Below are 115,343 nucleotides of genomic sequence, written 5' to 3'. Positions count from 1 at the left end.
CGGCGGAGTACGTCGCCCTCGGCGCCGCCAGGCAGGCCGCGTGGGTGGCCAGCGGGACCGACCAACCCCCGAAGTGGCCGCTGCGCTGCGAATCGTACGAGGCCCGGGACGTGGCTCGCGGAGAGAAGATCCGCGAGAAGTACCGCGATGCCGCACAGCGGGTGTACGGCTAGTTGTGGGTGCTTGAACCGCTCGGTGGGAAACGGTGCTCCGCCGAGCGGTCGCGGGCCGTCCGTCCGAGACGCGTTCTCGCTCAGGCGGATTCACCGAACGGTTCCGTACTCGCTCGGGACTGGTTTTCCACGTAATCGGTGACTCGACGACGGGCAGTACCGTCGTCGGTTACCGGTGTGTAGGTTGGCGCGGAAACATCGGCGTCCGCCACGGAGGAAGCATGCACGCGATCGAGCTGAACGGGACGGCTCCCACCGTCCGGCAGGGGGCCTGGGTCGCCCCGACCGCCACACTGGCCGGTGATGTGACCCTCGCCGAGGAGGCGAGCGTCTGGTACGCCTCGGTGGTGCGGGCCGACTGCGACAGCATCTCGATCGGGCACCGCAGCAATCTCCAGGACGGCTGCGTGGCGCACGCCGACCCCGGAATCCCGGTGAGCATCGGCGAGCACGTCTCGGTCGGTCACCGTGCCGTGCTGCACGGCTGCACCGTCGAGGACAACGTGCTGGTGGGCATGAGCGCGACCGTGCTCAACGGAGCGCGCATCGGTTCCGGCAGCATCATCGCGGCGGGAACGGTGATCCTGGAGGGCACCGAGATCCCGCCGAACTCGCTGGTGGCGGGCGTACCGGGCAAGGTGCGGCGCGAGACAACCGGCGAGGAGCGGGAGCTCATCACGGCCAACGCCCAGCACTACCTCACGTTGAAGAACCAGCACTCCCAGGCCACGAGCTGAACGCCCGGACCGGAACCGGCGTGTCCCCCGATGTGCCGTGGCCGCACTCACACGCCGGTTCCCCTCGGCGAAACCGGATGTAGCGTTGGCGCCCATGAACCATGCGAGCGCAACCGGATACGACTGGGGCGAGCCGCGCACCAAAACCGTCACCTGGTACGACCCGTCCACGGGCGCCGAGGCGGCCACCACGATGTCCGGACTGGACTACCTCTCGGCGATGCGCCGCGGCGAACTGCCACCCCCGCCGATCAGCGCGCTGTTCGGTGACATGCGGATCAGCAGCGTGGCCGAGGGCGAGGTGGAGTTCAGCTGCGTTCCCGACGAGTCGGCCTACAACCCGATCGGCATGGTGCACGGCGGGCTGGCCTGCACCCTGCTCGACTCGGTGACCGGCTGTGCCGTGCACAGCACGCTTCCCGCCGGGAGCGGCTACAGTTCGGCCGAGATCAAGGTCAGCTACCTGCGCGCCATCCACCTCGACACCGGAGAACTCCACGCCCTCGGCAGGGTGACCAAACCGGGACGACAGGTGGCGTTCGCGGAGGGCGAGATCCGGGACTCGACGGGCAAACTGCTGGCCACGGCCTCGAGCACCTGTGCCGTTTTCGGCTGATCCCTGGCCCGGTCGGGCTCGAACATCCGGTCAGCGACAGCGGCAACCACCACATCGGCCCGTCGGGAACCGTTCAGCCCGCCACCGTCTCCCCGATGGAATCCGGTGCCGAGGTCAGCGCGCGGGAGATTCCGCGAGCTGCCATCCGCACGGCCGGTGCCAGCGAGCTCGGCCGGACGCTGCCGAACCGCAGCACCACCGAAAGGGCCGCGACCACCGCACCGGAGCCGTCGAAGACGGGCGCTGCCACCGACAGGGCATCGGAGGTCACCTGGCGGTCGCTGACCGCGAACCCGTCCCTGCGAACGTCTGCCAGCACCCTTCGCACCCGCTCCGGGTCGGTCAGCGTGCGGGAGGTGAAGCGGTGCAGCGGCGCCGCCAACACGCGTTGGCGGACCTCGGGAGGAGCGTGCGCGAGCAGCACCAAGCCCACACCGGTCGGCGGCATCGGAAACCTGCCACCGATTCTGGTCCGCACGCCCACCGAGGCGCGCCCGGCGAGCCGTTCCACGAACACGACCTCGTCGTCGGCCCGAACCCCCAACTGCACGTTCTCCCTGGTGAACTCGTAGAGATCCTCCATGTAGGGCAGCGCCACCTCGCGCAGTCCGGGCCCTCGTGGGGCCAGCGCTGCGATCTCGAACAACGCGAGCCCGACCCGGTAGCGACGATCGGAACCGCGCTCCAGAACTCCCCGCTCGGTGAGCTCACCGACCAGCCGGTGCACCGTGGTCATGGCCAGCCCCGATCGGTGCGCGATCTCGCTGAGCGTCAATTCCGCTCTGCCTGACCTGAAGGCCGACAGCAGCATGAACAGCTTCCCGGTAACGGAACGGTCGTCGCGTCCGACAGCTCCGCCCTTGGTGGGTGGCATACCACGCTCCCTGTAGTCGGCTCCCTGCACTCGGTTCGAGCGCGACGAGACCGTCGCCCTCACGGACTCTTGGGTACCACCGCCCCCGAGTCAACCCACCGGGGCTTTCGTCGGGGGATCACCGTGCGCCCCGGAATCGAACATCCTTCCGAGGATCATCCGGATCACTGCGCCACGAAACCGGGTTTTCCGTTCAACGGAAACGGAATCCGGTCAATCCCGGCTGCCGTCACCTCCGTCGAAGCCGGAACAGCTGCGCAGCGAGTTCTCCCCTCCTCTGAACCAACAAGTTCCACAAGAGGTGCCCTACTGTCACGGTCATGACGCGACGTTCTTTCCCGCCCTACCGGGCCGACCACGTGGGCAGCCTGCTGCGCCCCTCGTACCTGCACTCGGCACGCGAGAGGTTCGCGGCGGGCGAGCTGTCCGCCGAGGCACTGCGCGAAACCGAGGACCGCGCGGTGCGCGAGGTGGTGGCCATGCAGGAGGACATCGGGCTTTCCACCGCGACCGACGGTGAGTTCCGCCGCTCCACGTGGCACATGGACTTCATCTACAAGTTGGACGGCATCAACGCCAGCGACTCCACGATGTCCGTGCGGTTCCACAACGAAGCGGGCGACATCGAGTTCGCTCCCTCGGCCACCCGGATCGACGGGAGGATCCGACTCGGGGAACCGATCTTCGGCGAGGACTTCGCCTACCTGGCCGGTCAGGTCAGCACCGCCACCCCCAAACTGACGATGCCCTCTCCGAGCATGGTTCACTACCGGGGCGGCCCCGCGGCGATCAGTCCGGAGGTGTACCCGGACATCGAGGGGTTCTGGGACGATCTCTCGGCCGCCTACGCCGACCAGATCCGGGCCATGGGCGCCAGGGGGTGCAAGTACCTCCAGCTCGACGACACCAGTCTGGCCTACCTCAACGATCCGGCCCAACGCGCCCAGCTGGCCGAGCGCGGCGACGACGCCGAGCACCAACACCTGCGCAACATCAAGCAGATGAACGCGGCGCTCGCGGCTCGTCCGGCCGACATGGCGGTGACCACGCACATGTGCCGGGGCAACTTCCGCTCCTCGTGGGTGGCCGAGGGCGGCTACGAGTTCGTCGCCGAGGCGGTGTTCAACGAGCTCGACGTGGACGGCTTCTTCCTGGAGTTCGACGACGAACGTTCGGGAGGGTTCGCCCCACTTCGCTTCGTCCCCGACGACAAAGTGGTCGTACTCGGACTGGTCACCACCAAACGCGGCGAGTTGGAGTCCAAGGACGCGCTGAAGCGGCGGATCGAGGAGGCCACCCGCTACATCGACATCGATCAGCTCTGCCTCTCGCCGCAGTGCGGATTCGCCTCGACCGAGGAGGGCAACGCGCTGGACATCGAACAGCAGGCGGCCAAACTGCGGCTGATCGTCGAAACCGCCCGTGAGGTGTGGGGCGACTGAACCGGAGACTCCCGCGGAGCGGCGAACCCCGGTGCGTGCCGGTGCGCGGCGAACCGTCGTCACGAATCCATCGGCCCTCCGGGACGCTTCCCACCGGATGCCGCGGGAACGATCCCGCCATCGCGCGGATGCTCCATTCGAGCGAACTCGATCAACGGCGGTACCTCGATGCCGGGTGCAACCGGTAGGCACGGACGTGAGCGCGCGATCCGGCCAGCCGGTCGGCACCGACGACCACCGTAACCGCCCGAGTAATGGACTCCGCGGCGGCGGCACGACGCCGGTCACCGGCGACACCGGAGCTCGCGCGCCCGTATCGGCGCAGTCGACCTCGGCGAGGGGGCTCGGTGATGACCGGTGAGGAAAAGGCACTGCTCGGCGCGCTCGGTGTCGTGGCCGCGATCGTCCCGTTGGTGCTGGGGCTGGCCGCGGGGTGGCCGGCATGGCTGTGGCTGCCGCTGGCGCTGGCGCTGGCGGCGGCCCCACAGCCGCTGGGCAGACGGATCAGCAGGCAGCGCGAGGAACAACGCATCCGCGAGGAGATGCGGCAACAACAGGAACAGCGGCAGCAGCAACAACCCGAGCAGACACCCTCCACCCATCCTTCGCACCAGGTCGAGGGCCTGTGGGTGCCCACGCAGCATCCGGAGTACCGGCTGCTGTTGTCGGCCACGGTGCACTGGATTCCGGCTCCCGGAGCAGCGGGCCCCTCCCCGGAACGACAGCAGGCCATCGCGGTGGACGCGGTCTATCGACGTGCCTGCGCGGTGACCGCGGAGACCGGCGCGCTGGATCACGGGATCACCACTCATCGGCTGCGGGACGCGCTGGGGACGATGCGACAGGATCCGGCCGGGCACCTGGGGGCTTGGGCGCAGGACGTGTCGCTGACGTTGCGGGATACCGACGAACAGCGGCTGCGCGCACTCGGCGATATCGCCAAGGACGAGGAAATACGGCAGCGCAGGCGCGACGGGGAACGCGGTTTCCGCGAGTACCTGACCAACGACGCGCTCAAGGACACCGCCAACGCGGTGGTGTGGTGGCTCGCGCAGGAGGACGTGTCCAGGCAACGGCTGGAGGAGGCGGTGGGGTTGGTAGACACACTGTCCCAGCTCTCGGCGCTGGCCCACAGCCCGGAGGAGGCCGCGCGGCACGGTGCGGCACCGGCGCAGTGGGTGCCCGCCACCGGTTTCTTCGCCTCGGACACCGCTGTCAACGGCACCGGGTTCGCGCGCCAGGCCTTCGCGTCGGACGGGGAAACGGCACCGCCGGAGATCTCGGGAATCGACGAACGACAGGACCCCGCGAGCATTCGTGTGCTGTTCGCCAAACACATGATCGAGGCGAGCCATCACGAGGACGACGAACAGCGACCGCTCTTCGCACGTCGACTGGCTGATGTGCTCGACGCGCACGAGATGTCGCGGGAGGCCGCCGAGATCCGAGCGGAGTACGCGGGTGGCGGTGGTGAACCGGAGAACTCCGAGCAGAACACCACGGTGATCACCGGGGACGAACTGGAGCGACACCGGTCGCAGCGGGGTCAGTAGCCGGATCGCCGTCGGCGACCGGTTCCGGTGACGTTCGGCCCTTGCCGCTCCCCTCGGGGTGACAACAGTCTGACCGGTAAGCATTCCTCCCCTCTCCGTGGGGAGATCGGTTCGTCACGAGCGGAGCGAGAAAATGTTGTCACCGGACCAACAACACATCGTGGTAGGCGTCGACGGATCGACAACCGCGCTGCAAGCGGCGCTGTGGGCATCCGAGGAATGCGTCCGCACCGATTCCGCACTGTGTCTGGTGATGGTCGACGAGGACGAGGCACTCCAGTACTACGCGGCCCGCACGGTCGAGGAAGTGGCGGCGCGCTGCCGGACACTGCGACCGGAACTGTGCGTGGTTACCAGGGTGTCGCTGGGGCATCCGGTGGAATGTCTGATCCGGGAGTCCCGCAACGCGCGCGAACTCGTGCTCGGCGGGCTCGGTGGAAATCCGCTCGGCTCGGTAAGCGCCGCCGTGGCCGGGCGAGCGCACTGTCCCGTGGTGCTGACCAACGGCGCGAGCGGTTCGTGGAACGGTCCCGTTGTGGTCGGGGTCGACGAGGCCGCTGACAACGCTCCCCTGCTGCAGTACGCCTTCGAGGCGGCGACCGCACGCGACGATCCGCGACTCGAAATCGTGCGGTCCTGGCACGAGTCCGACAACGGGGATTCCTCGCGAACACCGCTCTTTCCGCGCGACGGGGAGAGCCCGCGACAGGCACTGGAGCGATCGCTGGCCGAACGCTCGGACGGCTGGGCCGAGAAGTACCCGGAAGTACGAGTCAGCCGAAGCGTGCGGATCGGTCAACCGGTTCCGGTACTCACGAGGACCGGTGAGAACGCCGCGCTGCTGATCGTGGGCCGCGGGGACGACGGAAACCTCGCCCGAAACGGCCAGGGCTCCACGATCATCGGACTGAGCCGCCACGCGAACCGCCCGGTGGCGGTGGTGCCGCTACGATCGCCGTCCGGCACGTAAACCGGATGATCGCTCCCCGGGCGCGGCACCGGCCGCACCACAGCACCCCGGGAGAAGCGCGGGGCGCCGGGTGGGTCGCACGCGGATCGAGTCGGCCCGGTGCGGAGTGATCAGGTTTCGAGATACCCGAGCTGGGCCGAGAGCTCCTTGGAAGCCACCGTCATCGCGTCGACGAGCTCACGCATCCTTCTGCGGGAGAAGCGGTAGGACGGCCCGGAAGCACTCAGCGCGGCGATGACACCGCCGTTGTGGTTGTACACGGCGACCGCCGCCGCGTTCAGCCCCAGTTCCAGCTCCTCGTAACTGGTCGCGTAACCATCGCGTTCGATGGCCTGGAACTCCTTGCGGAGCTCCTCGGAATCGGTGATGGTTCGCGCCGTGTAGCGCTGCAGTTCCTCACCGAGCAGATCCTCGCGATCCTCGTTCGGGGCGTGCGCGAACAGCACCTTGCCGCTCGAAGTGGCATGCAGCGGTGTCCGCTGCCCCACCCAGTTGTGCGCGGTGACGGAGGCCGTGCCGCGCGCCTGGCTGATGTTGATCGCCACGTCGTGATCCCGGATGGCGATGTTGACGGTCTCACCCAGCTCGGCGGCGAGCGAGTCGCAGTACGGTGCGCCGAGGCGTGGCAGGTCCATCCGCTCGGTGGCGGCTCCGGCGAGCCGGACCACTCCGAAGCCGATGACGTACTTTCCCCTGTCCTTGAGCTGTTCCACCAGGCCGCGTGTTTCCAACACACTGACCAGCCTCGACGCGGTGGACTTGTGCACGCCCAGTTCCCCGGCGATCTCGGTTATGCCAACCTCGCCGTTGCGTGCCACGAGCTCCAGGATCGTCACGGCACGGTCCACCGACTGGACCAACGCCCCCGATCCCCTGCCTCGTGTGTCCGCTGATTCACTCACGACTCAACCGTATCCGTCCGGGGACAATTGCCGGAACCAACCGTCCTCGTCGGTCCACCGCCCGACTTTCCCGGCAGTCGCCCGACAAACCGCGCGCGGTTCCGTCATACGCAACATAGCGCTCGCCCTGTGGCGAACCCGGCGGCACCGGCGAGTTCACCGGCTGCGACACCACCATGCGGCCGGACCCGCTTCCACCTCGGAATCGGCCCTACCTCGTGTTCACAGTATCGCAGACCGTAACAGCCGGGAAGCCCGCGAAGTGTCCGGACGACTACCGAGAGCTATTGGAATCGGCGAAATCGGCGGGACGTGAACACTCCGGGTCACTGCCGTCAACCGTCGAGAAACTCGGCCATGGCGTCCAACAGCAGGTCCGCGAGGTACTCGGCGAAGGAACAGCGGACCATGACGCGGTAGCCGGGTTCGCGGTCCAGCTGCCACAGCACCACGACGACCCGTCCCAGCAGGGTCTGTACGCAGTCACCGGGCCCGAACGCACGGGGATGCAGATCGACCGAGCACAGTTTCTCCAGCACCTCACGGGCCATCGGCCCGGAAAGACGCAGTGTGGTGCGATTGGCAGAGACGTCCACCACGGAGCCGGAACCGCCCCGCTGTGCTTCCCGGACGGTACGCAGCAGACTTTCGGCACGCCCGTCCGGTGCCACGATCAACGACTCGTCGGGCCCCAACCAAAGCACCGCGTCGTGCTCGTCACCGGTGGCCCTGTTGGCAGCGGGCAGTGGGAGCCCCAAGGCCTCGGCCACCGAAGCCGCGGAGGAACCGCCCGGTGGGGTCCGGAGGTCGAGCTGCGTGAGGAACGGTTCCTCGCGCAACCGAACTCCGCGAGCACCGGACGCGCTGCGACGTTCGAACTCGGCGGCACGGTGTTCCAGCGGACTGTGCCGCTGCGCCGTGGCGACATCGGTCGTGGCGGTTTCGGATTCAACCTTTTGCGGGACCGTCACGTCGGACTCCTTCCGGGTCGTAGAACACGGGGCTGGTGATCTCCACCTCGACGTCACGACCGTCGAGCGGAACGCACACCACGTCTCCGAGGCGTTGCTGTCCCCGGCTGATCAGACCGAGCGCGAAGGTTCGTTCGAGAGCGGCACTGTGGTAGCTCGAGGTGACGTGTCCCAGCATCGGCACGGGCGGCTGCCTCGACACGTCGGGCTCGACCAGGTGGGATCCCTCCGGCAGCAGTGTCGTGGTGTCGGTGGGCAACAGTCCGACCAGCTGTTTGCGGTCCTCACGCACCAGATCGGGACGGCTCAGCGAACGCTTGCCGATGAAGTCCTTCTGCTTGGAGACGGCCCAGTCCATCCCCAGGTCCACCGGGGTGACCGTTCCGTCGGTGTCCTGCCCGACGATCACGAACCCCTTCTCGGCGCGCAGCACGTGCATCGTCTCGGTTCCGTAGGGGGTGATGCTCAGATCGGCTCCGGCCGTCACGGTGGCTTCCCACAGCGCCTGTCCGTACCAGCGGGGGACGTTGACCTCGAAGGCGAGCTCCCCCGAGAACGAGACCCGGGAGATCCTGGCGGGAATCCCACCGGTGAGCACCGTCTCGTGGAACCGCATGAACCCGAAGGAGTCGGCCGACACGTCGAGGTCGGGGGCGAGCCGGCCCACTACCGTGCGGGAGTCCGGGCCGACCACCGCGACCGCAGCCCACTGCTCGGTGACCGAGGTGCAGTAGACGTCCAGTTCGGGCCACTCGGTCTGCAACCACTCCTCGAGCCAGTCCAGCACCTTCGCCGCACCACCGGTGGTGGTGCTCATCAGGTAGCGGTCCTCGGCCAACCGCATCGAGACGCCGTCGTCGAGCACCATCCCGTCCGCACCGCACATCATCCCGTACCGGGCCTTGCCGACCGCCAGCTTCGCGAACCCGTTGGTGTAGATCCGGTCGAGGAACACCGGCGCGTCCGGCCCCACGATCTCGATGCGCCCGAGCGTGCTGACGTCCTGGACGGCCACTCCGGTACGTGCGGCCGCGCATTCGCGCAGCACGGCCGCGTGCATGTCCTCGTCACCGCGCGGGTAGTAGCGGGCACGTTTCCACTGGCCCACGTCCTCGAAGACCGCGCCCGCCTCGACGTGCTGACGGTGCATCGGTGTGGTGCGCACCGGATCGTAGAGTTCCCCCCTGGTGCGTCCGGCGAACAGCGCGAGCGGCACCGGCGTGTAGGGCGGGCGGAAGGTGGTGGTTCCCACCTCACCGGGGGAGTTCGCCGAGAGAATCTCCGCCAGGACCCCGACCGCGTTGACACCGGACCCCTTCCCCTGGTCCAGGCCGGTCGAGATGGTGGTGTAGCGCTTGACGTGCTGCACCGAACGCATCCCGGTCTCGGTGGCGCGGTACATGTCGGCCACCGTGGCGTCGCGTTGCAGGTCCACGAAGTGCTCGGTGCACCGCTCTGGAGGGCGCGATTCGTCGGGAACCAGCCATATCGGCCGCGGCCTGCTGCCCTGGCGGTCGCCGTCGACCTGCGGCACGGGAGGCGGGGCGGTGCGGAACCCGCTGAGCGTGGCGGCTTCCGCCCCGGCCGCGAATCCCTGCGCGAGACATCCCGCGAGATCATAGGTCCCTCGTGCCGAGCCCACCACTTTCGCGGAACTCCCACCGGCCAGCCGCGGCACGAAGCCGGCCACCACGGGGTCCCAACGCACCGCTCCCCCGCTCTGGGCGAACAGCTGAACCGCCGGATTCCAGCCACCGCTGACCGCCAACAGCTCGCAGGAGAACTCGCTGCTCCAGCCCGTGAGCGAACCGTCGGCGTCGAGCCCACGCACCCGCACACCGGATATGCGGTGCTGCCCGGTGGTGGCGACCACCGCCGCCGAGGTCACCACGTGGGCACCGGCGGCACGGACCTGTTCGACCAACCGTGCGGACGGCTCGGGCCGGGTGTCCACGATGGCCGGAACACGGGCTCCCGCGCCGAGCAGGTCGAGCGCGGTGCTGTACGCGCTGTCCGAAGTGGTGAAGACGACGGCCTCACGGCCGGGCAGCACGGCGTAGCGGTTGAGATAGGACCGGACCGCCGAGGCCAGCATCACGCCGGGGCGGTCGTTGTCGGCGAACACCACGGGGCGTTCGTGCGCTCCGGTGGCGAGCACCACCTGCTTCGCCCTGACGTGCCAGAGTCGCTGCCGGCTCATCGAGGGCGGCGGGGCGGCCATGTGGTCCGTACGACTTTCGGCCACGAGCAGGTAGTTGTGGTCGTAGTACCCGAGTGCCGAGGAGCGGGTCAGCACCCGGACCTGTTCGTTCTCCGCGAGTTCGCGCGCGGCACGCCCGATCCATTCGGTCGCCGGATGTCCGGCGATGTCGGCCTGGCCGTCCAGCAGCATGCCGCCGAGCTCGCGGTGCTGGTCGACGAGGATCACCCGAGCGCCACCTCGCGCGGCCGTCAGGCTCGCCGCTATCCCGGCGGGACCGGCTCCCACCACGACGACGTCGGTGTGCACGAACTTCTTGTCGTAACCGGCGGTGTCGCGCTGTTGGCTCAACCACCCGACGCCGGACAGTGTCTCGGCACGCAGCCCTTCCCGGAGTTCGATCTCGGTGGCGGGCAGCATGGGTTCCGGACAGTCGCCGTCGAGCAGCTGGACCAGCGCGTTGGGTTCGGTGCAGTCGGCACTGAGCACACCCCTCGGACGTCCCAGCTGGATCGAGGGGGCCACCTCGATGTCGCCGTGGGCCAGCATGGCCGAGGCCAACGTGTCGCCGGCCCTGCCACGGACCTCACGTCCGTCCACGGTGGCGTTCAACGTGCGGGTGCGGTCGATACGCCCCGCGCGGACCGATGCGTTCACACGGTTGGGGTTCGACGAACTCGTCATGGTGTTACCGACTTTCGCGACGTCGTGGAATGTCCGGCCTCATCTCGTTGGTCGCGGTGTCGCGAACGACCGAGAACCAGCGGCGACAACCCGCCGTGTGCACCCAGCGCTCGTCGAACGAGCCCGCGGGGTTCGCCCGAACGAACAGGTACTCGCCCCAGGTGGCGTCGTCGAGCTGGTGGGGATCGGCCGGGTAGTCGACATCGGCCTGTCCGCCGTAGCGGAACTCGGCCTCGTCGCGGTCACCGCACCACGGGCATCGGACGAGCAGCATCTACGGCCTCCTGTGGGTGTCGTCGGGCAACGGAACGGGACTCCGTGGCGGAACTCGCTCGAGTGGCCGGGTACCGGTGTCCCGTCTCGTGGGAGCCGCTGGTGAACAGCGCATTCGAAGCCACCCCGTTTCTCAGTGGGCGACGGCGGCCGCGCCGTGCTCATCGATGAGGGCTCCACTGGTGAACCGCTCCATGCCGTAGGGCTCGTTGAGCGGATGGGGCTCCCCGGTGGCGATGGTGTGGGCGAACACCCACCCCGCCCCGGGGGTCGCCTTGAAGCCACCCGTTCCCCAACCGCAGTTGACGAAGAGGTTCTCGTAGGGAGTGGGGCCGATGATCGGCGAGGCGTCCGGCGTCACATCCACGGTGCCGGCCCAGGTACGCAGCAGGTGCGCTCTGGCGAACACGGGGAACAGCTCCACTGCCGCCGCCAGCTGGTTCTCGATCACGTGCACCGAGCCTCGCTGCGCGTACCCGTTGTGGGTGTCCACGCCCGCGCCGAGCACGAGCTCGCCCTTGTGGGCCTGGCTGGTGTAGACGTGCACGTGGTTGGACATGACCACGCAGGGATGCACGGGTTCGAGGATCTCGGTGGCCATGGCCTGCAGCGGGTGGCTCTGCAACGGCAGCCGGAGACCGAGGGTGTCGGTGAGCAGCGTTGTCCTTCCCGCCGCGGCCAGCCCCACCCGACCGGCTCCGATGTCACCGCTGTCCGTTCGTACCCCGATCACCCGGTCCCCGTCGGTGACGAAGCCGGTGACCTCGCGGTTCTGGATGAAGTCCACTCCCATCTCGTCGCACTTCCGTGCCAGCCCCCACGCGACGAGGTCGTGCTTGGCTATTCCCGCCCTGCGCTGGTACGTGGCGCCGAGCACCGGATAGCGCAGATTCGACGTGTTGAGGATGGGGCAGACCTCGGAGATCTCGTCGGGGGTGAGCCACTCGGCGTCCACCCCGTTGAGCTCGTTGGCGAACGCTCTCCTGCGCGCGTCTCGGACCTCCTGCTCGGTGTGGGCGAGATTGAGCACGCCGCGCTGGCTGAAGTGGAACTCGTAGTCGAGTTCCTCGTGGAGTTCCTCCCAGAGCCGCAACGCGTGGTCGTAGAGTGCGGCGCTGGCGTCGAGCAGGTAGTTCGAACGGATGATCGTGGTGTTTCGGGCCATGTTGCCGCCCGCGAGCCACCCGCGCTCGACAACGGCGATGTCGGTGATGCCGTGGTTGCGCGCCAGGTAGTAAGCGGTGGCCAGTCCGTGCCCACCGGCCCCGACGATCACCACGTCGTAGTTGCGTTTCGGCTCCGGGTTGCGCCACAGCCGCTCCGGAGGAGCTGGGGTGTTGCCGTCAGCGACCAACGGTGGCTCCTTGCTGGCAGTTTGCTGGTGATCGGCGATGTCGGTGGATCGGATCGGTCCGACTGCCGGAGGGTTCCCGCGGCGCGGCCGAACCGCACGAAGAGCACTGGGCGATCGATGACGATCATCGTTACATATGAGTGAACAACAACTGAAATGTCAGTCTGTGAGGTAGGCTACGAGTCGTGTCGGAAGCGGTCAATTCCCCATCGGGTGACAGTTCGCCGCAGCGGTTCCCCCAGGAGCGCCCCTCACAGGCCGAGCGCGCCTACCTGACCCTGCGGGAGGAGATCCTGTCGCTGCGACTGGCCCCCGGGTCCCCCGTGCGGGAAGAAGCACTGACCAGCGAACTGGGCCTCGGACGCACCCCCTTCCGGGAGGCCGTGAAACGCCTCGCCGCCGAGTCCCTGGTGGCGATCTACCCACGCAGGGGCACCTTCGTCACCGAGGTCAACATCACCGATCACGCCCTGATCGCCGACGTGCGACGGAGACTGGAGGGACACGCGGCCAGGAGGGCGGCCGAACGGGCCACCGAGGCGGAGCGGGGCGAGCTCGCGGAACTGGTGGAACTGGTGGAGCGCGTCCCCGAAGAGCCGGAGTCGGTCATGGGCGTGGACGCTCGGGTGCACCGCACGCTGTACCGCTGCACACACAACGGCTATCTGGAAAGCACTCTCGGGCAGTACTACAACCTCGCACTGCGCATCTGGGGACTTTTCTTCGATCGATTGAGTGACGTCACGAGCCATGTCACTGAACACACCGAGTTACTGAAAGCCGTCATCGACGCCGATGCGGACCGGGCCGACCGCGTCGCGGTCGACCACGTGGATCACTTCGAGAACTCGATTCGCCAAGTGCTGTAGCGACTCCTTCGCGCCACGCGGGTGGACCCACCGATTCCCCAGCACAACCCCGCGATCTTGAGCCGGCAAGTCATTCTCTTGTCGCCCGAATGTGTGTCTTGACGCACATAGAGCATCGGGCGCACTGTTGCGAGTGACGCAGATAGTTGTTCTAGACGCAACACCGGTTCCCGATATTCGGCAGGGGGCGGCAATGGCTTCGGTGCTCGATTCGAGTGCACGCATCGTGATAATCGGCGCTGGAATCGTCGGTTGCAGTACCGCCTACCACCTCGCCCAACGCGGGGTGACGGACGTACTCGTGGTCGAGCAGGGGCCACTCTTCGCCACCGGTGGCTCGTCCTCGCACGCGCCGGGGCTCGTCTTCCAGACCAGCGGCTCGCAGACGATGACCCAGCTGGCGCGCTACACGGTGGAGCGGTTCACCGCCGCGAGCGTGGACGGCCGCCCCTGCTTCCACCAGGTGGGGGGAATCGAGGTCGCCACCTCACAGGAACGGTGGGACGAGCTCCACCGCAAACACGGACTCGCCACCGCCTGGGGTCTGGACGGCACGTTGCTCACGCCGGAAGAGGTACACGAGCGGATTCCGCAGGTGGATCCGAGCCGGATTTACGGCGGGTTCCACGTGCCCACCGACGGAATCGCCAAGCCGGTACGCGCCGCCGAGTCCATGGCTCGGGAGGCACAGCGTCTCGGCGTCCGGTTCGCCGAGCACACCGCTGTTACCGGCTTCGACACGTCCGACGGACGGGTGAACGCGGTGCACACGGACCGGGGGACGGTCACGGCCGAGCGGGTGCTGTGCTGCGCGGGGATCTGGGGGCCGCGAATCGGTGAGATGGCGGGCGTGTCCATCCCGGTACAGCCGGTCGCCCACCAGTACGCGGTCACCGAGCCGGTCGAGGGACTGGTCGCCGGTGGCGAGGAGGTCGAACAACCGATTCTGCGTCAGCAGGACAGCTCGCTGTACTTCCGGCAGATCCACGACCGCTACGGGATCGGCTCCTACCAGCACCGGGTGATCCCCGTGTCCTGCGACGAGCTGGCCCCGACCAAGGCCGCGGGAGACGGTGTCGAGGCACCGCCGGAGGGCGGCGGCTGGAAGGGCATGTCCTCGGTTCACCCGTTCACGCCCGAGGACTTCGCCAAGCCGTTCGCGGAGGCGCGCGAGCTGATCCCCGCGTTGCGGCGCACCGAGGTGGCCGAGGGGATGAACGGGATCTTCCTGTTCACCGCCGACGGCGCTCCGGTCCTGGGACCGACCCGCGAGGTGGACAACTTCTGGGTCGCCGAGGCGGTGTGGATCACGCACTCCGCGGGTGTTGGCTTGGCGGTGGCCGAGTGGATGACCGAGGGTGAGCCCAGCATCGACCTGCGCTCGGCGGACATCCGGCGGTTCGAGAACTTCGCGCACAGCGACAGCTACGTGTCCGAGCGCAGCGCGCAGACCTTCCGCGAGGTCTACGACATCATCCACCCCCAGCAGCCCCCCGAACACCCCAGGCCACTGCGCACCAGTCCGTTCTACCCGCGCCAGCAGGAACTCGGGGCGGTGTTCCTGGAGGCCAGCGGATGGGAACGGCCGCACTGGTTCGAGGCCAACGCCCCCCTCGTGGACGACCGCGAGACAGCCACCCCCGGCCAGTGGGCCAGCCGTTACTGGTCCCCGATCATCGCGGCCGAGCACCAGGTCACCCGTGAACGAGTCGCCATGTACGACATGACCTCGCTGTGTCGGGCGGAGGTCAGCGGTCCCGGCGCGCTGGAGCTGCTACAGCGGTTGACGACCAATCAACTGGACCGTGCTCCCGGGTACGTGACCTACACGCTGATGCTCGACCACAGGGGTGGTATCCGCTCGGACGTCACCGTGGCGCGGCTTTCGGAGAACACCTTCCAAGTCGGCTGCAACGGACAGCGGGACATCGCGTGGATGAGCGACCACGCGGACGAGTCGACCACGGTACGTGACATCACCGGCGGTACGTGCTGCATCGGCCTGTGGGGACCGTACGCACGTGCGGTACTGCAGTCACTGACCGAGACCGATGTCTCGCACGAGCAGTTCAGGTTCTTCCGGGCCAAGCGGTTGTTCGTCCGTGAGGTTCCGGTCACGGCGCTGCGACTGTCCTACGTCGGTGAGCTCGGGTGGGAGCTCTACACCACGGCCGACTTCGGACTACGGCTCTGGGACCTGCTGGCAGGTGCGGGCGCCGAGTACGGCGTCATCGCCGGCGGCAGGGGCGCTTTCAGCAACATGCGGCTGGAAAAGGGGTACCGGGCCTGGGGCGGTGACATGTGGAGCGTGCACACCCCCGACGAGGCGGGACTGGCCTTCGCGGTGAAGCCGGACAAGGGTCAGTTCATCGGTCGTGACGCGTTGCTTCGCCGCCGCGAGGCCCCGGTACGACGAAAGTTGTGCTGCCTGTCGATCGACGACGGCACGGTAGTGATGGGTTCCGAGCCGGTCTTCGCCGGTTCCCAGGACCGGCGAGCCTGCGGTTTCACCACGAGTACGGGCTACGGCCACAGCCTCGGCCTCAGCCTCGCCTACGCGTGGTTGCCCTCGGAACTGTCCGAAGCGGGAACCTCCGTCGAGGTGGCCTACTTCGGAGAACGGCATCCCGCCACGGTGATGTCCGATCCGGTGTTCGATCCCGAGATGAAACGGATGCGCTGCTGAGAGCGCATCGAGCTACATCCCCCCGACAACCGGGCCGTTGACCGCAGCGCGGTGGACGGTCCGGCGGAATCGCCCCATCAACCCCGTGAGGAGTCCCCCATGAGCATCAACCCGACCCCCGCGATCCTGCAGTACCCCCGTCTCCGCAAGTCGCCCTTCTTCTACGCTTCGCGCAGGCACGGGGTGGGGATGTACAGCGTGTACAACCACACCTATCACGCCAGGCACTACGGTGACCCGGTAGCCGAGTACTGGCACCTGCTCAACGGTGTGACGCTGTGGGACGTCGGTGTCGAGCGTCAGGTGGAGATCACCGGCCCGGACGCCTTCGAGTTCACCAACATGCTGGTCCCCCGTGATCTGAACAAGTGCCGGGTCGGGCAGTGCAAGTACGTGTTCATCACCGCGGAGGACGGCGGAATCATCAACGATCCCGTGCTGCTGCGCCTCGGGGAGAACCACTTCTGGCTGTCACTGGCCGACAGCGACGTGCTGCTGTGGGCCAAGGGGCTCGCCTACAGCCTGGGGATGAACGTCCAGATCCGTGAACCCGACGTGGGGCCGGTCCAGGTGCAGGGTCCGAAGTCCCGTGACGTCATGGTGGACCTGTTCGGGGAGTCCATCCAGGAGATTCCGTACTACTACGCCGTTGACCGGCAGCTGGACGGCATGGACGTGATCGTCTCGCGTACCGGCTACACCGCCGAGCTCGGCTACGAGATCTACCTGCACAACGCCAGCCAGGACGGTGTGCGGCTCTGGGAGAAGATCTGGGAGGCCGGTCGGCCCTACGACATGCGGGTGATCGGCCCCTGCCACATCCGGCGGATCGAGGCGGGCATCCTGTCCTGGGGCTGCGACATCACCTACGACACGAATCCGTTCGAGGTCGGTTACGGGTTCGAGGCGACCTGGATGGTCGATCTCAACCAGGAGGCGGACTTCATCGGGAAATCCGCGCTGACCCGGATCTACGACGAGGGGATCACCCGCAAGCTGGTGGGTGTGGCCATGGGTGGCCCCGAAGTGGGCAGCTTCAACGACGGCTCGATGATCGACACCTTCCCGGTTCGGGATCCCAACGGACTGCGTATCGGAGACGTCACCTCCGCCTGCCACTCGCCGAGGCTGGACCGCAACATCGGTTACGCGATGGTGCCGATCAGCTACCACGAGGTGGGGACACCACTCGTGGTGGAGACCCAGCACGGCCCGCAGGAGGCCGAGGTGGTGGAAAAGCCGTTCCTCGACCCGAAGAAGCAGATCCCCAAGCAGTTCGAACGGCAGGAAGAAGCGGCGGTGTCGAAATGACCACGAACGCGCAACAACAGCTACAGCGTTACCTCCGCAACGCCCGTTACGAGGTTCTGCCGCTGCGGGGGGTCGTCGAGCAGGTGCGGGAACTGCCCGCCGGGACGACGGTGACCGTGACGTCCTCGCCCGCCAAGGGGACCGAAGCCACTCTGGACACGGCGGCACGGCTGCGTGACGAGGGCATGCACGTGGTCCCCCACCTGGCGGCACGACTGGTCCGGGACTCGGCCCACCTGAGCGATCTGCTCGCTCGGGTGAGCGACCTCGGTCTCACGGAGGTCTTCGTGATCGCCGGGGACGCCGAACGTCCGGCGGGCAGGTTCACCGACGCCCTGTCGTTACTGCGGGGCATGGAGGAGATCGGGACCAGGCCGCACCGGGTCGGGATCACCGGCTATCCGGAGCAGCACGCCTTCATCCCGGATCGCATGACCATCCAGGCCACCGACGAGAAGGCACGTTACGCCGACTACATCGTCTCGCAGATCTGCTACGACCCGAACACGATCGCCTCGTGGGTCAAGAGCATGCGAGCCAGGGGCGTCGAACTGCCGGTCTACATCGGTGCGCCGGGATCGATCGACCCGAGCAAGCTGCTGCGGATCTCGATGAAGATCGGGCTGGGCCAGTCCATGCGTTTCCTGCGGAAACAGCACGGCGTGGTGACCAAACTGCTGACCCGCTACACCCCGGAGAACGTGTTCGACGAGTTGTCGCCCTGTCTCGTGGATCCGGACTACAACATCGCGGGTTGGCACCTGTTCACCTTCAACGAGATCAGCAAGACCCGGCAATGGGCCATCGAGATGGCCGACCGGCTGCAGGAGGTGCCCGCATGAACATGCCGTCCGATCTGGACATCTCGCGGTCCTCGCCACGCAAACCGCTGGAGGAGGTCGCCGCGGATCTGGGGCTGGCTCCCCACCTGCTGGAGCCCTACGGCAGGGACGTCGCCAAGGTCTCCCTGAGTGCCCTCGACGAGCTCGGTGAGCAGAACCGGGCCAAGTACGTCCTGGTGTCGGCCATCACACCGACTCCGCTCGGCGAGGGCAAAACCACCACCACGGTCGGTCTCGGCCAGGCGCTGCACCACCTGGGAAAGCGATCGGCGGTCGCGATCCGACAGCCGTCCATGGGGCCGACGTTCGGCATCAAGGGCGGTGCGGCGGGAGGTGGATACAGCCAGGTGGTGCCCATGGAGGCGCTGAACCTGCACCTGACCGGCGATATGCACGCCGTCACGGCCGCCAACAACATGCTGGCGGCGATGGTGGACAACCACATCCACAAGGGCAACGAACTCGGGCTGGATCCCCACCGGGTGACCTGGCGACGAGTGGTCGACATCAACGACCGGGAGTTGCGCAACGTGGTGACCGGCCTGGGCGGCAGTGCCGACGGCACTCCGCACCAGACGGGTTTCGACATCACCGCGGCCAGCGAGGTGATGGCGGTGCTGGCGCTGTCCAACTCGCTGCACGACATGCGTGAACGGCTGGGCCGCATCGTCGTGGGCTACACCCACCAGGGGCAGCCGGTCACGGCGGAGCAGCTGGGTGCCGCCGGTGCGATGACGGTGATCATGCGGGAGGCGATCAAGCCCAACCTGATGCAGACCGTCGAGAACACACCGGTGCTGGTGCACGCGGGTCCGTTCGGCAACATCGCGCACGGCAACTCCTCCGTCGTGGCCGACCGCATCGCCAGCAGGTGTGCCGACTACGTGGTCACCGAGGCCGGTTTCGGTGCCGACATGGGGGCCGAACGGTTCTTCAACATCAAGTGCCGGACCTCCGGGTTGCGCCCGGACGCGGCGGTGCTGGTCGCCACCGTTCGGGCGTTGAAGGCGCACTCCGGGCGATTCCGCGTGGTGGCGGGCAAGGATCTTCCGGCGGAGATGCTCGACGAGAATCCGGAGGACGTGCTCGCGGGGGCCGACAACCTCCGCAAGCAGATCGAGAACCTGCGCATGCACGGTGTCTCACCCGTGGTGGCGGTGAACGCGTTCCCCACCGACCACCCCAGTGAGCACCAGGCGATCCGCGAGGTGGCCGAGAACGCGGGTGCCCGCGTGGCCATCAGCACCCATTTCACCGACGGTGGCAAGGGGGCGGTGGAACTGGCCGAAGCGGTCAGCGAGGCCGCCGAGGAACCCAGTCGGTTCGAACTGCTCTACCCCGACTCCGCGGATCTGCGCACCAAGATCGAGACGGTCGCCACCAGGGTCTACGGCGCCGACGGAGTTTCGTACACCCCCGCGGCGGAACGCGCGTTGCGCAGTTACACGGCCAACGGGTTCGATTCGCTGCCGGTGTGCATCGCCAAGACGCACCTGTCGTTGAGTTCCGATCCGAGCCTGTTGGGGGCTCCCACGGGATGGACGCTACCGGTGCGTGAGATCCGGGCTTCCGTTGGTGCCGGATTCGTCTACCCCATCTGTGGCGACATCCGCACCATGCCGGGGTTGAGTTCCCGGCCCGCCGCGGAGCGGATCGACATCGACGACCGCGGCGAGGTCGTCGGGCTGAGTTGAGCGGGATCCGCCGGCCCCCGTCGAGTCGTCGCCGTTTCGGCGGCGACTCGACTCTTGCCACTCCTCGATTCCTGCCACTCCGGGCTCGGAGCAACCTAGCGTTCCAGCGATGCGGGGTGCAGGTGTTCGACCCGATTGACCGCCTCGTCGAAGAACTGCGCGACGTGCGAGTCGTAGAGCGAGTACACCACCGCCCGGCCCGCACGGTCACCCTTGACCAACCAGAGGGATCGCAGCACGCGCAGCTGGTGCGACACCGCGGACTGCCCCATTCCCACCGCTTCCGCCAGCTGATTCACCGACCGCGCTCCCTGCCGCAGCTCACTCAGAATCAGCAGACGTGACGGTGTGGCCAGCGCCTGCAGCGTCTCGGCGACAGTGGCGGCCGAGCTCTGGTCCAGTCTTGCGGTCGGAGTGGGAACGTCGCGGAGTCCGTGACCCATGCGGGCAGTCTATCGGGGGCCCGGGTGCTCGATCGGTCAACGTGGTGGAAGTCGCGAGCGCCCCACTCAGCCGTCCGGCACCGCGGAGTTCCCGGTCACGGCCAGGACACTTCGTCCGGGCCGTGCTGATAGGTCACCGGCTCGGGAAGCCGGGGCGAGCGAGCGGAGCCAAAACAGCGATCTCACTCACACCGGGTCCGGCTTCGCGTACCGACGTGGTCACTCGACCTCGAGCTCGATGTCGACGTTGCCGCGCACCGCGTTGGAGTAGGGGCAGACCCCGTCGGCCGCTTCGGCGAGTTCGAGTGCCCGCTGCCGATCGACGCCGGGAATCCCGACACGCAGCGAGAGGCTCAGCCCGTATCCACCGTTGCCGTCCGGTCCCATTCCGACTCGCGCGGTGACGGTGGAGTCCTCAACGCTGACTTTGGCACGACGGGCCACCACCCGCAGCGCACTGTGGAAGCAAGCCGCGTATCCGGCCGCGAAGAGCTGCTCCGGATTGGTCGCCTCACCCCCTGGACCACCGAGTTCCTTGGGCACGGACAACCCGAGGTCGAGCACACCGTCCGAGGAACGGGTACGGCCGTCCCGTCCTTCGCCGCTGGCGGTGGCCTCTGCCGTGTACAACGCTGTCATCGTCACTCTCCCAGTCGCCGATCGGTTGGCGCGGGCAAGGCCGCGTGCCGCGACCACCCACCAAAAAGATAGCGGAAAACTAAATTGTGCACAACCTAATTGGGTGAGTCGCCCCGTACCGAGCCGCGAGGCGGAAGGGTGAACCGGGGCGCACTCACCCCGGAACTCGATCAGTACTGGTCGAACCGACCCACGTCGGTGACCCGGACCACCGCGACACCCGCCTCGTCCGAGGCGGGCAGGTCGACCTCGGCGCTGATTCCCCAGTCGTTGTTGCCCTCCGGATCACTGAAGACCTGGCGCACCAACCACCGCTGGGACTCCTCGGTGACCATGAACAGGCTCGGACCACGAGCGTCGGCATCGGTACCGAGCTCCTCGTGTTCGCCGAAGTACTCGTCCAGCGCGGCCTGCCAGTCCTCGGCCGTCCAGCCTTCCTCCCCGTCGAGTTCGCCGAGTTCGTCGAACCGCTCCCGCGCGGCCAGCTCCACGCGCCGGAACATGGCGTTGCGGACCTGCACCCGGAAGGCCCGCTTGTTGTCGGTGAGCTTGGCGGGCCCCTCGTCGACGGACTCGGCACCGGAGTCGTCCTCGCCCGGATTGCGCAGCCGTTCCCACTCGTCGAGCAGGCTGGAGTCCACCTGCCGCACCAGCTCGCCGAGCCACTCGATGATGTCGCCGAGCTCTTCACTCTTGGCGTCGTCGGGCACGGTGTGCCGCAGCGCCTTGTAGACGTCCGCGAGGTACCGCAGTACCAGCCCTTCCGAACGCGCCAGCCCGTAGTGGTTGACGAACTCCACGAAGTTCATCGCCCGCTCGTACATGTCCCTGGCCACGGACTTGGGAGAGAGCTCGTGCTCGGAAACCCAGGGATGCCCCTGCCGATAGGTCTCATAAGCGGCCTCGAGCATCTCGGCCAGCGGCTGCGGATGGGTGATGTCCTCGATCATCTCCATGCGCTGCTCGTACTCGATGCCCTCGGCCTTCATCCGCGCGATGGCCTCACCACGTTCCTTGGCCTGCTGCGCGCCCAGCACCTGACGCGGATCGTCCAGAGTGGCCTCGATGATCGACAGCACGTCGACCGCGTAGCTGGGCGAGGCCGGATCGAGCAGTTCGATCGCGGCCAACGCGAACGGCGACAGCGGCTGATTCAGCGCGAAGTCGAACTGCAGGTCCATGGTGACCCGGACCAGCCTGCCCTGCTCGTCCGGCTCGTCCAACTGCTCGACCACCCCGGCGGCCACGAGCGCGCGGTAGATGGAGATGGCCCGCAACATGTGCTTGCGCTGGGCCGGACGGTCCTCGTGGTTGTCGGTGAGCAGCTCACGCATCGCCGCGTAGGTGTCGCCGGGCCGGCTGATCACGTTGAGCAGCATGGCGTGGGTGACGTTGAAGCTCGACGTCAACGGTTCCGGCTCGGCCTCGACCAGTTTGTCGAAGGTCTTCTGTCCCCAGGACACGAAGCCCTCGGGCGCCTTCTTCTTGACGACCTTGCGGCGTTTCTTGGGATCGTCACCGGCCTTGGCCAGGGCGCGTTCGTTCTCGATGACGTGCTCGGGAGCCTGTACCACCACATAACCGTCGGTGTCGTACCCCGCGCGGCCCGCCCGGCCCGCGACCTGGTGGAACTCCCTGGCCTTGAGGTGGCGGGTGCGGCTGCCGTCGAACTTGGTCAACCCGGTCAGCAGCACGGTGCGGATGGGGACGTTGATCCCCACTCCGAGCGTGTCGGTACCGCAGATGACCTTGAGCAGTCCCGCCTGTGCGAGCTGCTCGACCAGACGGCGGTAACGCGGCAGCATACCCGCGTGGTGCACGCCGATACCGTGCCGGATCAACCTGGACAGTGTCTTGCCGAACCCCGCCGTGAATCGGAAGTCGCCGAGCTTCTCGGCTATGGCGTCGCGTTCGGCACGGCTGGCCACGTTCATGCTGACCAACGCCTGTGCCTGCTCCACCGCGGAGGCCTGGTTGAAGTAGACCACGTAGATCGGGGCCTGCCTGCCGTTGAGGAGCTCCTCGATCGTCTCGTGCAGCGGGGTCATCGCGTACCGGAAGGTCAGTGGCACCGGACGTTCGGCGGAACTGACCACGGCGGTCTCACGAGCGGTACGACGCGTGAGGTCCTTCTTGAAACCGGTGACGTCGCCGAGGGTCGCCGACATCAGCACGAACTGGGCCTGCGGCAGCTCCAGCATCGGCACCTGCCACGCCCAGCCACGCTGGGGCTCGGCGTAGAAGTGGAACTCGTCCATGACCACCTGGCCGACCTCGGCGCGTTCGCCGTCGCGCAGCGCGATGTTGGCCAGGATCTCGGCGGTGCAGCAGATGATCGGCGCGTCCGGGTTGACGCTGCTGTCGCCGGTCAGCATCCCGACGTTGTCGGCACCGAACAAGTCGACCAGCGAGAAGAACTTCTCCGAGACCAGCGCCTTGATCGGCGCGGTGTAGAAACTGCGCTGCTTGTTCGCCAGGGCGGTGAAGTGCGCACCGACCGCGATCAGGCTCTTCCCCGAACCCGTCGGGGTGCTGACGATCACGTTGGAGCCGGACACGACCTCCATCAGCGCCTCTTCCTGCGCGGGATAGAGCTCGAACCCCTGTTCGGTGGTCCAGCTGGTGAACCCGTCGAGCAGGGCGTCAGGATCGGTGTCGGGTGTCGGGGGAAGCTGGTCGGTAAGCGTCATCTCGGATTCCATCTTCCCTGTTCAGCTCGTGTCGGCACATGTGGGGTCGAACACCGTACCCGGAGTTCGTGCAGCCCCTCTCTTCGCGTTACGACTCCGAGCTGGAAACAGTTCAACGAAAACTGTAATATTGCATCGATGCTGACATGTGAGACTCGAGAAGAGGCGCTGACGCGCCTGGGCAGGGCGTTGGCCGATCCGACCCGGTGCCGTGTCCTGACGGCACTGCTGGAGGGAACCCACTACCCCGGCCTGCTGGCCGAACACCTCGAGCTGAGTCGGTCCAAAGTGTCCAACCACCTGGCCTGCCTGCGGGGCTGCGGACTGGTGGTGGCCACCTACCAGGGACGTCAGGTGCGTTACGAGCTCGCGGACGAGCACCTGGCCGAAGCGCTGCGCCATCTCGTCAAGGTGGTACTGGCCGTCGAACCGAGCGACTCCTGCGCCGAGGAGGATCGCCGCGCGCCGCTTGATTCCACGGAGGCGGGCCGGGGGAGAGCGGTGACCGCACTATGAATCGACCCAGGCACGAGCGGGGAAAACCCCGCGAGGATACCCGACCGGCCTCCGAGGGGCGGCCCGGCGAGCCCGCTCCCCTCCCCCTGACTTCGGGCTCGGATCTCCCCGGCGAACCGGAGGGTCCGTCGCGTCGGGCGGTACTGACCCGCAGACTGCGACTGCTGGTGCTGGCCACCATCTCCTACAACGTGATCGAGGCCGTGGTGGCCGTCACCAGCGGGATAGCCGCTTCCTCCGCCGCCCTGCTCGGTTTCGGACTGGACTCCGTGATCGAGGTCGCCTCGGCGGCCGCCGTGGCGTGGCAGTTCTCCGCACGAGAGGCGTCGACACGGCGGGCCCGTGAACGCGGGGCACTGCGCGTCATCGCGATCTCCTTCTTCGCGCTGGCCGCCTACGTGACCGTGACGGCGGTTCGCACGCTCCTCGGAGACACCGAGCCAGCGGCCTCGCCGGTGGGCATCGGACTGGCCGCGCTTTCACTGCTGGTCATGCCCGCCCTGTCACTGACCCAACGACGTACCGGGCGCCTGTTGGGATCGGCCAGCGCGATCGCCGACTCCAAGCAGACCCTGTTGTGTTCCTACTTGTCAGCGGTGCTGCTGGTGGGCCTACTTCTCAACGCCTCCTTGGGCTGGTTCTGGGCCGATCCGGCCGCGGCACTGGTCATCGCGGTTATGGCGGTCAAGGAAGGCCGCGAGGCATGGCGCGGTGACGGGTGCTGCGCCCAAGGTGGACTCGCCACCGCCTTCTCCTCGGACTCCGCCCCGGCCTGCTGCGGTCCGGGACACGATTGCTGCGACGAATAGCGAGATCCCGTCGATCCGGCTCCCGCGGCGACTCGTCCGGCGGAACCTCCCGACACAGACCTCGAACCGTGGGAGCTGATCGACCACTGCCCGCTGCGGGCGATTCCTCGGATTCCCACCGGCCGAGCGTGGCACAGCGCTCTTCGGGAGCGCTCCCGCTTCAAGTTTCACTTCTACCGATCCTGAACAGCGACTCCAGCGAGCCGTGGCCAACCACCTCGGAAACGAATGTGACCTTGACAACACAACAATAACGGGCAGAATCAGTCAGCAACAAAAATCAGAACGGAGGATAACGGGCATGTACGGGGCGGAGCGTCGGCAGGTGCTGGTGCAGCGGGCACGCCGCGACGGTCGTATCGACGTCGCGGAGGCGTCCACGGAGCTCGAGGTAGCGCCGGAGACCATTCGACGCGACCTCGGCACGTTGGAACGCCAAGGACTACTGCGCCGCGTGTACGGCGGGGCGATCCCGCAGGAACGACTCGACTTCGAACCGGGCGTCTCACAGCGAGACCAGACAGCAGCCGCGGAAAAGGACCGAGTGGCACGTGCCGCGCTGGACCTGGTGCCCGAGAGGGGAACGCTGCTGTTGGACGCGGGAACCACCACGAGCCGGGTGGCGGGCCTGCTGCCCACCGACCGCGAACTGACAGTGGTCACCAACTCCCTTCCGGTGGCCAACCAGTTGGCCAATCGTGGCAACCTCGACCTGCATCTGCTCGGCGGTCGGGTGCGAGGCACCACGCTGGCAGCTGTCGAGTACTGGGCACTGAGCGTGCTGGACGGTCTGACCGTCGACGTCGGTCTGCTCGGCACGAACGGTTTCTCCGCCGAGCGGGGCTGCACCACCCCGGACAGCGCGGAAAGCGCGGTGAAATCGGCGATGGTGCGGTCCTGCCGCGAACGGGTCCTGCTGGCGGACAACACCAAGTACGGACGCGACCACTTCAGCCGTTTCGCCGAGATATCCGATCTCGATGTGCTGATCACCAACAGTGGGTTGCACGAGACGGCGGTGTCCGAGCTGCGCGAGTGCGGAACGGACGTGGTACTGACATGATCGTCACCGTCACCCCCAACCCCAGTCTGGATCGCAGCGTACTGCTCGATCGTCTCGATCGGGGGGAGGTTCACCGCGCCGGTGGAGTACACGTGGATCCCGGCGGCAAAGGGGTCAACGTCGCCCGCGTGTTGACCGCGGCCGATCACAGCACCGTGGCAGTACTACCGACCGGAGGGGTCGAGGGCAACAGCCTCGCCGAGCTGCTCGCACCGGAGGCCGTCTCCGTCGTCGAGGTGCCCGTGGAGGCTGCCACCCGCAGCAACCTCACCCTGGTCGAGGCCGACGGGACCACCACCAAGATCAACGAACCCGGGAACGCGCTGACCACCGGCGAGCTGGAGGCGTTGCGCACCCGGTTGGGTGAGATGGCCACACGAGCGCGATGGGTGGTGGCGAGTGGGAGCCTGCCGCACGGTTGCCCCGACGACTACTACGCCGGTCTGGTGCGAACCGCCCGCGCGGCCGGCGCGAAGGTCGCGGTGGACTCCTCGGGGGCCGCGCTGGCCGAGGCGTGCGCGGCAGGTCCCGATCTGCTCGCCCCCAACCTGGCGGAACTGACCGAACTGGCGGGACACCGGCCCGCTGACCTCGCCGAAGTGGCCGCCACCGCACGAGCGGTTCGTTCCGAGGGCACCGGTTCCGTGCTGGTCACCCTCGGCGAGCGCGGCGCACTGCTCGTCGGGGGCGAATCGGCCTGGTTCGGCACGAGCAACGCCCGGAGGGTGCGCAGCACGGTCGGCGCGGGCGATGCCGCGCTGGCCGGGTACCTGCTCGCGGGCGGAGACGGACCGGAAGCCTTGCGCTCCGCCGTGGCCTACGGCTCGGCAGCCGTGGAACTGCCGGGTAGCCGGATGCCCACCCCGAAAGAGCTGCGGATCGAACAGGTGCGGATCACCGAAGTCGACGAATCAGGTCGGCTCGACCCCACGTCGCCGTAACGGAGTCGAAGAATGAGCAGTGAACTGATCACCACCGAACTGGTCGATTTGGACCTGCCAGACACGGATCGCCGTGCCGCGATCCGCTCATTGGCCGATCGACTGGTCAACGCCGAACGCGTCACCGACATCGAACGTTTCCTCGACGATGTCGAGACCCGCGAACAACAGATGGCCACCGGCATGCGGGGTGGTATCGGCATCCCGCACTGCCGCTCGGCTGCCGTGACCGCTCCGAGCCTGGCGTTCGGGCGCAGCTCCACGGGGATCGATTTCGGTTCCGAGGACGGTCCGGCGAACCTGATCTTTCTGATAGCCGCGCCGGAAGGCGGGGATTCGGACCACATGGCGGTGCTGGCCTCGCTGGCACGTCGACTGATGCGGGGAGAGTTCAAACGAACCCTGCTCGACGCGAACGACCCGGCCGTGGTCGCTTCCTACGTGCGTGAGGAGGTAAAACCTTGAAGTTCGTTGCCGTGACCGCGTGTCCCACCGGAATAGCGCACACCTACATGGCTGCCGAGGCGCTGGAACAGGCCGCTCGTGACCGGGGTGACGAGCTCAGCGTCGAGACGCAGGGGGCGGCCGGTTCCGATCCGTTGTCCGAACAGGACATAGCCGCCGCCGACGCCGTGATTCTGGCCGCCGACGTCGGGGTCGGCGAACGCGACAGGTTCACCGGCAAGCCCGTCGTCGAGGCGAGCGTGAAGCAGGCCGTCGACAGTGCCGCTTCCCTGCTCGAACGCGCGGCGGCAGCCGAGCCGATGCGCGTGGGATCCGGTTCGGGCGGCCCGAGCTCGGACCCGGCCACGAAGGTCACCGCGAACGCCTCGGCGGCCGTGCGGCTCCGCCAGTGGTTGATGACCGGGGTCAGCTACGTGATCCCGTTCGTCGCCGCTGGTGGACTGTTGATCGCGCTGAGCTTCGCGCTGGGCGGTTACCAGATCACCGAAGCGCCGGACGTCACCGAGCGGTTCGATCCGGCGAGTCTGACCAGCTGGGCCGCGTTGGCGAACCAGATCGGCACTGCCGCTTTCGAGTTCCTCGTCCCGGTGCTCGCCGGTTTCATCGCGTTCGCGATGGCCGAGCGCCCCGCACTGGTTCCCGGTTTCGTGGGCGGCGCGGCGGCTGTCGCGGTCGGCGCCGGGTTCCTCGGCGGTCTGATCGCGGGACTGCTGGCAGGCGGTGTCGTCGCCGGTCTGCGCAGGATCAAAGTGCCCTCGGCCGTCGCGGGCATCATGCCGGTGGTCGTGCTACCCCTGTTCGGCTCGATGGTGGTCGGCACCCTGATGTTCGTGGTGCTCGGCAAGCCCATCGCTGCCGCGATGACCGCTCTCACGGACTGGCTCAACGGGCTCAGCGGTGCGAACGCGATGCTGCTGGGCGCGGTGCTCGGTGGAATGATCGCTTTCGACCTCGGCGGTCCCGTCAACAAGGTCGCCTACACCTTCGCGGTCGGCGGACTGACCACCGGTAGCGAGACGGCGCTGGAGATCATGGCCGCCGTGATGGCTGCGGGGATGGTGCCACCGTTGGCGATGGCGCTGGCCGCGACCGTGCACGCGAGGTCGTTCTCCGCCGCCGAGCGGGAGAGCTCACGTCCCGCCTGGCTGTTGGGGGCCTCGTTCATCACCGAAGGAGCGATTCCGTTCGCCGCTTCGGACCCGCTGCGGGTCATCCCGTCGATGATCCTCGGCTCGGCGAGCGCGGGTGCGCTGTCCATGTTCTTCGGCGCGACGTTGCGCGCCCCGCACGGCGGGTTGTTCGTGCTCCCGCTGGTCGGCGACCCGCTGCTGTACGTGGTGGCGATCCTCGCGGGAGTGGTGGTGGCCGCGTCCGTGGTGATCGCTGCCAAGACGTTCGTGGGACGCGGGGCGACGTCGAAGGAACAGGCCCCGGAGACCGAAGGGGCCGTTGCCGCCTGAAGCCGATGGTGAAACCGAGCGGGAACGTCGGTTCACCCGTTCGTCAGCGGCGACCGGACAACCGGGCGCCACCTGGAGAGGAGTAACGGAATGCACCAGCGTCGCGTGACGATCGCGTCGAAGGTCGGTTTGCACGCCCGTCCCGCGGGACTGTTGGCGACGAACGCGGCCGCACAACCGCTGCCGGTGACCATCGCCAAGGTCACCGACGGCACGCCGGGCGGACCTGTGGATGCCGCGAGCGTGCTGGGACTCATGACGCTCGGGGCCGAGCACGGCGACGAGGTCGAACTGGCCGCCGAGGGCGACGGTGCCGAAGCGGTGCTGGACGAGCTGGTGGAGCTGCTGGGCCGCGACCTCGACGGGGAGCCCACCTCCTGACACGAGTGCGCTGACCCGCCCACATGACGGCGCGGATGGACGACCCCCTCACCACACGCGGCCCCGTGGGGACGGCGACGGTGGGCAAGACAGGCGGACCTGCCGAACGCGGTCGCGTCCGGCAGGTCAGGCCGCAGCGCCCGCCGGGGTGTACATGAGCACAACCACTCCGAGCAGGCAGATCGGCGCGCCCATCACGTCGTGGCGCTCGGGGCCGTTAACCGTCCAGCACTACAGCCCTGGGCCAACCACGGCGACTCCGAACACGAATTCTCCGGTCGCACACTACGGATGATCGTCCACACCAGCGTCGGAGGCCGTGCCGCGCGGGTCCGCCACCGGACACAGCCTCGCACGGCAGACCTCCTGAGCCTCCCCTCCCCCGGTGACCACTCCGCCGAGCAGTCGGGGAAGCCTTACACGTCCACGGTGAACTCGTGGTTCTACGTCGACGGTCTCGACGTGCTCGGCCACGGTGCTCGTGGCGCAGTCGTCACACTCGGCGACTCCATCACGGATAGCTACGGGTCGACCGAGGGTGCCAACCACCGCCGGCCCGACTTCCTGACCGACCGCCTGCGGTACCAGACGCCCCGGGGACGCCTGGGCGTGCTCAACGCCGGAATCAGCGGTAACCGGATCCTGTTCGACAACCAACCGGGGTACTCCTTCGGCCCGAACGCGGTCTCCCGGACCGACCGGGACGTGCCGGCGCGGAGCGGCACACGCACGGTGGTGCTGTTCGAAGGAATCAACGACATCCAGCAGCGACAGCACCAGGACGATCCGAACCGGATCATCGCCGGGATGAGGCGGATCGTCCGAAAGGCACACGGGGCGGGCACGCGAGTGGGCGGCGGAACGATCACTCCCTTCGAAGGTTGGAGTTCGTACACACCGAAGCCGGCGGCGACTCGACAGGCGGTCAACGAGTGGATCCGCACCGGTGACGCGTTCGACGCGGTGGTCGACTTCGACGCGGCGATGCGCGATCCCTCCGACCGAAACCTCGGCGAGACCGGTGTTCCAACCACTTCCTGGTATCCACCTAGAGCGGGAACGCTCCCAAGAAAGATAACCATATCTCCCCTGCGCACTACCTATACCACTCGTGGAGTCGAAATGACTTCGCGCAACTTTGAGTCCCTTTAGGACAAAATCGGAACACGAATCGTACTGTGAGAGGGTTCACAACTTCCGCCGCTCTCGCTAGAGTTTTTTTGGGAGCGCTCCCATACACCGTGTTCCTCTCTCTAGGAGACGAAATGTCCAAGCGTTCCGTTCGTCGACGCACCGGCGTCCTGACGCGGGTGGTGGCCCTGTCCGCCGCCGTCACCGCGATGTTCGCCGGAATGCAGATGGGCCAGCCGGAAGAGGCCAGCGCCCACGGGTCCGCGACCGACCCGCCCTCCCGCAACTACGGCTGCTGGGACCGTTGGGCGGACAACTTCCAGTCCCCCGCGATGGAAGAAGAGGACCCGATGTGTTGGCAGGCGTGGCAGGCCAACCCGAACGCGATGTGGAACTGGAACGGTCTGTACGTCAACGGCGTCAACGGCAACCACGAGTCCGCCATCCCGGACGGCCAGCTGTGCAGCGCCGGTAGGGACCGCTACGCCGCGCTCGACGAGCCGGGCCAGTGGAAGACCGTCACCAAGGACAACCAGTTCTCGGTGACCATCACCGATCAGGCCCAGCACGGTGCGGACTACTACAAGGTCTACATCACCAAGCAGGGCTTCGACCCCACGACCCAGCGGCTCGGGTGGGACAACCTCGAACTGGTCACCGAGACCGGCTCACGTCCGCCCGCCACGACCACGACGATCGACAACATCGACGCGGGTGACCGCACCGGCCGTCACATCGTCTACACGGTCTGGCAGGCCTCGCACATGGATCAGTCCTACTACTTCTGCAGCGACGTGAAGTTCAACGGGAACTGACGGGACGGGTGTCGCTGATCCGGTTCGTCGCACACTCGATGCCCGGGGCGCCGCCCCGGGCATCGATACGTTCCCGCACCGGGGGATGAGCTCGGCCGCTCGCCTCGACGAGCCGCCGCGCCCGGATACAGCACCGCGACCGTGGCAGCACGAGCTCGACGGCCGTGATTCATAATGTCGCGTACCGAGAACTCCTCACCGGCAGCTTCAGGAGCAAGCGTGCGCATCGCGTTCAGCAGTCAACCGGTCTACTCCCACCTCGTCCCCGCTCTGTTGCCACTCGCGGGACTCGCTGCCGAAGCGGGGCACGAGATCGGGGTGCTGACCTCGCCGGATCTCGCCGAGGAGGTACGTGCTTTCGGACTGACCCCGCTGGTACTTCCGAACGCGATGGGGCCGCGGGAAATCCTCCAACGGCCGGAGACCGTCGAACGTCTCGGCATCGACTCCTCCGTGATGGCCGGTCTCGGGCAACACACGATCCGTGCCGAGCCCGACTACTTCGCACGCGTCTTCGCCGGAGCGGTCGCGGGTGACACCGCCGAGGAGGCGATCGAATCACTGCGTTCGTTCGGACCGGACCTGCTGGTACGCGAGACGGCGGACTACCCGGCCTACTACGCCGCCGAATACCTCGGCATCCCGCACGCGGCGCTGGACACCGGCCCACTGGGGCCGCACGACCACGAGGACGTGCTGGACATGATCAACGAGCAGCGCGAGCGGCTCGGCATGTCCGGCGTCTCCGATCCGCTGCATCAGTTCCGGCATCGCAGGCTCAGCATCGTTCCCGAGAGTTTCTACCCGGAGCACCTGCGACTGGACTCGGCGGTTCACTACCGGTCACCGCGCGCGGCGGAGCAGCGACTCGATCCCGCGATCGCGGAACTACCGGGCGATCGACCGCTGGTGCTGGCCACGCTGGGGTCCAACGCGGCGGCACCGCACGACGCCGGAACCAAGGGGTTGTTGAACACGATCGTCGAGGCCCTCGGCGATCTGCGGGTGACCGGGGTCGTCGCGCTGGGCAGGGGAGTCGGCCCGGAGGACTGGGAGGGGGCGCGCCCGGACAACGTGTACCTGACCTCCTTCGTCCAGCAACAGCTGTTGCTGCCCGCCTGCGACGCGTTCCTCACCCACGGCGGTTTCAACGGGGTCCGGGAAGCGCTCAGCAGCGGAGTGCCGATGGCCGTGCTGCCGGCCTCCGCCGAACAACCCGCCAACGCCGACCGGGTGGAACGGCTCGGCGCGGGGAAACGGCTCGACCTCGAGAACGTCTCGCACGATTCGCTACGCACGACGGTGGGGACCGTGCTCGCCGACTCCGCCCACCGGCACCGTGCCAGGGCCATCGAGCGGGAGTTCCTCGCACTGCCGCCGTTCCCCGAGATGGTCACCGAGCTGGAGAGATTGGGCGGGCGTTGACCACGCGGAGGGTGACCGGGCACTCGGTTAACGCCGGCTAACAAATTTGGGACACGCATCACACCTCACGTATGTCTCGATCAGTGGACCACCGGAATACCATCGGCTCCCATGACGGCGTCGGAACGCTCAGCGGGGAGCGAACACGGAGACCGGCGGGACCTGATGGCGGGCTTCGAACTGCCCACACACCGCCAGTGGCAGGAACAGGTCGAGCAGGTGCTGCGCAGGTCCGATCTGCTGAAGCAGGAGGCGCCCACCCCTGAGGCGCCGGAGGAATTGCTGGACACACGCCTGCACGACGGTTTCGACGTTCACCCGCTCTACACCGCCCGCACGGGGCATTCGCGAACCGGTCTTCCCGGATCCGCACCTTTCACCAGGAACAGTCTGACAGCGGGTGGCGTCGAGAACGGGTGGGACGTGCGCCAGTACCACGACGATCCCGACGTCGACATCACCAGCCGCGAGGTCCTCGCCGATCTGGTCGGCGGGGCGAGCTCGGTGTGGCTGCGGGTGGGGGCGGGCGGCATCGCGGTGGACGAACTCGGCGACGCGCTGCACGGGGTGCGGCTGGACATGGCCGGTGTGGTGTTGCGAGCCGGCGAGCAGTACGAGGCGGCGGCGGACGAGCTGCTGCGGGCGGCCGAGCGATCGAACGTGCCGTACGAGTCGCTGCGCGGCAATCTCGGCGCCGATCCCCTGGGGTTGCGGGCACGAACCGGTCAGCCGCACGAGACGGCTCCGGCGATCGAGCTGGCACGGCGCTGGGCGCGCACGTGCCCCGGTATGCGGGCGATCAGCGTGGACGGGCTCCCCTATCACGACGCGGGTGGTTCGGATGCCGAGGAACTGGGGTGCGCCGTGGCCGCGGGGGTCGAGTACCTGCGCTCGCTGTCCGAGACCGACCTGGATCTGGACACGGCGGCCGGACTGCTGGAGTTCCGGTTCGCCGCCACGGTGGACCAGTTCAGCACCACGGCCAAGCTCCGCGCGGCACGACGGATGTGGGAACGGGTACTGCGGGCCTGTGGAGTCACCCCCCGAGCCCGGGGCCAGCACCAGCACGCCGTGACTTCCTCTGCCATGCTCACCCGGCGCGACCCCTGGGTGAACATGCTGCGTTCGACCATCGCCGCGTTCGCCGCGGCAGCGGGCGGCGCCACGGCGATCACGGTCCAGCCGTTCGACGCCGCGCTCGGACTGCCGGATGCGTTCTCCCGCCGGATGGCCCGCAACATCCAGGCACTGCTGTTGCACGAGACGCACCTGGGACAGGTGATCGACCCGGCGGGTGGCTCGTACTACGTGGAGTCGCTGACCGACGAACTCGCCGGGGCGGGCTGGAGCTGGTTCCGGCGTATCGAGGCCGAGGGCGGTTTGACCGCCGCACTGGAGTCCGGTCTGGTCGCCGATCGACTGGCCGGGACGTGGCGGGAACGTGAACGGGCGATCGCCTGCCGGACCGACCCGATAACCGGAGTCAGCGAGTTCCCCGATCCCGGTGAACAGCCAATCGTGCGCGCTCCCCGTCCGGCGGATCCGGAGAGCGGCGGATTGCCCCGACATCGCTACGCGGAGGAGTACGAACGGCTGCGTGACGATGCCGACCGAGCGGCCGAACAACCACGGGGACGACCGCGGGTGTTCCTGGCGACGCTGGGGCCGCTGGCTTCCTACACCGCACGTGCCTCCTTCGTGCGGAATCTGCTCGCGGCGGGCGGTGTGGAAACGACCGAGGCGGGCGAGACCGGGGACTCGGCGGCGGTGGTAACCGCGTTCGAGCGGGCCGGAACTCCGTTGGTGTGCCTGTGCTCGACGGACCGGCTCTACGACGAGCGCGCCGAGGAGACCGCGCTGGCGCTCCGAGCGGCGGGCGCGGAGCTGGTACTGCTCGCGGGGAAGTCCCGCGGTTCGATCGCGGCGAGCGTGGACGGATTCGTGCACGCGGGTGGCGACGCACCGGCAGTACTGAACGACATCCACCAGCGCTGGGGCGTGTCGACCCCGGCCGTAGCGAAGGCGACACCATGAGCAGCCACGGCAGGATTCCGGATTTCGCCGACGTAGAGCTGGACGATCCACCGGTCGAGGCCGACACGCCGGAATGGCACCGACAGCTACGGGCCACCACCGACCGGGACGCGGAGTCGCTGAGCTGGCACGCTCCGGAAGGCATCGACATCAAGCCGCTCTACACCGAGGAGGACACCTCGGGGCTGCGCTTTCCGCACGGTTACCCGGGAATCGCGCCGTACCTGCGCGGTCCTTACTCCACGATGTACGTCAACAAACCGTGGACGGTCCGGCAGTACGCCGGGTTCTCCACCGCCGCCGAGTCCAACGCGTTCTACCGACGCAACCTCGCCGCGGGACAGAAGGGACTGTCGGTGGCGTTCGACCTCGCCACGCACCGCGGTTACGACTCGGATCACCCCCGCGTGTCCGGTGACGTGGGGATGGCGGGAGTGGCCATCGACTCGATCCTGGACATGCGGCAGCTGTTCGACGGGATACCGCTGGACAACATGAGCGTGTCCATGACCATGAACGGCGCGGTGCTCCCGGTGCTGGCGCTGTTCATCGTCGCGGCCGAGGAGCAGGGTGTGCCGCCGGAGAAACTGGCGGGGACCATCCAGAACGACATCCTCAAGGAGTTCATGGTCCGCAACACCTACATCTACCCACCACGACCTTCGATGCGGATCATCTCCGACATCTTCGCCTACACCTCGGCGCGGATGCCGAAGTTCAACTCGATCTCCATTTCCGGATACCACATCCAGGAGGCCGGTGCCACCGCCGACCTGGAGCTGGCCTACACCCTGGCCGACGGGCTCGACTACATCCGGGCGGGTAGGGACGCAGGCCTGGACATCGACTCCTTCGCGCCCAGGTTGTCGTTCTTCTGGGGAATCGGGATGCACTTCGGCATGGAGGTGGCCAAGCTGCGTGCCGCCAGGTTGCTGTGGGCACAGCTGGTGTCGCGGTTCGAGCCCACCGACTCCAAGTCGCTGTCACTGCGCACCCACTCGCAGACCTCCGGTTGGTCGCTGACCGCGCAGGACGCGTTCAACAACGTGGCACGCACCTGCGTGGAGGCCATGGCCGCCACCCAGGGGCACACGCAGTCACTGCACACCAACGCCCTGGACGAGGCACTGGCGCTGCCCACCGACTTCTCGGCCCGCATCGCGCGCAACACCCAGCTCCTGCTGCAGCAGGAGTCCGGCACCACCCGGACCATCGATCCCTGGGGCGGCAGCCACTACGTCGAGAGCCTCACGCGAGATCTCGCGGAACGAGCCGAGGTGCACCTCGACGAGATCGAGCAGGCCGGTGGGATGGCCGCCGCGATCGAGGCCGGGATCCCCAAGATGCGCATCGAGGAGGCCGCGGCACGCACCCAGGCACGAATCGACTCCGGCCGCCAGCCGCTGATCGGTGTCAACCTGTACCAACCGGACGGCACGGAGGGGGACGGTGGCCCCGAAGTACGCAAGGTGGACAACAGCGCGGTGCGGGCCGAACAGCTCGACAAGCTGCGCAGGCTGCGCGAGGAGCGCGACGATCAGGCATGTTCCGACGCGCTGCGCAGGCTCACCGCCGTCGCACAGGCCACTGTGGATGGTGAGCGCCCCGACGACCTGGAGCACAACCTGCTCACGCTGGCCGTTGACGCCGCGCGCGCCCACGCCACGGTGGGCGAGATCTCGGACGCTCTCGAAGCCGCTTTCGGTCGCCACTCCGGGCAGATCCGTACCATCTCCGGGGTGTACAGCGAGGAGGCAGGCCACGACAGCGCGATCGACCGGGTCAGTACCACCGTTTCGGAGTTCGCGGAGGACGAGGGCCGCAGACCCCGCATCCTGGTCGCGAAGATGGGACAGGACGGGCACGACCGGGGGCAGAAGGTCATCGCCACCGCGTTCGCCGACCTGGGGTTCGACGTCGACGTCGGCCCGCTGTTCCAGACACCGGCCGAGGTGGCCCAGCAGGCCGCCGAGTCCGACGTGCACCTCGTCGGGGTTTCCTCGCTGGCCGCTGGGCACCTGACGCTGGTTCCCGCGCTGCGCGCCGAGCTGGACGCGTTGGACCGCGAGGACATCATGATCGTGGTCGGCGGGGTGATCCCGCCCGCCGACCACGAGGCGCTGCACGAGGCGGGTGCCTCCGCAGTGTTCGGACCGGGCACCGTGATCGCCGAGGCGGCGGAGCGGCTGTTGCGGCAGCTGCGCGTCGAGCTCGGCCACGACGGGTGAGAGCGGACCATGCCGCGAACCATCGATGTGGACAAGCTCGCCGAGGGCGTGCTGGCCGGCTCCCGCACCACGCTGGCGCGGGCGATCACCCTGGTCGAGTCGACACGTTCGGATCATCGGGACAAGGCCCAACGACTGCTGACCGAGTTGCTGCCCCACTCGGGAGGTGCGCGTCGTATCGGCGTCACCGGGGTGCCTGGCGTCGGAAAGTCCACCTTCATCGAGTCGTTGGGCACCAGACTCACCGGCGAGGGACACCGGGTTGCGGTACTGGCCGTGGACCCCTCCTCCAACCGCAGCGGCGGAAGCATCCTGGGCGACAAGACCAGGATGGGGGCGCTGGCCTCCGATCCCGCCGCCTTCGTGCGTCCCTCCCCCAGCGCCGGAACACTCGGCGGGGTCGCCAGGGCCACCAGGGAGACCATAGTGCTCATGGAGGCCGCGGGCTTCGACGTGGTCCTGGTGGAGACCGTCGGGGTCGGACAGTCCGAGGTGACCGTGGCGGGGATGGTGGACTGCTTTCTGCTGCTGACCATCGCGCGAACCGGTGACCAACTGCAGGGGATCAAGCGTGGCGTGCTGGAGTTGGCCGACATCGTGGCCGTGAACAAGGCCGACGGCCCGCACGAGGACGAAGCTCGGCAGTCCGCCCGCGAGTTGCGGGGCGCGCTGCGGCTGCTGACCCCGCCGAACGCGTCGTGGAATCCGCGAATCACCACCTGCAGCGGACTCAACGGAACTGGGCTGGACAAGCTCTGGCAGCAGGTGTTGGAGCACCACACCGCGCTCTCCGAAGCCGGTGAGCTGGCGGAGAAACGCAGTGAGCAGCGGTTGGAATGGACCTGGGAACTGGTGCGGGACCAGCTGATGAGCGAACTCCTCGCCGACTCCGGGGTGGAGCGGACCCGCGAGGAGATCGAACAACGGGTACGCGACGGCGAGATGACCGCGGGGATGGCGGCCGAACGGATCCTGCGGGCCTTCCGGGAACGGTGAGCGGCAGCCCGCGGAACGGCGCGGGAACGGCTCCGGCTCCTTCCCGGTAGGCGTAGGGCTCCTTCCCGGTAGGCGTAGGGCTCCTTCCCGGTAGGCGTAGGGCTCCTTCCCGGTAGGCGTAGCGCATCGCCGATTTCTCGCGAAATCGCCGCCGCGACGCGGTTCGGGCGGTATCGATGACCGGTGCGAAGGCCCCCGCGGGAAGACCGGTGACAGCCACCCGGGCGTCAATTCCTCGCGAAATGCACATCGGGGAGGGAGCTCACGTTCACAACGACAAGGTCATGTCCCTGAACTCGGGCCACACGCGCTGCCAGTCGACACCGGTGACGTCGGCGAGGTGGATCGGTTGTCCCCGCACCACGTTGTCGACCCCAGGACCGTTGTTCACGGTACCGACCCGACGGACCCTGTCGAAGTGCTCACGCACGCCGGGCGCGATCTCACCGATGTGGATCACGGTGGTGGTTCCGGCAGGGGGATGCCCGAAGAACCAGAATCCCCGCGAGCCGCTGTAGGCATCGGGAAGATCGGCTCGCCTCCCGTGGAACTCCACCGCCGAGGCGGTCCAGTAGTGCGAACCGATCACCACGGTGTGCTCCCGCCGCCGCGGTGGAAGATCTCGGTAGATATCGCCCACATCGGTGGCCAGCTTGGGCCATCCGATCTCACTGCCGCGGAAGTCGACCGGGCTGGTGTCACGTTCGGCGAAGGACTCCACCGAGGCGATGGGCAGCGACTGCACCGTCACCATCACCGACACGGCCAGCGCGGGCCAGGCCAGCCATCCCCGACCACGCCGGTTCTCCCCCGCGAGGACCTCGCGGCGACGCTGGAATCCCAGCGCGCCCGCCGCCCACAGCGCGGGGAACACCCCTGCCACGTAGTACGGTTTGCCGCCCACCGCCAGGAACACCACGAGCACCCCGACCGCGCTCCACCCCAGGAACCGGTAGGGGCGCGTCTCCTCGGCGCGCAGCAGTCGCCACAGGCCGTACCCGCCGAGCACCAGACCGAACACCAGCCCCAACAGGGCGAGCATGCCGACGAAGCTGAACAACCGCCCTCCTACCGAAGTCATCTCGGTCGAGGAGGAACTTGCCACGGCCAGCTGCGGCCAGCCGTGCGTGAACTGCCACACCACGGTCGGAACGGTAACCACTGCCGCGATCAGCGCACCGACCCACAACAGTGGCCGCCGAAAGATCGCACGGGGGCCGAGGACTGCCAGCGTCAGCAGGGTAACCACCACGAACACGGCGATGTGGATCTTGACCTGCACGCTCAGGGCCACCACCACACCGGACAACAGCAACAACCGATCGTCGGCCTCACCCGCGCAGTGGGTACGTACCCATCGCAGGAGCAGCAACGTCAGCAGTGTCCAGCCCAGGATGTCGAGACCTATGGTGTTGAGGTTGCGGTACATCGACGCGAAGGCGAGCACGAAGGCCGTCGCGGTGAAAGCCTGCGCACGACGGTCACCTCCCAGTTCGCGGACGACGAGCGCGGCCACCACCGCCCCCACCCCGAAGGCGAGGATCGAGGGGGCGCGCAGCGCGATCAGCGAACCGGGGAACAACCACTCCATGGCCACGGCGAGCAACGGAACGACCGGCTGCTGGTCGGCGTATCCCCAGGCCGGGTTAGTACCGGCGATCACGAAGTACAGTTCGTCCCCGAAGTAGCCGTACCGCCCGGCGAAGGCGAACATCACCGCTACGGCCACCACGACGACGGCCGAGACCGGAACGAGCGCGAACGGACGACGAGCGGGGAACGGACCGCTCCCCACCTCCCGCGCGGTGCTCTCCACGACGTTTTCCCTCCGTACCGAGAATCGTGCACCAACCGGAACGAGGAAACCCGACGTCCGCCCCGCCCCGAACGGAAGCCTCGGCTACGAGGCGTCCGACGCGGGTGCGTCTTCCCGCAGCAACTCCGTCATCTCCGACGCCGACAGCGCCTCGGAGCAGAACGGGCCGGATCCGATGTCACAGCCCTGCTCCCGCCACAACCGGGCCTGTCCCCCGGTACGCACTTCCGGCACTGCCAACGGAATGCCGCAGGAACGCACCAGTGGGATCATACCGACGAGCGCCCTGAGCTCCGGGGACTCGAAGGTCTCGTCCTCCTCGGCGAGTCGGACGAGATCGGGCGCCAGCAGCACCGCACGGGTGGGGAACTTCCGGAGGAAGCGCAGTTCGGCGGGAGCGGCGCGGAACTCGTGGGCCGCCGTACGCACCCCCATGTCCGCCAGGGTCGCGACGTTGTCAGCGGCTTCCCCACCGGTTCCCATCAATGCCGTCATCGACATGCACAGCAGCAGCCGGCTCGGGTCCGGCGATTCCTCCTCGACGACGCGTCGAACGCGGGACACCAGATCCGGGTCGCGGGACTGGTTGGGACTGAGCCCCACCACGAGCTGGTGGTCGAATCCGGCCGCGTGCCACTCGGACAGCTGTCGCCAGGCGGTACGCAGCGCCCAGTCGCGCAGCGCGAGGGTGATACCGGAACGTTCGGCCAGGCGGAGACACGCGTCGTGCTCCAGCCGTTCGTGCCCCTCCGGCTGCCACGCCAGCCGTGCCTCGACTGCCACGAGCTCTCCGTCGGTCAACGAGACCAGTGGCCGGTAACCGACCTCGAACTCCCCGAGTTCCAGAGCGCCGGGCATGATGGCGGCCAGTTTGGCCTCGGTCAGTTCGACGGGAGCCCGGTGCGGGTCGAACACGGCCCACTGCCGTTTCCCGGCCTGCTCCGCACTGCGCAGCGCCACTCCCGCGGCCCACAGCATGTCGGTGGGCTCGGCATCGCCTACCGAACGCTGTACGACACCGATGCTGGCCGTGGGCGCCAAGCCGTTGCCGTTGATGTAGATCGGCTCGTCGAGTTCGGTGTTGATCAGTTCGGCGAACTCCGCGATCCCCGGAGTACCGGGGCACTGCCGGAGCAGCACGGCGAACTCCGTTCCACCGATCCGGGCGACCAGCCCGTCCTCGTACCGGACGAGTCCGGAGAGCCGGTTGGCGACCGACTGCACGATGCTGTCACCGATCTCGTAACCGAGCCCGTGGTTGATGAGCCCGAAACCGTCGAGCCGCAGCTGGTAGAGCGTGAGCCGCTCGTCGGACGCGAAGGAAGCGAGCGCCCCTTCCAACCTCGTTCGGAAGTGCTGGCGGTTCGCCAGACCGGTGATCGGATCGTACAGTGTCTGGAAGTAGAGCTGTTCCTGCAGGTCGTTGAGTTCACGCAGATCCTCGACCATCAGCACGATCCGGTAAGCCTCGCCGTCCGTGTCGCGCAGCACCGAGACGGCGATGTAGGTCCACGCCTTCGTGCCGTCGGCTCGCACCAGATTGCGGCGTTCACGCAGCCCGCTGCGCCGGCCCTGCAGCAGCTCGACGTAGTTGCTCGAGACGATCTCCGCTTCACCGGGATCGAACAGTTCGGTGACGGCGGTGGAGACCAGTTCCGTCGCGCTGTAACCGAGAATCCGCTCCAGCGCCGGATTGACCTCCCGGAACATGCCGTCGAGGTCACACAGTCCGATGCCGATCGGGGTGGTGTTGAATACCTCCCGGAAGCGGTCCTCGCTGACGCGCAGCTTGCGCTCGGTGTCCAGTTTGGACCACAGCAGTGCGCGCTTGAGGGTTTCCTGCTGTTCGAGAGCACTACCCCGATCGGCCTCGGCGTAGCCGGAGGCGACGGAGGCCAGCAGGGTCAGCACCCGCCGCGCGGATTCGTTCGAGGGGTCGGGCAACAGGGTCCGGCACAGCAGTTCCAGACTGCGGGTGAGGCTGTCCTCCCCGGTGGCGTGCAGGCTCACCAACCGGCTTCCCACCGAGTGACCGGTCGTCTCGATCCGCTCCGGCTGCCGAAGTCCTTCGAGAATCAGCTCGATCAGTTCGCGGAGCTCGGATTCCAGCGAGCCGAGAGCCATCGGTATGTAGGCGGTGTGGCTCAACCATCGGGCCCACTGGGTGGCCAGATCGGCGCACCATCGTCCGCTCTCCCATGTGGCCACCCTCTCGTCCTGGCCTGTCCCATCGTCGATCGGGAGATCCCGGTCCGAACTCGCGTGGCTCATCTCATCAATCCCACGTTCAGGGTATTTACTTCCGAGGGAAAGCAGATTATCGCAACGGTATGTATTTCGGCAGTCCGGTTGGGCAACATGCCTCGCTCCTCGAAAAGAACAATCACGCTGTGAAAGCAGCAGAAATCACGCTTTGTATCCAACTCCGGCGTAGATCTGCGCCGATCCGGGGGTCTCGGCGTGCAGGCCGTCGTCGTCCGGACGCCACAGCGCCGTGCCCACCACTCCGGGGTCGAGCAGTTCGAAACCGTCGAACAGTTCGGTGATCTCGGCGTGGGAACGCGGATGGATCGGGTCGGCGCTCTGCCGCATCACCTCGACGACTCCGAGCATGTCCTCGGGCCTGATATCGGCGGTGAAATGCGAGAGCGCCAGGTAGCTGCCGGAAGGCAGCGCTTCGCGGTAACGACGCATGACGTCGACCGGATCGTTCTCGGGAGCGGCGAAGTGCAGCACACCGACCATCAGCAACCCGATGGGCCGGGACAGATCCAGCAGGTTCGTGGTTCGCGGATGCCCGAATATGCCTTCCGGATCGAGGAGGTCCGCCTGCAACATCGTCGCGTTCGGATCGTCGCGCAGCAACAACTCGCTGTGGGCGACCGCGACGGGCTCGTTGTCGGCGTAGACGACCCTGGAGTTCTCGTCGACGTCCCGCGCGATCTCGTGCACATTGCCGACGGTGGGAATGCCCGATCCGATATCGATGAACTGCCTGACACCGGCGTCTTCGAGAGTCAGCACCGCACGTCGCAGGAAAGCACGGTTGAGACGGGCGACGTGCCGGGCACTCGGTAACGCGGCCAGGAACTTCTCGCCCAGTCTGCGGTCGGCGGCGAAATTGTGGGCACCACCCAGCAAGTAGTCGTATATCCGCGCCGCGCTGGGAACCTCCTCGTCCACATCACGCGGCAGCCAATCCGTCTGTTCCGTCACCACGCCCCCTTGCCGGTTCGTTCGCGTACACACGAGATTACTGGGCGCTCCGGACACCGCGAATATCGCACCGACGCGTCGGGGCAACCGACTGTTGCCACCGTTGTCCGACCCACTCACCCGGGTCGCGGAGCGGGGACGGTCCTCTCATCACGAGCAGAACATCGCCACGATAACGGCACTCGCCCGATCGGGCCCCAGTTGACCATCGGAAGCGGTAAGATCACCAGAACGGAATCAGATCCGCCAACAGCCAGTTCGCTCCCAGTACCAGCGCTCCGAGAGCGATCAACAACCACAGCGACAGCCAGAGCACCGCCGGCGCCGCCGTCAGGCGCGCCAGCTGATCCGCATCGGAGTTGCTCGCCCCTCCCCTGCGACGCTTGCCGGACAACTCGAAAAGCGGACGAACGCCTCCCAACAGCAGGAACCACCCCAACAACTGCGCGAACAGCAGTTGAACACCGGGAGTCGCCCACCAGGAAACCGCGAACAACGCGGTGCCGGTCAGCAGTACCGAGAGCACACCGTAGAGGTTGCGCAACGCGACGAGCAGCAACGCCAGCGCCACCACGGCGGCGCGGAGCAACAGCGACACCCGATCCGCCGAAACCAACCACGCCGCCAGCAGCCCCAGCAGCGAGACCGCCGGATAACCCGCGAAGAGCGTGAGGACCATCCCCGGACCGTGAGCCGGCCCGGTGGAGACGGTCAGGCCCGAGGTGTCCGAGTGCAGCCTGATGCCGTTGAGCCTGCGCCCGCTGAGCAGCGCCACGACCGCATGACCACCTTCGTGCGCGATGGTGACCACGTTGCGCAGTACTGTCCAGCTCGCCCGGTAGGTGACCAGCACCAGGGCGAGCAGGGCGACCACCGAAGCGGGCAGCGTCCCGGAGAACTCGGGCAGCAACCGGACGACGTCTTCCACAGTGGATCCTCTTGAGACGGGGGTTCATCGACGGTGCCGACGTCGTCAGACCGTCCCCGCACCGTTGGTTCGGTTTCCGTCCGCCGTTGACTCGTCCGGCCACCGGGTACCCAGCACCCGATGCGCCAGCAGGGTTCCTCCGACCACCGCGGCGGGAATCACCAAGAGCTGAGCCACCGGTACCAGACAGAGCAGGTACGCCGGTACCGCGAATCCGAGCACCGTACGTCGATGACGCCACAGTATCCGATGTCGGGTACCGACCGTCATGCCGAGCCGCTGGAACACCGGCCCGGTCAGTTCGAGCGCGATCAGCCAGCCACCGAAGAGCACACCGACCACCGGCACCACTGTCTGACCCAGCACCGGCACGAAGCCGAGCGGAAACAGGACCAAGGTGCCGATCACGCCGATGAGCACCAGTCGCGACGCGTCGGCCAGTCCCCGCGACAGCAGTCGTAGCCAGCCCGCGCCCTCATCACCGCCGAGGCCGCGCTCCCGTTCGGTGCGCTCGGCGATGTGGTCGTAGAACGGCCCCCCGATCAACAGGGTCAGTGCTATGAACGACACGGAGCCGAGCAGCACCGCTCCGGCGATCAACGCGAGCGCCAGCAGACCCCGGAACGAGCGACGCCACCATTCCGACCAGCCGTCGGCGAAGGGGGTCAACCAGTCCGCGAGATCAACGCTGAAGAAGGCCAGCACGACGATGCCGGCCAACAGCAGCAGACTGCTCAGCAGCGCGGGCACTCCGCCCAACAACAACATCCGCGGCGAACGCACGATGCTGGTGAATCCGGTCCCGAGATCACGGGCACCGGCGGAGATGTGGTTCATCAGAGGTGAGCCTCGCTGTGGGCGGCATTGTCCCCACGATCCTATGAGAGGCCACCCGTTCGGCCGTGTCGGCGGTTACTCGGCGCAGCCACGGCGCTCGCGGCCGACCTTCGACAGCACCCGCGAGCGGGTTGTCCGCCGGCCGTGACGGCGACCGGCGGACAACCGTGGTGTCTAGGCGATGATCCGGATGGGGTCCTGCAGCAACGAGGTGAGCTGCTGCATGAACACGGCCCCCACGGCACCGTCGACCGCGCGGTGGTCGGCGGACAGGGTCATGCGCATCATCTTGCGCACCACGAACTCCCCGTCGTGGACCTGCACCTCCTCGCGGGTCGCGCCCACGGCGAGGATGGCCGCCTCGGGCGGGTTGATGACCGCCGAGAACTCCTCGATGCCGAACATGCCCAGGTTGGACACGCTGAAGGTACTTCCGGACATCTCGTCGGGCTTGAGCTTGCCGTCCCTGGCGCGTTCGGCCTTCTCCTTGCCCTCCGCCGCGATCTCGGAGACGCTCTTGCGGTCGGCGTCGGGGATGACAGGTACGACCAGCCCCGAGTCCAGCGCCACGGCGACCCCGAGATGAACTCGGTTGTGCTGGAACAGCTTCTCGTCCCGGAACGAGACGTTGACCGAGGGATTCGCGCGCAGCGCGGTGGCACAGGCCTTGACCACCAGGTCGTTCACGCTGACCTTCGGACCGCCGGAGGCCTGCAGCCGTTCGTTGAGGTCGGAGCGGAACGAGACCAGGTCGGTGACGTCCACGGCACTGGTCAGGTAGAAGTGCGGTGCCTGCTGCTTGCTCTCGGTCAGCCGCCGAGCCGTGACCTTGCGGATGTTGCTCAACGGGATCTCTTCGAGATCCTGGCCCTGCTGTCGGGACTCCGAGCTCTCGGTCCGCTGGGGCTCCGGGGCCGACTGCTGGGAGGACTCGGTGTGGGTCGTCGCCTCGGCCGCGGCCTCGATGTCGACCCTGATGATGCGTCCGCCGGGGCCCGTACCGGTGACGGTGGACAGGTCGACGCCCTTCTCCCTGGCGACGGCCCTGGCGAGCGGTGAGGCCTTCGGACGTTCGCGCGGAACGGCATCGGAGTCCGTCGCCGCGGCGGGCCGTGACGCGGCGGTACCGGGAGAAGCGGTCTCGGGTGAACCGGACTCCGAGCTCGCCGCCGTGGTCGCGGAACCGCCGGCGGCCCCATCCGAGTCGCCTCCGGAGGTACCGGAGGTACCGGCGGCAGCGGCGGCACCCGATCCGTCACCCATGATCCCGATGGGGACACCGATGGGCACGGTCTCGCCCTCGGCGATGAGGATCTTCTCCAGCACTCCGTCGTCGTAGGCCTCCATCTCCATGACGGCCTTGTCGGTCTCGATATCGGCCACGACGTCGCCGCGGTTGATCTTGTCGCCCACCTGTTTGCGCCAGGTGGAGATAACGCCTTCCTCCATCGTGTCGGACAGGCGCGGCATGTGAATCTCGGTCATGGTCTTCCTCGGATCCTGGTGGTCCGGCTCACCCCGTGGCTCGGCCCGAACCGAACGCGGTCGCCGCCCGGCTACCCGTCCACCGGGCCGACGCGGTGAGCCTGCGCCTTGCTGCGGAATGTGTCAGCGACGATGTCCGACGGCGTCGAGTGTCTGCCGTACCGCCGCGTTGAGCGACTCGGCCGAGGGCAGCGCCGCCCGCTCCAGAGGCTTGGCGTAGGGCAGCGGAACCTCGGCCGCGGCGACACGACGTACGGGGGCGTCGAGGTAGTCGAAGGCCCCGTCGGAGATGGAGGCCGCGATCTCGGCACCGATGCCGTAGGTCAACCAGTCGTCCTCCGCGATCACGGCGCAACCGGTCTTGCGGACGGACTCCACCAGAGTCTCCCGGTCCAGCGGACGCAGGCTGCGCAGGTCGATCACCTCGGCGGAGATCCCCTCCTCGCCCAGCTGGTCGGCGACCTGGGTAGCCACGGTGGCCATGCGCGAGTAGCCGATGATGGTGATGTCGCTGCCGGTGCGGGTGACACCGGCTTTGCCGATCTCCGCGGGCGGCATGTCGTCGGGAACCTCGCCCTTGGTGTTGTAGAGCGCGAGGTTCTCCAGGAACAACACCGGATCGTTGTCGGCCAGCGAAGCCTTCAGCAGTGCCCTGGCGTCTGCCGGAGTACTCGGTGCGACGACCTTCAGCCCGGGCACGAACGCGTAGTACAGCTCGATGTTCTGCGAATGCGTCGCACCCAGCTGCTGCCCACCACCGCCGGGGGTGCGCAGCACCATCGGAGCGTTGGACTGGCCACCGAACATGCCGTAGATCTTCGCGGCGTGGTTGACGATCTGGTCGAGCGCCAGCAACGAGAAGTTGATCGTCATCAGCTCCACGACCGGACGCAGCCCCAGCATCGCGGCTCCCACCGCGGCTCCGACGAAGCCCTCCTCGGCGATCGGGGTGTCGCGTACCCGCTTCTCGCCGAACTCCTCGAGCAGTCCCGCGGTGATCTTGTAGGAGCCCTCGAAGACTCCGATCTCTTCTCCGATCAGAAACACGTTCTCATCGGAGAGCATTTCCTCGCGCAGCGTGTCGTGCAGCGCTTGCCGGTAAGTGATGACGGCCAACGGTGTATCTCCTGGACATGGTCGCGCCGTGGGGCCGCACGCGCGGCCCCGGCGCCTCGTGGCGGGGTGTGATTCGACGGATCGCTCCCGCGAGGCTCGTCAGAGTCGAGGTCGGTCGCGGGGAGCGGGAACGGTTCCCGTCAGAAGACGGGATCGGCCGGCAACCTGCGGGAGTCGTTGGCGACCGGGGTGGCGTAGGTGTAGTCGAACAGCGTTGCCGGGTCCGGGTGCGGGCTGTCGTCGGCGAAGGCGACGGCCGCGTCGACATCGGCCTGCACCGCACGCTCGATCTCGGCGGCACCGTCCTCGTCGAGCACATCCGCCGAGATGAGCTGCTCGCGGAACGCGGCGACCGGATCGGCCTCGCGCGCCGCCTCGGCGTCCTCGGAGTTGCGGTACTTCGCGGGGTCGACCACCGAGTGGCCCTTCATCCGGTGGCTGACCGCCTCCAGCATCGCGGGCTCCCCGGTCTTCCTGGCGTGCTCGACCAGTCGCCCCGCGGCTTCCTGCACGGCCACCACGTCGTTGCCGTCGACCCGCTCACCGTGCATCCGGTAGGCCACCGCCCGCTTGTACAACTCGGACTCCGCGGAGGACATCTCCACCGTGGTACCCATGCCGAGATAGTTGTTGATCACCACGAACACCACGGGCAGGTTCCACAGCGCCGCGATGTTCATCGATTCGTGGAAAGCGCCGATGTTGGTCGTGCCATCACCCATCTGGCACATCACGACCTCGTCGCCGCCCCGGTAGTCGATGGCGAGCGCGGCACCGGTGGCCAGCGGAATCTGGCCGCCGACGATGCCGTAACCGCCGAGCAGCCCGACCTCGGTGTCGAACATGTGCATGGAACCACCCAGTCCCTTGGAGGTTCCGGTGGTGCGCCCGTAGAGCTCTGCCATCACCTTGCCGGGCTCGATCCCCTTGGCGATGGCGTAGCCGTGCTCCCGGTAGTTGGTGAACAGGTAGTCGGAGCGGCGCAACGCGCTCATGAGCCCGACCACCGTGGCCTCCTCCCCCAGGTTGAGATGGCAGTAGCCACCGACCTTGGCCTGGGTGTAGCCCTGCGCCGCGCGTTCCTCGAAGCGCCGGATGAGGCTCATCTGCCGGAAGTAGTCGCGCAGGGTTTCGGGGGACTCGGCCCGCGGCGCGGTCTTCCCCTGGCTCTGCTGGCCCCGGCTGCCGCCCGAGCGGGTGCCGCCGCGGCGGCCCTTCGATCCGGAGCCTGCCGGCTTGCTGCGGGTAGCGGTCTCCGCCATGAGAGATCCCCTTTTTCGAGTGGGTGGTTGCGGCGTCGCTTCGGCCCGGACAACGCGGTTCGTGGCGATGACGGTCGGACGCCGATGTCCTGATCGAAGGCCTCGTCCCAGCCGTCCGGGACGGGACCGTTTTCGAGAACGCCGCGGTTCAGCGCCGCCGCGGCGGCGCGGTGTGCAGCGGCAACCCCAGTGCCGACATGGCGGATTCCATTCCGATCTCACCCAGCGTCGGGTGGGCGTGGATCGTGTCGGCGAGCTCGTCGAGGGTGGCTTCGAGACTGATGGCCAGCGTTCCCTCGGTGATCAGATCACTCGCGGACGGACCTATGACGTGCACACCGAGGATCTCGCCGTGCTTGCTGCCCGCCACGATCTTCATGAACCCTTCCTCGTCCCCGGTTGTCTTGGACCTGCCCAGGGCCGCGAACGGGAAACGGCTCGTGACCACGTCGTGGCCGCGCTCCTTGGCGCCGGCTTCGGTGAGACCGACGCTGGCGATCTCCGGATGGGTGAAAGTGGCGGCCGGAACGACGCCGTAATCGATGTGGGCCTCGTGCCCCGCGATGGTGTCGACGGCGACCACGCCCTGGTGGGAGGCGACGTGCGCCAGCAGTGCCTTGCCGGTGACGTCCCCGATCGCGTAGACGTGCTCGACGTTGGTGCGCAGTTTGTCGTCGACCGCCACGAATCCGCGTTCGTCGGTGGCGACTCCGGTGGCGTCGAGGCCCAGCGCGGCGGTGTTGGGCTTGCGCCCCACTCCCATGAGGACCACGTCGACGTCGAGCTGTTGCGCGTCGGAACCGTCCACGTGTACCCGCAGCTGCCCGTCGGCCTGTTCGATGGAAGAGACCGTGGACTCGGTGAGAACTCGTACACCGCTCTTCTTCATGGAACGGCCGAGCGCCTTACCGATCTCGGCGTCCTCGATCGGAACCAGGCTGGAGGCCATCTCCACCACGGTGACCTCACTGCCGAAGGTGGCGAACATGCTCGCCCACTCGGCGCCCACGGCACTGCCACCGACCACGGCGATGCGCTTGGGGACCTCCTGGAGCCCGAAGGCCCCGTCGGAGGTGATCACCCCTGGAAGGTCGGCTCCCGGAACGGGCAACCGCGCGGGCACCGAGCCGGTCGCGATGAGTACGTCGCGACCGGTTACGCGTTCCACGGCCTGACCACCCGCGGGTTCGGCCGCGTAACGCGGGCCGCCTTCGCCGAGCGGGGACTCCCCGTTGGGATGAACATCCACGGTGTTGGAGCCGGTGAAGCGCGCGTGGCCGTCGATGACGGTCACGCCGTTGGCCTTGAGCAGCCCGGCCACCCCGTCGGTGAGGTTCTTGACGACACCGTCCTTACGACGTGCCACCGCCGAGAAGTCCAGCGCCACGTTCTCGGCGTGCACTCCGAAATCGGCGGAATGCAGCACCGTCTCGTAGACCTCGGCGGAGCGCAGCATCGCCTTCGTCGGGATGCAGCCCCAGTTCAGGCACACACCGCCCGCTTTCTCCTTCTCCACGAGGCCGACCGACAGACCGCGCTGCGCCGCACGGATCGCCGCGACGTAGCCACCGGGGCCGCCGCCCACCACCAGGAGGTCGAATTCCTGCACTTCGCTGTGCTCCTTTGCTCGTGCACCCACCGAGAAGCCTCGAACTGTCGCATTTCGAGTGTCGTGACCGGGACCACGACGGCGCCATACCGCCACGCCCAGAGTTGACCCTCAGTCACTGTGCAACCCGCACATCAGCCCCACTATTCAGTGACATTTGGCACACAATTGAACACGCAGAGTGAAAATCCGGCCGTTGTGCGAGCCAGGTCACGAACAGAAAACGAACGATGCCGAACGAGATGTAAAAAACGCGGCGATTTGTTCGCGACATCGGTTGACGACAACCGGCGCGGCTGTTCCGTCAGCGGTCGTTGCCACGCATCCGCAGCGCGGACAGCGCCAGCGAGAGGGCCACATACGAGTCGCGACCGTGCAGCGGTCTGCCGATGAGCGTCGTGATTCGGTGCAACCGGTTCAACACCGTGTTGCGGTGACAGTGCAGCCGAACGGCGGCATTGGCCGTGGAGCAGTTCTCCTCCAGCCAGGCGGCCAGGGTCTCCAGCAGCATGTCCCGCTCCTTGGGCTGCAACGCGAGAATCTCCCCGAACTGGTCGTCGAGCAGTCGCCGTGCGAGATCGGGCGACTGGACGAGCAGGGCTTCCGGATAGCGTTGCTGCAGCGAGACGAGTTCGACGGCCCCGCGCTGTGAGGTTCCCAGCGCCGTGAGGGCGAGTTCGTGCGCCATGCCCGTTTCCGCGAGACCACTGACCAGCGGAGAAGCCGCGGCCCGCCCCCTGACGAGTTGTCGCAGTGCCGCCAGCGCACTCGACTCGTCGTGCTGCTCCAGCGCGATCAGCCCCACCAGAGTGTCAGCCCGGACCTGCCAGACGGAACGGATGTGCAACGCGGCGAGCGCGGCCTGCTGACCACGGAGCGCGAAACTTCCGTCGGAGATCATCTCGGCCACCACCACCACGTAGGGCCCGGAGGTCGGCAGGTCGAGTTCCTTGGCGGTTCGCTGTGCGAACGCGGTGTCGCGTGCCCGCCCGCTGAGCAGGTCCTCCACCAGGGCGTGTCTTCGCTGATCGTCGTTGCGCAGCTGCTCCAGTTCGGTGTTGCGATAGGAGGTGGACAGCGCCGACGACAGCGCGTCGATCACGGTCCACATCGTGGTTGCCGCGCCGAGAACGGCGTCCGGATCGACCTTGTCGGTGTGGGCCTGTTCGACCAGTGCTTCCCATAGGATCCGACCGCCGATCCGGAAGGTCCGCAGCATCACCTCGAGCGGGACCCCCTGTTCGGCGCGTCGCCTGCCGATGGCCGAGGCCACCGAGTCGTCCTCGCTGCGGGGCACACGCCCGCTCAGCACGTGCAGCGCTCGGGCCAGGTAGTTGGCGCACCCCTCCCACAGGTCCTCGCGGGGAACCGGACGGTAATCGGTCCATTCCGGATTGTCCGTGAATATCGCGTCCATGAGCCGTTGCGCGAGCCCGGGCACGTCGTCGAGGCGTTTCTCGGCCAGCGAACGCGTAATCTGCTCGGCGCGCCCTTCGGGGAGGTTGTGGGTCAGTTCCCCGTGGACGCCACCTGTGAAGGGATCAGCCACCACGCTTACAGACGATACGCCGTGGTGGCGGCCACGAGCTGGCCCCACGACGGATGGGAAAGGATTTCGGCCGGAAATCGGCAGCGCACAGTTTTTTCGCCCGCTGGAGCGGCAGCTGGCCGCCCGAGCACCGACGACACGGTGCGGTCCACGACCGTCACACGATGCGCGCAACGCCACATTCGTCGACAATTCGGTCCGCCCCCTGTTCGGGCCGAGTCCCGGTGGCACGGGCGACCGCACTCGATGCCACACCCGCGCGACGATCGGGAGTTCGATGGCCGCATCCGGATCACCATCCCGCGGACGCAGACCCCAACTGCCTGAGGAGGTCGCGGTACACATCCGTGAGCAGATCATCACCGGTCAGGTGCAGGAGGGGGAATACCTGCGACTGGACCAGCTCGCCGAGGACCTGGGGATAAGCGTGACCCCGGTCCGGGAGGCGTTGATAGCCCTCTCCGCGGAAGGGTTCGTGGAACTGGAACCGCGCCAGGGGTTCGCGGTGGCACCGCCGAGCAGGCAGGACCTCGACGACATCTTCGAGTTGCGCGCTCTGCTCGCGGGAGGACTCGCCGGACGCTGTGCCGGTCGGATCACCGGTGAACGAGTGCGGGAGCTGCGAGCTCTGCAGCACGAGCTGTCCCGAGTCCACGAGCTCGGCGACGGCACCACGGCCACCGAGTTGCTCAACCGGTTCCACCGCGAGCTCGGCGAGGCTTCCGGGGCGCGCAAGCTCGCGTGGTTCTTCGAACTGGCGAGTCGCTACGCTCCGCGGGAACAGTCCCTGGCGGCCGCCGGATGGCCAGAGGCGTGCGTCAGGGACCACGGTGCGGTGTTGCGGGCGCTGGAGGACGGGGATCCGACCGTCGCCGAGGAAACGATGCGGGAGCACCTGCGCACGCTCGGACACCTGCTGATAGAGCACCTCGACGCCCGGGACGCCTGGCCGGAACGGCGGGACGACTGAGCGTTCGTGACCGAACCGGCGACTGATCGCGTCCGTCGAGCCCGGAGTTTCACGGGTGACGGGATGTGCGCCCCGCGCGGGATCACGATCACGCCGGAGTGGCACCGCGCACCGACTCGTTGTCGTCACAGCGGGGAGCAAGGGGAATAAACCACGGAGCGTAGGCCAATTCACCCATACTTCACCACCGTCAGAGTGACAATGCAGGCATGATGGTGGCGAATACCCGCCAGTGCACGGTTTCCACGAACACAGGGGTGATATCACGCACCCCGGTGAATTCCACGATCGTGTGAGTAGGGGAAACTTAACAAACGTCCGTGCGCGAGTCCGCTCGCGCGGAAACCGACCGTCGAAGGTGTAGCAGGCCGATGCCCAAGACAACCAATCCGATGGCGAAGCGCAGCGGGGCTTCGACCAATATCATCCTGACCGCGATCGTGCTGGTCGTCGCGGTGGCAGTCATCGGTGGAGTGATGATCTTCGGAGGAGGCAATCAGACCGACGAGGCATCCTCGAACAAGGTCGCCGCCTCCGTGCTGCACCCCCAGGGCAGCCACCAAGTCGTCGAAGCGGGACAGGGCGCTCCCACGCTGGTCGAGTTCGTGGACTACCAGTGCCCCGCCTGCCACAACTTCTACCAGAACGTCACCAGTGAGCTGGAGAAGGAGTACGAAGGCAAGATCAATTTCGTGGTTCGGAACAACCCGCTGGACATGCACCCGCTGGCGGTGCCGGCCGCGAAGGCGGCTGAAGCGGCCGCCATGCAGGACGAGTTCCAGCCGATGTATCACAAGTTGTTCGACAACTACTCCTCCTGGGCCACTCCCACGGACGGCAGCAGCGGTGTCAGCAGCGACGAGCAGCGCGCACAGCGGCAGTTCACGAAGTTCGCCGAGCAGATCGGTCTGGACACCGAGCAGTTCCGCGAGGACATGAACTCCGACAAGGTCCAGCAGCGTGTCGACCAGGGCCTCTCCGACGGCCAGAAGGCAGGGGTGACCAGCACTCCGACGTTCTTCCTCGACGGCGAGAAGGTCCAGTTCTCCCAGGGAGGCGCACCGCTGCAGCAGCTGCGTGACAAGATCGACGGAGCGCTGGCCAAGTGACCGCGACCGCCGAATCGAACACACGTGGCGACTCCCCCGCCCCTCCCCACTCCGACCGGGCGCCGTTCGGCAGCGGTCTGGGCTGGCTCTACCTGATCGCAGGCGGCATCGGGTTCCTCGCCGCCTTCGCGCTCAGCGTCGAGGAGTATCTCAGCCTGATCAATCCGAACTACGTGACCAGCTGCAGTATCAATCCGGTTGTTTCCTGTGGCTCGGTCATGGAAAGCGATCAGGCCAAGGCGTTCGGCTTCCCCAATCCACTGATCGGGGTGGCCGCGTTCGCGATCGTGACCACGACCGGTGTCGCCATGCTGTCCGGCTTCCGCCCACCGCGTTGGTACCGGATCGGAATGCAGCTCGGCACGATCTTCGGCGTGGTCTTCGTGCACTGGCTGATCTGGCAGAGCCTGTACGAGATCCAGGCGTTGTGCCCGTACTGCATGGTCGTCTGGGTGGTGACCATAGCCGTCTTCTGGTACACCACGCTGCACAACCTGGGAAGCGGCCACATCCCCGCGGGACCGGTGAAACCAGTGGTCACAGCGGTGAGCAAGGTGCACAGCGCAGTACTGGTGCTGTGGTACCTGGTGATCGTCGGAATGATCATGCAAGCTTTCTGGAGCTACTGGAGCACGCTGGTGTAGCCGGAGCACAACCGCTCCGAAGACATGTCCCCGGATCGCCCGAGGACTCGGAGGACGAGGGAACCGTCACGTGGGTGATCGCCCGATCGCCCCGCCGAGGGTTCCCTCGTCCGTTCTCGGAACGGACCTCGCCCGCCCCCTGACCCGTGGCCATCCAGTCCTCGCCCCGTGGCCCTCCCGCCGATCCATGGCAGTCACACACGCCACGGCCGAACGCACTCGTCCCCGACAAGTGGGACATCCGTTTGTCCCGTTCCGTTACCGGGTATGAGGCGGCTATGAGTGTTCAGGGCCGTTCGACATCATCGCGCACCGGGAGTGCGCGACAACCGGCTGTCCCGCCGGGGCGAGCCACCCCCCGAAGCGACGGACGGTTCCGCCCCTTTGATTCGATGTGCGGTGGTCTCGCATGAGGTTGGAACGAGGAGTCCGCGTGTCAGCATCCCATCCGGACCGGAATCGGGCATCACCGGAAGAAGCCGCACAGCACGTCGAAACCGCTGAGGCGGGTGACGACTCCCGCGTGGTCGAAGTCCGGATAGCCGCCACCGCTGCGCAGTTGCCCGTCATGCGCGCCGTGGCGGGTGATCTCGCCATGCGTGCCGATTTCGACGTCGACACCATCGCGGATCTGCGGCTGGCCGTGGACGAGGCCTGCTCCTCGCTGGTTCGCATCGCCGCCGAGCGGAGTCAGCTGTTGGGCAGGTTCCGAACCGAGGACGACAGGCTGGAGTTCACCGCGGAGGTGACCAGCACCGATCCATCCGGGCCTCGTAAGAACACCTTCAGTTGGCGCGTACTCGGCGCGCTCACCGACACCGTGGCATCCTCGGTTCAGGAATCCGACAGCCGCGACGACGGACACGTCGTGCGGATCGAGCTGAGTAAGGGACGGATGGTCCACGAGTGACGCAGGCGGACTCCGAACACGTCTATCGAGGCCAGGACTACGAGGAGCTGGCCCCGCTGTTCGTCGAGTTCGCGGACCTGAACAACGACGACCGGCGCCGTGCGGAACTGCGGGACAAGCTGGTCACGGCGCATCTGCCCATCGCGCAGCACATCGCGCGGAGGTTCAGCAACCGGGGTGAGTCCCAGGAGGACCTCATCCAAGTCGCCACGCTCGGTCTGATCAACGCGGTGGACAGGTTCGACCCACAGCGGGGTGTCGATTTCCTCTCCTACGCGGTACCGACCATCATGGGCGAAGTGCGGCGACACTTCCGCGACACCGGCTGGACGGTACGGGTACCCCGACGACTGCAGGAACGCCACCTGTCCATCTCATCGGCCATATCGACACTGTCCCAGGAGTTGGGCAGGGCCCCCGTTCCCAGTGAGATCGCGGAACATCTCGGCATCAGCCGGGACGAGGTGCACCAGGGGCTGGAAGCGGGAAACGCCTATCGAAGCAGTTCGCTGGATGAACTGCTCAGCGACACCGACGAGATACCGCTGGGAGACGCGATCGGCTCCCCGGACGCCGAGCTCGACGAGGTGGAGAACAGGGAAGCGATTCGTCCGTTGCTGCGCGAACTGGGTGAACGAGAACGGCGCATCGTGGTACTGCGCTTCTTCAAGTCCATGACGCAGACCCAGATCGCCGAACAGATCGGCATCTCGCAGATGCACGTCTCCCGACTGCTGGCCCGTACGCTGAGCTGGCTGCGGGAACGGCTCGAGGTCGAGGTTCCCCCCGAACCGGTGACCGATACCTGAGCAGCGGTACCGCCGTGCAACGAGCCGGAGTCCCCGGTGTTCGGAATCACCCGGCAGCACGAAGAGGCGTTCCGGGACCGGAGAGCCGGCTCCCGTCACACGCGAAAACCCCCGGGACGTCCGCACCGGTGGGGTTCACCGGATGGAGACGCCTCCGGGGGCGTGAAAACCGCTGTTGGAGAGTTGCCGGGGATCCGGTGTCGGGGGTAACTCGGATCCCCGGCAACGACCTGGGGGTAGCGGCCTGCGATCAGCGTCCCGGGGTCAGCCGAGGGCGTAGCCCAGCTGCTTCAACCACGGAATCGGGTTGATCTCCCCCGCGCCGGGGCCGGTGCGAACCTCGAAGTGCAGGTGCGGGCCGGTGGACTGCCCACGGCTGCCCACTGTCGCGATCTGCTGACCGGCCTCCACGCGCTCGCCGACGCTGACCTGTGAGCTGTGGATGTGCCCGTAAACGGTGACCTTGCCGTCATCGTGCTGGACCCGGACCCACAGTCCGAAGCCGCTGGCGGGGCCGGAGCTGATGACGGTGCCCGCCTGCGGTGCGTAGATGGGCGTACCGGTGTCAGCACCGATGTCGATACCGGCGTGGGTACCGCCGCGGCTGTGATAGCCGGAGGTCAGAAAGCCGCTCTGCACCAGCTTCTCGGGGGTGGCGGCGGACTTCGCGGACTTCTTGGGGGCCGCTGCCTTGCCCTTCGACTGCTGGTCGTTGTTGTCGGCCTTGTTCCGTTCGGCGGCCTTGCGCTCGAACTCCTTCTTCCGCTCGGCCTGCTCCTGAGCGGCCTCGCGCTGTTCGGCCTCGCGTTCTGCCTTGGCCTTCTCGCGCTGCTGCTGAACCTTCTCGCTCTTGTTCAGGTTCTGGCGCTCCGAACCGTCGTTCTTGGAGTCGCCACTACGCAGCTGGACCGAGCCGGGGGACTCGGGGGTGCCGTTGACCGCGGCGCTCAGCGGGCTCTGTTCGGCCACCGGGGCGACATCACGATTCTGCGGTTCCGAACCGTCTCCGTTCGTCGCCGCGACGAAGGGGGATCCCACAGCGACGAACGCACCGGCGGCGACCACACCCGCCAACACCTTGTTGCGAACCGGGGTTCGCGAGTCGCGGGAAAAGGAATTACGCAGTGATTGAGGCAGATAGGACTTGAGGGTGGAGGTCTTGTGACGGCCACTCTCGTCGTTCTTGTCGGCCATGCTCGCCTTTCCGTCTCGGGGAGGTCCGGCCACTGCCCGTCGGGGGTCGGGCTTGCTCGTCGGGGGATCGAGTTCGTCGTGACCGAACCGTGACGTACCTGGTGCAACGTAGCTTTATGTATCCGAGACATCAAGCATTAACCCTTTAGTTGCAGGGAAAAGGCACGTAATCAACGCGATTGAACACTCTGAGTGTTCAGCACTTGATTACCCTTCAATAACGGATCAACCAAACGACCACTTGGCACCACAGGCCGACGACCATCGACCCTCTCCTATCGCCGACGGAACGATGCGGGGAAACATCATCTCCGTCGAATCCGCTGGTGAAAACACCAACAACGGAGACAGGAAGATCCGGCAGAAGTTCGAACGGAGATCGCGGAGCGGCGAAAAAACGATCTGAAAAAGATCGTGAAACCCCGAAACGTAGCCCGCCCGAAGAATGATCGAATTCCTCGGAAGAATATCATCTTCACGAATTCGCGTGCCCACGGTGACGTCCGACACGCCGATACGACTCTCATTCGCGAATAGCTACCCGTGACGACGGAACACACCAACCCGAACACGCTGCGAGGTAATCCCCTCCGCGCGGTCGCGTACCCGGCGAAACCGTGAACCACTCTTCTGAGTGAGGTAAAGACTCCTGCGTTGCGCTCCGGAGGACTGTGCTCAAGCCTGGTCGGGTGGTAACCGTTTCGGCGGGAGGCTGCCGTGTCCGACGAGTACACCCGCCCATCCGGCGGTCGAGGTGACAACGGCCGTACTTCGGTCAACGCCAGGCAACTGTGGACCGGCGGAGCCGCCACCGCGCTGGTAGCCGCGCTCATAGGGCTCGTGGCGGTGGTGGTTCTGCGGGGTGTACTGGGAATCCCCGTACTCGGCCCTTCGCGCTACGGAACGCTGGGCGACGTCAGCACGGCCCGGCTGTGCCTGTTCGCCGCACTCGCGGCGCTGTTGGCGACGGCCCTGATACACCTGTTGCTGGTGACCACACCGCGTCCGAACCTCTTCTTCGGCTGGATAGTCGCGCTGATCACCGTGGCCGTGGCCGTACGCCCGTTCACCACGGACGCCGCACTGCAGACACAGGTGGCCAGCTGCGCCCTGAACGTGGTGATCGGTCTGGCGATCGGAACACTTGTGACAGGGGTGGCCTCCGGGGCCAGCAGGCCCCGGGGTTGAGCGACCACCGGCAACAGCTCCCCCGCACCCGACCGCGAGTGGCACGCCGCACAGCGCGGAACGCGCGTAACCGGGTTCTGCCGCGAATCAATGCTCGGCAAGGCGCGGGTCGGGGCGGCTCGGGCAACCGACGGCTGAACCGGAGTACGAAGGCGTCCCCGGACGATTCGCGTCGAAACCGCCCGGTTCACCCACCCCCGCAGGGGATCCGGTTCAGCCGCCGAAGCCAATCACCGGATACGAACCCGCTCGTTCGAACGGAGAGCGCAACCGGCGGCAGGGACGGCCACGACCGCTGTCGAGCCGTCCACCGCGGTGAATCAGCCTTCGGAGCGCATCGGGCTGGAGGCCGTGCGCCACTCGACGGTGGGACGCATCGCGGCCAGGTCCACCCGGTCCTTGAACTGCTCGGCGACGCCGAACAGCGAGTTGATCAGGGTGTTGGACAGCAGGTGCGGGTCCAGCCCGAGCTCGACCAGGCCCGTGTGCACCACGTTGTAGTAGTGCTGGTCCTGCTCCACACGGGGGTTGTCGAGGTACTCCACCTCAACGGTGCCGTGGTAGTTGTTGGCGACCGTCTTGGCGATCTCCTCGACCGAGAAGCTCTCGGTCATCTGGTTGAAGACCCGGAACTCGCCCTTGTCGGCAGGGCTCTCGGCAGCGAGGCGGATGCACTCCACGGTGTCCCTGATGTCGATGACACCGCGTGTCTGGCTGCCGGTTCCGTAAACAGTGAGCGGGTGCCCGAGCACTGCCTGGATCACGAAGCGGTTGAGCACCGTACCGAAGATGGCATCGTAGTCGAACCGAGTCGCCAACCGCGGGTCACGCACGGTCTGCGGCGTTTCCTGCCCGTATACGACGCCCTGGTTGAGGTCGGTGGCGCGCAGCCCCCAGATACGGCAGGCGAACTCGATGTTGTGACTGTCGTGCACCTTGCTGAGGTGGTAGAAGGAGCCGGGCTTCTTCGGGTACAGCATGCGGTCGGTGCGACCCTTGTGGGTGACTTCCAGCCAGCCCTCTTCGATATCGATGTTGGGCGTGCCGTACTCACCCATGGTGCCGAGCTTGACCAGGTGAATGTCCGGATCGACTTCCTGGATCGCGAACAGCACGTTGAGGTTGCCGACAACGTTGTTCTGCTGTGTGTAGACCGCGTGCTTGCGGTCGATCATCGAGTAGGGGGCGGCTCGCTGTTCGGCGAAGTGCACGATGGTGTCAGGACGGAAGTCCCGGATCATCTCGACGGTGAAGTCGGCGTCGACGAGATCACCGTAGTACATCTTGATGTCCTGCCCGGAAACCTCCCGCCAGGCATCGACACGCACCTGCAGCGGCTCCGCCGGAACCAGACTGCGTACGCCCATTTCGTGGTCGTAGGCCCTACGGGCGAAGTTGTCTGCCACGGCCACGTCGTGACCGCAGTCGGACAGATGCAGAGCGGTCGGCCAACCAAGATAGCCGTCCCCACCGAGGACGAGGATTCGCACGCCTTCTTCTCCTCTACAAAATGTCGGCATCCATCGGTGCCCGTGTGTAACGGCACCGTGGCTGCCACCTATCAGGGTCCGTTCCGCGACACCCGTACCTTGTGGGTATCCACAGAATGTAATTCATCGAACACGCTGTGCGCGACTCAAGCCCTCCCCACACTATCGTGTTCGATGTGAAAGGCTAACTGCCGCGGCGCAACAGCCAACCCCACCTCCACGAACGGCATGCTCTCATCCGTCGACCGGATGGCGAAGCCACTTCCGTACAGTTCGTGGAGCTCGTTCCAGACAACCACTCTTCCGCCCGGAGGGAAGTAAACGTGGCCGCTACCCCGGAGCCGCCTTCGAAGTCCGGCGGCACAGGCCGGTACTGGAGACTGCTACGTGGTTTCGCCGCGGTCTCCGCGTTGGCGACCATCAGCAGTCAGCTCGTATTCGTCGTGTCCTACTGGATCGGCTCGGCGTCGACCCTGTCCACCGTCCTGGGGTGGCTCGCCGGAGCGATCCCCAACTTCTTCCTCAATCGCCGGAACTGGGGAAGCACCGGCAGCCATCGGCTGGGCGGTGAACTGACACGTTTCGCGCTGGTCTCGGTGGCCACCTTCCTGATAGCGGCGGTCGCCACCAACTACACGGAGGAACTGGCCCACAACCTCTTCGCCGATTCCGAGGTTCGCAGAGTGGCCCTCGTGTGGGGAGCTTACCTCGGTACCTACCTGCTGATGTTCGTGGTCAAGTTCTTCCTGCTCGACCGCGTGGTCTTCGCTACTCCCCGGCGGCACGAGCAGGTTCGCTGACCTGCTCGTCCGCCGAGGACGCCCCGGCCGCGCCGGACAGCCGCCGGGCGCGGCGCTCCCGGAGCCAGGTGCCCAACACCACTCTGCTGTAACGATAGCCGTAGAGCACGTTGTTGCCCTTCTTGCTGACACCGGCCACCCGCTGTCGCATGGTCATGGCCTGCTCACGGACCCGGTAGCCACGCGCCAGCACACCCACCAGAAGCTCGGACGACTGGTACTGCTGTTGTTCCAGTCGAACCGAGTTGGCCACCTCGACCCGCATCGCGCGAAATCCGAAAGACGTGTCGGTGATGCGCTGTCCGGTCATCACGCTGACCAACCAGGCGAACACGTAGGTACCCAGGCGGCGCAGCAGCTGCGGATTCTCGCTGCTCCCCAACCTGCGCGAGCCGGTGACGAAGTCCGCCTCGTCGTCGAGGATCGGACGCAATAACCGGGGAAGCTCGTCGATCTCGTACTGCCCGTCGGCATCCGTGGTGACCACGTAACTCGCACCGCGTTCGGCGGCGAGCCGGTAACCGAGCCGCAGCGCGGCCCCCTGGCCACGGTTGGTGCCGGCCACACAGGTGTAGGCGCCGTGCCTCACCGCGACGTCGGCGGTGTCATCGGAGGCCCCGTCGACGACCACCAGGGTGTCCACGTCGAGATCGCAGCTGGAGCCGGGAATTCCCTCCAGCACGGCTGGTATGGCGTCCCGTTCGTTGTAGGCGGCGATCAGCACCACCACCGGCGCGAACCGGTGATCACCGTATCGCGCCGCGTAATCGGCCAGTGCTTCCTCATCGACCTCGTCCGGAAAGGTCGTCGGCATCTCGTGCTCCTTCGTGCCGTGATCTCGGCTACCGGTTCGTCGCGGAACCCTTCGTATCAATTCGGCGGCCGGTAATGGCCGTGATCCCCAACGCACCCGCCAATGGCAGCAGGACGAGTGCGGGTAGTTGATAGCGCCAGGAGAACTCCATCGCCGCCGCTGTGAACAACACCGCGGTACCCAAACCGCCGGAAAGCAGGCAGACGGCCCGGAGTCCACTCCGGCGGGCTCTCCCCACCCCCAGCATCGCCGCTACGGTGAGGACCAGAGCCAGCCCCAGAACGGTGCCAGGAGTGTAACCTCCCCCCAGCTGGTATGCGCGCAGGAAGCCCGCCGCACGCTCGTTGACGGAGTAACTCCCCTGATCGTAGTACTCCAGCCAATCCCGCGTTACCCACTCATTGGTGTAGAGCGGATATTCGGTCTGGAACTGCCAGCGGGCCAGTGGAACATCACCGGGGGAGCGTGTCCGCATCGGCGCGAAGCCCTTGGCGAAGTCCTTGGCTATACCTCCGAACACTTCGAAGGGCTGATTGCGCAGCACCTTGAACGCCAGCGAGTGCTGTGCCTCGGAGTAACTGACCTCCTCGGGCAGTTCAGCGGCGTCGACCTCGTTGTGGAAGAAGTGCATGTAGTAATCGATGCCCGTACGCTTGCGCTCGGCCACCGGAGCCTCCGGGCACACGGCCCGTTGAGCGGGTGTCAGTTCGAGCCGCTCGCAGTCGGCGACCATCGCGGTGCGCCCGAAGACGACGCTACCGGTGGAGCCACCGAGAGCGGGGTAGCCGGTCCAGTACATGTGGTACCCCGCGTAGGCGGAGAGCATGAACACGAAACCTGCCACCAGCGCCAACGCCGAACCCAGTCGCCGCCTCCAGCCGTCCCTGGGACGCAGCCCGGCCGCCAGCAGCACGAAGACCGCAGCCGGCACCACCAGGGTGAGCCCGACCAGGCGCACCAGGACTGAGCCGCCGAGCAACAGCCCCCCCAGCAGAGCCAGTCGGGGCCCGGGAGTGCCCCACCAGGTCAGCAGGATGACCACGAGCAGCAGCAGTACCTGGAACAACAGGTCGGACATGATCAGGTGCTCGATCTGGAGCTGGTAGGCGTCCAGCAGCACCGGAGCCACCGCGAGCGCGGCCAACCACCGCCTGCACCCGAAGCGCATCAGCAGCGCGTAACTGGAGAGTGCCAGCCCCAGCCCCAGCAGGTGCTGCACTATCGCCACGAGTCCCAGATCACCGACCAGCAGGACCGGACCGAGCAGCAACACCTCGTAGCCGATGGGGTTGATGTTGCCCGGGAAGAAGACCCCGAGGTCCTTCAGATACCGGAAGGAGTCGATGTAGAGCAGCGCCGGCTGGTACGCGATCTCCACCACGATCCGCAGCAGCACACCGACGAACAGGAACAGCACCAGCAGCCAGTGCTGGCGGACTGTGCGCAACAGTCGAGTGGTCATGTCGCTACGGACACCCTGCCGTCAGCGTCGCGGAAGTCGTCCCACACCGTGCGCAACCCGTCGGTCAGCCGCACGTTGGGCGTGTATCCCAGTTCTCGCCTGGCCTTCTCGATCTCGACGATCACGGCGGGCATCTCACCGTTCTTGGCGGGTACGTGCGTGATGGGCAGTTCCTTGCCCGTGGCGGTGCGTACCGATTCGATGAGTTCCATGACCGAGATGGAGCTGCCGGAGCCGATCACCGCGGTTCCGTTGTACTGCTTGTCCCAGGAGGCCGTGATGGCCTGGACCACATCGTCGATGTGCACGAAGTCGCGGCTCTGCGAACCGTCCCCGTAGACCTCCACACCCTCGCCCGCCAGTGCGGCACGCATCAGCCTGGGGACGAAGCTGTCCTTGTGGTTCATGCCGGGGCCGTAGATGTTCGTGAACCGCAACGCGGTTGTCGCGATGCCGTAGGCGCCGCTGTAGCCGGAAAGCAGCATCTCGCAGGCGGCCTTGGTCGAACCGTAGGGGGTCAGCGGTCGCAGCGGGAGCCGCTCGGAGATGGTCCCGTAGCCGATGTCCCCGACCACCGCGTTGGTCGAGGCCAGCACGAAACGTCCGACACCGCGCTGCCGCGCCAGTTCGAGCAACCCCTGAGTGACCTCGACGTTCTCGGCGAAGGTCTCCGCGGGTTTGTCCACGGAACGCAACACCGAGGTAATGGCGGCCAGATGGATGATTCCGGCGCTGTTCTCCGGAACGGCCGCCTCACGCACCTGCGGATCTGTCAGCTCGCCGGACACGTGTGTGACCAGGTGACGATACTGCTCGGGTATCTCGGGAGTCACTCGATCGACGATCGTCACCGGGTTGCCACGTTGCACGAACGCCCTGACCACGGCTCTTCCGACGAAACCCGATCCGCCGGTGACGACGACGCGCTCGGCTCCGATTTCGGGATCTGTTGAATCTGCTGCGGACTGCACGAAGCTGCTTGGCACGCGTACGACTCTAACCGTTGGCATATTCGACGCGCGTCAGCCCGCCCATTACATATCCTCCAGCCATTTTCGCTGCGCAACAAATGCGTCGGGAGCGTCGAGCGAACTCATCGGTCCCGTTCGATGCGGAACGGAGTCGCGGCAGCGGACGCGCGAGGCACGAGAAACCGATGGAACCGGTCAGGACGACGGTCACACCGCTCCCGGCGTCACTCCGCGCAGATCCGCCCCAGAGCGGCCAGCCCGGTGGCGAAGACGTCCTCGCGGAAAACACGATCGAGGTCGGCCGCCCGGTGGTCGGTCTCCGGATCGGTGGTGAGGTCGTAGCACGCCGACCACTCGGCGAAGGTCACGCCGGTGTCGGTAACCGGTGCCACGCGAACCGTGGCGCGATAGTTCCGCACCGGGAACGGCCCCTCGAGCATTTCGTAACCGTAGGAACGTCGAAACGAATCGAACGCGACCAGTCGCTCCCGCACGGTCGAACCATCGGCCAACCGGAGTTTCCGCACGGCTCCCACCGCGAACGGGGAGGAATCCTGTTCGATTTCGCCCGCGGTTATGGCCGGATGCCAGTCGGCGAGGGCGGCGAAATCACCGAAAACACGCCAAACGCGATCCACCGGAGCTTGCACCAGGGCGCTGGAATACGAATCGGCCACGAATCAACACACTCCTCACCGCGGGCGACGAGAGCCCGTAACAACTTTTGGCGGCGCGGGCCGGAACCACTGCCGGCGCGGTCACTGGTTCCGTCCGACACCCCCTCGCTGAGACATTTCCCCGCTCCACACCGGACCTCGATCGCCGATTCCGAAAACGAACGGCGAACGCGTCGGGGGAGACGAAGAACCGGTCACGGCGGGGCGCCCACGCGCACGCGATCGGCCTCGCACCGCCACGTGGCCCGGACACCACCGAATGCTTCAGCCGGAACGCCGCTGCTCCAGAAACTCGCCGGTCCGAGCGGTGACCGCCTGTTCGGTCGGTAGTCTCTCCATGCTGCTGGCACCGTAGAATCCGTGACAACGGCCGGTCCGCGAGAGCACATAAGTCATGTCCGCGGGCGCGCTTATGGGACCGCCGTGGCAGAGCACGAGAACATCGTCGCGGATCTCGGCGGCCGCCGCCGACCACTCCTCGATCGAGGCCACACATTCGTCCAGACTCAGCGCTGTTTCGGCTCCGATACTTCCGCCAGTGGTGAGCCCCATGTGACAAACGATCACGTCGGCGCCGGCGCGCGTCATCGCCCGCGCGTCGGCCGCGGAGAAAACATAGGGCGTTGTGAGCAGGTCCATTTCACGGGCGGCGCGGATCATTTCCACCTCATGGTCGAAACCCATCCCCGTTTCCTCCAGATTCGCCCGGAACACCCCGTCGATGAGACCGACGGTGGGAAAGTTCTGCACTCCGGCGAATCCCAGATCACGCAGTTCCGCGAGAAACTTCTCCCGAATCATGAAGGGGTCGGTTCCGTTCACTCCTGCCAGCACCGGGGTGTTTCGGACCACGGGCAACACCTCGCGCGCCATTTCCAGCACGATGTCGTTGGCGTTTCCGTACGCGAGAAGTCCCGCGAGCGATCCCCTGCCCGCCATGCGGTAACGCCCCGAGTTGTACAGCACGAGGAGATCGATCCCACCGGCTTCCTCCGACTTGGCGGAGAGCCCCGTTCCCGCGCCCCCACCGACTATCGGCACGCCACGCTCGACCTTGTCGTACAGCCGCCGCAGGATGCCGGCACGATCCGGCGGTCCTTCCCGGGAGCTCGTGTCACGGCGCTGTTCAGTCATCAGCCACCACCTCGTGGAACGCGTCCAGCAACGCCCGGACGAACTGCGAATCGTTGATGTTGTGCGGCAGTCGGACCAAACGCCGTTGTTCGTGCTGCACCACGTTACGTTCGAGTGTGTCGAACAACACTTCGTCGGCCTCCGGATCGTGAAAGGGACTGCCCGCGGCGTCCAGCGCCGACACTCCACCCTCGGGAAGCAGGAATCTCACCCGACCGGGGAAGGCGTTGAGCTTGTCGGCCAGGAACACCCCGATGGCCTCGCACTCCTCCGGAGTGGTACGCATCAGGGTGACCTGCGGATTGTGCTCGTAGAGCAGCCGGTCCCGGTATCGGTCCGGCACGGTCTCCGGTGCGCCGAAATTGACCATGTCCAACGCGCCGCAGGAACCCACGTAGGGCAGCCCCGCTCGTGCGGGCGCGTCGAGCCGTTCCCCGCCCGCACTCATCACCCCGCCGGAAACGAGGTCGCAGACTTCGGTGGTGGTGATGTCCAGCAGCGCGTACAGCAGTCCGTCGTCGGCCAGTTTCTCCATCGCGCGTCCCCCGGTTCCGGTCGCGTGGAAAACCAGCGGATCGTAAGCGGCCGTGAGTTCCTTGGCCACGGCACTGACGCACGGAGTGGTCACGCCGAACATGGAAAGGCCGACGGCGGGCCTGTCGGTCACGTCCGGTGGGCTCGCGCTCACCGCACCGTGCAAGGCGTGCGCGGCATTGGCCAGCACACGCCGTGATATCCGGTTCAACCCGGCGACATCGGTGACCGCGGGCATCATCGTGATGTCGCTGGCGTCGATGTAGCCGGAAACGTCTCCGGAGGCGACCGTGGAGACCACGAACTTCGGAACACCGACGGGCAACGCGCGCATGGCGGGCGTAACCAGGGCGGTGGCTCCCGACCCGCCGGCGCCGAGGACCCCCGCGACATCGTCGCGGGTGAGCATGAACCGCCGGAAGGCCTCCGACATCGCGGTGACCGCGGAGCCGCGCTCTCCGGTGAACACGGCACCGCTGCCGTGCGGATGATGCTCGGCCACCGCCTCGGAGGGGATAGAGACGGCCGTGGCGGAGCCGGTTGCCGCGGTCCCCAGGTCCACGGTCACCACCGACGATCCGTCGGCACGGAGCAGGTCGGCGACGTACCCGAGTTCGTCGCCCTTGGTGTCGAAGGTTCCGACTACGTAGACACTGCCCAACGAACGCTCCGTGATCGAACGATGATCATGCGTGTGGCACCCTACTGGCTCTTCGTGCCGAGGAACAGCCCGTCGTCCGAAGCGCTCGCCGACGGATGGGGGCGACGAGCGGGGAACGGGGAGGGGGAGAGCAGAACTGCCCGGCCGGTGCACCGGCCGGGCAGTTCGACGCGTATCCGACGCGCTCCGGACCTCCCGGGAGACCGATCCCGTGTCGACGGGTCAGTGGCTCTTGCCCCTGCCCTTGACCTTGTTCACGACCCGGTCGATCTTTTCCTTGTTCTTGGGATCCTGGGCGTAACGCTTCGCCTGTTCGATCGCGCGCCTACCCTGCGGACTCTTGGCGACGTCGGCTACCTTGGCTACCTTCTTGAAGATCGACATGATCGCTCCTGCCGTCTAGTCGGGGCCATCCGACATCCAGAGTACCCACCGGGATCACGGGGTGAGACCGCCGTCACACCGGGTGTAGCGTATGTCGCGCGGACACCCCGGGGAGCCGATGTGACGGAGATCAGTCGGGCGGGACCGGTCGGGCCGGACCAGTTGGGCGGGGATCATCCCAGCACGCCGCGTATCGAGGCATGCCCCTTGAGCAGGTTGCGCGCCACGGTACGACGCTGGATCTCGTCGGTTCCCTCGAAGATGCGCAGCAGCCGCATGTCCCGGTACCACCGCTCGATGGGGAGTTCCCTGGTGTAGCCCATGCCGCCGTGGATCTGCATCACCCGATCCACGATCTCGTTGGCGCGGACACCGCCGTGCAGTTTGGCGATGGACTGCGCGTGACGGGAATCCATCCCCTGGTCAACCTGCCAGGCCGCCTGCAGCACCAGCCAGCGCAACGCCTCGATCTCGACGGCGGAGTCCGCGATCATCCACTGGATGGCCTGCCGATCCGCGATCGGGGACCCGAAGGTCCTGCGGGACTGCGAGTACTCCGTGGCCATTTCCACCATGCGCTCACAGCCGCCCAGGGCGCGCGCGGGCAGCATGTACCTGCCCTGTCCGATCCACTGCATGGCGAGTCCGAAGCCGTTGCCGACCTCGCCGAGCACGTTCTCCTCGGGCACCCGGACGCCGTCGAAGGTCAGCGCGGCGGGTTGCCGGTCCCACTCCCCCATGATGTCGATGGGCTCCGAGGTCCAGCCCATGTCCCGGTCGACCAGGAAACAGGTGACGCCGCCGTCGGCCCCCTTCTCCTTGTCGGTGACGGCGAAGACCATGGTGAAGTCGGCGTCGATGCCACCGGTGATGAACGTCTTCTCACCGTCGATGACCCACTCCGAGCCCTCCTTGCGGGCAGTGGTGCGAATATTTTTCGCATCAGACCCGGCGTCCGGTTCGGTTATCGCGAAGCAGGACTTCCGGGTCCCCTCGATGGTCGGGACCAGATAGCGCTGTTTCTGCTCCTCGTTGCCGTAGTAGAGGATGTTGTCGGCGGACCCTCCGAAACTGAACGGCACGAAGGTCCGACCGAGCTCCACCTCGACCAGGGCCGTGAGCACCGCGGACAGCCCCATGCCGCCGTACTCCTCCGGAGTCTGGACCCCCCAGAAACCCGCCTGGCGGGCCTTGTCGCGCAGCTGCTGGGTCTCCTCCTTGGTCAGACCGCGCTCACCACGCCGTTCCCGGTCGAGAACCTGCTGCTCCAGCGGCATCAGCTCACGCTGGACGAAGTTGCGAACCCAGTCGCGGATGTCGCGTTCGGTGTCCGACAGTGCGAAATCAACCATGACAAGCCTTCCTCGGTGGCGGAGACGGCGATCTCGCGGGAAATCGCCGGGAATGTGAGGGGGACGGCGCACCGGGCGGACCGGTGCGCCGGGTACGGACCGTGGTCAGCCGAGCTTGCGACCGCCGTCGACGTAGAGCGTCTGACCGGTGACGAACGAGGACTGCTCACTGGTCAGGAAGCTCACCGCGTTGGCGATGTCGGCGGGCTGACCGACACGGCGCACCGGCGTCTCGGCGGCCGCACCCTCCTGCAGCTGCTCGAAGGTCATCCCGAGCCGCTCGGCAGTCGTCGCGGTCATGTCGGAGACGATGAAACCGGGCGCGATGGCGTTGACGTTGATGCCGAACGGCCCCAGCTCGATCGCCAGGGTCTTGGTGAACCCCTGCACTCCCGCTTTCGCGGTGGAGTAGTTCGCCTGACCGCGATTGCCGAGCGCGGACACGCTGGAAAGGTTCACGATCTTTCCCCAGCGCTGGGGAACCATCTGCTGCTGGGCGGCCTTGCTGCACAGGAAAGCCCCGCGCAGGTGAACCCCCATGACGGTGTCCCAGTCCTGCTCGGACATCTTGAACAGCATGTTGTCCTTGGTGACCCCGGCGTTGTTGACCAGGACACCGACGGTTCCCAACTGCTCCGAGACCCGGGTGAAGGCACGCTCCACCGAGTCCGAGTCGGTGACGTCGGCCGACACGGCCAGTGCCGACCCACCCGCGTCGGTGATACGCCGCACGGTTTCGGCGCAGGTGGACTCGTCGAGGTCCACCACCGCGACCGCGGCCCCTTCGGAAGCGAGCTTCTCGGCGATACCGGCGCCGATTCCCCTTCCCGCTCCGGTCACCACTGCCACTCGTCCGTCCAGTTGTTGAGCCACGCTGTACTCCTTCAGTTCCTGCTCGTCTGTTGTTCGTCCCGAATGATCCGCTCCCGCAACTCCCGTTTGAGCACCTTGTGGCTGGGCCCGAGCGGGAGTTCGTCGGTGAAGACCACTCGTCGCGGGTACTTGTGCGCCGCCAGCCGCGCCGCGGCCCACTCGACCACCCGGTCGCTAACCGACTGGTCGGTATCCCCTGCCGACAGTGTGGCATGCACCGCTACCGCACAGACCTCTTCGCCACGGGTGGTGTCCGGCAGCCCGATGACCGCCACCTGTGCCAGCTCGGGGTGCTCCAGTAGCAGCTCCTCGACCTCCCGCGGGTAGACGTTGTACCCGTTGCGAATGATCAGCTCCTTCTTGCGGTCGACGATGGACAGGAATCCGTCCTCGTCCCTGACCCCGATGTCGCCGGTACGGAACCAGCCGTCGACGAGTGCCGCACGGGTCGCCTCCGGATTCCCGAGGTAACCGGCGAACACGTTGTGCCCACGCACGACGACCTCGCCGCGGGTGCCGCGGGGCAACAGCTCGATCCGGTCGGAGTCCGGCTCGGCGATCTCGACCTCGACACCCCACAGCGGATGCCCCACGGTGCCCGCCCGAGTCCCGATGGAGGGCTGGTTGACCGTCGCGCTCGGTGAGGTCTCGGAGAGGCCGTAACCCTCCAGGATCCGGGTCTCGAACCGCTCGTTGAAACGCTCCAGCACCGAAACCGGCAGGGCGGCCCCACCGGATACGCACAGCCGCAGGCTGGGCAACCGCAAGTCCGGCGGAGCGGCTTCCAACATCCGGCCGAACATCGTGGGCACCCCGTTGAACTGGGTGATTCCGTGCTCACGAATCAGCTCCAGCGCCTGTGCGGGATCGAAGCCGGGTTGCAGCACCAAGCAGGCGCCGGCACGGAACGTGGTGTTCATCGAGACCGTCTGGCCGAACACGTGGAACAACGGCAGACATCCCAGCACCACATCACTCGAATCGGTGTCGGTGGCGTCGAAAGCGTTGACCGTCGCGTTCATGACCATGTTCAGCTGGGTCAGCACGGCGCCCTTGGGCTTGCCCGTGGTCCCGCTGGTGTAGAAGACGACCGCCTCGTCCTGCGGCGCGCGGGTCACGAAACCGGACAGCGGCTCGACCTCGGACGCCAGCTCGGTCAACGACGGCTCGTCGCGCTCCCCCTGCCCAGAATCCCCCTGCCGGGAATCCCCCTGCCGAGAGTCTCCCTGCCGGGAATCGACGTCCCCCAGGGTCACCAGGCTCGCACCGGTTCGTTCGGCACAGCCCCGGGCCAGCTCCAGTTGGCTGGTGTGCCCCAGGATCATCCTCGCGCCCGAATCCGAGACCAGATGAGCGGCTTCCGAAGCGACGAGCAACACCGGAACGGGCACCACGACAGCCCCGACCACCTGCACCGCGTAGTAGGCACGGACGAAGTCCACGACGTTCGGGGCCACCAGGGCGATCCGGTCACCCGCGGCGACACCGAGCTCCCGCAGTGCGGCGGCATGGCGACACACCTGCTCCCAGAGCTCGCCGTATTCGACTCGATCCCGCCCCTCCAGCACAGCCGGGGCATCCGGAGTGCGGCGGGCGGGTTCCGCGAGCACCGAGGCGAGCGAGAGCGAGGCGGATGAACCCGTGTCCATCGGCTGCTCCCCTGTCACGGTGCCCGGGTGATTCGTGGTCATCAGCGACCTCCTCAATACGCCAGGAGCCGCTACCGCGTGCGGCACGCAGCACTGCGGCCGACAGCTTAACTAACGACGTTAGTTTTGTGAGACCCTAAAGTCGACGACAACGTTTGACAAGACTCGAGAGCAACGAACCGCACTCGTCCCCGAACAGGTCCCGGAGGCCACTTCTTGCCCAGACCGAGCACGCCCCTGCTGTCGATGGAGCGCATCCGGGAGTCCGCACTCGAGATCATCGACACCGCCGGGCTGGAGGCACTTTCGATGCGGCGCCTGGCGGAACGGCTGGGAGTGCGGGCGGCTTCGCTGTACAACTACGTCCCCAACAAGGACGAGCTGCTGCACGATCTCGCCAACTCGACGATGGCCCAGGTCGATGTCTCCGGCTTCGAGACGGACTGGGTCACGGGCGTGACCGTCTGGGCCCGTTCCTATCGCCGGGCGCTGGTGGAACACCCCAACCTGGTGCCGTTCATCGCCTCCGGCCCGGCTCGCAGGGAGGCGGCACTGCGCCGTGCCGACGCGGTGCACGGCGGACTGGTCGAAGCCGGTTGGCCGCAGCGCTACGCGACCATGATCGGGGCTTCCGTGAAGTACCTCGTGGTGGGCAGCGCGATGGGGTCGTTCGCGGGCGGATTCGTCGACGACGCCGAGATCTACGACGAGAGGTTCCCCAACCTCGGCAAGGCACATCTGCTGCGCAGTCACGCGACGGAGATCGACAACGCCAGCTTCGAGCTCGCACTGCAGGCCTTCACGGAAGGGCTGCGCAGACGTTACGCGGAACTCGACGAGATCCACTGATCGCGACACCTCCCCGTCGAGTTCACCTGAAACGCGAGACCGCTCGGCGGACGTGGCCGCGCGCCACGCGCGCGGGGGAAATCCGGCCGCGGTCAGCTGCGCTGCTGTTGACTCGACAGCCGGGGCTACGTAGCGTTCACGCTACAATCGAAGAATGCGCCCATGACGTCATGCGGGAGAGACTCCGCACTCGGCTCGCGGCATCGCTGCCCGGCCACGGCAATGGCCCCAACGTGCGCGCGGAGCGCCGAAGGAGCAACACTCCCCGACAAACTCTCAGGCCCGATCACCGCATGGCACCAGGCGATTCAGGAGGAAAGCAGGGGTCACGCGCCCCTCGCCCACGGTGCAAGCCGCACAGCGCGGTGAAACTCTCAGGCCAATGACTCCGGGGAGACGCCGACCAGGCGCCGACCTATCAGGAGTTTCCACCATGTCACCGTCCCGCAAGACACCACTGCACGAGGTCCATCAGCGACTCGGGGCAACCTTCACCGAGTTCGCGGGCTGGGAAATGCCGCTGCGCTACTCCGGTGACATCAACGAGCACAACGCGGTACGCGGCACCGCGGGCTTGTTCGATCTCACGCACATGGGCGAGCTTCGTATCAGCGGTGCCCAGGCCGCCGAGGCCCTGGACTACGCGCTGGTGGCCAACGCCTCGGCTATCACCGTCGGACGCGCGCGTTACACGATGATCTGCGACGAGGCTGGCGGGGTACTGGACGACCTGATCGTCTACCGCACCGGGGAGCGGGAGTTCCTCGTGGTCGCCAATGCCGCGAACGCCGCCATGGTCTCGACCGAGCTGGCCGAGCGAGTACGCGGTTTCGACACCGAGCACACCGACCTGTCCGACGAGTACGCGCTGATCGCGGTTCAGGGGCCGGTGGCCAAGGACATCCTGGCACCGTTGACCGAGATCGACCTGACAACGGTCAAGTACTTCGCGGGATACCCCGGCAGGGTAGCCAATTGTGATGTTCTACTCGCCCGCACCGGCTATACCGGCGAAGACGGTTTCGAGCTGTTCACATCCGTCAACGACGCGGCTACGGTTTGGCAGGCGCTCAGCGAGGCGGGCGCCCCGCACGGGATACAGCCCGCCGGCTTGGCATGCCGGGACACACTACGGTTGGAGGCCGGTATGCCGTTGCACGGTCACGAGCTCTCCACCGAAGTGACCCCGTTCGACGCCAATCTGGGCCGGGTGGTCCGACTGGACAAGTCGGGAGATTTCGTGGGACGCGCCGCGCTCGCCGACGCAGCGGAGCGGACCGCGGAGCGCACACTGGTGGGGCTGCGCGGAACGGGCCGCCGCGCCCCACGCCACGGTTACCGGGTACTGGACGGTGACGGCGCCGATGTCGGCGTCGTGACCAGCGGTGCGCCGTCGCCCACGCTGGGTTACCCGATCGCGATGGCCTATGTGGACCACGCCTGCGCGAAGACGGGGACCGAGTTACAAGTGGACATTCGCGGCAAGGCAGTCGCTGTGGAGGTCGTGGACACGCCCTTCTACAGCCGGAACCGCTGAACGCGCCCGACCCGCTCCACCGAGAATCAGGAACACGGAGGTAAGTGATCATGCCGTCAGGCGATCTGTTCAACGAGAGGCTCGCATCGGTCGACCCCGAGGTGGCCAACGCGGTCGACGCGGAACTGCACCGGCAGCAGAACACGCTGGAGATGATCGCCTCGGAGAACTTCGCACCCCAGTCGGTGTTGGAGGCTCAGGGGTCGGTACTGACCAACAAGTACGCCGAGGGCTACCCGGGCAAACGCTATTACGGCGGCTGCGAGCACGTCGACGTCGTCGAGCGGCTCGCCATCGACCGGGTCAAGCAGCTGTTCGGGGCCTCCTACGCCAACGTGCAACCGCACTCCGGCGCGCAGGCCAATTCGGCGGCGATGTTCGCGCTGCTCAAGCCGGGTGACACGATCCTCGGCCTGGACCTGGCCAACGGTGGTCACCTCACCCACGGGATGCGGCTGAACTTCTCCGGCAAGCTCTACAACGTGGTGCCGTACCGGGTCCGCGAGGACGACCACCTCGTCGACATGGACGAGGTCGCCCGACTGGCCCGGGAGAACAAGCCACAGGTGATCATCGCGGGCTGGTCCGCCTACCCGCGGCAGCTGGACTTCAAGCGGTTCCGCGAGATCGCCGACGAGGTCGGTGCCTACCTCATGGTGGACATGGCTCACTTCGCCGGTCTGGTCGCGGCCGGGCTGCACCCCAACCCGGTGCCGCACGCCCACGTGGTGACCACCACCACCCACAAGACGTTGGGTGGCCCGCGTGCCGGTGTGATCCTGTCCTCCGACGAGGAGCTCGGCAAGAAGTTCAACTCGGCGGTGTTCCCCGGCCAGCAGGGCGGCCCGCTGGAACACGTGATCGCGGGCAAGGCTGTCGCGTTCAAGCTCGCCGCCGGTGAGGAGTTCGCCGACCGGCAGCGCCGCACGCTGGAAGGCGCCCGGATCATCGCCGACCGACTGCAGGCCGAGGACGCCAAGGCCGCGGGGGTGCAGATCGTCTCCGGCGGCACGGATGTGCACCTGGTGCTGGTGGACCTGCGCGACTCCGAGCTGGACGGACAGCAGGCCGAGGACCGGATGCACGAGATCGGTATCACGGTCAACCGCAACGCGGTGCCCAACGACCCGCGCCCCCCGATGGTCACCTCGGGACTGCGCATCGGCACCTCGGCACTCGCCACCCGCGGTTTCGCCGCCGAGGACTTCACCGAGATCGCCGAGATCATCGCCACCGCGCTGCACTCCGACTTCGACGAGTCGGTGAGCAAGAAGCTGCGCGGCCGGGTGGAGGCGCTGGCGGCCAAGCACCCGCTGTACCCGAACCTGTGACGTATCGGGTTGGTCCGTGAGGGCAGTCGTTCGCGACGGCGCCCTCCGTTCGCGGACCACGTGTCGCGACCGTGCCGCACTCCGGAAGTTTTCCGGAGTGCGGCACTTTTCGTGGCACCAGCGACCACGTTCGGAACAACTCGGCGGGAGCGATGTTGTAGGTTTCGCGATCTTGTCGCGGCTCGCCCGGTCGACGAGTGTCGAGGGCATGACGATCACACTGGACGAGCTGGTCACGAAGGCGCTGCGTCGCGAGGCTCCGAGTCGTGCCGCGGCCGAACGGCTGCTGTCCGAGGAGTTCGACGTTCTCGACGTGGTCGCGGCCGCGGGTCGGGTACGTCGGCACTTCTTCGGCAACAGGGTCAAGCTCAACACCATCATCAATATGAAGAGCGGGCTGTGCCCGGAGGACTGCACCTACTGCTCGCAGCGCCTGGGATCCGACTCGGAGATTCTCAAGTACTCGTGGGTGAAGGCCGAGGAGGCGGCCACAGCCGCGGACGAGGCGGCCGAAGCCGGGGCGAAACGCATCTGTCTGGTGGCCAGCGGACGCGGTCCGGGGCAACGTGACATCGACCGGGTCTCCGAGACGATCGAGGCGGTCCGGCGGAAGCGGCCCGACGTGGAGATATGCGCCTGCCTGGGGTTGCTGGGCGGTGGGCAGGCGGAGCAGCTGCGCGAGGCCGGCGCGTACGCCTACAGCCACAACCTCAACACCAACGAACGGCGCTACGCCGAGATCTGTTCCACCCACACCTTCGAGGACCGGGTCGAAACGGTGCGCAACGCCACCGGTGCCGGGCTCTCCCCCTGTTCCGGGGCGATATTCGGAATGGGGGAGTCGGACGAGGACGTGGTGAGTCTGGCCTTCGAACTGCGGGAGCTCGACCCGGACTCGGTGCCGATCAACTTCCTGATCCCGATGGAGGGAACACCGATGGCGGGCGAGTGGCGGCTGACACCGCAGCGGTGTCTGCGCATCCTGGCGCTGTACCGGTTCTTCTTCCCCGACGTGGAGGTTCGGCTCGCCGGAGGGCGGGAGATCCATCTGCGCAACGTGGAGGCCATGGCGCTGCAGCTGGCGAACTCGATCTTTCTCGGTGATTACCTCACCAGTGAGGGCAGAACCGGCGACCAGGACCGGCAACTGATCGCCGACGCGGGATTCGTGGTCGAGGGGGCCCGGGAACGAACACTCCCGCAACAGCGCGATGACCTGGTCAACATCCGCAGACGCGGTGTCGGCACCGATGTCGCGAGCAACGTCTGATCGGGATCTCCGGTTCGGGATCTCGGGGGTCCGCTCGGTGGACCCCCGAGCCGCCCCCATCCGGATGAACGGACGTGGAAGGGATGACCGAGTCCCGTGCTCACCGCTAGTGGGGAGCTCGGCGAACCGGTCACGCGGCTCGGTCGAACTCTTCCGAACCGGAGAAGTCGTCGGTGACCTCGGTCCCGACACCGGTTCTCCGCGCCTTGCGTCGTCGCCAGAGCCAGGTGGCCGCTCCGGACAGCACCAGTGCTCCCACCACCGCCCAACCGGCTCCGCCGAGGATGTGTTCGACGTACTTGGCCGAGGCGCCCGCCAACCAGCCGATGGCGACGTGCAACGCGGACCACGCTCCGGCGCCCAGCAACGAAGCGGGCAGGAATCTGCCGTATCCCAGACCGGAGGAACCCGCCGCGGCGGGAGTCAGCGTACGCACCACGGGCAGGAACCTCGACACGAACACCGCGCCCACGCCGTAGCGCCGCAGCAGCGTCCCCGCACGGTCCCAGTGCCGCTGTCCCAGCTTGCGCACGGCGGCGCTCTCCCGCAGCCGCCAACCGTAGCGACGCCCGAACAGGAAACCGATGTTGTCGCCGAGCGCGGCGAACAGCGCCACGGATGCCGACAGGGTCAGGAAGAACCCGAAGTCCGTCACGGCGGCCGAGGCGATCAACAGCCCGCTCTCCCCCGGCACGACGAAGCCGATGCCCAGTGTGCACTCACCCAGTACCAGCGCGCCGACCACCACGACCAGCAGCGGGCGAGGCAACCCGGCGATCGCGGCCAGCAGTTCACTGACGACAGACACACACACTCCTAGAGCCGGGTAACATCGATCACGCTACCGTGTGATGCCGAGGAGATGAATCCGGAATCACCCCCGGTCTTCCCCGATCTCCCGGGGACGAAGTCGGGCGGCAGCGAGGTCGCGGCCACGGCGGGGCCAGGACGGCGCTCGTTACGAGTCGTTCGGCCCGAAACGCGACTTTCCCGCACGGTACCTTCAGCAGCTCTTGCTCCAGGAGCACTCGAACATCGACTCGTCGGGGCGCGTCGAAGGGATGTCGACAGCCGAGGCCGAGGAGCGGTCCCGTTCGCCGGGACCCGGCACGGACTCCGGGGAATCCGCGCCGTGTCGGGCGAGCCGAACCGCCACGGCATCGCTCAGGTCGCGAGGCGGTGCCGAAAGGAACCCGTTGAACACCACGGAGAACACCAACGAACGCTCGGTGCGGGTACGGACGTAGCCGGACAGCGCTGTGACCCCGGTCATCGAGCCGGTCTTTGCCGAGACGTTGCCCTCGGCCGCGGTGCCGCGCATCCGATCGCCGAGAGTTCCTCCCGTCATCCGCTCCGCCGCACCGGCGAGCGGCAGTGCCCGCTTCCAGTCCTCGAACCACGGTCGGTCGCGGACGGTGTCGAGCAACTCGGCCAGCTGGGCGGGCGAGATCGCGTTCAGCGTGGACAGCCCCGACCCGTCCACCAGCCGGTACTTCGCGGGATCGATTCCCGACGCCTCCAGCCTGCTCCGGACCACACCGAGGCCGGCCCGCCAGCTCCCCTCCTCCCGCAGGACCCTGCCCATGGTCTTGACCAGTGTCTCGGCGTGACCGTTGTTGCTGAGCTTGAGGAAGGGAACCAGCAACCGCCGCAGCGGTATCGAACGGTGTTCGGCCATCACCCGAGCCCGGTCCGGTGCTTCACCCTCACCGGATCCCTCGAAGGTGACACCGCGTTCGGTCAGGGCGCGTCGGAAGACGTCCAACGCGTACGCGGTGGGATCAGCGACGGTGCTCAGGGCTCGTCCGGCGCCGGCTCCCGCCGGTATTCCGCCGCTGACGATCACGCGATCGGTGCCGTGCGCACGACGGACGGACAGCTCTCCCGTGGCGTCCGCGGCGAGCGTACGGGCGCGGTTGACTATCTCGACCGCTTCGGTGGCCGGTCGTGTACTCACCCGCACCGGCTCTCCCGGCCGGGTCGGCCGCAGCCGAACCAGCACTGTACCGGCGTCGTAATCAGTGTTCGGCGCTACGGTCAGTGCCGAGATCGGGGCAGCGTAGTAGTAGGGCTCGTCGACGGCCATCCAACCGTTGGCGAGCGCGCGGTCGTCGAAGTACGAGTCGTCGGCCAGCACGTCCCCCCGCACGACCCGGACACCGGACTCGACGATCCGGTCGGCGAGCGCACGGTAGTCCGCGGCCGACATCGTCGGATCACCACCACCGCGCAGGTACAGATCGCCGAACAGCACGTTCCCCCGGCGCCTGCCGGAGGTCAGCACACGGGTGTCGAACCGGAAGTCGGGTCCGAGCGCCTCCAACGCCGCTACCGAGGTGAACAGCTTGGCGTTGGAGGCGGGAATCATGCGTCGGTCCGGTGACCGCCGGTAGAGGATCCGGTCGGTCACCGGATCGCGCACCACCACCCCGACCGAAGCACCGGCCAGCCGAGGATCCGACAGGATCCGGTCCAGATCCGCACGCAGCGCCTCCTCCGCCCGAAGCGGCTTCTCGTGCGGCACCACGGGATCCGCGACCCCCGGCACGGCGAAAATCATCACGAAACCGGTCAACAACGCCAGGACACGCCGCACCGCCACTCCTCCGGGCCGCTCGCACTCGTCACCACTGATCGGAACGGATGATGGTCCCGATCAACCAAGCACGTGTCGACACCGTGGGCAACGCGGGCGTGTCGCGGGCTCACGCCAGCGCTATCGAACTCGCCATCACCAGCAGCGCGCCCCCGCAGCACCGCTCGAAGACACGCTTGCGCCTGGGAACGGACAGAAAGGCCGACAACCAGCCCACCGAGGGAACGACGACTAGCCACCAGGCCGCGAACGAGGCGACAGCGGCGGAGCTGAGCAGCAGGGCCTGTGTCATGGGGTCACCGGCGGGATCCATCGCCTGCGGCAGCAGCGTGAGGAAGGTGAGCAGCACCTTCGGGTTGAGCACGTCGACCAACAACCCACGCAGGAAAACCGCGCGTCCCGATGTCGGAGCCGCCTCGTCACGGGCCGCGGCTGTGGAGCCTGCCCGCCGCAGAATCTGAACGCTCATCAGAACCAGATACCCGACGCCGAGCACCTTGACCACGAACAGCGCCGCGGGGAACGCGATCACCAGTGCCGACAGCCCGACGGTGGCCGCTGTGGCGTGAACGAGCAACCCACAGGTCACCCCCGCCGCGGCCAACCATCCCCAGCGGGCGCCGTTCGCGGCGCTGCGCGTCACCATCACGAAGTCGGGCCCCGGCACCAGAATGATCACCAGCAGGGCGAGCAGGAACGACCCCCAAGCGATGTGCACTGCGAACTCCTCGCACTCGAACCGACAATTCTTCGAAAGCTGTGGCTATAGTGGGTTAATCGTTCGTGTTTGATCCAGCTACGACACAGAAAGTTCGGTCATGACGAGTTCGACAGAACTGGATTCGGTGGATTGGCGAATCCTGGAGGAGTTGCAGAACGACGCGACCCTGGCCAACCGAACGTTGGCCGAGCGGATCGGTCTCGCCGCGTCGAGCTGCCTGCAGCGAGTACGCAGGCTCCGGGAACAGGGCGTGATCACCGGATCGCACATCGACGTGGATCCGGCGGCCACCGGACTCACGCTGGAAGCGGTGGTGTCGATCAACGTACGCCCGCACACCCGGGCGGTGGTCGAGTCCTTCCGCGAGTTCGTGATGGCCCAGCCCGAGACGCGGTCACTACTGCACGTGAGTGGGCAGGCCGACTTCCTGCTTCACCTCGCGGTGACCGACAGCGCGCATCTGCAGAGTTTCCTGGTGGACAAGCTCTCGGCGCGTACCGAGGTACGCCACTTCACCACCTCGGTGGTGCTGGAGCAGGTGCACACCCGCGCGTTGACACCGCCAAGAGCACCGCGCCCCGCGCGGCGACGCGGCTGAACGGCGCCTGAAGCGGCCGCGGGACGGTTGGGAACGCGGCGCGGACGGAGGGAACGGCTCGCGGCGTGCCCTCGGCGGGCCGTTCCCCGACGCGGGCGGGAGTGAGTTCCGGAGAACCGGGCACGCCGCTGGTGCCCGCTCCGATCACTCACCGACGCGCAGCAGACCTTCCTGCACCACCGTGGCCAACAGCGAGCCGTCCCGCGAGAAGAAGTTCCCGGTGGCCAGCCCACGTGCTCCCGAGGCGCTGGGAGAGCTGCAGTCGTAGAGGAACCACTCGTCGGCGCGGAACCGCCGGTGGAACCACATCGCGTGATCGAGACTGGCGCCGTGGACCTCGTCCACACCCCAATAGACGCCGTGCCTGGCCAGCACCGAGTCCAGCAGGGTCAGATCGGAGGCGTAGGCGAGCAGGCAGACGTGCAGCAGGTCGTCGTCGGGAAGGCTGCCGTCGGCCCGCATCCACACCCTGCTACGTGCGTCCCTGGGACCGTCCTGCCTGCTCAGCCACGGCGGCTCGGTAACGTGCCGCATGTCGATGGGGCGGGGCAGGTTCGCCATGCCGCCCACTTCACCGGCCAGCTGACCGAGACGTTCACCGTAGGTGGGCAGTTCTTCCGGCGCGGGAACCTCCGGCATGGGTTCGGCGTGGTCCATCCCCCGTTCCTCGACCTGGAACGAAGCGGACAGCGAGAAGATCGTCTTGCCGTGCTGCACCGCGATGACGCGGCGGGTGGTGAACGAGCGACCGTCCCGGGTGCGATCCACCTCGTAGACGATCGGGACACTCGGATCCCCCGGACGCAGGAAATAGGCGTGCAGCGAGTGGACCCGGCGTTCGGACGGAACAGTCCTGCCCGCGGCGACCAGGGCCTGCCCCGCCACCTGGCCCCCGAACACGCGGACCGGGGACTCCGCCGGGCTCACACCACGAAAGATGTTCTCCTCGATCGGTTCGAGGTCGAGCAATGCCACCAGTCGATCCAGCACCGGCTGTCCGTGTGGCATGCCACTGGCATCCACCGGAACGGACGACTGGCTGCCGGTCCCCGCCGGATCGGCGGCAGCGGCGCGTGCCGCTCGGGTCACTTCGGGCTCCTCGTGTCGGTGTTGGGCACACGCCGACCCTCCCGCGCAGCGGAATGCCGGAGCACGGCGATTCGTACCGTGGATCTCCGGTTCCGCCGCGATCGGGAGAAGTCAGACGTGATCCTCCTCGCCGAGACGGTGCACCCGGATCAGGTTGGTCGAACCGACGGTTCCGGGCGGGGACCCCGCGACGATGACGACCATGTCGCCACTGTCGGAACGTCCGATCGACAGCATCGCCTGATCCACCTGGCGCACCATCTGGTCAGTGGTATCCACACTAGGCACCAGGAAGGTCTCCGTCCCCCAAGTGAGAGCGAGCTGACTACGAACGGACTCCTCGGGGGTGAACGCGAACAGCGGCAACCTGGTGTGCAGCCGCGCCAGCCGACGGACGGTGTCACCGGACTGCGTGAAGGCGACCAGCGCCTTGGCACTGAGTCGTTCGCCGATGTCCCTGGCGGCGTAGGAGATCACACCGCGCTTGGTACGCGGCACGTGACTCAGCTCCGGCGGCTCCGAGGAGCCGGCTTCCACGGCCTCCACGATGCGGGCCATGGTTTCGACCGTCTCCACGGGGTAGTCCCCGACGCTGGTCTCACCGGAAAGCATGACGGCATCGGTACCGTCCAGCACGGCGTTGGCGACGTCCGAGGTCTCGGCCCTGGTCGGGCGGGGATTGCCGATCATGGAGTCGAGCATCTGTGTCGCGACGATGACCGGTTTGGCGTTCTCCCTGGCGATACCGATCGCCCGCTTCTGCACCAGTGGCACGTGTTCCAGCGGCAGCTCCACACCGAGGTCTCCCCTGGCGACCATGACACCGTCGAAGGCGAGCACGATGGCCTCGAGGTTGTCCACCGCCTCGGGCTTCTCCAACTTGGCGATCACCGGAACGCGGTGCCCGACCCGGTCCATGACCTGATGGACGATGTCGATGTCGGCGGGAGTACGCACGAACGACAGCGCGATGAAATCCACGCCCATCCGCATCGCGAACTCCAGGTCCTCGACGTCCTTGTCGGACATGGCGGGAACCGAGACGTCCATCCCCGGCAGCGAAAGCCCCTTGTGATCGGAAACGGGGCCGCCCTCGACGACCTCGCAGACCACGTCGCTTTCCTCGACCGCCGTGACCGTCAGCCCGACCTTCCCGTCGTCGACCAGGATCTGGTCACCGACCTTGGCGTCCCCGATCAACCCCTCGTAAGTGGTGGAGACCCGGTCGTGGCTACCGACCACATCGGCCACGGTGATCCGGACGACCTCACCGGTGCGCCACTCGACCTCGCCCTCGGCGAAGGTTCCCAACCGGATCTTCGGCCCCTGCAGGTCGCCCAGGATCCCCACGGCACGTCCGGATTCGGCCGTCTCCGCACGCACCATGTCGTAAACCCGGCGGTGGTCGTCGTGGCTACCGTGGCTGAAGTTCAGCCGAGCGACATTCATGCCGGCGCTGACGAGCTCGGCCACCTTCTCCGGACTGGCGGTGGCTGGCCCCATAGTACAAACGATTTTGGCTCGTCGACTCACGGTGCAACAGCCTAGTCCGTCGACTCACGCGCGCAGTATGCCACCGTCGAGGTCAACCAACATCCGAGAGGCCGCATGCTGGATCCTTTCAGTCCCCGTGCACACCGCGCGTTGTTCGTGCTGAGCTGCGTGGCGAGCCTGGTGATTCTTTTCACTCCCCCGGCGGGGGTTCCCGACTCCCCACCCGGCACCGACAAGCTGGTGCATCTGGTGCTGTTCGCGGTGCTGACGCTGACGGGCCGAGCAGCTCGGATCGACCGCCGACTGCTGCTCGTGTGCCTGGTGTGCTACGCACCGCTCTCCGAGGTGTCGCAACAGTTACTGCCGGTGGACCGCGACGCGGACGCGATGGACGCGATCGCGGATCTGTGCGGGATCGCCGTGGCCCAAGCGTTGGTCGTACTGTTCCGGCGGATCACCCGCGGCACGGACCCACAAAACTCACACGTTCGTGTGAGTAAACATCGATCCAGGTCACAGCCCCACCTCGCGAACCGCGAGACCGGTTCGAGGGAGTGAACAGAGGTATTCTCGGCGGTGTGGACTCCACCGCACGGGCCCGCTCACGCACTGCCGGCGGCAATCTCCCGGCAGAAGTAACGAGCTTCGTCGGCAGGCGTCGCGAGATCACACTCACCAAACGGCTGCTGGCCGAGTCGAGGGTGGTGACCCTGACCGGTCCCGGCGGTATCGGCAAGAGCCGGCTGGCGCTTCGGGTCGCGGCCAACATGAGCCGTTCGTTCCGGGACAAGACCTGGCAGGTCGAGCTCGGTGAGCTGCACGATCCGGACCTGGTCGCGACCGCCGTGGTCGAACAGCTCAACGTCGCCGAAACGTCGACGGGTACCGAACTCGACAACCTGGTCGAACACTTCAGGGAACGCGAAGCGCTCCTTGTGCTGGACAACTGCGAACACCTGGTACAGGCCTGCGCCGAACTGGTGGACACGTTGATCCGTTCGTGCCCGGGACTTCGGGTACTGGCCACCAGCAGGCAGTCGCTCGGCGCGGCCGGGGAGAGCACGCTGATCGTGCCGCCGCTGCAAACCCCCGACCCGGAACAACTACCCGCCGCGGAGGCGTACGAACAGTACGCGGCGGTACGGCTGTTCCTCGATCGGGCCCGCGCCGTTCTACCGGAGTTCGAGGTCACCGCGGACAACGCCCCGGTGCTGATGCGGTTGTGTCACCGGCTCGACGGGAATCCGCTGGCGATAGAACTGGCCGTGGTGCGACTGCGCTCACTGGCTCCGCGACAGCTGGAGGAGCGGCTCGACGAACGCTACGAACTGCTCAGCGGAGGCCGCACCGGCGCGCCGCGGCGACAGCAGACGCTGCGGGCACTGATCGACTGGAGCTACGACCTGTGCACCGAGTCCGAGCGCAGGGCATGGGCACACGTGTCGGTGTTCTCGGGCAGTTTCGACCTGGAGGCCGCGGAGTACGTGATCGACGGCACCGCGGAACGGTCCAGGGCGGCCTCGCTGGTGCACGCTCTGGTGGACAAGTCGATCCTGCTGCGCGAGCGGGGCGACGGGCCCAGCCGCTTCGTGCTGCCGCACACGCTTCGCGAGTACGGCCTCGAGAAACTTTGGGCAGCCGGTGACCGGCCCAGGGCCGAGGCGCGGCACCGCCAGTGGTACGTCAGTACGGTGCGGCGCTTCGCCGCGGAATGGATGGGGGCCGAGCAGGTCGAGTGGGTGCGACGGCTGCGCGTGGAGCAGGCGAACCTGCGAGCGGCGCTGCGGTCGATGACCGAGCACGACGAGGAGAGTTCCGAGGACCAGCACGCGGACGAGCGAACCTCCGCACCCCACGGGCCCGCCGTCGCACTACGAACGGCCACCGCGCTGGGACGTTACTGGCAACTGCGGGGGGCGCACTCCGAGGCCCGCTACTGGCTGGATCGCACCCTGGCGCTGACCGGGACGCGACAGGCGCCCCGCGAGCGGGCCGCCGCGTTGGCCTCCAGCGCCTGGTTCACCCTGCTGCACGGCGACGTGTCGGGAGCACGCGGCTCACTGGACACCGCGACCGCCACGCTCGAGGGACACGACGCTCCGCTGGAGCGTGCGCACCTGACACGCACCTACGGGATGGCCGCCCTGTTCGACAACGATGCGGCCTCGGCGATCAGGTTGCTCGAAACCGCGCTGGAAGTCTTCCGACGCGGGGCCGAGAAGGAGGGGGAACTGTTCACGCTGATCGGGTTGGGTGTGGCACGCGCGGTCAACGGCAACGAGCGGGACGGGCTCGAACTGCTCGACGACGCGCTGGCGATCACCACCGGACGCGGTGAGGTGTACTGGCGCTCCTGGACGCTGTGGGCGATCGGCTATCTCAAGACGATCACCGACAAACCCGACCGGGCCGAGCCGGCGTTGAAAGAAGCGCTGAACCTGCAGCGACGGCTGGACAACCGGCTCGCGATCGCGTTCAGCCTGGACACGCTGGCCTGGGCCGCGCACCTGCGGGGCAACGACAAACGCGCGGCCAGGTTGTTCGGTGCGGCCGGAGGCGCCTGGGAGTCCGCGCACTCCACCCCGAACCTCTACGCCGAATTCGCCGAGCAGCACCGGGCCCAGCTGGTCGCCACCAGGGAGGCACTGGGCGACGAGACCTACGACGAATCCTTCGACAGGGGATACCACTGGCAGCACGACACTGCGATCGACTTCGCGCTGGAGACCAAACAGCGCTCCAGGGAGACCCAGCGGGAGAACGTGCACCCGATGCCGCTGACCAGCCGGGAACGCGAGATCGCCCAGCTGGTGGCCCAGGGGCGCACCAACAAGGAGATCGCCGAACAACTGGTCATCGCGCTGCGCACCGTGGAAGGGCACGTGCAGCACATCCTGACCAAGCTGGATTTCACGTCCCGGGCCCAGATCGCGGGCTGGGTCGCCGGAATGCGTTCCGAACAGGGGGAATAGGCGGGGCCTCGTCACCCCGAGACCGTGTTCGCTCGGACGGTGATCGCTCACTTCTCCTCGGTGGACTCCAGAAACCTGAGCGTGCCGTGCAGCGCCTCGGCGACCAGCTCACGCATGGCCGTCTCCGCCCTGCCGTACCGTCCCTCCTCGATGCACCGTGCGATCTCGCCGTGCAACCCGACGGCCAGCGGCTCGGGATGTGCGGGCATCAGTCCCTGCTCGGTACGCCACCGCAGCACTTCCCGCACAACCTCGTGCAGCTGCGCGAACATCTCGTTTCCGGAAGCCCGCAACACCAGTGAGTGAAAGGCGACGTCGGCTTCCAGGAAACCTTCCAGGTCCCCCGCCTCGGCCAGTTCGTTCATCCGCTCACCTATGCGGATCAGTTCGGTCACGTCCTCGGCGTGGGCTCGTTGGGCGGCCGCACCGGCAGCCACCGGCTCCACCGCCGTACGCAGTTCGACGAGCGTCTTGACCTGGTTGGCACGGTCGGTCTCCAACAACCAGCGAATCAGCGCCGGGTCGAAGGTGTTCCAATCCTCGCGGGGTCGAACCACGATGCCCACACGCTGCCGCCCCACCACGAGACGGATCGAAGCCAACGTACGAACCACTTCGCGCACCACGGTGCGCGAGATCCCGAAACGCTGTTCGAGATCCTCACCACGCAGCACGCTGCCCGGAGGATGAACGCCCGCACTGATCTCCCGCCCCAGTATCTCGACGATCTCCCCGTGCAGTCCTCCACTCATGTCGGCTCCGTTCACAGCCACATGTGCCCCGACCACCACTTTCGGCGACTCCGTCCGGAGTTCGCCGGAAAACGACAGTGCCGGGCACGAATGTGGCACGTCCACATTCCAGGCGCCGAGAATATCCGCCCGCCCCACCCGGGGCGGGAACGGAGGTGACGGACGGCGGCGCGACGGTGGGCACGCTCCACGATCAACTGCGCCCGATGGTCACGCCGTTTCCGGGTACACTCGTCCGTCGGGCCTGTTGGCGGGCCGCGGTGTCGCGAAGCACACCGCAGCGCCCGGAACCCCACGCCCGTCCTGTTCCAACGCGCATGACCGCACGAGGTGGAGTCGTGTCCGAAACCCGAGCCGATCGGGAACTTGACCACGCCGACAGCGTCGCCGCCGAGCAGCGGTACGTCTCGATGCTCTACGACAAGCTCGACGAACTGCGGCGGTACAACAGCAAACGCCTGGCCGAGACGCTGCGGGAGACCGGTGGAACTCCCCAGGCACGTACCGAGCGTGACATTTCCACCAAGATGCACATCGACAAGCTCTCGCAGCTCAGCGCGATGGAGAACGGGCTGTGCTTCGGCAGGCTCGACCTCGACAGCGAGGAACGGTTTCACATCGGCAGGCTCGGCCTGTTCGACGAGGAGAACGAGTACGCGCCGTTGCTGATCGACTGGCGCGCTCCCGCCGCACGGCCGTTCTACCTGGCCACGGCGGCCTCCCGCGACGGGGTGATAAGGCGTAGGCACATCCGCACCACCAGGCGCACGGTCACGGACCTGGAGGACGAGGTCCTCGACCTGGACTCCGCCGAGCAGGGAAGCCACCTGGGACTCGCGGGTGAGGCGACGCTGCTGGCGGCGCTGGACGAACGCCGTACCGGCCAGATGGGCGACATCGTCGCGACCATCCAGGCCGAGCAGGACAACATCATCCGCAGCGGCATGAACGGCGTTCTGGTGGTGCAGGGCGGTCCCGGCACCGGCAAGACCGCGGTGGCGCTGCACCGAGCCGCGTACCTGCTCTACACCTACCGGCAGCAACTGACCAAGCGCGGTGTGCTGGTGGTGGGCCCCAACAAGACCTTCCTGCGCTACATCGGCCAGGTGCTGCCCTCCCTCGGCGAGACCGGTGTGCTGCTGTCCACCGTCGGAGAGCTGTACCCGGGTGTGGTCGCCACCGCGACGGAAACGGCCACCGCCGCCGAGCTCAAGGGGCGCACCGAGATGGTCTCGGTGCTCAACAACGCCGTGCGGGACCGCCAGCAGGTACCGCGCAAGTACATCGAGGTGACTTTCGACCGCGAGCCACTCCACATCGACAAGAGCACCTGCAGCCAGGCACGCACCAAGGCGCGGCGAGCACGCAAACCGCACAACGAGGCCAGGAAGATCTTCCGGCGCGAGATGTTCTCGGCGCTGGCGCTGCAGGTGGCCGACCGGTTGGGGCGGGATCTGCTCGACCAGCGCGACATCGACGACATCGCGGCGGAGTTGCGGGCGGACAGCCAGGTGTGCGAGGTGCTCGAACAGCTGTGGCCGGAGATCGAACCCACCACCCTGCTGGACGAGTTGTTGAGCTCGCCGGAGCGCATGAAGAAAGCCGCGCGCAGGTACTTCGACGAGTCACAGCGCCAGGCGATGCTGCGGGAACCGGGCTCGGAGTGGACACCCGCCGACGCTCCGCTGCTCGACGAGCTGGCGGAGCTGCTGGGTGAGGACGACTCGGAGCAGCAGCAGGCACAGCTGCGGCAGGAGCGGGAGGAGCTCGCCTACGCCGAGGGCGTGCTGCACATCATGGAGCAGGACGAGGAGATCATGGATCCCGAACGACTGCGGGTCTCCGATGTACTCGACGCGGACCTGCTCGCGGAGCGCAATCGCACCAACAGTGAGCTCACAGCGGCCGAACGAGCGGCGGGGGACCGCACCTGGACCTTCGGGCACGTGATCGTCGACGAGGCGCAGGAGCTGTCGGCGATGGCGTGGCGAGTGATCATGCGTCGTTGCCCGAGCCGGTCGATGACCGTGGTGGGTGACATCGCCCAGACCGGTTCGGCCGCGGGTGCCTCGTCCTGGCACGACGTGCTCGGGCCGTACGTGGCGCGCCGGTGGCGCCTGGAGGAGCTCACCGTCAACTACCGGACGCCGAGCGAGATCATGTCGATGGCGACCCCGTTGCTCGCCGAGATGGACGTGGACCTGTCCGTGCCGACCTCGGTGCGCAGCACGGGCATCGAGCCGTCCCTGGTGCGGACTTCGAAGGGAGAAGGCGCCGCGCGAACCGCGCGACTGGCCGCCGAGGAACTCGAAGCCGTCGACGGCGGTCACGTGGCGGTACTCTGCCCACCCGACCGCCGCGAGGAGCTCGGAGGCGCGGTCTCCGAGCTGATACCGCGGGCCGCGGTCGGGCCGCGGCCGGAAGGTCTGGAAGCTCCGGTGATGGTCCTCAGCGTCGATCAGGCCAAGGGACTGGAGTTCGACAGCGTGATCGTGGCGGATCCCGCGGGCATCCTCGAACAGTCCCCCCGGGGGATCAACGACATCTACGTGGCGCTCACCCGTACCACGACCAGGCTCAGTGTCGTGCATCACGGCGATCTGCCCGACCCGTTGGAAACCCCCGAGCACTGAAACACCGTTCGGCGGCTCCCGGTTGCCGGGTTCGGGCAGTCGGTGGGGCCGGCCCGCCTTCCACCGGAGTCCTCGACCAGTGGCGGACCGCTACGGCGCTTCGCGGGGTCCGCACAACGGACTCCGGTGATTCCCGGGACCGCACGCAACGGACGATACTGCCTTCGCCAGGAGCGGGATGGTATCTTTCCTGTTCAGGAAGCCACGCCCGAACACAGGGGCGCGGCTTTCGTGATGTCGTGCGAGCGGAATCCGCCGTGAGTGCGCTCCGGCCACGGCAACCGTGCGCTTCCGAGAGGGGTTCCTGGGACCGCGCGGGGGGCCATCTCGAAACGACATCGACGACAGCCGTTCCCGGTGCAGGAACGCGGCGTCGCCCACCCGGCGGGCGCCGCGGAGCACCGACCGAGACCGAGGACATCATGAGTCGGACAACCGGATTCCGCCGCGGGACGCCCCTGCTGCTCGCCCTGGTGGCGCTCCTGGCGGGGATCACCTCGTGTGCGCAGCGCCCAGCCTCCGAAGAACCGGCCCAGCAGGGCAACGATCGGGCTTCGGCGTTTCCGGTACGGGTGAAGCTTTCGGGACAGGAACCGGTGACGCTGCCCGAGCAGCCGAAGCGCATCGTCTCGTTGAGCCCCACCGCCACCGAGGTGCTCTACGCGATCGGGGCGGGCAACCGGGTCGTGGCCGTGGACAAGTACTCCACCTACCCCGAACGGGCACCCCGCGAGGAGATCTCCGCACTGAACGTCGGAGCCGGCACCGTCTCGGAATACCGCCCCGATCTCGTGATCGCGCAGGCGGGCAGTGCCGGTGAACTGGCCAAGGGACTGCGTGAACTGGACATTCCGGTGCTGCTGACCCCGTCCGCGAAGGATCTCTCGGCCGCCTACCGACAGATGAAGGCACTCGGGCGTGCCACCGGGCACAACGAGGAGGCCGCCGACACCGTGCGGCGGGTCCGTTCCGAGCTCGACAAGCTGGTGCGGCAGGCTCCCGAACTCGAACAGCCGCTGACCTACTACCACGAGGTCGGTCCCGATTACTTCACCGCGACGTCCAAGAGCTTCGTGGGCAGCGTCTACGAGAAGTTCGGGATGGACAACATCGCCGACTCCGCCGGGGGCAAGTTCCCCCAGCTTTCCGAGGAGAAGATCCTGCGGGCGGATCCGGACATGATCTTTCTCGCCGACACCGGGACGGCCGGTGTGACCAAGAAAGCTGTCACCGAGCGTCCCGGCTGGCAGACGCTGACCGCGGTGAAGCAGGGGCACGTCTACGAGTTGAACGAGGACGTGGCCGGCAGGTGGGGGCCGCGCGTGGTGGAGCTCGCCCGCTCGATCAGTGAAGCGATCGACGGCACCAGGCAGGGCTGACGCTCCTCCGATGCGCGATTCGCGAACCCTGCCCGCCGGGACGTTCGAAGCTGCCGCTACCTCCGCACAACGACCCCGGCGAGCACGCGGCAGCAGGCTGCGGCCGCGTCACCTGCTGATCGGTATCGCCGCGCTCGTCGTACTGGTACTGGTCTCGGTGCTGACCGGGGCCGCGGAGCTGGGGTGGCAACGGGTACTCGCCGAACTCGGCGCCCAGTTCACCGGTGGTGTCTCGCCGTTGTCCGAACGTGAGGCGGCGATACTGTGGCAGTTGCGCGTGCCTCGGGTGGTACTGGCCGTCCTCGTCGGAGCCGCCCTGGCCGTCTCCGGAGCGGCGTTCCAGGGAGTGTTCCGCAATCCGCTGGCAGATCCCTACCTGCTGGGAGCGGCCTCCGGCGCGGGACTGAGCGTGACCGTCGTGGTTACGGCGGTTCCGCAGGTCACTCTCGGCAGTACCGGCCTGGCGCAGGTGGCCGCGTTCCTCGGAGCGCTGGGCGGGGTCGGGCTGACCTGGCTGATCGGACGCTCGGCCGGACCGGACACGGCCACGCTGGTACTGGCGGGCGTGGCGGTCAGTGCTTTCCTCACCGCCGCGCAGACCTTCGTGCAACAGCTGCGCGTGGAATCGCTGCAACGGGTCTACATGTGGCTGCTGGGCAGGCTGAGCACCAGCGGATGGCACGAGGTGCTGACGGTAGTGCCCGGGTTGTGCCTGGCCACGATGGTGCTGTGCGCCTGCGGGCGGTTGCTGGACCTGCTGGGCACCGGTGACGAGGAAGCGGCGGCGCTGGGGGTACGCCCTGGCAGGGTGCGTGCTCTGGTCCTGGTGGCCGCTTCGCTGGCCACCGCCTCAGCGGTGTCGGTGGCCGGGCTGATCGGTTTCGTGGGATTGGTCGTCCCACATCTGGTACGGCTGGCTCTCGGCGGCAGCTACCGGGTCATCGTGCCGGTGTCCCTGCTGTTCGGCGGAGCCTTCCTCGTCGGGGCGGACATGCTGGCACGGACGGTCATGGCCCCCGCCGAACTGCCGATCGGGGTGATCACGGCGTTCACCGGTGCGCCCTTCTTCGCGCTGTTGCTGCACACCAGCCGACGGCGATGATCCCGGTCGTGGCCCAACCGCGGTGACCCCGGCGACGAGGGGTGACCCCGGTGACGAGGAACGTCGCGACAGCGGGCAGTCCCCGCCTTCTCGACGGAGCGGCGGTGCGGTGGCTCCCGGATGAAGGCACTCGGCGGTACCGAACGACAAGCGTCGGAACATCAACCGGAACTCAATCAGGAAAGCTGTTCGAATGAGCCTCGTGGAACTCGACGGGCTGAGCGCGGGATACCGCGGCAGTCCCGTGCTGTCGGACATCTCGACAGCGATCGGTGCGGGCGGCTGGCTCGGTGTGATCGGACCGAACGGCAGCGGCAAGTCCACGCTGCTCAAAGCGATGCTCGGACTGGTGCACCACGGCGGGACCGTGACGGTGGACGGTCGCCGCGTCAGCGGACTCCGACAGCGTGAGCGGGCGAAGCTGCTCGGATACGCCCCGCAGCTACCGCAGCTACCGGTCGGCATGACCGTCACCGACTACGTGCTGCTGGGGCGCACGCCCTACACCGGCCCGCTGGGACGGGAGAGCACCAGGGACCTCGACATCGTCGCCGAGGTGCTGGAACGGCTCGACCTGCTCGATCTCGCGGAGCGAGTGCTGTCCGACCTTTCCGGTGGCGAACGGCAGCGCGCGGTCCTGGCGCGCGCACTGGCGCAACGCACCGGGGTGCTGCTGCTCGACGAACCCACCACGGGACTGGACGTCGGACACGCGCAGGCGCTGTTGGACCTGGTCGACGAGCTACGTCACGAGCGCGGCACCACCGTGGTGACCACACTGCACGACCTGACCATGGCGGGGCAGTACGCCGAGCACCTGCTGCTGCTCGAGCACGGCAGGGTGAGCGCCGAGGGCGCTCCGGGGGAGGTGCTGACCACCGACGTACTGCACCGGCACTACGCGGCGCGGGTCTCGATTCTGCCGTTACCGGACGGCTCACCGGCCGTCACGCCCGTGCGGGAGTCGGCACGCCGCCCTCGGGAAGGGTGACGGACCGACCCGTCCTGCCACACGCGCGTCACCGCCGGGCCCGGTTCCGGCACGGCGGGTGTGCGGAGTCGCGGCTAACGTTGCCCCTCGTCGCCGCTCCCGGGCTCACCCCGCCGCGCGTTCTCGGAGGTTCCGGAATCCGCTTCGGAACCGGACGACCGCTCGTCGGTGCTCTCACGGGAGTCGTTCGGCGGTGTCACCACGTCGGCCGGAGTGTCGGGAGGAGTCGCTCCGTAGTCCGGGTCCCCGGGTAACGGTTTGCCCAGCAACCGCTCGGGCTCCTCCCTGGCACGCCGGACCAGCAGCAGGTAGAGGACCGCCCCGAGGAAGACCAGTGCCGAGACGTAGACGTTGACCCGGATGCCGAGGTCGAACGGCGTGGAAGCCGGATCGGTACGCATCATCTCGATCCAGAACCGGCCAGCCGTGTAGCCGGCCACGTACAGCGCGAACACCCTGCCGTGCCCCAGCCGGAACCTGCGGTCGGCCCAGACGAGCAGCAGTGCGACCAGCAGGTTCCACAGCAGCTCGTAGAGGAAGGTCGGGTGCACCACTTCGACGGGAACGTCGCTGACGGCCACACCGGTCACCGGATTCGGCTCGCGCTGGTATATCTCCAACCCCCACGGCAGGTCGGTCGGTCCGCCGTAGAGCTCCTGGTTGAAGTAGTTGCCCAGCCTGCCGATCGCCTGCGCGACCACCAGCCCCGGGGCGACGGCATCGGCGAAGGCGGGCAGCGGGACGCCACGTCTCCTGCAACCGATCCAGGCACCGACGGCGCCCAGTGCCACGGCTCCCCAGATGCCGAGACCGCCCTGCCAGATCTTGAAGACGTCCCACCACGGATTGGGGCTGTCCGGGCCGAAGTAGCGCCAGTAATCGGTGATCACGTGGTAGATCCTGCCGCCGACCAGGCCGAACGGGACGGCGAAGACCGCGATGTCGGTGACGGCACCCTTGCGCCCACCTCGGGCGACCCATCGCCGTTCCGACCAGAGGATCGCCACGACGATCCCCGCGATGATGCACAGGGCGTAGGCACGAATGGGAATCGGCCCGACGTACCACACGCCCTGGGGAGGGCTGGGTATGTTGGCCAGATAGGTGGTCGCCGAGGCGGGTAGCGCGACAGTCACGCGACCACCGTAACGGGCGGCGGGGCGAGGACCGCCACTGGCTCCGCGATCGGTTCCCTCACGGGATCGAGGTGGAGTTCCTCCGGACGCCACGCCCGAGGTCGGCCGCGAACTCCGCGACCCCGGCCGCGCCGTCCTGCCTGGCACGCTCGACGAAGGCGGAGCCGACGATCACACCGTCGGCGAACTGCGCCACCTCGGCGGCGTGCTCGGCGGTGCGCACCCCCAGCCCCACGCCGACCGGCAGCTCGGTGTGCGCGCGGGTGCGCCGCACGAGCTCCCGGGCGGAACCGGAGACCGAGTCACGCGCACCGGTGACCCCCATCACCGACGCGGCGTAGAGGAAACCCGAGCCCGCTCCGGCTGTCATCGCCAGTCTGCGTTCGGTGGAGGACGGCGCGACCAGGAAGATCCGGTCGAGCCGGTGCTGCCGTGCCGCGGCCAGCCACTCGTCGGCCTCGTCGGGCACCAGGTCCGGAGTGATCACACCGAGGCCGCCGGCGGCCGCGAGGTCCCGCGCGAAGGCATCGGGGCCGTAGTGGTGCACCGGATTCCAGTAGGTCATCACCACCGGAGCGGCTCCCGTCTCGGCGACCGTCGAGACGATGTCGAACAACTGGCGGACCCGGAACCCGTTGCGCAGGGCTTCACCGCTGGCGGTCTGGATGGTGGGGCCGTCCATGACCGGATCCGAGTAGGGAAGACCGATCTCGACGACGTCACAGCCGGCGGTGTCACCGTCACCGCGCACCATGGCGCGGAACAACTCGACGCTGTCGGGGACGGTGGGAAACCCCGCGGGCAGATAACCGATCAGGGCCGCGCGTCGCTGGGCCGCGCAGTCGCGGAATACCTCGTGCAGACTCACCGCTGGTCCTCTCCCGTGATCCCGGCCTCGGGCACGAGACCGAAGTACTGCGCGGCAGTGTCCATGTCCTTGTCACCCCGCCCGGAAAGGTTGACCACGAGCACGGCCTCAGGGCCGAGTTCCGCACCGAGCCGGAGAGCACCGGCCAACGCGTGCGCCGACTCGATGGCCGGGATGATGCCTTCGGTACGGGACAGCAGCCGGAACGCGTGCATCGCCTCGTCATCGGTGACGGCGCGGTACTCCGCGCGCCCGGTGTCGGCCAGCCAGGCGTGCTCGGGTCCCACACCGGGATAGTCCAACCCCGCCGATATCGAGTACGCCTCAGCGATCTGGCCGTCCTCGTCCTGCAGCAGATAGGACCTGGCGCCGTGCAGCGTGCCGGGCGTCCCACTGGTGAGCGCGGCACCGTGCTCACCACTGTCGAGGCCGTGACCACCGGCCTCCATGCCCACCAGTCGCACCCCGGGGTCGTCGATGAAGCCGTGGAAGATCCCGATGGCGTTGGATCCCCCGCCCACGCAGGCGACCACCGCGTCGGGCAGCCCACCGGTGTGTCGCAGTACCTGCTCCCTGCTCTCCTCCCCGATGATCCTGTGCAGGTTGCGGACCATGAGGGGGAACGGGTGGGCACCGGCCGCGGTGCCGAGCAGGTAGTGCGTGTCGGCGACGTTGGCCACCCAGTCGCGGAGTGCTTCGTTGATCGCGTCCTTGAGGGTGGCCGAACCGGTGTCGACGGGACGCACCTCGGCCCCGAGCAGTCGCATCCGGGCCACGTTGAGGGCCTGCCGCTCGGTGTCGGTGGCTCCCATGTACACGACACAGTCCAGGTCGAGCAACGCACAGGCCGTGGCGGTGGCGACGCCGTGCTGGCCCGCGCCGGTCTCGGCGATCACGCGGCGTTTGCCCATCCGCTTGACCAGCAGGGCCTGCCCCAGCACATTGTTGATCTTGTGGGATCCGGTGTGGTTGAGGTCCTCCCGCTTGAGGAACACCCGGGCACCGCCCGCGTGGGCACCGAAACGTTCGGCCTCGGTCAGCGGGGAGGGCCTGCCCGCGTAGTCGCGCAACAGCCGTTCGAGCTCGGCGACGAACTCCGGATCGTTACGAGCCTTCTCGTACTCATCGGCCAGCTCGTCCTGTGCCGCTATCAGGGCCTCGGGCATGAAACGGCCCCCGTAGGAGCCGAAGTGCCCACCGGGATCGGGATCGTGCCCGTCGGGGGTCGCCTCCCCCGGAGTCGCGGCTCGCCGCGCGGTGTCGGAGTCTCGTGCTGTCATCCGGCTTCCTATCCGCGGCTGGGACGCGGGCAGGCGGGGTGAGATCCCGCCGTGACCAACTGTGTCAACGCCGCACGTGGATTGTCACTGCTGACCAGCCCCTCGCCCACCAGCACCGCGTCGGCGCCGGAACCGGCGTAGGCCATCAGATCGCTCGGCCCCCGCACACCGGATTCCGCGATCTTGATTACCCCGGCGGGCAGACCCGGAGCGATGCGACCGAATACGTCGCGGTCGACTTCGAGGGTGTGCAGGTCACGCGCGTTGATTCCGATGATCTTGCCACCGGCCGCAAGCGCGCGATCGGCCTCCTCCGCGGTGTGCACCTCGACCAGGGCCATCATGCCGAGTGACTCCACGCGGTCCAGCAGCGCTTCGAGGGCGTTCTGCTCCAGGGCCGCGACGATGAGCAGCACCATGTCGGCACCGTGCGCACGGGCCTCGTGCACCTGGTAGGGACTGACGATGAAGTCCTTCCGCAGCAGCGGCGCGTTCACCCGAGCACGTACCGCGTCGAGGTCCCGCAGCGACCCCCCGAAACGACGCTGTTCGGTGAGCACACTGATTATGCGGGCACCGGACTCGTAGTACCCGGCGGCGAGATCGGCGGGCTCGGCGATGTCGGCCAGCTCTCCCTTGGAGGGACTGCGCCGCTTCACCTCCGCGATCACGCCGACACCGGGCTCGTGCAGTGCCGCCCAGACGTCCTTGGGTGGTTGTGCGGCCGCCGAAAGCTGCTTGATCTCCTCGAACGGGACCTCCGCCTCACGGGCGGCCAGATCCTGCCGAACATCGTCGATGATCGCGTCCAAAACACTCACGAGGCCACCTCGCACAGGGCCGGCCGGACACTTACTCGCAGGTGGCAATACGCGCGGATCGTCCTATCGCGCTCGATCACGACACTCCCCTTCCCCGCCGTGCCGGTCGCGGTACCGATGCTAAACCCGTTCAGTGTGAACCCCGCCGCAGGGGGCGGAACAATGTCCCAGCGCATCAAGGACCTTGGTCCCTGGTCGACGCGCGCTCGCGTTGTCAGGAAGGTCCCGCACCGGGAAAAACACAGTTCTCTCGTGTGCTCGGAGCACTCCGTCCCCGAGCCGTGACCGGCCCTCGGCCGGGAATCAACCGTTCTCGTCTCCGTCACCCGCTTCGGTGGGGTCACGCCCTTCGTCCAGATCCTCCCAGAGACGCCGGTCCGGATCACGGGTTTCCCGCGCTTCGGCGGGTGCGGAGTACTTGGACCCCATGGCCGGCATCCGCTGGGCGGCGAGCATCACCGCCAACCCGCACAGCAGGAGCACGAGCGCCGCGCCCCCCATCAGCGCGGGACCGTAGGGCAGGACCTCACGCACCTCCAGCGGTTCGCTGCCCGGCGCGGCGCCGGGCAGCTCGGAAACGCCGCTGGGGCCGGCCAACCAGTCGAACAGGCGCCACCCCAGCAGAACCGCCTCGAGGACGACGATCAGACCGATCAACCGACGCAGCAGACCACCGGTCGCCAGCACGGCGGCGATCGCCGCCAGGGTGGCCAGCGCGAGCGGGGTGAGCTCGGGGCGAATCGCCTCACCGGCCACTCGTGCCACGTCGGCCCCGGAGAACGGTGTCCGGTAACGCTGCCGGATCCACACCGTTGAACTCGCCGCCCACAGTCCGACGGCGACGGCAAGCATGCCGATGACGCACGAGACCAGCAACCGGCGGCCCGTCGCACTCCGCCCGGTTGACTCCTGTCGGTCGGTCAAGCCGGTTTCACACTCCCGTCTCGGGATCTGGGGTTCGGTGTCTCGGGAGGCCGGATCTCCGGCCGCTCCGGTTCCCTCGGTCGGCTGGAGGACCTCACTTCGGCAGCGGGCCTCCCGACTCCGGGGACGGGGCGTCGACTCGGAGCTCGTCGCCGCGGCCGTCGGGCGTGGTGTCGATCCGGGCAGCCGGGTCGTCCGCCGGGCGGCGGAGTGTCCCCGCCGTGGCTACGGCATTGAGCACCGCCCTGGCCTTGTTCAGGCACTCCTGGTCCTCGGCTGCCGGGTCCGAGTCGGCGACGATACCGCCGCCCGCCTGCACGTACGCGGTGCCGTGCCGCAGCAGCGCGGTGCGGATGGCGATGGCCGTGTCGGCGTTGCCCGCGAAATCGAAGTAGCCGACCACTCCGCCGTACTGCGCACGCCGTGTCGGCTCCAGCTCCTCGATTATCCGCATGGCACGAGGCTTGGGCGCCCCGGACAGCGTGCCCGCTGGGAAACAGGCCGTCACCGCGTCGAGCGCGTTGTGGTCCTCCGCGAGCTCACCGGTGACCGAGGAGACGATGTGCATGACGTGGCTGTAGCGCTCCACGCGGAAGAACTCCACGGGGTGCACCGATCCGGGACGACACACCCTTCCCAGGTCGTTGCGGGCCAGATCGACGAGCATGAGGTGCTCGGCACGCTCCTTCTCGTCGTTGATGAGCTCCTTTTCGAGGGCCACGTCCTCGTCCTCGTCGGCGCCCCGCCACCTGGTCCCGGCGATGGGATAGGTGGTGGCGTTGCCGTCCCGCACCTTGACCAACGACTCGGGGCTGGATCCCACGATGTCGAACGGCTGGTCATCGGCGGGGTCCGGCAGCCGCAGCAGGTACATGTAGGGACTCGGATTGGTCGTGCGCAGTATCCGGTAGATGTCCAGCGCCTGCGCGTCGGTACGCATCTCGAAGCGCTGCGAGACGACCACCTGGAACGCCTCGCCCTCGTGGATCGCCTCCTTGGCGCGTCGCACCGCCTCCCGGTGTCGCTCGGACTCGCGATAGCGGGTGAACTCCGGCTCCGGCCGGGAAAAGGTCGCCACGGTGGAGGGGGCGGGGACGTGCAACCGTCGTGTCATCTCGTCGAGCCTGGCTACGGCGTCGTCGTAGGCAGCGTCCACCCGCTCGGGGCTGTCGTCCCAGTTGACCGCGTTGGCGATCAACGTGACGGTTCCCTCGTGATGATCCAGCGCGGCGAGATCGGTGGCGAAGAGCATCACCATCTCCGGGATACCGAGGTCGTCCTCGGTCTCCTCCGGCAGGAGTTCGAACCTGCGGACGGTGTCGTAGCCGAGATAACCGACCATTCCGCCGGTCAGCGGCGGCAACCCGGGCAACGGATCGGTGTGCAACAGCCGCAGTGTCTCGCGGAGCGTAGTCATCGGGTCACCGTCGGTGGGCAAACCCGCCGGAGGTGTCCCCAACCACTGCGATTCACCGTCACGCACCGTGAGAGCAGCGGCGCTGCGCACTCCCACGAAGGACCAGCGCGACCAGGAACGCCCGTTCTCGGCGGATTCGAACAGGAACGTCCCGGATTCGTTCCGCGCCAATTTGCGATACAGCCCGAGCGGCGTCTCGTCATCCGCGAGCAGTCGCCGCACGACCGGGATTACCCGGCGCCCTACGGCGAGCTCACGGAATTCGGCTCGCGATGGGCTGCTAGTGCCGATGTCACCGTCGCCGACCATGGCGTCATTGTCGCAGGCCGCCCACGGCGGCTTACCGCGACTGACCGGAAGTTGCGGAAGACGCGACCCGGCGGTGAGGATGAGATCGTGCGATCGAACAGCCACGACAACGAGGAGACCCGGCTACGACGGGGCAGGCGTGGCGGTGATCGAAGCACCAGGGGCGAATTGCTCGACGCGGCCCGCGCCGCGTTCATCGAGAACGGCTACGAGGGTGCCACCGTGCGGGGAATCGCGAGCCGGGCGGGCGTGGACCCCGCGATGGTGCGGCACTGGTTCGGCGGCAAGGAGGGACTGTTCACCGCGGCGGTGGCCATACCGATCGAGCCGGGGAAGGCGCTGCCGCTGCTGTTGGACGGCCCCGACGAGCAACTGGCGGAGCGGATGCTGGGGATGTTCCTGTCGGTTTGGGACGAAGCGGGAGGTGGCGAGTTCACCGCGCTGATACGCAGCCTGTCCGTGCGGGACAGCGCGGTGCGCATGTTGCGTGAGTTCCTCAGCACCGCGCTGTTCGACAGGCTGCTGCGTGAGCTGCGCTCCGACGAACCCGAGCTGCGTGCCACGCTGTGCGGATCACAGGTGGTCGGCCTGGGCATGATGCGCTACGTGCTACGCATGGAACCGCTGGCCAGCGCCGACCACGAGACCGTGGTGGCTACCATCGCCCCCAATCTGCAGCGTTACCTGACCGGATCGCTGCGACCGGACCGTTCGCGGACCCTGTGACGGGGGTCGTCCGGTGCGGGTACCGGTAACCGACCGTCCACGCGGCTCCTGTCGCGGGTGCTCACTCGGCGGCGGTCCCCACCTCGGGGCGTAGCAGCACGTCGGACTCGAAGCAGTCGGGGGCACCCGTGTGGCAGGCGGCGCCGTGCTGCTCCACGAGCAGCAGCACGGTGTCGCCGTCGCAGTCGAGCCGGACCTCGCGCACGTACTGCGTGTGGCCGGACGACTCGCCCTTGACCCAGTGCCTGGCGCGACTGCGCGAATAGTAAGTGGCGCGCCTGTCGCGCAGGGTGAGCCGCAGCGCCTCGTCATCCATCCAGGCCATCATCAGCACCCGACCGGTGTCGTGCTGCTGGGCCACGGCGGCGATCAACCCGTCCCCGTTGCGCTTGAGTCTCGCGACGATCGCCGGGTCGAGGGCCTCCCCCTGACTTGCCGATGAGGTCATCGGACCGTGATCCCCTCCGCTCGCATGGCGTTCTTGACTTGCTCGACGGTCAGCTCACCGAAGTGGAAAACACTGGCGGCCAGCACGGCATCGGCTCCGGCGTGCACGGCAGGCGCGAAGTGCCCCACCTCTCCCGCACCACCACTCGCGATGAGCGGAACCCGGACGGCGGCACGCACGGCACGGATCATCTCCAGGTCGAACCCCGCCTTGGTGCCGTCCGCGTCCATGGAGTTGAGCAGTATCTCGCCGACACCGAGTCGTTCGGCTCTGACCGCCCACTCCACCGCGCAGATCCCGGTTCCCCTGCGACCGCCGTGCGTGGTGACCTCGAATCCGGAGGCGGTTTCCGTGCCGTCGGACGGAACCCTCCTGGCGTCGACGGACAGCACCACGCACTGTGCGCCGAACCGGCGCGACGCCGTGCGGAGGAGTTCCGGATCGGCGATCGCCGCGGTGTTGAGGCTGACCTTGTCCGCCCCGGCGCGAAGCAGCCGGTCCACGTCCTCGGGACCGCGCACCCCGCCCCCCACCGTCAGCGGGATGAAAACCTGGTCGGCCGTGCCGCGAACCACGTCGTAGGTGGTCTCCCGGTCGGCGGAGGAGGCCGTGACGTCGAGGAAGGTCAGCTCGTCGGCCCACTCGCCGTCGTAGCGACGGGCCAACTCCACCGGATCCCCCGCATCGACCAACCCGGTGAAGTTGACTCCCTTGACCACTCGCCCCTGGTCGACGTCCAGACAGGGGATCACACGCACAGCGACCGCCATACCACCAGCATAAGTGTCCGCCGGTGGAGCGGTTCGCCGGCTTCGGTGATCGGGCGCGGGCGGGTTCGGAGTCCGAACGGCGCGGCGATTTCGCGCGAAATCGCCACGACCGTGGGCGATGCCGCCGCTGCCCGTGCTCATCCCCTGACGGCTTCGAGCGCCTCGGGGAGGGTGAAGTTGCCCGCGTACAGCGCCTTGCCCACGATCGAGCCCTCGAGCCCGAACGGCTCCAGCCCGGCGAGCGCAACCAGGTCATCCACAGTGGATACCCCACCGGAGGCCACCACCGGCGCGGACGTGTGCTCGCAGACGGCACGGAGCAACGACAGGTTCGGGCCGCCCAGCGTGCCGTCCTTGCTGACATCGGTGACCACGTAGCGACAGCAGCCGGCGGCGTCCAACCTGTCGAGCACCTGCCACAGGTCCCCGCCGTCGCGTGTCCAACCGCGCGCTGCCAACCGGTGGCCCCGCTCGCCGATCCGCACGTCCAGACCGACCGCGACGCGCTGACCGTGCTCGGCGACCACTCTCGCGGTCCACTCCGGATCCTCCAGCGCGGCCGTACCGAGGTTCACCCTGGCACAACCGGTGTCCAGCGCGGCGCGCAACGAATCATCGTCCCGGATACCGCCGGAGAGCTCGACGTCGACGTCCAGTTTCGCGACCACTTCGGCGAGCAGTTCCCGGTTCGAACCGCGTCCGAAGGCGGCGTCCAGATCCACGAGGTGGACCCACTCCGCCCCCGCACGCTGCCACGCCAACGCGGCTTGCAACGGATCCCCGTAGGAGGTCTCGGTGCCCGCGGCACCCTGCACCAGACGTACGGCCTGCCCATCGGCAACGTCAACAGCGGGAAGCAGCGTGAAAGTCACGTCCCAAGCCTACGACGAGCCGGCCACGACCACGCCGCCGGCCGTGACGGTGGCCGCGGCGGCCGAACCGGTCGCGCTCAGCGCCGTCCTCGCGAACGGCCACCCGAGTACAGCGCGGCCCCCACCGGCACGGCGAGCACCAGCAGAGCCACGGAGATCACCAACCAGCCGGACACGCCTGCCGCCAGCAACGACGTGGCGGCGAACCCGACCACCATGCCGAAGCACAGCACGAACGCCACCACTCTGGCGGCACCACCGGGACGCATCAGCCCGTACCGACGCGCGCTCACAGCGTTCCCAACCAGTTACGCAGCAGAGCGCCTCCCGCGGCACCGGACTTCTCGGGGTGGAACTGGGTCGCCATCAGGGCACCGTCCTCCACCGCGGCCAGGAACGGCTCGCCGTGTTCGGCCCACACCGATCTCCGCCGGCTACTCGGCGCTTCGGCGTGCTCCTCCCAGCCACGGGCGGCGAAGGAGTGGACGAAGTAGAACCTGGTGTCCGGGTCCATCCCGGCGAACAGCACGCTGTCGGAGGGCGCGGTCACCGTGTTCCAACCCATGTGGGGCAGCACCTCCGCCCGCAACGGTTCCACGGCACCCGGCCACCGGCCGACTCCCTCGGCGGACACACCGTGCTCGACCCCTCGTTGGAACAGGATCTGCATCCCGACACAGATACCGAGCACGGGCCGGTTCTCGGCCAGTCGCCGGTCGACGAGTTCGTCACCACCCACCTCGAGCAGCCCGCGCATGCAGGCGGAGAAGGCACCGACACCGGGAACGACGAGACCGTCGGCTTCCATCGCCGTACGATGATCGTCACTCACCTCGACTCGCGCACCCGCGTGTTCCAGGGCACGTTCGGCCGAACGAAGATTGCCGGATCCGTAGTCCAGTACGACGACTCGTGGCACGTGACCAGCCTACCCGCTCCCGGAACGGCCGCGTGCCAGGACGGCGCACCCACCGCCGGGAGCGTATCGATACGCACCCGACCGAATTCGCGTAGTCGACCACTCCCACCGCCGTACTCGTTATGCTGGCGGAGTGTCGAAATCCGCCGCCAAGCTGACCATCGGTGAACTCGCCGAACGCAGTGGAATAGCGACCACGGCACTTCGGTTCTACGAAGACCGCGGGCTGATCAGGTCGACGCGCACGAGCGGCAACCAACGACGTTACGAGCGAAGCGTGCTGCGACGACTGGCGTTCATCCGCGCCGCCCAGCGCGTGGGATTGAGCCTGGAGGACGTCGCGGACGCGCTGCGGACCCTGCCGGACGATCACGCTCCGAGCAGAGCGGACTGGGCGAAGCTGTCGGAGCGCTGGCGCGACGAGCTCGATGCCCGCATCGACGGGCTGCAACGGCTGCGGGACCGGCTCACCGGTTGCATCGGCTGCGGCTGTCTGTCGTTGAACACCTGCTCGCTGCACAACCCTGACGACTGGATGGCTGCCAGCGGTCCCGCCGCGCCACGGCTTCGGCCGAAATCCGACGGCGGACTCTGAACGGTTCACGGAACCGCTCCGCCCGTGTCGTCGAGGTCGGCACGGTAGATCAGCTCGGGGCGTCCGACGCCGCCGTGCCTCGGCGAACGACGTGCCATGTCGCGCTCGACCAGGTACTCGAGATACCTGCGCGCCGTGACCCGGGAAACGCCCGCCAGCTTTCCCACCTTCCCTGCGGAGGCACCGTCCCCGCTCTCCCGCAGCGCCGCCGCCACGGAAGTCAACGTCTGTTCGTCCATCCCCTTGGGCAGTTCCTGGCGCTCGTTGTCGCGCAGCGTGGCGAACACGCGGTCGATCTCGTGCTGCCCGTTGACGGCACCGCCCCGGGAGAGCTCGCCCCGGAACCGCGCGTAGTTGCGCAACTTCTCCCGCATGGCCACGAAGGTGAACGGTTTGAGCAGGTACTGCACGACTCCGCTGGAGACCGACTCGCGGACCCGGTCGAGGTCACGCGCCGAGGTGACCGCTATGACATCGGTCCCACTGCCTCGGGTACGCAGCATCCTGCTGACCCGCAGTCCGTCCATGTCGGGCAGTCGCAGGTCCAGCAGCACGAGGTCCACAGCGGTGTGCGTCAGGAAACGCAGCGCTTCCTGACCGGTGCGGACACGTCCGACCACCCGGAACCCGGCGACGCTGTTGGCACAGGTCTCGTGTGCCTCACCGGCCACCTCGTCGTCCTCGACCACCAGCACCGAAATCATCCGAATTCCTCACCGCTACGTCACTTCCCACCGGGCGAGGCGACCGCACCACCGCGACGGCGCGCGGGACCGCACGGCAGTCCGCCTCCTCACCCCGGCAACGGCAGCGGGAAGCATGCCACACGAGCACACCGGTTGTCGTGCGGTTCAGCGGTGGGAGGCGTTGTCCGTTCGGTTTCCGCGGGGCGCGCTCGGCGGAACCCCACCCGTTCTCCGGGCTGGTGCCACCGAACGAGGCTCACGTGTCATCCGGATCGTCGGGTCGGGAGTGCTCCAGCGGCAGTCGCACGGTGAAGACCGCTCCCCGCAGCCCCTCGGAACCGTTGCACACCTCGATCCACCCACCGTGACGTCGCACGCTTCGTCCCACCAGTGCGAGTCCGATTCCTCGCCGCTCGTCCTTCCCGGAGTGCCCGTCGCGGAACAGCTTCCGCGTGTCCTCGACATCGACTCCGGAACCGTTGTCGGCCACGCGCAGCAACAACGAGTCCCGCTCGGCGCGGACGGTCACCGCCACCACGGGTGCCCGGTTCTCGGCCAGCAGAACAGCATCCACCGCGTTGTCGATCAGATTGCCCAGAATGGTGACCAGATCACGGGAACCCACGCGCGGCACCGAGCCGACGTGGGTGTCCTCGGTGATCCTGACCTCCACCCCGCGTTCGCGTGCCTGAGCCGACTTGCCCAGCAACAGGGCGGTGAGCACCGGTTCGTCGACGGCGCAGACAACTCGATCCGTGAGCTGCTGTGCGGTGCGCAGCTCCGAGGTAGCGAACTCCACCGCCTGTTCGGTACGACCGAGTTCGACCAGCGAAACTATGGTGTGCAGCCGGTTCGCCGACTCGTGTGCCCGCGAACGCAGTGATTCCGAGAATCCGCGCAGGGTGTCCAACTCGCGGTTCAGCGTGCGCAGCTCGGTATGGTCCCGCAGGGTGACGACGTTGCCCAGTGCCCGGTCCGAGTGGGCGGCTTCGACGGTCACCAGCAGAACCCGGTCCTCGACGAGATGCGGTTCGTCCCGCACCGGCGCACCGTTCGACAGCACTCCGATCAACGCTCCGGGCAGCCCGAGGGACTCGACACGGCGTCCCGCCACGTGTTCGGTTCCGAGCCCCAGCAGCGTCGCCGCGCCGTCGTTGCACAAGGTCACGACCCCGTCGGGCGAGATCAGCAGCAGTCCTTCGCCGACCGTGTGCAGGACGGCTTCGTGGTATTCGTACATACCGCTCAGCTCCGCGGGAGTGAGCCCGTGGGTGTGGCCGCGCATGCGCACGCTGACCGCGTAGGTCGCCAGCCCACCGAACAGCAGGGCACCACAGGCCACCAGCAGCAGGGCACGCAGCTGGTCCCGCAGCCTGCGGCTCAGTGCGCGAACCTTGATCCCCACGCTGACCAGCGCCCTGACCTCGCCCTGCCTGTCCACCACTGGAGCCACCGCCCGCACCGAGGGGCCCAGTGTGCCGGTGTAGGTCTCGGTGAACGTGTTCCCGCGCAGTGCCGGTCCGATGTGTCCCCAGAACCTTTCCCCGATCCGCTCCGGTTCGGGATGGGTGTAACGGATGCCGCGGGTGTCCATGATCGTCACGAAGTCCACACCGGCGCGGGAGGTGACTCGTCGCGCCACCGGCTGTAATCGGGCGCTGGGATCGGCGGAGTCCAACGCCGAACCGACCAAGGGGGTGGCCGCCAGCGTCTCGGCCACGGCCCGCACCTCGTTCCTCGCCGCCTGCTGGTTCCGCGCCCGCGCGCTGTACCAGGCCAGGCAGGCGCCCGACAGCACCACGACGAGCACGATCACGATCTGCAACACGAACAGTCGACGAGCCAGACTCCAGCGCGTACCGCGAGCGGCACGGTCACGGACACGGCTCCGGTGGTCGACGGTCACTACGGCTCTCCTGTCGGGACTCCGGTTGTCACGGCCGCCGAAGGCCCGGTTCGGCGGCGCGACGTGGGTTTCCGGGCACTGCTGTCCGAGCTTGCGACCCGCCCGAACCGCGAGCGGCCCGGTGAACGAAATGAACACAACGCTGACACCGCGTGGACATCGACCGATGGTTCCGAAACGACATTGCCAACCGCAACACGGTGTTAACCGTCGCGACCATGGAAGGCTGGGCAGTTGAACGAATCGCTGATTCTGTTGCACACCGGGGTGGCGATCGCGGGCACGATTCTGCTGATCCTCGCACTTCGGCTCGAACCGCTGATCGCGCTGCTGTGCGGCTCGCTCTATCTCGGGCTCGCCACCGGACTGGGGTTCGGCGGCACCACCGAAGCGATCACCGGCGGATTCGGCGGGATCATGACCGACATCGGTCTGTTGATCACCTTCGGCGTCCTACTCGGCTCGTTGCTTTCGGTTACCGGTGCGTTACGCCGGTTGACCGAGGGGATGCTGCGGATCTTCGGCGCCGAGCGGTCGCCGTACGTGTTCGGCACCGCGATGAGCAGCATTTTTCCGGCCATCTACACCGACGTACTGCTCGTGCTGACGGCACCGCTGGGACGTTCCATCGCGCCGCGGATCAGACGGGACGGCAGGGCCGCTATGGGCGCCGCGCTGATCCTGGGATCGGAGCTCGGGCTGGTGCTGGTCGTCCCTGGCGCGGGGGCACTGGCCGTGGCCGGTCTGCTGCACGTCTCACTGGGCAGGATGCTGCTGTTCGGTCTGCTGGTGACGGTGCCCACGGCTCTCGTGACGATCTACCTCTACCGGCTGTTGCTGCGCGGCGGGCTGTGGAACGGCGACAAGGACGAACTGGCCGACGAGGACCATGACTCGGACGAGGAATCCGCCGGAGCCTCGGAGAGTGCCGCCACGAGCCCGACCGGGCAGGAAGGGCATCTCCCCGGGCTGGGGGTGTCGCTGGCACCGCTGTGCATCACGATCCTGCTCATCGCGGGCGGCGGGATCGCCAAGGTGTCGGGCATCACATCCGGCCCGCTGGCCTTCCTCGGTAGTCCCCTGGTGGCGCTGTTCATCGGAGTCGTCACAGCGTACTCACTGGCCTGGGGCGGCGTCTCCCGGCAGGTGGCGAGCTCGGCCGTGGGCAGCGGACTGCGGGAGTGCGGTCCCATCCTGATCATCACCGGCATCGGCGGTTCGCTGGGCGGAGTCATCTCCGCGACCGGCCTGGAGGACATCCTGGCGGGTTACTTCACCTCGAACGCGTTGTCGCCGCTGCTGCTGGCCTGGTTCATCGCGGTGGTGCTGCACGTGGCGATCGGTTCGACCTCCGTGGCGGCGATCACCGCGGGCAGCGTGCTGGCACCGGCCCTCGGCGGCACGGACATCGCACCGCTGCTGATCGCCCTGGCCGCCGGTTCCGGAGCGCTGTTCGCGGTGCACGTCAACAGCAACTTCTTCTGGATGTTCCAGCGGCTGTTCGGGCTGACCACCCGAGGGACGCTGAAGACCTGCACCCTGGTGACGACGCTGGCCTCGGTGGTCTCGCTGGGATTCGTCCTGCTGTTGAGCGCGGTGATCTGATCACGGCACCCCGCGGCCGTCCGGACGCTCGCGGCGTGGTCCTGCCACGTCGCGAGCCCGGCCTCACCACGACATCCAGAGCACTCCGCCCGCCAGCGCCAGCACCGCACCCGCCGCGAGTATCACGGCGGGAACCCGTGCGGTCTTCCACATCGAGTAGGAACCGCCGGCCAGGAAGCCCGCGACCGCGAGCAGGATGATCGGCAGGAAATCACGCACAGCTGGGCAAACCTCTCGTGGCGGTCTCGGCGGGCAGTGGTCGGCACGGAAGCGCCGACCACCCGCGGCGGGAGCCTAGCAGTGGTGCTTCACGAGTTCCGCGCACGGAGACCGGGCCGTCACACCGCCGTCCGGCCGGGGTCCAACCGAACCACCACGGCCTTGGAGACCGGCGTGTTGGAGTACTCCGCCACCGAGTCCAGCGGAACCAGCGGGTTGGCCTCCGGATAGTAGGCCGCCACGCAGCCACGCGGGGTCGCGTAGCCGACCACCCGGAACGAATCGGCCCTGCGTTCCTCGATGCCGCCGGAACCGTCCGCCCATTCCGAGACGAGGTCCACGGTCTGCCCGTCGGCGAGGCCGAGTTCGGCGATGTCGACGGGGTTGACCAGCACGACGCGTCGCGCGTTCTCCACCCCGCGGTACCGGTCCGAGAGCCCGTAGATCGTGGTGTTGTACTGATCGTGACTGCGCAGGCTCTGCAGCAGCAGCCTGCCCTCCGGGACGTGGATCATGTCCGGAACGTTGTCCGTGAAATTGGCCTTTCCGGTGGCGGTCGGGAACGTCCTGCTGTCACGTGGGGGGTGCGGCAGCACGAATCCGTCGGGTTCACGTACCCGGTTGTTGTAACCGGCGCAGCCGGGGACCACGCGGGCGATGCTCTCGCGGACGCGGTCGTAGTCGTTCTCGAACTCCCGCCACGGAACCGGGTGGTCCTCGCCGAGCAGCGTCCGTGCCAGTTCGGACACGATGGCCACCTCGGACAGCAGATCGGGCGAGGCGGGGTCCAGCCGTCCCCGGGAACCGTGCACCACCGACATCGAGTCCTCGACGGTGACGAACTGCTCCCCACCGGCCTGCCGATCGCGTTCGGTTCGACCGAGCGTGGGCAGGATGAGCGCGGTCCGTCCCGGAACCACGTGCGAACGGTTGAGCTTGGTGGAGACCTGCACGGTGAGTTCGCAGGCGCGCAGCGCGGCCTCGGTGGCGGCGCTGTCCGGTGTGGCCGCGGCGAAGTTACCACCGAGCGCGAAGAACGCGGTGCAGCTTCCGTCGTGCATGGCACGCAGCGTCTCCACCGTGTCCCGACCGGGCTCGCGGGGAACCGAGAGCCCGAACTCCTCGTCCAGCGCGGACAGGAAGGACTCCGGCATGCGTTCCCAGATTCCCATGGTGCGGTCGCCCTGCACGTTGGAGTGACCCCGCACGGGGCACAGTCCCGCCCCGGGTTTGCCGATCATGCCCCGCAACAGCTGTACGTTGACGATCTCGCGAATGGTGGGGACGGCCTGCCGGTGCTGGGTGAGCCCCATCGCCCAGCAGACCACGGTCGAGCGCGAGTCGGCGAGCATCCGGGCGATACGCTCGATCTGCTGCTGCTCCAGGCCGGTCAGCCGCTCGACCTCCTGCCAGTCGATGTCCCGCCCGCGCGCGGCGAACTCGGCGAAACCGTGCGTGTGTTCCTCGATGAACTCGCGGTCCAGCACCGTGCCGGGTGACTCGTCCTCGAACCGCAGCAGCAGGGCACCGAGTGCTTTGAACAGCGCCAGGTCACCGCCGATGCGGATCTGGGCGAACTCGTCGGCGAGCGGGGTGCCGGATCCGGCCACTCCCCGGACGTTCTGGGGGTTGCTGAATCGCATCAATCCGGTTTCCGGCAGCGGGTTGATCGCCAGGATCCGGCCACCGTTGTGCTTGGTGCGCTCCAATGAGCTCAGCATGCGGGGATGGTTGGTCCCCGGGTTCTGCCCCATGACCACGACGAGATCGGCGTGTTCGATGTCGGAGAGGGTGACCGAGCCCTTGCCCACGCCGATGGTCTCGCTCAGGGCGGTTCCGGAGGACTCGTGGCACATGTTCGAGCAGTCGGGCAGGTTGTTGGTGCCGAACGAGCGCGCCAGCAGCTGGTAGCAGAAGGCCGCCTCGTTGCTCGCCCGCCCCGAGGTGTAGAACGAGGTGCGCTCCGGCCCGACCTCGCGGAGCTTGTCCGCTATGACCTCGAACGCCCGCTGCCAGTCGATCGGGCGGTAGTGGGTGTCCCCCTCGCGCCGGATCACCGGCTGGGTCAGGCGCCCCTGTTGCCCCAGCCAGTAGTCGGTTCGTTCCGCGAGGTCCTCGATCGAGTGGCTGTCGAAGAACTCGGGACCGACGGTGCGGGTGGTGGCCTCCTCGGCGACGGCCTTGGCGCCGTTCTCGCAGAATTCCACCCACTTGCGGGAACCGCCCTCGGCCTCCCTCGGTTCGGGCCATGCGCAACCGGGGCAGTCGAATCCACTGCGCTGATTCAGCAACGGCAGGGTCCTGGCGGTACGTACCGGCCCCATCTGTCGCAGGCTCCGGGTGAGTGAAACCACCACTCCCCGCACCCCGGCAGCGGATTTCTCGCGGCCGTGCACTTCGAGTTCCGATTCGTCGATGTCCTTCTCGGGGCCACGCCGGCTCACGTGATCCACCCCGCCTTTCGCCGCGAATTCACTGGTCGAACAGCTACATCATCGCGCTGTCACGCCGTAAACGCCAGCACGACCCGTGTCGAAACACCCGAAGCGGCGGCCTCCTACACGCCATGCTCAAAAACGAGACCCCTACCAACCCGGAACCCCACGCGTCGCTCGAAAACCGTAGCGGCGCCCCGGTAACAGGGGTTCCCCGGTGCGTGAGTCGGATGCATCGCGAGGCCGGGCCGCTCGCCGCGTAGATCGCTACTCAAGAGCCGGCCCAACACAGCAAGGCGCCGACTCACGTGCCGGCTAACCGACCACCCGGGCAACGGGTGTTGTGGTTCTCAAGTGAAATGTTCGGTGAGATACTTTTCTCCTTCGTCCGCGAGGAAGGTCACGATCTCCCCCAACTCCGGCCTGGCGCTCCGCAACCGTTTGGCGGCGAGCAGATGCGCCCCCGAGGAGGGCCCCACGAACAAGCCGTATCGTCTTCCGAGCTCGCGGGACTGCTCGATGGCGTCGGCACTGTCCACGGCCATGATCTCGTCCACCTCGTGGCGGTGCCTGTCGAACACTCCCGGCACGAAGCCGTCCGAGATGCCCTCGATCAGATGCTTGTCGATCTCACCGCACGCCAGGGTGCACGACTCGTTGGGCTCCACGGCCACGACCCGACATCCCGGGTTGACAGCGCGGAACGCCTGCCCCACCCCGACGATCGTTCCACCGGTGCCGACACCGCCGACCACCGCGTCGGGCAGGACTCCGGGAGGAAGCTGCCGCAGGATCTCCGGACCGAGCCAGCCGCGGTTCTCGTCGACGTTCCACTCGCTGTCGAACTGCTGCGGCGCGAAGTAGCCGGGTTGCGCACCGAGCTCGCGTGCGGTGCGCAGCGCGTCGTTGACGTGGAAGTCGCCGGTGGTACGGACTTCGGCGCCGAAAGCACGTGAGATGGCGGCACGTTCGGTGCTGACGTTGCACGGCATCACCACCAGCATCGGGTATCCCTTAACGGCGGCCACCATGCTCATGGCGTTGCCGGTGTTACCACTGCTGGCTTCCACGATGGTGTCGCCGGGACGCAGCAGTCCCTCCCGTTCGGCTCGCTCGATCATGTAGGTGGCGATGCGCGCCTTGATCGAACCAGACGGGTTGAGGAACTCCAGCTTGACCCGGATTCCCTCGATACGCAGCAACGGAGTATCGCCGACCGCTTCCAGCACGGAACCGACGTCGGCGGGGGACTCGGGAACGGCCGGTGGCCTCGCCCCGGCCAGCGGTGATCCGGTCATGCGCTCTCCCTTGACACCATTGTCAAAGCGGCAACACTGTTGTTGCGTAATGCACACTATGTTGCTTAATGAGCGACAATGCGACCGTATCGCGGTGTTGTCAAGGGAGTCGCCCAGCGATTCCACCCGCTCGTGTGATGCCTGGGCGCCGGGGCGCCCAGGCGCGACCGGACGACGGCGCGACCTCCCGCTCACGGGACGGCGGGAGGTTCCGCGCCGCTACGGACCGGACAACCGACGCGGAACCGGTTCACCGTTCCGAACCGGTCACAGCGTCCCCTTGGTGGAGGGAACCGTGGCGGCGAACCGGGGATCCGGCTCGACGGCGGCGCGCAGTGCGCGGGCGATCGCCTTGTACTGCGCCTCGGTGATGTGATGCGGGTCCCTGCCGTGGATCACCCGAGCGTGCAAGTTGATCGCGGCGTGGAAGGCCAACGACTCGAACACGTGCCTGTTGAGCACGAAGGGATAGTTGTTGCCGACGGTGAACGTGTTGTACTGCTCGGGTTCGCCCGCCAGCACGCAGTAGGGTCGCCCGGAGACGTCGACGGCCGCGTGCGCCAGCGTCTCGTCCATCGGTATCCAGGCATCCCCGAACCGGCGGATCCCCGTCTTGTCCCCGAGAGCCTGGCGCAGCGCCTGCCCCAACACGATCGCGGTGTCCTCGACGGTGTGGTGCGCGTCGATGTGGATGTCCCCGCTGGCGCGCACGGTCATGTCGAACGCGGCGTGCGTGGCGAGCGAGTGCAGCATGTGATCGTAGAACGGCACGGTCGTGTCGACCTCGACCCGGCCGCTGCCGTCGAGATCCAGCTCGACCGAGACCGTTGATTCCTTGGTGGTGCGTTCCACCCGTCCGGTACGGGATACCGCGTCGTTCACCGGGAGAGCTCCTCACGGACTCGCTCACTGGCCGCGAGGAAGGCGTCGTTGTCCCGCGGCGATCCTATTGTGACCCTGAGATGGCCACCGATACCCACGTCCCGGATCAGCACCCCGGAGTCGAGGTAGCGCTGCCAGGCGCGGTGGGCGTCGTCGAACATGCCGAACAGCACGAAGTTGGCATCGCTGTCGACCGGGGTGAATCCGAGTTCACGCAGCCGTCCGGTCACCCTGGCGCGCTCGTCCACGAGCTGCTTGACCCCGCCGAGCGTGGCGTCGGCGTGCCGCAGCGCCGCCCGCGCGGCCGCCTGGGTGACGCTGGAGAGGTGGTACGGCAACCGCACCAACAACAACGCGTCGATGACGGCGGGAGAAGCGGCGAGGTAACCGAGCCGTCCGCCCGCGAACGCGAACGCCTTGCTCATGGTCCGGCTGACGACGAGCTTGCTGGGGAACTCCCCCAACAACGAGATCGCGCTGTGCCGCTGTGAGAACTCCACGTAGGCCTCGTCCACGACGACGAGACCGGGAGCGGCACGCAGCAGGGCACGCAGGTCCTCGGGATCGATCGACTGCCCGGTGGGGTTGTTCGGGCTGGTCACGAAAACCACGTCCGGCCGGCGTTCGGTCACCGCCCGCGCCGCCTCGGCACCGTCCAGCGTGAAGTCGGAACGACGGGGTTCGGGGAGCCAGTCCGTGCGCGTACCCGCGGCGAGCACGGGATGCATCGAATAGGACGGCTCGAAGCCCAGCGCGGTGCGTCCGGGCCCTCCGAACGCCTGCAGGAGCTGTTGCAGTATCTCGTTGGATCCGTTGGCCGCCCACACGTTGCCGGACGAGACCGGCACGCCGGTGGCACCGGCCAGGTAGGCCGCCAGGTCCTCGCGCAGTGACACCGCGTCGCGGTCGGGATAGCGATTCAGCCCGGTCGCTGTCTCGCCGACGGCGGCGACGAGGTCGTCGACCAGCTGTTCGGGAGGCGGGAACGGATTCTCGTTGGTGTTAAGCAACACCGGAACGTCCAGCTGCGGCGCCCCGTACGGACTGCGGCCGCGCAGGTCCTCCCGCAGGGGCAAATCGGCCAGCGTCGTCTCGCCGCCGATCACGTCGCTCATCGATTCCACCAATTCGTCGTTGTTCGGAAGCAGGAGGTCGTGGCCTCAACCGGGTCGTTCGAACCGTGCTGTGACGGCTTCACCGTGCGCGGGAAGGTCCTCGGCATCGGCCAGCGCGACCACCTGCTCGGTGACCTCACGCAGGGCCCGCTCGCTGTAGTCGACCACGTGAATGCCGCGCAGGAAGCTCTGCACGCTCAGCCCGGAGGAATGCCGGGCGCACCCACCCGTGGGCAGCACGTGATTCGAGCCGGCGCAGTAGTCGCCGAGCGATACCGGCGCGTAAGGGCCGACGAAGATCGCGCCCGCGTTGCGCACCCCGGCGGCCACCCGGGAAGCCTCGGCGGTCTGGATCTCCAGGTGCTCGGCCGCGTAGGCGTCGACGACACGGATCCCGTCGGCGATCGAGGAGGTAAGCACGCAGCCGGACTGCTCCCCGGTCAACGCGGTGCGGATCCGCTCGGTGTGCTTGGTCGCGGGAACGCGTTCCGCCAGCCGTCGGTCGACCGCGTCGGCCAGTTCCTCGGAAGTGGTCACCAGCACGCTGGCGGCCAGCGTGTCGTGTTCGGCCTGACTGATCAGATCGGTGGCGACGTGTACCGGATCGGCCGTTTCGTCGGCCAGCACGGCGATCTCGGTCGGTCCCGCCTCGGCATCGATGCCGATGATGTTCCGCAGCTGTCGTTTCGCCGCGGTGACGTAGACGTTGCCCGGTCCGGTGACCATGTCCACCGGAAGCAGCTCTCGCCCGTCGGTGTCGGAACCGCCGTAGGCGAGCAGCCCCACCGCCTGGGCACCACCGACCGCCCACACCTCGTCGACGCCGAGCAACGCGGCGGCGGCGAGGATGGTCGGGTGCGGCCTGCCACCGAACTCCGGCTGTGGCGGTGAGCACACCACCAGCGACTCCACACCCGCCGCCTGCGCCGGAACCACGTTCATCACGACGCTGGAGGGATACACCGCCAGCCCACCCGGGGCGTAGAGCCCGACCCTGGAGACCGGCACCCAGCGTTCGGTCACCGTGCCGCCGTCGGCGACCTCGGTGGTGACGTCGGTGCGCCGCTGCTCGGCATGCACCTTCCTGGCTCGACGCACGGACTCCTCGAGCGCGGTGCGGATCGAGGGATCCAGTTCCTCCAGAGCCGCACGCAGCTCCGTGTCAGGG

At 67.5% G+C, this 115,343-nt stretch carries 102 protein-coding genes and 2 riboswitches (2 of these 104 only partly in view); of the genes, 45 read left to right on the top strand and 57 right to left on the bottom strand.

Features of this window, described 5'->3' with window-relative positions:
* The 3 genes from xylB to BM150_RS05855 all read left to right on the top strand — a co-directional run.
* Positions 1 to 173: the 3' end of a xylulokinase gene (xylB, locus tag BM150_RS05865; protein WP_092925077.1), read on the top strand. It extends 1,222 nt beyond the left edge of the window; the window shows 173 of its 1,395 coding nt (coding positions 1,223-1,395); its start codon lies off the left edge, out of view; it ends in the stop codon at positions 171 to 173.
* Between the two features lie 221 nt (positions 174 to 394).
* On the top strand, positions 395 to 910 hold the full coding sequence (locus BM150_RS05860; RefSeq protein ID WP_092924809.1) for a gamma carbonic anhydrase family protein: 516 nt from the start codon (positions 395 to 397) through the stop codon (positions 908 to 910).
* A gap of 94 nt (positions 911 to 1,004) precedes the next feature.
* Positions 1,005 to 1,526 (top strand): PaaI family thioesterase, encoded by a 522-nt coding sequence (locus BM150_RS05855; protein WP_092924807.1) that lies wholly within the window; start codon positions 1,005 to 1,007, stop codon positions 1,524 to 1,526.
* Between the two features lie 73 nt (positions 1,527 to 1,599).
* Here the strand turns inward: BM150_RS05855 and BM150_RS05850 are convergent, their stop codons facing one another.
* A complete protein-coding gene (locus tag BM150_RS05850; protein WP_092925075.1) occupies positions 1,600 to 2,400 on the bottom strand; it encodes an IclR family transcriptional regulator in 801 nt (266 codons plus the stop codon).
* A gap of 320 nt (positions 2,401 to 2,720) precedes the next feature.
* On the opposite strand from BM150_RS05850, the gene BM150_RS05845 reads away from it, so the two are divergent.
* From BM150_RS05845 to BM150_RS05835, 3 genes are all read left to right on the top strand, one after another.
* Positions 2,721 to 3,842, top strand: a complete 1,122-nt coding sequence (locus tag BM150_RS05845) for a 5-methyltetrahydropteroyltriglutamate--homocysteine S-methyltransferase (protein ID WP_092924805.1) — start codon at positions 2,721 to 2,723, stop codon at positions 3,840 to 3,842.
* A gap of 350 nt (positions 3,843 to 4,192) precedes the next feature.
* The gene (locus BM150_RS05840; RefSeq protein WP_092924803.1) at positions 4,193 to 5,395 is read left to right on the top strand and encodes a hypothetical protein; all 1,203 of its coding nucleotides are present in this window, start codon (positions 4,193 to 4,195) and stop codon (positions 5,393 to 5,395) included.
* Positions 5,396 to 5,528: 133 nt separating this feature from the next.
* On the top strand, positions 5,529 to 6,365 hold the full coding sequence (locus BM150_RS05835; RefSeq protein ID WP_092924801.1) for a universal stress protein: 837 nt from the start codon (positions 5,529 to 5,531) through the stop codon (positions 6,363 to 6,365).
* 110 nt (positions 6,366 to 6,475) lie between these two features.
* On the opposite strand, the gene BM150_RS05830 is transcribed toward BM150_RS05835, so the two are convergent.
* The 5 genes from BM150_RS05830 to BM150_RS05810 form a co-directional block, all read right to left on the bottom strand.
* Positions 6,476 to 7,267: an IclR family transcriptional regulator gene (locus BM150_RS05830; protein WP_245755286.1), complete on the bottom strand. Its 792-nt coding sequence runs from the start codon at positions 7,265 to 7,267 to the stop codon at positions 6,476 to 6,478.
* A 335-nt stretch (positions 7,268 to 7,602) separates the two neighbouring features.
* Positions 7,603 to 8,238: a sarcosine oxidase subunit gamma gene (locus BM150_RS05825; protein WP_092924797.1), complete on the bottom strand. Its 636-nt coding sequence runs from the start codon at positions 8,236 to 8,238 to the stop codon at positions 7,603 to 7,605.
* On the bottom strand, positions 8,216 to 11,122 hold the full coding sequence (locus tag BM150_RS24880; protein ID WP_092924795.1) for a 2Fe-2S iron-sulfur cluster-binding protein: 2,907 nt from the start codon (positions 11,120 to 11,122) through the stop codon (positions 8,216 to 8,218). Before BM150_RS24880 ends, BM150_RS05825 begins: the two co-directional genes overlap by 23 nt.
* Before the next feature lie 4 nt (positions 11,123 to 11,126).
* The gene (locus BM150_RS05815; protein ID WP_092924793.1) at positions 11,127 to 11,396 is read right to left on the bottom strand and encodes a sarcosine oxidase subunit delta; all 270 of its coding nucleotides are present in this window, start codon (positions 11,394 to 11,396) and stop codon (positions 11,127 to 11,129) included.
* 132 nt (positions 11,397 to 11,528) lie between these two features.
* Positions 11,529 to 12,749: a sarcosine oxidase subunit beta family protein gene (locus BM150_RS05810; protein WP_092924791.1), complete on the bottom strand. Its 1,221-nt coding sequence runs from the start codon at positions 12,747 to 12,749 to the stop codon at positions 11,529 to 11,531.
* Between the two features lie 185 nt (positions 12,750 to 12,934).
* On the opposite strand from BM150_RS05810, the gene BM150_RS05805 reads away from it, so the two are divergent.
* The 5 genes from BM150_RS05805 to BM150_RS05785 all read left to right on the top strand — a co-directional run bounded on the left by BM150_RS05805 (position 12,935) and on the right by BM150_RS05785 (position 20,151).
* On the top strand, positions 12,935 to 13,618 hold the full coding sequence (locus BM150_RS05805; protein WP_092924789.1) for a GntR family transcriptional regulator: 684 nt from the start codon (positions 12,935 to 12,937) through the stop codon (positions 13,616 to 13,618).
* Positions 13,619 to 13,811: 193 nt separating this feature from the next.
* Positions 13,812 to 16,304 carry a GcvT family protein gene (locus tag BM150_RS05800; protein WP_092924787.1) on the top strand — a complete coding sequence of 831 codons (2,493 nt, stop codon included), beginning with the start codon at positions 13,812 to 13,814 and terminating at the stop codon, positions 16,302 to 16,304.
* Between the two features lie 99 nt (positions 16,305 to 16,403).
* Complete coding sequence (locus BM150_RS05795; RefSeq protein WP_092924785.1) at positions 16,404 to 17,615, top strand: glycine cleavage T C-terminal barrel domain-containing protein; 1,212 nt, start codon at positions 16,404 to 16,406, stop codon at positions 17,613 to 17,615.
* Entirely contained in the window at positions 17,612 to 18,457 is an 846-nt protein-coding gene (locus tag BM150_RS05790; protein WP_092924783.1) for a methylenetetrahydrofolate reductase, read from the top strand. The genes BM150_RS05795 and BM150_RS05790 overlap by 4 nt, the downstream gene beginning before the upstream one ends.
* On the top strand, positions 18,454 to 20,151 hold the full coding sequence (locus tag BM150_RS05785) for a formate--tetrahydrofolate ligase (protein ID WP_092924781.1): 1,698 nt from the start codon (positions 18,454 to 18,456) through the stop codon (positions 20,149 to 20,151). The genes BM150_RS05790 and BM150_RS05785 overlap by 4 nt, the downstream gene beginning before the upstream one ends.
* A gap of 95 nt (positions 20,152 to 20,246) precedes the next feature.
* Here the strand turns inward: BM150_RS05785 and BM150_RS05780 are convergent, their stop codons facing one another.
* The 3 genes from BM150_RS05780 to BM150_RS05770 form a co-directional block, all read right to left on the bottom strand.
* Positions 20,247 to 20,594: an ArsR/SmtB family transcription factor gene (locus tag BM150_RS05780; protein ID WP_092924779.1), complete on the bottom strand. Its 348-nt coding sequence runs from the start codon at positions 20,592 to 20,594 to the stop codon at positions 20,247 to 20,249.
* 219 nt (positions 20,595 to 20,813) lie between these two features.
* Positions 20,814 to 21,233, bottom strand: a complete 420-nt coding sequence (locus BM150_RS05775; RefSeq protein WP_092924777.1) for an organic hydroperoxide resistance protein — start codon at positions 21,231 to 21,233, stop codon at positions 20,814 to 20,816.
* Between the two features lie 170 nt (positions 21,234 to 21,403).
* Positions 21,404 to 23,923, bottom strand: a complete 2,520-nt coding sequence (locus BM150_RS05770; RefSeq protein WP_092925073.1) for a DEAD/DEAH box helicase — start codon at positions 23,921 to 23,923, stop codon at positions 21,404 to 21,406.
* Positions 23,924 to 24,061: 138 nt separating this feature from the next.
* On the opposite strand from BM150_RS05770, the gene cmtR reads away from it, so the two are divergent.
* The 13 genes from cmtR (at position 24,062) to meaB (ending at position 38,187) form a co-directional block, all read left to right on the top strand.
* Complete coding sequence (cmtR, locus tag BM150_RS05765; RefSeq protein ID WP_092924775.1) at positions 24,062 to 24,439, top strand: Cd(II)/Pb(II)-sensing metalloregulatory transcriptional regulator CmtR; 378 nt, start codon at positions 24,062 to 24,064, stop codon at positions 24,437 to 24,439.
* Complete coding sequence (locus BM150_RS05760; protein WP_092924773.1) at positions 24,436 to 25,248, top strand: cation diffusion facilitator family transporter; 813 nt, start codon at positions 24,436 to 24,438, stop codon at positions 25,246 to 25,248. Before cmtR ends, BM150_RS05760 begins: the two co-directional genes overlap by 4 nt.
* Before the next feature lie 301 nt (positions 25,249 to 25,549).
* Positions 25,550 to 26,311, top strand: a complete 762-nt coding sequence (locus BM150_RS05755; RefSeq protein WP_092924771.1) for a DeoR/GlpR family DNA-binding transcription regulator — start codon at positions 25,550 to 25,552, stop codon at positions 26,309 to 26,311.
* The gene (pfkB, locus tag BM150_RS05750) at positions 26,308 to 27,252 is read left to right on the top strand and encodes a 1-phosphofructokinase (protein WP_092924769.1); all 945 of its coding nucleotides are present in this window, start codon (positions 26,308 to 26,310) and stop codon (positions 27,250 to 27,252) included. Before BM150_RS05755 ends, pfkB begins: the two co-directional genes overlap by 4 nt.
* Positions 27,253 to 27,264: 12 nt before the next feature.
* Entirely contained in the window at positions 27,265 to 27,717 is a 453-nt protein-coding gene (locus tag BM150_RS05745; RefSeq protein WP_092924767.1) for a PTS sugar transporter subunit IIA, read from the top strand.
* Complete coding sequence (locus BM150_RS05740) at positions 27,714 to 29,177, top strand: PTS fructose transporter subunit IIC (protein WP_092924765.1); 1,464 nt, start codon at positions 27,714 to 27,716, stop codon at positions 29,175 to 29,177. Before BM150_RS05745 ends, BM150_RS05740 begins: the two co-directional genes overlap by 4 nt.
* Before the next feature lie 90 nt (positions 29,178 to 29,267).
* A complete protein-coding gene (locus BM150_RS05735; protein ID WP_092924763.1) occupies positions 29,268 to 29,558 on the top strand; it encodes an HPr family phosphocarrier protein in 291 nt (96 codons plus the stop codon).
* 429 nt (positions 29,559 to 29,987) lie between these two features.
* Complete coding sequence (locus BM150_RS05730) at positions 29,988 to 30,710, top strand: GDSL-type esterase/lipase family protein (protein WP_217641383.1); 723 nt, start codon at positions 29,988 to 29,990, stop codon at positions 30,708 to 30,710.
* Positions 30,711 to 30,823: 113 nt separating this feature from the next.
* Entirely contained in the window at positions 30,824 to 31,504 is a 681-nt protein-coding gene (locus BM150_RS05725; RefSeq protein WP_092924759.1) for a lytic polysaccharide monooxygenase auxiliary activity family 9 protein, read from the top strand.
* Between the two features lie 219 nt (positions 31,505 to 31,723).
* Positions 31,724 to 32,929: a glycosyltransferase gene (locus BM150_RS05720; protein ID WP_092924757.1), complete on the top strand. Its 1,206-nt coding sequence runs from the start codon at positions 31,724 to 31,726 to the stop codon at positions 32,927 to 32,929.
* Positions 32,930 to 33,040: 111 nt separating this feature from the next.
* Positions 33,041 to 34,963, top strand: a complete 1,923-nt coding sequence (locus tag BM150_RS05715; protein ID WP_092924755.1) for a methylmalonyl-CoA mutase family protein — start codon at positions 33,041 to 33,043, stop codon at positions 34,961 to 34,963.
* A complete protein-coding gene (gene scpA, locus BM150_RS05710; RefSeq protein WP_092924753.1) occupies positions 34,960 to 37,191 on the top strand; it encodes a methylmalonyl-CoA mutase in 2,232 nt (743 codons plus the stop codon). The genes BM150_RS05715 and scpA overlap by 4 nt, the downstream gene beginning before the upstream one ends.
* Before the next feature lie 9 nt (positions 37,192 to 37,200).
* Entirely contained in the window at positions 37,201 to 38,187 is a 987-nt protein-coding gene (gene meaB / locus BM150_RS05705; protein ID WP_092924751.1) for a methylmalonyl Co-A mutase-associated GTPase MeaB, read from the top strand.
* Between the two features lie 268 nt (positions 38,188 to 38,455).
* Here the strand turns inward: meaB and BM150_RS05700 are convergent, their stop codons facing one another.
* The 10 genes from BM150_RS05700 to BM150_RS05655 all read right to left on the bottom strand — a co-directional run bounded on the left by BM150_RS05700 (position 38,456) and on the right by BM150_RS05655 (position 52,008).
* A complete protein-coding gene (locus BM150_RS05700; protein WP_092924749.1) occupies positions 38,456 to 40,003 on the bottom strand; it encodes a glycosyltransferase family 39 protein in 1,548 nt (515 codons plus the stop codon).
* Positions 40,004 to 40,087: 84 nt separating this feature from the next.
* Positions 40,088 to 42,211, bottom strand: coding sequence for a putative bifunctional diguanylate cyclase/phosphodiesterase (locus tag BM150_RS05695; protein WP_245755285.1), 2,124 nt, complete (start codon positions 42,209 to 42,211; stop codon positions 40,088 to 40,090).
* Between the two features lie 198 nt (positions 42,212 to 42,409).
* Positions 42,410 to 43,219 carry an SAM-dependent methyltransferase gene (locus tag BM150_RS05690; protein WP_092925071.1) on the bottom strand — a complete coding sequence of 270 codons (810 nt, stop codon included), beginning with the start codon at positions 43,217 to 43,219 and terminating at the stop codon, positions 42,410 to 42,412.
* Between the two features lie 223 nt (positions 43,220 to 43,442).
* Positions 43,443 to 44,147 (bottom strand): M50 family metallopeptidase, encoded by a 705-nt coding sequence (locus BM150_RS05685; protein WP_092924745.1) that lies wholly within the window; start codon positions 44,145 to 44,147, stop codon positions 43,443 to 43,445.
* A 45-nt stretch (positions 44,148 to 44,192) separates the two neighbouring features.
* Complete coding sequence (locus tag BM150_RS05680; RefSeq protein ID WP_092924743.1) at positions 44,193 to 44,984, bottom strand: EI24 domain-containing protein; 792 nt, start codon at positions 44,982 to 44,984, stop codon at positions 44,193 to 44,195.
* Positions 44,985 to 45,158: 174 nt separating this feature from the next.
* Positions 45,159 to 46,469, bottom strand: coding sequence for a pyruvate dehydrogenase complex dihydrolipoamide acetyltransferase (locus BM150_RS05675; protein WP_175496702.1), 1,311 nt, complete (start codon positions 46,467 to 46,469; stop codon positions 45,159 to 45,161).
* A 123-nt stretch (positions 46,470 to 46,592) separates the two neighbouring features.
* Positions 46,593 to 47,585 (bottom strand): alpha-ketoacid dehydrogenase subunit beta, encoded by a 993-nt coding sequence (locus BM150_RS05670; protein ID WP_092924741.1) that lies wholly within the window; start codon positions 47,583 to 47,585, stop codon positions 46,593 to 46,595.
* 140 nt (positions 47,586 to 47,725) lie between these two features.
* Positions 47,726 to 48,847, bottom strand: a complete 1,122-nt coding sequence (pdhA, locus tag BM150_RS05665) for a pyruvate dehydrogenase (acetyl-transferring) E1 component subunit alpha (protein WP_092924740.1) — start codon at positions 48,845 to 48,847, stop codon at positions 47,726 to 47,728.
* Positions 48,848 to 48,995: 148 nt separating this feature from the next.
* Positions 48,996 to 50,456, bottom strand: a complete 1,461-nt coding sequence (gene lpdA, locus BM150_RS05660) for a dihydrolipoyl dehydrogenase (RefSeq protein WP_092924738.1) — start codon at positions 50,454 to 50,456, stop codon at positions 48,996 to 48,998.
* 304 nt (positions 50,457 to 50,760) lie between these two features.
* Complete coding sequence (locus tag BM150_RS05655; protein WP_245755284.1) at positions 50,761 to 52,008, bottom strand: PucR family transcriptional regulator; 1,248 nt, start codon at positions 52,006 to 52,008, stop codon at positions 50,761 to 50,763.
* 274 nt (positions 52,009 to 52,282) lie between these two features.
* Between BM150_RS05655 and BM150_RS05650 the strand changes: the two genes are divergently transcribed.
* From BM150_RS05650 to BM150_RS05630, 5 genes are all read left to right on the top strand, one after another.
* Positions 52,283 to 52,975: a GntR family transcriptional regulator gene (locus tag BM150_RS05650; RefSeq protein WP_092924736.1), complete on the top strand. Its 693-nt coding sequence runs from the start codon at positions 52,283 to 52,285 to the stop codon at positions 52,973 to 52,975.
* A gap of 371 nt (positions 52,976 to 53,346) precedes the next feature.
* Entirely contained in the window at positions 53,347 to 54,084 is a 738-nt protein-coding gene (locus BM150_RS05645) for a DsbA family protein (RefSeq protein WP_092924734.1), read from the top strand.
* Complete coding sequence (locus BM150_RS05640) at positions 54,081 to 54,728, top strand: vitamin K epoxide reductase family protein (RefSeq protein WP_092924732.1); 648 nt, start codon at positions 54,081 to 54,083, stop codon at positions 54,726 to 54,728. Before BM150_RS05645 ends, BM150_RS05640 begins: the two co-directional genes overlap by 4 nt.
* A gap of 433 nt (positions 54,729 to 55,161) precedes the next feature.
* Complete coding sequence (locus BM150_RS05635; protein WP_245755283.1) at positions 55,162 to 55,638, top strand: ATP-binding protein; 477 nt, start codon at positions 55,162 to 55,164, stop codon at positions 55,636 to 55,638.
* Positions 55,635 to 56,447 carry an RNA polymerase sigma factor SigF gene (locus BM150_RS05630; protein WP_092924728.1) on the top strand — a complete coding sequence of 271 codons (813 nt, stop codon included), beginning with the start codon at positions 55,635 to 55,637 and terminating at the stop codon, positions 56,445 to 56,447. Before BM150_RS05635 ends, BM150_RS05630 begins: the two co-directional genes overlap by 4 nt.
* A gap of 264 nt (positions 56,448 to 56,711) precedes the next feature.
* Here BM150_RS05630 and BM150_RS05625 read toward each other — a convergent pair whose 3' ends face one another.
* Positions 56,712 to 57,641, bottom strand: a complete 930-nt coding sequence (locus BM150_RS05625; RefSeq protein WP_092924726.1) for a M23 family metallopeptidase — start codon at positions 57,639 to 57,641, stop codon at positions 56,712 to 56,714.
* A gap of 225 nt (positions 57,642 to 57,866) precedes the next feature.
* Positions 57,867 to 58,151 carry a hypothetical protein gene (locus BM150_RS23625; RefSeq protein ID WP_139219454.1) on the bottom strand — a complete coding sequence of 95 codons (285 nt, stop codon included), beginning with the start codon at positions 58,149 to 58,151 and terminating at the stop codon, positions 57,867 to 57,869.
* A 207-nt stretch (positions 58,152 to 58,358) separates the two neighbouring features.
* On the opposite strand from BM150_RS23625, the gene BM150_RS05620 reads away from it, so the two are divergent.
* Positions 58,359 to 58,829: a DUF6069 family protein gene (locus tag BM150_RS05620; RefSeq protein WP_092924724.1), complete on the top strand. Its 471-nt coding sequence runs from the start codon at positions 58,359 to 58,361 to the stop codon at positions 58,827 to 58,829.
* A 320-nt stretch (positions 58,830 to 59,149) separates the two neighbouring features.
* Here BM150_RS05620 and BM150_RS05615 read toward each other — a convergent pair whose 3' ends face one another.
* Positions 59,150 to 60,319, bottom strand: a complete 1,170-nt coding sequence (locus tag BM150_RS05615; RefSeq protein WP_092924722.1) for an NAD-dependent epimerase/dehydratase family protein — start codon at positions 60,317 to 60,319, stop codon at positions 59,150 to 59,152.
* Between the two features lie 323 nt (positions 60,320 to 60,642).
* Between BM150_RS05615 and BM150_RS05610 the strand changes: the two genes are divergently transcribed.
* Complete coding sequence (locus BM150_RS05610; RefSeq protein WP_092924720.1) at positions 60,643 to 61,119, top strand: GtrA family protein; 477 nt, start codon at positions 60,643 to 60,645, stop codon at positions 61,117 to 61,119.
* Here the strand turns inward: BM150_RS05610 and BM150_RS24415 are convergent.
* From BM150_RS24415 to BM150_RS05570, 10 genes are all read right to left on the bottom strand, one after another.
* Positions 61,088 to 61,933: a glycosyltransferase family 2 protein gene (locus BM150_RS24415; protein ID WP_217641382.1), complete on the bottom strand. Its 846-nt coding sequence runs from the start codon at positions 61,931 to 61,933 to the stop codon at positions 61,088 to 61,090. The two genes, BM150_RS05610 and BM150_RS24415, sit on opposite strands and share 32 nt — an antisense overlap.
* A gap of 28 nt (positions 61,934 to 61,961) precedes the next feature.
* Positions 61,962 to 63,395 carry a hypothetical protein gene (locus tag BM150_RS24410; RefSeq protein ID WP_217641381.1) on the bottom strand — a complete coding sequence of 478 codons (1,434 nt, stop codon included), beginning with the start codon at positions 63,393 to 63,395 and terminating at the stop codon, positions 61,962 to 61,964.
* Complete coding sequence (locus BM150_RS05600; RefSeq protein WP_092924718.1) at positions 63,392 to 64,405, bottom strand: NAD-dependent epimerase/dehydratase family protein; 1,014 nt, start codon at positions 64,403 to 64,405, stop codon at positions 63,392 to 63,394. The genes BM150_RS24410 and BM150_RS05600 overlap by 4 nt, the downstream gene beginning before the upstream one ends.
* Positions 64,406 to 64,590: 185 nt before the next feature.
* Positions 64,591 to 65,043: an SRPBCC family protein gene (locus tag BM150_RS05595; RefSeq protein WP_092924716.1), complete on the bottom strand. Its 453-nt coding sequence runs from the start codon at positions 65,041 to 65,043 to the stop codon at positions 64,591 to 64,593.
* A 264-nt stretch (positions 65,044 to 65,307) separates the two neighbouring features.
* Positions 65,308 to 66,177: a phosphoenolpyruvate hydrolase family protein gene (locus tag BM150_RS05590; protein WP_092924714.1), complete on the bottom strand. Its 870-nt coding sequence runs from the start codon at positions 66,175 to 66,177 to the stop codon at positions 65,308 to 65,310.
* A complete protein-coding gene (locus tag BM150_RS05585; RefSeq protein ID WP_092924712.1) occupies positions 66,170 to 67,372 on the bottom strand; it encodes a Tm-1-like ATP-binding domain-containing protein in 1,203 nt (400 codons plus the stop codon). The genes BM150_RS05590 and BM150_RS05585 overlap by 8 nt, the downstream gene beginning before the upstream one ends.
* 222 nt (positions 67,373 to 67,594) lie before the next feature.
* Entirely contained in the window at positions 67,595 to 67,756 is a 162-nt protein-coding gene (locus tag BM150_RS24035) for a hypothetical protein (protein WP_165400591.1), read from the bottom strand.
* A gap of 173 nt (positions 67,757 to 67,929) precedes the next feature.
* Entirely contained in the window at positions 67,930 to 69,108 is a 1,179-nt protein-coding gene (locus BM150_RS05580) for an acyl-CoA dehydrogenase family protein (RefSeq protein WP_092924710.1), read from the bottom strand.
* Between the two features lie 105 nt (positions 69,109 to 69,213).
* A complete protein-coding gene (gene fabG / locus BM150_RS05575) occupies positions 69,214 to 69,969 on the bottom strand; it encodes a 3-oxoacyl-ACP reductase FabG (RefSeq protein ID WP_092925065.1) in 756 nt (251 codons plus the stop codon).
* Between the two features lie 23 nt (positions 69,970 to 69,992).
* The gene (locus BM150_RS05570; RefSeq protein WP_217641380.1) at positions 69,993 to 71,672 is read right to left on the bottom strand and encodes an AMP-binding protein; all 1,680 of its coding nucleotides are present in this window, start codon (positions 71,670 to 71,672) and stop codon (positions 69,993 to 69,995) included.
* 174 nt (positions 71,673 to 71,846) lie between these two features.
* Here BM150_RS05570 and BM150_RS05565 point away from each other — a divergent pair, with 174 nt between their 5' ends.
* From BM150_RS05565 to bioB, 4 genes are all read left to right on the top strand, one after another.
* The gene (locus BM150_RS05565) at positions 71,847 to 72,479 is read left to right on the top strand and encodes a TetR/AcrR family transcriptional regulator (RefSeq protein WP_092924708.1); all 633 of its coding nucleotides are present in this window, start codon (positions 71,847 to 71,849) and stop codon (positions 72,477 to 72,479) included.
* Positions 72,480 to 72,642: 163 nt separating this feature from the next.
* Positions 72,643 to 72,781, top strand: a riboswitch (glycine riboswitch).
* A riboswitch (glycine riboswitch) is annotated at positions 72,782 to 72,878 on the top strand.
* Between the two features lie 34 nt (positions 72,879 to 72,912).
* Positions 72,913 to 74,016, top strand: coding sequence for a glycine cleavage system aminomethyltransferase GcvT (gene gcvT, locus BM150_RS05560; RefSeq protein WP_092924706.1), 1,104 nt, complete (start codon positions 72,913 to 72,915; stop codon positions 74,014 to 74,016).
* Between the two features lie 50 nt (positions 74,017 to 74,066).
* Positions 74,067 to 75,347 (top strand): serine hydroxymethyltransferase, encoded by a 1,281-nt coding sequence (glyA, locus tag BM150_RS05555; protein ID WP_092925061.1) that lies wholly within the window; start codon positions 74,067 to 74,069, stop codon positions 75,345 to 75,347.
* 208 nt (positions 75,348 to 75,555) lie between these two features.
* On the top strand, positions 75,556 to 76,617 hold the full coding sequence (bioB, locus tag BM150_RS05550) for a biotin synthase BioB (protein ID WP_092924704.1): 1,062 nt from the start codon (positions 75,556 to 75,558) through the stop codon (positions 76,615 to 76,617).
* A 130-nt stretch (positions 76,618 to 76,747) separates the two neighbouring features.
* On the opposite strand, the gene BM150_RS05545 is transcribed toward bioB, so the two are convergent.
* The 3 genes from BM150_RS05545 to BM150_RS05535 form a co-directional block, all read right to left on the bottom strand.
* Entirely contained in the window at positions 76,748 to 77,425 is a 678-nt protein-coding gene (locus BM150_RS05545; protein ID WP_092924702.1) for a DedA family protein, read from the bottom strand.
* Between the two features lie 195 nt (positions 77,426 to 77,620).
* Positions 77,621 to 79,213, bottom strand: a complete 1,593-nt coding sequence (gene dacB / locus BM150_RS05540) for a D-alanyl-D-alanine carboxypeptidase/D-alanyl-D-alanine endopeptidase (RefSeq protein ID WP_245755280.1) — start codon at positions 79,211 to 79,213, stop codon at positions 77,621 to 77,623.
* A 109-nt stretch (positions 79,214 to 79,322) separates the two neighbouring features.
* A complete protein-coding gene (locus tag BM150_RS05535) occupies positions 79,323 to 79,931 on the bottom strand; it encodes a LysE family translocator (RefSeq protein WP_092924700.1) in 609 nt (202 codons plus the stop codon).
* A 100-nt stretch (positions 79,932 to 80,031) separates the two neighbouring features.
* On the opposite strand from BM150_RS05535, the gene BM150_RS05530 reads away from it, so the two are divergent.
* Positions 80,032 to 80,532 (top strand): Lrp/AsnC family transcriptional regulator, encoded by a 501-nt coding sequence (locus BM150_RS05530; protein ID WP_092924698.1) that lies wholly within the window; start codon positions 80,032 to 80,034, stop codon positions 80,530 to 80,532.
* 144 nt (positions 80,533 to 80,676) lie between these two features.
* Here the strand turns inward: BM150_RS05530 and tesB are convergent, their stop codons facing one another.
* Both tesB and pyk read right to left on the bottom strand, forming a co-directional pair.
* Positions 80,677 to 81,621, bottom strand: coding sequence for an acyl-CoA thioesterase II (gene tesB, locus BM150_RS05525; RefSeq protein ID WP_175496701.1), 945 nt, complete (start codon positions 81,619 to 81,621; stop codon positions 80,677 to 80,679).
* A gap of 111 nt (positions 81,622 to 81,732) precedes the next feature.
* Positions 81,733 to 83,154 carry a pyruvate kinase gene (pyk, locus tag BM150_RS05520; RefSeq protein ID WP_092924696.1) on the bottom strand — a complete coding sequence of 474 codons (1,422 nt, stop codon included), beginning with the start codon at positions 83,152 to 83,154 and terminating at the stop codon, positions 81,733 to 81,735.
* 75 nt (positions 83,155 to 83,229) lie between these two features.
* Here pyk and BM150_RS05515 point away from each other — a divergent pair, with 75 nt between their 5' ends.
* Both BM150_RS05515 and BM150_RS05510 read left to right on the top strand, forming a co-directional pair.
* On the top strand, positions 83,230 to 83,673 hold the full coding sequence (locus BM150_RS05515; RefSeq protein WP_092924694.1) for a VanZ family protein: 444 nt from the start codon (positions 83,230 to 83,232) through the stop codon (positions 83,671 to 83,673).
* Between the two features lie 20 nt (positions 83,674 to 83,693).
* Positions 83,694 to 86,087, top strand: coding sequence for an ATP-binding protein (locus BM150_RS05510; RefSeq protein WP_092925055.1), 2,394 nt, complete (start codon positions 83,694 to 83,696; stop codon positions 86,085 to 86,087).
* A 47-nt stretch (positions 86,088 to 86,134) separates the two neighbouring features.
* Here BM150_RS05510 and BM150_RS05505 read toward each other — a convergent pair whose 3' ends face one another.
* Positions 86,135 to 86,839: a FadR/GntR family transcriptional regulator gene (locus BM150_RS05505; RefSeq protein ID WP_092925053.1), complete on the bottom strand. Its 705-nt coding sequence runs from the start codon at positions 86,837 to 86,839 to the stop codon at positions 86,135 to 86,137.
* 338 nt (positions 86,840 to 87,177) lie between these two features.
* On the opposite strand from BM150_RS05505, the gene BM150_RS05500 reads away from it, so the two are divergent.
* From BM150_RS05500 to BM150_RS05485, 4 genes are all read left to right on the top strand, one after another.
* A complete protein-coding gene (locus BM150_RS05500) occupies positions 87,178 to 89,472 on the top strand; it encodes a HelD family protein (RefSeq protein WP_092925051.1) in 2,295 nt (764 codons plus the stop codon).
* A gap of 422 nt (positions 89,473 to 89,894) precedes the next feature.
* Positions 89,895 to 90,851, top strand: coding sequence for an ABC transporter substrate-binding protein (locus BM150_RS05495; protein ID WP_092924692.1), 957 nt, complete (start codon positions 89,895 to 89,897; stop codon positions 90,849 to 90,851).
* Positions 90,852 to 90,861: 10 nt separating this feature from the next.
* Positions 90,862 to 91,953: a FecCD family ABC transporter permease gene (locus tag BM150_RS05490; RefSeq protein WP_092924690.1), complete on the top strand. Its 1,092-nt coding sequence runs from the start codon at positions 90,862 to 90,864 to the stop codon at positions 91,951 to 91,953.
* 193 nt (positions 91,954 to 92,146) lie between these two features.
* Entirely contained in the window at positions 92,147 to 92,944 is a 798-nt protein-coding gene (locus BM150_RS05485) for an ABC transporter ATP-binding protein (protein ID WP_092924688.1), read from the top strand.
* Positions 92,945 to 93,018: 74 nt separating this feature from the next.
* On the opposite strand, the gene lgt is transcribed toward BM150_RS05485, so the two are convergent.
* The 6 genes from lgt to BM150_RS05455 form a co-directional block, all read right to left on the bottom strand.
* The gene (gene lgt / locus BM150_RS05480) at positions 93,019 to 94,080 is read right to left on the bottom strand and encodes a prolipoprotein diacylglyceryl transferase (RefSeq protein ID WP_092924686.1); all 1,062 of its coding nucleotides are present in this window, start codon (positions 94,078 to 94,080) and stop codon (positions 93,019 to 93,021) included.
* Positions 94,081 to 94,138: 58 nt separating this feature from the next.
* Positions 94,139 to 94,948, bottom strand: coding sequence for a tryptophan synthase subunit alpha (trpA, locus tag BM150_RS05475; protein ID WP_092924684.1), 810 nt, complete (start codon positions 94,946 to 94,948; stop codon positions 94,139 to 94,141).
* Positions 94,945 to 96,228, bottom strand: a complete 1,284-nt coding sequence (gene trpB / locus BM150_RS05470) for a tryptophan synthase subunit beta (protein WP_092924682.1) — start codon at positions 96,226 to 96,228, stop codon at positions 94,945 to 94,947. The genes trpA and trpB overlap by 4 nt, the downstream gene beginning before the upstream one ends.
* Before the next feature lie 8 nt (positions 96,229 to 96,236).
* Positions 96,237 to 97,049 carry an indole-3-glycerol phosphate synthase TrpC gene (gene trpC / locus BM150_RS05465; RefSeq protein ID WP_092924680.1) on the bottom strand — a complete coding sequence of 271 codons (813 nt, stop codon included), beginning with the start codon at positions 97,047 to 97,049 and terminating at the stop codon, positions 96,237 to 96,239.
* 303 nt (positions 97,050 to 97,352) lie between these two features.
* Positions 97,353 to 97,973, bottom strand: coding sequence for a Trp biosynthesis-associated membrane protein (locus tag BM150_RS05460; RefSeq protein WP_092924678.1), 621 nt, complete (start codon positions 97,971 to 97,973; stop codon positions 97,353 to 97,355).
* Between the two features lie 94 nt (positions 97,974 to 98,067).
* Positions 98,068 to 99,699, bottom strand: coding sequence for an anthranilate synthase component I (locus BM150_RS05455; RefSeq protein ID WP_092924676.1), 1,632 nt, complete (start codon positions 99,697 to 99,699; stop codon positions 98,068 to 98,070).
* An 87-nt stretch (positions 99,700 to 99,786) separates the two neighbouring features.
* On the opposite strand from BM150_RS05455, the gene BM150_RS05450 reads away from it, so the two are divergent.
* Positions 99,787 to 100,425 carry a TetR/AcrR family transcriptional regulator gene (locus tag BM150_RS05450; protein WP_092925049.1) on the top strand — a complete coding sequence of 213 codons (639 nt, stop codon included), beginning with the start codon at positions 99,787 to 99,789 and terminating at the stop codon, positions 100,423 to 100,425.
* Positions 100,426 to 100,486: 61 nt separating this feature from the next.
* Here the strand turns inward: BM150_RS05450 and hisI are convergent, their stop codons facing one another.
* From hisI to hisH, 5 genes are all read right to left on the bottom strand, one after another.
* Entirely contained in the window at positions 100,487 to 100,873 is a 387-nt protein-coding gene (gene hisI, locus BM150_RS05445) for a phosphoribosyl-AMP cyclohydrolase (RefSeq protein ID WP_092924674.1), read from the bottom strand.
* Positions 100,870 to 101,643, bottom strand: coding sequence for an imidazole glycerol phosphate synthase subunit HisF (gene hisF / locus BM150_RS05440; RefSeq protein WP_092924672.1), 774 nt, complete (start codon positions 101,641 to 101,643; stop codon positions 100,870 to 100,872). Before hisF ends, hisI begins: the two co-directional genes overlap by 4 nt.
* A 137-nt stretch (positions 101,644 to 101,780) precedes the next feature.
* The gene (gene priA, locus BM150_RS05435; protein WP_092924670.1) at positions 101,781 to 102,515 is read right to left on the bottom strand and encodes a bifunctional 1-(5-phosphoribosyl)-5-((5-phosphoribosylamino)methylideneamino)imidazole-4-carboxamide isomerase/phosphoribosylanthranilate isomerase PriA; all 735 of its coding nucleotides are present in this window, start codon (positions 102,513 to 102,515) and stop codon (positions 101,781 to 101,783) included.
* A 77-nt stretch (positions 102,516 to 102,592) separates the two neighbouring features.
* Positions 102,593 to 102,808: a hypothetical protein gene (locus BM150_RS05430; RefSeq protein WP_245755277.1), complete on the bottom strand. Its 216-nt coding sequence runs from the start codon at positions 102,806 to 102,808 to the stop codon at positions 102,593 to 102,595.
* The gene (hisH, locus tag BM150_RS05425) at positions 102,805 to 103,434 is read right to left on the bottom strand and encodes an imidazole glycerol phosphate synthase subunit HisH (RefSeq protein WP_092924668.1); all 630 of its coding nucleotides are present in this window, start codon (positions 103,432 to 103,434) and stop codon (positions 102,805 to 102,807) included. The genes BM150_RS05430 and hisH overlap by 4 nt, the downstream gene beginning before the upstream one ends.
* A gap of 133 nt (positions 103,435 to 103,567) precedes the next feature.
* On the opposite strand from hisH, the gene soxR reads away from it, so the two are divergent.
* Positions 103,568 to 104,029, top strand: coding sequence for a redox-sensitive transcriptional activator SoxR (gene soxR, locus BM150_RS05420; protein ID WP_092924666.1), 462 nt, complete (start codon positions 103,568 to 103,570; stop codon positions 104,027 to 104,029).
* A gap of 5 nt (positions 104,030 to 104,034) precedes the next feature.
* Here the strand turns inward: soxR and BM150_RS05415 are convergent, their stop codons facing one another.
* Complete coding sequence (locus BM150_RS05415) at positions 104,035 to 104,733, bottom strand: response regulator (RefSeq protein ID WP_092924664.1); 699 nt, start codon at positions 104,731 to 104,733, stop codon at positions 104,035 to 104,037.
* A 238-nt stretch (positions 104,734 to 104,971) separates the two neighbouring features.
* Complete coding sequence (locus BM150_RS05410; protein WP_217641378.1) at positions 104,972 to 106,621, bottom strand: sensor histidine kinase; 1,650 nt, start codon at positions 106,619 to 106,621, stop codon at positions 104,972 to 104,974.
* 234 nt (positions 106,622 to 106,855) lie between these two features.
* On the opposite strand from BM150_RS05410, the gene BM150_RS05405 reads away from it, so the two are divergent.
* A complete protein-coding gene (locus BM150_RS05405) occupies positions 106,856 to 108,226 on the top strand; it encodes a GntP family permease (RefSeq protein WP_092924662.1) in 1,371 nt (456 codons plus the stop codon).
* A 63-nt stretch (positions 108,227 to 108,289) separates the two neighbouring features.
* Here the strand turns inward: BM150_RS05405 and BM150_RS24030 are convergent, their stop codons facing one another.
* From BM150_RS24030 to hisD, 6 genes are all read right to left on the bottom strand, one after another.
* Positions 108,290 to 108,445 (bottom strand): hypothetical protein, encoded by a 156-nt coding sequence (locus BM150_RS24030; RefSeq protein ID WP_175496699.1) that lies wholly within the window; start codon positions 108,443 to 108,445, stop codon positions 108,290 to 108,292.
* A 119-nt stretch (positions 108,446 to 108,564) separates the two neighbouring features.
* Positions 108,565 to 110,889, bottom strand: coding sequence for an FdhF/YdeP family oxidoreductase (locus tag BM150_RS05400; protein WP_092925043.1), 2,325 nt, complete (start codon positions 110,887 to 110,889; stop codon positions 108,565 to 108,567).
* Between the two features lie 341 nt (positions 110,890 to 111,230).
* Entirely contained in the window at positions 111,231 to 112,178 is a 948-nt protein-coding gene (locus BM150_RS05395) for a PLP-dependent cysteine synthase family protein (protein WP_092924660.1), read from the bottom strand.
* Positions 112,179 to 112,445: 267 nt separating this feature from the next.
* Positions 112,446 to 113,060 (bottom strand): imidazoleglycerol-phosphate dehydratase HisB, encoded by a 615-nt coding sequence (hisB, locus tag BM150_RS05390; protein ID WP_092924658.1) that lies wholly within the window; start codon positions 113,058 to 113,060, stop codon positions 112,446 to 112,448.
* On the bottom strand, positions 113,057 to 114,175 hold the full coding sequence (locus BM150_RS05385) for a histidinol-phosphate transaminase (protein WP_092925041.1): 1,119 nt from the start codon (positions 114,173 to 114,175) through the stop codon (positions 113,057 to 113,059). Before BM150_RS05385 ends, hisB begins: the two co-directional genes overlap by 4 nt.
* A 45-nt stretch (positions 114,176 to 114,220) precedes the next feature.
* On the bottom strand, positions 114,221 to 115,343 hold the 3' portion of the coding sequence (gene hisD / locus BM150_RS05380; protein ID WP_092924656.1) for a histidinol dehydrogenase. Its footprint extends 200 nt past the window's final position; 1,123 of the gene's 1,323 nt are visible here — the last part of the coding sequence; its start codon lies off the right edge, out of view — the gene reads right to left on this strand; the stop codon is at positions 114,221 to 114,223.

It is taken from the genome of Actinopolyspora alba (assembly GCF_900112765.1).
GTDB classification, from domain to species: Bacteria; Actinomycetota; Actinomycetes; order Mycobacteriales; family Pseudonocardiaceae; genus Actinopolyspora; species Actinopolyspora alba.
Note: the sequence above shows the minus strand (reverse complement) of the source record. Positions and strands in the feature narration are given on the sequence as shown.

Coding starts and splice junctions, on each gene's coding strand:
- BM150_RS05590 (WP_092924714.1), bottom strand. CDS start 66,177: ATGACTGAACAGCGCCGTGACACGAGCTCCCGGGAAGGACCGCCGGAT.
- BM150_RS05735 (WP_092924763.1), top strand. CDS start 29,268: ATGCACCAGCGTCGCGTGACGATCGCGTCGAAGGTCGGTTTGCACGCC.
- BM150_RS05715 (WP_092924755.1), top strand. CDS start 33,041: ATGACGGCGTCGGAACGCTCAGCGGGGAGCGAACACGGAGACCGGCGG.
- BM150_RS05600 (WP_092924718.1), bottom strand. CDS start 64,405: ATGCCAACGGTTAGAGTCGTACGCGTGCCAAGCAGCTTCGTGCAGTCC.
- hisI (WP_092924674.1), bottom strand. CDS start 100,873: ATGACCTCATCGGCAAGTCAGGGGGAGGCCCTCGACCCGGCGATCGTC.
- BM150_RS05785 (WP_092924781.1), top strand. CDS start 18,454: ATGAACATGCCGTCCGATCTGGACATCTCGCGGTCCTCGCCACGCAAA.
- BM150_RS05485 (WP_092924688.1), top strand. CDS start 92,147: ATGAGCCTCGTGGAACTCGACGGGCTGAGCGCGGGATACCGCGGCAGT.
- bioB (WP_092924704.1), top strand. CDS start 75,556: ATGACGATCACACTGGACGAGCTGGTCACGAAGGCGCTGCGTCGCGAG.
- BM150_RS05855 (WP_092924807.1), top strand. CDS start 1,005: ATGAACCATGCGAGCGCAACCGGATACGACTGGGGCGAGCCGCGCACC.
- BM150_RS05835 (WP_092924801.1), top strand. CDS start 5,529: ATGTTGTCACCGGACCAACAACACATCGTGGTAGGCGTCGACGGATCG.
- BM150_RS24880 (WP_092924795.1), bottom strand. CDS start 11,122: ATGACGAGTTCGTCGAACCCCAACCGTGTGAACGCATCGGTCCGCGCG.
- BM150_RS05645 (WP_092924734.1), top strand. CDS start 53,347: ATGCCCAAGACAACCAATCCGATGGCGAAGCGCAGCGGGGCTTCGACC.
- gcvT (WP_092924706.1), top strand. CDS start 72,913: ATGTCACCGTCCCGCAAGACACCACTGCACGAGGTCCATCAGCGACTC.
- BM150_RS05505 (WP_092925053.1), bottom strand. CDS start 86,839: ATGAGTGGAGGACTGCACGGGGAGATCGTCGAGATACTGGGGCGGGAG.
- BM150_RS05675 (WP_175496702.1), bottom strand. CDS start 46,469: ATGACCGAGATTCACATGCCGCGCCTGTCCGACACGATGGAGGAAGGC.
- BM150_RS05650 (WP_092924736.1), top strand. CDS start 52,283: ATGGCCGCATCCGGATCACCATCCCGCGGACGCAGACCCCAACTGCCT.
- BM150_RS24415 (WP_217641382.1), bottom strand. CDS start 61,933: ATGCCGACGACCTTTCCGGACGAGGTCGATGAGGAAGCACTGGCCGAT.
- BM150_RS05495 (WP_092924692.1), top strand. CDS start 89,895: ATGAGTCGGACAACCGGATTCCGCCGCGGGACGCCCCTGCTGCTCGCC.
- BM150_RS05790 (WP_092924783.1), top strand. CDS start 17,612: ATGACCACGAACGCGCAACAACAGCTACAGCGTTACCTCCGCAACGCC.
- BM150_RS05860 (WP_092924809.1), top strand. CDS start 395: ATGCACGCGATCGAGCTGAACGGGACGGCTCCCACCGTCCGGCAGGGG.
- pdhA (WP_092924740.1), bottom strand. CDS start 48,847: ATGGCGGAGACCGCTACCCGCAGCAAGCCGGCAGGCTCCGGATCGAAG.
- BM150_RS05780 (WP_092924779.1), bottom strand. CDS start 20,594: ATGGGTCACGGACTCCGCGACGTTCCCACTCCGACCGCAAGACTGGAC.
- BM150_RS05515 (WP_092924694.1), top strand. CDS start 83,230: ATGCTGGATCCTTTCAGTCCCCGTGCACACCGCGCGTTGTTCGTGCTG.
- BM150_RS05415 (WP_092924664.1), bottom strand. CDS start 104,733: ATGATTTCGGTGCTGGTGGTCGAGGACGACGAGGTGGCCGGTGAGGCA.
- BM150_RS05755 (WP_092924771.1), top strand. CDS start 25,550: ATGTACGGGGCGGAGCGTCGGCAGGTGCTGGTGCAGCGGGCACGCCGC.
- BM150_RS05455 (WP_092924676.1), bottom strand. CDS start 99,699: ATGGTCGGCGACGGTGACATCGGCACTAGCAGCCCATCGCGAGCCGAA.
- BM150_RS05795 (WP_092924785.1), top strand. CDS start 16,404: ATGAGCATCAACCCGACCCCCGCGATCCTGCAGTACCCCCGTCTCCGC.
- meaB (WP_092924751.1), top strand. CDS start 37,201: ATGCCGCGAACCATCGATGTGGACAAGCTCGCCGAGGGCGTGCTGGCC.
- BM150_RS05815 (WP_092924793.1), bottom strand. CDS start 11,396: ATGCTGCTCGTCCGATGCCCGTGGTGCGGTGACCGCGACGAGGCCGAG.
- BM150_RS05840 (WP_092924803.1), top strand. CDS start 4,193: ATGACCGGTGAGGAAAAGGCACTGCTCGGCGCGCTCGGTGTCGTGGCC.
- cmtR (WP_092924775.1), top strand. CDS start 24,062: ATGCTGACATGTGAGACTCGAGAAGAGGCGCTGACGCGCCTGGGCAGG.
- BM150_RS05395 (WP_092924660.1), bottom strand. CDS start 112,178: ATGACCGGATCACCGCTGGCCGGGGCGAGGCCACCGGCCGTTCCCGAG.
- BM150_RS05625 (WP_092924726.1), bottom strand. CDS start 57,641: ATGGCCGACAAGAACGACGAGAGTGGCCGTCACAAGACCTCCACCCTC.
- BM150_RS05850 (WP_092925075.1), bottom strand. CDS start 2,400: ATGCCACCCACCAAGGGCGGAGCTGTCGGACGCGACGACCGTTCCGTT.
- BM150_RS05725 (WP_092924759.1), top strand. CDS start 30,824: ATGTCCAAGCGTTCCGTTCGTCGACGCACCGGCGTCCTGACGCGGGTG.
- BM150_RS05745 (WP_092924767.1), top strand. CDS start 27,265: ATGAGCAGTGAACTGATCACCACCGAACTGGTCGATTTGGACCTGCCA.
- hisF (WP_092924672.1), bottom strand. CDS start 101,643: ATGGCGGTCGCTGTGCGTGTGATCCCCTGTCTGGACGTCGACCAGGGG.
- trpB (WP_092924682.1), bottom strand. CDS start 96,228: ATGACAGCACGAGACTCCGACACCGCGCGGCGAGCCGCGACTCCGGGG.
- BM150_RS05570 (WP_217641380.1), bottom strand. CDS start 71,672: ATGACCACGAATCACCCGGGCACCGTGACAGGGGAGCAGCCGATGGAC.
- BM150_RS05800 (WP_092924787.1), top strand. CDS start 13,812: ATGGCTTCGGTGCTCGATTCGAGTGCACGCATCGTGATAATCGGCGCT.
- BM150_RS24410 (WP_217641381.1), bottom strand. CDS start 63,395: ATGACCACTCGACTGTTGCGCACAGTCCGCCAGCACTGGCTGCTGGTG.
- BM150_RS05760 (WP_092924773.1), top strand. CDS start 24,436: ATGAATCGACCCAGGCACGAGCGGGGAAAACCCCGCGAGGATACCCGA.
- glyA (WP_092925061.1), top strand. CDS start 74,067: ATGCCGTCAGGCGATCTGTTCAACGAGAGGCTCGCATCGGTCGACCCC.
- BM150_RS05490 (WP_092924690.1), top strand. CDS start 90,862: ATGCGCGATTCGCGAACCCTGCCCGCCGGGACGTTCGAAGCTGCCGCT.
- scpA (WP_092924753.1), top strand. CDS start 34,960: ATGAGCAGCCACGGCAGGATTCCGGATTTCGCCGACGTAGAGCTGGAC.
- BM150_RS05680 (WP_092924743.1), bottom strand. CDS start 44,984: ATGAACCACATCTCCGCCGGTGCCCGTGATCTCGGGACCGGATTCACC.
- BM150_RS05775 (WP_092924777.1), bottom strand. CDS start 21,233: ATGACAGCGTTGTACACGGCAGAGGCCACCGCCAGCGGCGAAGGACGG.
- BM150_RS05530 (WP_092924698.1), top strand. CDS start 80,032: ATGACGAGTTCGACAGAACTGGATTCGGTGGATTGGCGAATCCTGGAG.
- BM150_RS05845 (WP_092924805.1), top strand. CDS start 2,721: ATGACGCGACGTTCTTTCCCGCCCTACCGGGCCGACCACGTGGGCAGC.
- BM150_RS05580 (WP_092924710.1), bottom strand. CDS start 69,108: ATGGTTGATTTCGCACTGTCGGACACCGAACGCGACATCCGCGACTGG.
- BM150_RS24035 (WP_165400591.1), bottom strand. CDS start 67,756: ATGTCGATCTTCAAGAAGGTAGCCAAGGTAGCCGACGTCGCCAAGAGT.
- BM150_RS05770 (WP_092925073.1), bottom strand. CDS start 23,923: ATGACGCTTACCGACCAGCTTCCCCCGACACCCGACACCGATCCTGAC.
- BM150_RS05385 (WP_092925041.1), bottom strand. CDS start 114,175: ATGAGCGACGTGATCGGCGGCGAGACGACGCTGGCCGATTTGCCCCTG.
- pfkB (WP_092924769.1), top strand. CDS start 26,308: ATGATCGTCACCGTCACCCCCAACCCCAGTCTGGATCGCAGCGTACTG.